Source organism: Duganella sp. CY15W (assembly GCF_009857555.1).
Taxonomy (GTDB): Bacteria; Pseudomonadota; Gammaproteobacteria; order Burkholderiales; family Burkholderiaceae_D; genus Rugamonas; species Rugamonas sacchari.
Genome location: NZ_WWCQ01000004.1, coordinates 402,496 through 513,584, shown reverse-complemented (window position 1 = coordinate 513,584; position 111,089 = coordinate 402,496). Strand labels below are relative to the sequence as shown.

Genomic DNA, 111,089 nt, shown 5'->3' with positions numbered 1-111,089 from the left:
GGCCGTGGAGCAACGCTGAATCGCTTACAGCGCGCCGTATTCGATGGTCAGCGGCGCGTGGTCGGAGAATTTCTCTTCCTTGTAGACGGCAACGGTGGTGGCCTTGGCGGCGATGCCGGGGGTGGCCACGTGGTAGTCGATGCGCCAGCCGACGTTCTTGGCGTAGGCCTGGCCGCGGTTGCTCCACCAGGTGTATTGCTCTTCGCGCGGATCGAGGCCGCGGTGGACGTCGACAAAGCCCACTTCGTCAAAGATGCGGGTCATCCATTCGCGTTCCTCGGGCAGGAAGCCGGAATTCTTTTTATTGCCTTTCCAGTTCTTGAGGTCGATTTCCTTGTGGGCGATGTTCCAGTCGCCGCAGATGACCACTTCGCGGCCTTCGGCATGCAGCTGCTGCAGATGGGGCAGGAACAGGTCCATGAAGCGGAATTTGGCTTCCTGGCGCTCCGGGCCGGACGAGCCGGACGGGCAGTAGACGGAAATCACGGTCAGATTGCCGAAATCGCAACGCACGTAGCGGCCTTCCGCATCGAACTCCGGCGCGCCAAAGCCGATGACCACGCGGTCCGGTTCAATCTTGCTATACACGCCGGTGCCGGAATAGCCTTTTTTCTCGGCGTAGTGGAAGTGGCCGTGGTAGCCGCCCGGGTTGAGGAATTCCGGCGTCATGTCCGGCGCTTGCGCCTTGAGTTCCTGCACGCAGACGAAGTCGGCATCCTGCTTGGCCATCCAGTTGAAGAAGCCTTTGGACGAGGCGGAACGGATGCCGTTCAGATTGGCGGAGATGATTTTTGGCATAGATGAATCGCTGCGGAAATGTCGGAATGCGCTAGTGTAGCGGTAAAATACGGGCACTTTAAAGAAATGAGGCATCATGAACAATCTTCGTCAGGAATTTATCGCGTTTTCGGTCCAGAGCGGCGTGCTGCGCTTCGGCGAGTTCACCACCAAGGCCGGACGCCAGTCCCCTTACTTCTTCAACGCCGGCCTGTTCCATGACGGCGCCACGCTGGCCCAGGTTGCGCAGTTCTACGCGCAGACGCTGCTCGATTCCGGCGTGCAGTTCGACATGCTGTTTGGCCCGGCCTACAAAGGCATCACGCTGGCCTCGGCCACTGCTGTGGCGCTGGCCGGCAAAGGCCGCAACACCTCGTTTGCCTTCAACCGCAAGGAAGCCAAGGACCACGGCGAAGGTGGCACCATCGTGGGCGCCAAGCTGCAAGGCAAAGTGGTAATTATCGATGACGTGATTTCGGCCGGTACCTCGGTGCGCGAATCGGTGGAAATGATACGCGCTGCCGGCGCCGAGCCATGCGCCGTGCTGATCGCGCTGGACCGCATGGAACGCGGCGGCAAGGATGGCCAGATCTCCGACCTGTCGGCGGTGCAGGAAGTCACCCAGAAGTACGGCATCCCGGTCATCTCGATCGGCAACCTGGACGACCTGTTCGCTTACCTGAACGGCGCTGGCGCGGATCCGCAGCTGAGCCAGTACAAGGACGCAGTGGCCGCCTACCGCAGCCAATACGGCATTGTTTAATTGGCTATATTGCTAGACATTGATATTTCTATGGTGTAACCTTATTTTGGTAGGAGACCAAAATAAGGCACATCCATGAACATCGCAACACTCAAAGTACACGGCGACCCGGAGGGCCTGGCAGACGTCCGCGACGGCCTGCCAACTGAACCGCATGGCGACTGGCAAAAAGGCGACGTCAAGCCGGACGGCCGCGTGCGTATCGATTCCGGTTTTTACGTGGCGATCGGCACGGAGCAGAATCCGGTGGAGCTGCTCAAGCAGATCCGTTTCTACCTTGGTGAATGCAAGGCGCGCGGCATCCACTTTGAGCGTTCCGATGTCGCCGCCGAGCTGCGCATCTCCTTCCCGAGCGACGAAGGCGCGGCAACGCCGACGCTGGATCTGTCGCTGGCCGACATGACTACCCTGGTCGAGATGGGCATTAACCTGAGCATCACCGCCTGATGCGCTTCGCCGAAGACCGCCTCACCACCTTCACCGCAGGGCAGGGTGTGCAGCGCCGTGTCCACGTATGGGAACCTGACGCGCCGCGCGCGGTGATCCTGGCCATCCACGGCGGCATGGCCCATGGCGGCGACTATGTCACGCCGGCCCTGTATTTCCGTCAGCATGGCATCGCCACCGTGGCCTATGACTTGTGCGGCCATCAGGATGCACGGCGCGTGGATATCCCCGGCTTCCACATCTTCCTCGATGACAGTGCGCTGTTCCTGCAATGGGTGAAGCAGCAGTACCCTGGCTTGCCGGTGTTTGTGATGGGCCACTCGATGGGGGCGCTGATCGCTACCCACCTGGGCCTCGGCCATTTCGCCGGAGACGCCGCCGTTAAAGGCTTTATCCTGTCTTCGCCGTATTACGTGAACGCGATCAAGGTATCGCCGGTGCTGCTGGCGCTGTCCGGTGTGCTCGGTGCGCTGGCGCCGCGCATGAAGGTGCCGCTGGCATCGCTGACGCACCAGCTCACGCACGACACCAGCATCACCGCACGCCACTACGACGATGAACGCGACAACATCCGCGCCAGCGAAATCACGGTCCGCTTTGGCAATGCGCTGACGGCGGCCCAGCAGGGGCTGGCGGCGCGCATGCCAGGCTGGACACAGCCGCTGTTCGCGGTGGTGGCCGGCGACGACAAGCTGGCCGATGCCGACGCCGGGGAGGCGATCCTGAAGGCCGTGCCGGCGCATCTGCTGAGCTATCACCGTTATCCGCAGAACTTCCACGAGAACTTCAACGAACTCAATCGCGAGCAGATCTTTGCTGACATCCTCAAATGGATGCAGTAAAACGGGCGCCGCCCAGCGGTGACTCGTCGATGGTGATAGCGCCGCCATGCAGTTGGATGGCGCGCGCGGCGATTGCCAGTCCTAAGCCATAACCTCCCGCCGCGTGGTCGGCGTCACGCGACAGCCGGTAGAACGGTTCAAAAACCTGGGCGCGCGCTTGTGGCGGAATGCCTGGGCCATCATCTTCAATTACGATGCGCAGCTGTTCGCCGCGCGTTGCCGTCAGCGTGATGCGCGACTGCGCGTACTTGGCCGCATTCCCCAGCAGGTTGTTGATGGCGCGTGCCAGCAGGCGCGCATCGCCGTGCAGTTCGCCCAGATCGTCCGCGATGCTGGCGCTGAAATGCTGGGTGCCCGGCGGCGGCATGCAGGCGCGCAGCAGCGGCGCGACGGCAAACGATTGCTGCTGCATGGCTTGCGCGTGATCCAGCTGATTCAGGCTCAGTAACTCGTTGACCAGCGCTTTCAGTTCGCCGACATCGGTTTCCATGGCCTCCAGGCGGCGCAGCAGCGCCTCATCGTCGCCGGCATGACGCTCGCGCAGCAGCTCCATGCCGAATTCCAGCCGCGCGATCGGCGTGCGCAGCTCGTGCGATACCGAGTGCAGCAGATGGCGGCGCGCCTCCAGCAGTGCGGCGATGCGTTCCGCCATGTCGTTGATGTGGCCTGCCAGCGGCGCAATGCTGGCGCTGCGTTCGACGGTGGCGCGTGCAGTCAGATTGCCACGGCCGAAGGCATCCGCCATCTGCGACAGCGACTGTAAACCGCGCCAGTGACGGCGCGACCACCAGCCGATGGGCACCAGCAGGAACAGCGCAATCAGGCCGAAACGTATCGCCTCCATGTTCAATGCCTCGCCGATGTCGATGGGCAGGTGCTGGGCGTGGATCACGTCGTCGTCGCTGCCGATGTAGCGCACGCCCCTGGTGTCGACGCGGCGGTAGTAGGCCTTGTCTGTCACGTCCATCACCACCTCGCCACGCAGCAGCGCGGCGTGCTGGCGTGCGGGCAGGGCGGCCAGTGCGGTTGCCAGCGGTTGCAGTTCCAGTGTGACTTCGGAGACTTCGCGCACCCTGTTCAGGCGCGGCAGCCATTCATCGGCAGGCGCCTGGTCGATGTACTGCTCCAGCAGGAAGATCTGGCCGGCCGCCTGGCGGCGCGCGATCTGTTCCAGCGGGTCGCCAAACAACAGGCGGAAGGTGAGGTAGATCACGGCGCTGGCCAGCGTCATCGCCAGCAGCACCAGGAGTACGAAGCGCCGGAAGAGGCGATTCATTCCCAGGCCGAAGGGCTGAACAGGTATCCCTCGCCCCAGACGGTCTTGATGCGGTCCGTGCCGCTGTCGCCGAATTTGCGGCGCAGGCGCGAAACGCAGTTGTCGATGCTGCGGTCCAGGCCATCAAACTCGATGCCGCGCATCTTGACCAGAATGTCGTTGCGCGACATGACCTTGCCCGACGCATCGGCCAGTATCAGGAACAGCTTGAACTCGGCGCTGTTCATCGGCACTTCCTGCGCGCGCCAGTGTACGGTGCGGTTCTCGCGCGAGATGCGCAGCTGGCCAAACACGATGTCGCTGCCGGCGATGCTGGCGCCACGCCGTTGCAGTGCGCGCAGGCGCGCCAGCAGCACGCGCGGCTGGACCGGTTTGTTGACGTAGTCGTCGGCGCCCTGTTCGAGGCCGGAGACTTCGTCGAAGCTGTCTTCGCGTGCGGTGAGGATCAGGATGGGAACGGCGCTGAGCTGGCGCAGCTGGCGGCACACCACCAGGCCATCAATGCCAGGCAGCGTCAGGTCGAGGATGACGAGGTCGGGCTGCGTATCGCGGAAGCGGTCGAGTGCAAGGTCGCCACGGCCGACCACATCGACCTGGTAGTCGTAGCCGTCGAGGTATTCCTTTACCAGCGCGGCCAGCCGCGCATCGTCTTCCACCAGCATTACACGCTGCATCGCATCTCCTGTTTGGAGCACCATTGTAGTAGAGCGCGCGGCCAAATTGGCATTTTCGACAATCAGGTACAACTGTGTACACTTTTTATACAAATGCACCCTACAAATTGAGGACAATTCTGCGACAGATCGCGGCGGATTCCGTCTGGATGTCTCCCTACCATGGAGACTCTTACTTCACACGGAATCTGACATGAACAAATTTTTGTGCACCACCCTGATCGTTCTCGCGGCAAGTTCGGCGGCGCATGCCGAGGATCTGTACCTCGGCGCCAACGTCAGTCCAGGCAAGGGCAAGCTCAAGTTAACCGATGGCACTGGCCAGGCTGATCGCGACGCCAACAAGAACTCGGTGTATGCGGGCGTGTTTGCCGGCTACGTGCTGTCGCCGTCGTGGGCGCTGGAGGCCGGATACCGTGGCCTGGGTAATGAGTACACGTTTGATTTTCCGGACAGTTATCGCCTCAAGCTCAAGCCCAGCGTGGCCTATCTGGCCGCGCGGAACACGTGGCAGCTGAGCGATGACTGGTCGCTGTACGGTAAGGTGGGCGTTGCGCAAGGACGCATGAAGGTGGATCTGTCGGACAAGAGCGGATCAGGCAGTAGCTCGGTGCATAAGACAGGCCTGTATCTGGGGCTCGGCGTGGCCTATATGGTCACCAGGGATGTGGCGCTGCAGCTGGAACTGGAACATACGGATAAACTCAAACAGCCAGGCCTGAGCGTGTCGATGGATAAGTTTTCATTGGGCGTGAAGGTCGGTTTTTAAGGAAGACATGAACAAGCTATTCCCATTGATGCTCTTGCCGCTGTGCGGCCTGGTGTGCGCAGAAGACAGTATGTCGATGATGCCGGACGGTAGCCGGGACATGTATGTGGGGATAGCAGTCGTGACAGGCAACGCAGCAGCAGCCGGGGAGAAACGCCCGGTGCTACTGCGCCCGCTGCTGCAGGCGGAATGGAGTAATGGCATCTTCGTATCGTCTGGCGGCATCGCCGGATGGCATCTGTCGCAAACGGCTGGCGTGGAATATGGCCCGCTGCTGGCATCCACCAACTCACGCGAACCGCGCGACGACCGGCGTCTGCGCGGTTCGCATGCCATTCGCGGTTCGCTGGATGCGGGCGGCTTCTTCAACTACTACCTGGGCGAGGATGCGCGGCTGCGCGCCAGCATCCTGTACGACACCAGTGCGCACGGCTTCCGTGGCGATGTAGGTGTGCAGCGGAGCTGGACCGGATTGGCGCCGCATCACACACTGTCGCTGTCTGCGGGTGTGTCGCTGGCCAGCGACCCGGTCATGCGCGAGCGCTATGAAGTGCGCCGCGATGCTGGCGGTGTGCGGGATTACACGCCGTCCGGCGGCATGGCTTCGGTCAATGCAGGCGCCAACTGGAATTGGTCTTTGAACAGCCGGTGGCTGCTGAGCAGTGCCGTGACGGTGACGCGCCTGGGCAGCGAGCCTGCCGCCAGCCCGATTGTCGAACGCCGCACGTTCACCGTGTTGTCCACTGGCCTGGCGTACCGGTTTTGACCATGCGTGCGTTGATCCTGCTCCTCCTCTGCCTGTTGCCGGCGTTCGCCTGCGCGCAGGAGGACAGCGACTGGATCGCCTACCGCGATGCCTACCGCCAGATGATCTGGTTTGAAAAATACGGTAAGCCCAAGCAGTTCCTGCAGAATCACTACCGCCTGCGGCCGCGTGACAAAAACGTCTCGATGGATGGCGTGCGGCTGACGTTGAACAGCAAAGCCACGCAGGTATCGCTGGCGCTGGATGCGCTGGGCCGTGCGGTGTTCCCGTTTTCCAAAGCGGCGTATGACGACAACGCGGAACTGGTGGTCAACCGCAAGGCGAGCCAGTTCAAGGCCGGGCCGTGGGTGTCTATCGTCACGCGGCCGGATGGCGTCTACACGGCGGCGGACTTGCGTACCGCGTGCGAGCAGCAGCTGGCGTATTTGCGCTACTCGGGCGTCAATGCCGGCAAAGGCTGCGTGGGTGTGCAATTCACTTATGGGCGCAGTGACACGGCGCAGGTGCAGTTCCATGCGTCTGGCGCTGCGCCGGTCACGCTGGCCGTCAAGGACGGGCCGGCGTTTGCGGACGATGTGGTGCAGAACCTGCGCGTGGTGGTCTACCGCTTTGCCTCCTTGCCGGAGGCCGGGCAGCTTGTTACGGGCAGCACACCGCTGGCCATTGCCGGGCTGTTTGAATAGCCGTTGATACAATACGAAACAAAACGGACGCCAGTTATTAATTTGTTGTCATGCGTACGTAACAAAAGAATCACATCATTCCGGCTCCCATCATCTCAGGTAGCCATCAATGAAAAAAATTATTAGCGCAGCCCTCCTGTTGGCGGCGTTTGCATCCGCACACGCTGAAACGTTTAACTTCTCCTACACCTTCGCCGACGGTCCGGCCGTTACCGGCTCCCTGACCGGCCATCTGGTTGGTGACCTGGTGGAAGGCGTCTCCAATGTCCACATCAATTTCAACGGCACGGATTTCGCAGGCGCCCTGAGTGGCGCTTCGTGGAGCGCGGTCACGCATGACTGGAGTAGCGCCGCAGGCGCGGTGGTGTCGACCAACGCCGCCAAAAACAACTTCATCTTCGCCGATGCCGACCCGCAGCACAATGCGGCGGATGTCAGCGCCCAATTCTTCTTCGTCAATAGCAGCGACGCCCTGATTGGCAATCAAGCCTATGCGGTGAACTGGAACAACGGCGACATCGCTTTCGATCAGCCGACCCACAATGCGACCTGGTCGCTGGTTGCCGCGCCGGTGCCTGAACCAGCCAGCGCCGCCATGCTGCTCGCCGGCCTGGGCCTGGTGGGCACGTTTGCGCGTCGCCGTCGCCAGGCTTGATCTGGTCCCATCACTGACGAAACGGAATCTCCATGTTGAAAATCTCCCTGATCTCGGGCGCCGTTGCGGGCGCCGTATTGTCGCTGGCTGTGCCGGCATTTGCTGCCGCCACGCCGGTCGCCATTCGTGGCGTAGTATCCGGTACTGAATTTACGCCGCCGGTCATCGCCAACTCGCCAGGCGCCAGTGCTGCTTCGCGCGTCGCAGCGTCGCTGTACCAGTCGGCCAAGGTATGCCTTGACGCCAACGACAACGGTGTGTGCGATGCTGGTGAAACCAGTGTGCTGACCAAAGCCGATGGCAGCTTCCTGCTGGCCGCGCGCTCCACCGGTCCGCTGCTCGCCGAAATTTCCACCACGTCGCTGAACAACGGCAAGGCTGTCACGCAGCGCATGGTGTTGCGCGCGCCAGCCGACCAGGTATCGGCTGCGCTGATTAATCCACTGGTGCCGGCCCGTGTCGCCATCTCGCCACTGACCACGGAAGTCGCCCGCATCATGGACGATGACCGCATCAGCTTCGAGTCGGCAAAAAACCATCTGGCCACGCGCCTGAATGTCAGCGCCGATACGATCTTGAGCGACACCACCGGTGCCAGCGCCGAGGTACTGAAAGAGTCTGTGCTGCTGAGCAGCCGCTTCTCGTTCGCTGCCAAAATGGTGGACCGCCATGATGTATCGCCGGCTGCACTGGCGGTTGATCCCAACGCCACCGGCCCGGCGATCACGATGAAGGAAGCGCAGTTGACGGCAATGAACCTGGAAGGTATTCCACGTTACGACCACGTGTTCCTGATCGTGTTGGAGAACAAGGCCACGTCGTCGATCAAAGGTTCGAAGTACGCACCGCGCATCAATGCCTACCTGAACGCGGGCAACCAGTTCACCAGCTACTACTCGACCGGCAATCCATCCGAGCCTAACCGCCTGGCGATCGCTTCCGCCGACGACTTTGGCATTACCGACGACAGCGCGTTCAACTGCTACCCAAGCGGCACCACCGCCGCCAATGCGATTGAGGATTTGCCGCTGCCGCCAGGCGTGAACGCATGCAGCAACACCACCAACCACAATATCAAGGGCAAGCAGAATCTGTTCACCGCACTGACCAGCAAGGGCATGAGCTGGCGCGTGTACAGCGAGTCCAAGAACCCTGGCGCCGACTGGCGCAAGGACGGCACGGCGGACAACACCATCGTCGCGCCGGACTATCTGTACACGGCCGACGAGCCAGTGGGCGCGATCGGCACGCCAGGCCTGCAAGTGCGTCTGGCCAGCGCGCTGTACGCCGCCAAGCACAATGGCAGCGTGTTCTTCCAGAATGTTCGTAGCTCGCCGGAGTTTTTGGCGAATAACCGCACCATGGGCGGCGGCCAGTGGGACGAGGCCTTGAAAGCCATTGCGCCGGCCGGCTGGAACGCAGACCAGTTCGGCGACGACCTGGCCAGCGGCGATGTGGGCCAGCTGAATATCCTGGAACCTGACCAGTGCGACGACATGCATGGCGTGACGCTGGTGGGTACTATGCCGGGCAGCAGCGCGACCAAGGCCGCCAGCGATTGCTCGGGCAATGCGCTGATCTACCGTGGCGACAAGTACACGGATTATCTGATCAAGAAAATCCAGGCATCGCCGCTGTGGAACAATCCACACAAGCGTGTCGCCATCGTGATGATGTTTGACGAAGGCACGGCGACCAGCGGCTTCAATTCCTGCTGCGGCTGGAACACCAACGGCAGTCCGCTGGCGCTGGGGCCACTGGTGAAGAATGCCGATGGCACGGTGTCCAATGAAGTCATCACCAACTACAAGCAGGGCAACAAGGGCCATGGCACCTCGACCTTCGGGGTGTTGAACAACCAGTCTGCTGCACCTAAAGGCGTGGTGGACAGCGATGCCTACAGCCATATCTCGCTGGTACGCACGCTGCAGGACATGTTCCAGCTGGCCGATCCCTCCGATGACTGGTCGTATATGAACCGCTCGAAGTATTCGCAGAAATTCATCGCTGCGAACATCCTGAATCTGCCGGAATACGCCGGCAGCGCCGATGCACACTTCGACGCGGTGCGTCCGATGAATCACACTTACGTGATCCCGGCGGGCTATGTGCAAAAGAACGGCTACCCAACCATCAAGCAGGTCGGTCCGGATGCCGACCAGCGTAACGGATGGGCGCTCAAGTAAGATGAAATCAGCACTGATGATGGTGCTGATTGCGGCGACGGCGCAAGCCGTTGCCGTCCCGGTGGCGGCGCCATTGAGCGCCGCCGCTGAAATCGGCAAGCAGATGTTTTTCGATAAAAGCCTGTCCGGGTCCGGCAAGCTGGCGTGCGCCACCTGTCACGACCCTGCGTTTGCGCATGCGCCACCGAATAATCTGGCGGTGCAGCTGGGTGGTCCGAAGATGCGTACCGCAGGCGTGCGCGCCGTGCCATCGCTGCGCTATCAGGAATACACGCCGCCTTATGCGGACATGCTGGACAACCCGGACGGCATCAGCACGCCGGGGCCAGGCGGCGGCCACACGCAGGATGGCCGCGCCGCCACGCTGGCGGACCAGGCGCGTATCCCGCTGCTGGCAAAACACGAAATGGCCAACAAGAGCGTGGCCGATGTGGTCCGCAAGATCAAGGCGTCGGCTTACGCTGACCAGTTCCGCAATACCTTTGGTGTGGAAGTCTTCGCCAACAACAAGCAAGCGTTCCAGCATGCGCTGGACACGCTGCAGGCATATCAGCTGGAAGACAATAGCTTCCACCCATACAGCAGCAAATACGATCTCTACTCTAGCAACAAGATAGGCGGCGATCTGACTGCCGCCGAAATGCGCGGCTTTGCCGTCTACAGCGATCCAGACAAGGGCAACTGCTTCGCATGCCACTACAACGGTGCGGGGATGAACGGCAGCGTCAAGCTGTTCACCGACTTTACCTATGCGGCGATTGGCGTCCCGCGCAACAAGGATATTCCGGCCAACCGCAATGCCGGTTACAACGATCTGGGTATCTGCGACCGTCCTGACCATCCGCGTCCGGCCAGCGCACAGTACTGTGGCATGTTCAAGACGCCGACCCTGCGCAACGTCGCCACGCGTTCGGCCTTCTTCCACAACGGATCGATCAAATCGCTGAGCGAGGTTATCCGCTTCTACAACACGCGCGATACGGAGCCGGAACGCTGGTACCCGAAGGTCAAGGGCGTGGTCCAGAAATTCAACGACCTGCCGGTGCGCTATCGCGATAATCTCGACAAGCAGATGCCGCTCGACGGCCGTCCGCGCGGCAGTACGCCGCCGATGACGGAGCAGGAGATGGCGGACCTGGAAGCCTTCCTCAAGACGCTGACGGACGCGGACCTGGCGCAGCAGCCTAGCGCCGCAATGGCGGCAGGACTGGATCATTATCTGTCGCAGCATGGTGATGTCTGTGTCGGCAAATTCGACTGGCCGATCGACGTTGCAGCGGGCGATGCGGAAGCGGGCAGCCGTGATGCGATACAGCTGCCGGTGCTGGCGAAACTGGGACTGGTGCACGTGGAAAGCGGCATGACCAGGCGCGGTGACGCGCAAGTGCCGGTCGAACGCTATGCGCTGACGGCGGCGGGCAGAAAGTTCTATCTCAAGCGCGCGACGACGACCATCTCGCCTAGTGGTGAAAAGATCGCGCGTAGCGGTGATTTTTGCGTCGGTAAGCTCAGTGTGGCCAAGTTGGCGTCGTGGGATGAAGCCAGCGGCACCGCAAGCTATACCTACAAGTTTGCCGCCGCGCCGTGGATGAAAGAAGCTTCGGCGCAGCAGGTCTTCCCGATGATCGCCTACATCATGAAAGGCGAAGGACAGCTGCAAATGAAACAGCGCCTGCGCCTTGATAATGGCCGCTGGGTAGGCGTGAAGGATTAAGCCCTATTGCCGGATCGCGAAGCGGAACTGCGCATCCGGCAGCATCAGCTTGGGCAGCGGCTTGCCCGGCGTGATTTGCACAATGTCAGCCGGGACGGCATCTTTCGGCTGGTTTTTGGGATAAGCGTAGACGAAGTATGGCTTGGCCGGCCGGCGCATTTTCTGCGGTATCTCCGCCGGCTGAAAGCCTGCCACCGTACGTAGCCATGTCGGACGGCCCGTATCCGCGTCCGTTCCATAACGCGGGTGTATTACCTGCATGTCCATGGAAAGGCGGTAGCGGCCGAAAACTTCATAGCGGCCATCGGGCGCACGCAGCACGATCGGCGTGGTTTGTCCGGCTCCACCGACGGCGGCCGCATACAAAGGGTATTCAGCTGCCTGATCGACGTGTTCCATCATGATGGTCTGGTCGATCGTGAGCGGCTCCAGGCCGGTCATGTGGCTCAGCTGCGCGGCCATCCAGGCGCCGCCGCCACTGTCGCCGACGCGCGGTACTTTCTGCGCGTGGCTATAGCCAACATAAATGAACGCCTTGGCGTTGGGGTCTTGGTCAAAGATGCGTTTTACCAGATTGCGCGCTTCGCCACTGTCACGCTGATCGATCTGCTGGGCGTCGGTTTCACCGGTTATTTCATCAAACGGCTCATACTGCACCAGCTTCCAGCCATCCGCTGCGGCGTCGCGCAGGAAGTTGCCGAAGGCGGGTTCACGCGAGTAGTAGCCGTCCGACAGCGCCAGGTAGCCTTTTCTCAGTGGCGTGTTCTCGAAGGTTTCGCAGGCGAGCCAGGTGTAGCCCAGCTTGCGCAGTTCGCGCGCCAGCCGCATGGCGAATGCCCGGTGCAAGGGAACATGGTGTGCTTCATTGAGAATGACGATGCGGTGGTTGGCGGCCTCGCGGACGATGGCGCTGATCGCGTCTTCCGCTTTGGCGGCTTCCAGCCGCGCCGATTCGCCGGCATCGGCTGCGGCATTGCGGCGCTCATGAAGCGTCTCCGTCTCGTCAAACGCAGCCATGGCGCCGTCGCTGTCTCCCACGAACGAGCGTTGATTGCCGAGTTGTTGCAGCTTGCTGTTGAGCGTAATTTTTACCTTGTCCGAGGCCAGCGCCGGATTGCGCAGTTGGGTACGCAGGCGCTGTGCCTCCTGCTCCACCTTGGCCAGGTTAACTTCGGGATCGAAACTGGCGGCATTGGCGATGCTGGACAATAAAGCGGTGAGGAGGAATGCGCTTTTTATCATTCGAGTATCCACACATATTGCAGGTGCGTCCAGGACTCGACAGGCTTACCTGCTTTGGTCGCCGGTTTGAACGTGCATTTCTCAATCCCGGCACGCGATGCTTCATCCAGATCGGCGTGACCGCTGCTATGTTCGACCTTGGAGTCGCCTACCTTGCCATTGCGGTCGATCAGGAATGCCAGCTTCACGGTGCCGGTGCGCTGTTCCTGGATGGCTGCTTGCGGCCAGACAGGCTTGGCGCAGGTATTGAAATCGACCACAGGCTTTACCCGGTCGGAGACTTGCTTGTCCGCTGCCGTGGCTTCCGCATAGATCGACAGGCAAGCCATCGCCATGCCCAGCATGGCAACGGCGGTTTTCCAGTTCAGGGCTTGTGGCGCAGGGCGAAGCAGGTGTTGAATACGCATCATCAGATTTCCTCCATTGGCCGCCTGGGCCAGTTGGTGAGTGGAGAACTGGAGTTTTTCCAGTTCGGACAGGGCAAGGGCCAAGCGCCGCGGTTCGCCGAGCTGTCTTGCTGCGGTATCGTCTGCAATCAGTTCACGTTCGATACGGATGCGGTTCGAAATCCACCAGACGGCAGGGTGGTAGAACAGCAGTGTTTCAATAACGCTCTGTAGCAGATTAATCAGGTAATCATGGCGTTTGATGTGCGCCATTTCGTGCGCCAGCAGCGCCTCCAGCAGGTCAGGCGGCATGCGGCCAATCAGTGCCGCCGGCACCAGTACCACCGGCCGCCACCAGCCTGCGGTGACAGGGCTGGACAGCGTATCGATCACGCGCAAGCGCACGGTGCGGCTGACACCGAAGCGCTGCGCCAGGCGTGACAGGCTGGCTTCCCACCGGAGCTGCTCCTGATGGTTGCAGGTGGCTGGCTGGCGCGAGGTGCGGTCTATCCACAGCAGGCCGGCAATCATGCGCAGGGCTAGCACGGCTGCACAAAGCGCCCATGCGCTGACGATGCCGCGCATGGAGTCGAGCAGGTTGAACCAGTTGCTGTCTTCGGCGATGGCTTGCGTCGACCAGGGCAGGGCCGGAATGCTGGCGCTTGCCGACATGGCATCCCCGTTCAGGCGCTGAAACAGATCCAGCACTGGCCAGCACAGGCTGACGAACAGGGCGGAGCAGGCGATCAGGTAGCGGTATTCGGCGCGGCTGTTGCGCAGTAGGGTGAGGGCGGCGGCGGTGACGCAACCAAGCAGCAGGCCTTGCCACAGGAAGTGCATCAGCGTCATGCCAAGTGCGAAGACGAAGGCGCTCATTTCTTTTCTTCCTTCAGCAGTTTTTCGATTTCGTCACGCTCTTTTTTCGAAATGCCGGAGCGCAGCGCGGCCAGTACCAGCGCCTTGGCCGAGCCGGCGAAGGCTTTGTGCATCAGGTCTTTGAGCAGGCTCGATTGCAGCGTGTCCTGCGCCTGTGCCGGCGCGTAGATGTGAGAGCGCTGGCTTTCGTCGCGGATGAGGATGCCCTTGGTGTGCATAATCTGCATCAGGCGCAGTACAGTGCCATAGGCGAGGTCAGGTTTTTCGGCCAGCATGGCTTCGTGCACCTGCTTTGCAGTTGCCGAGCCAAGTGGCCAAAGGGTTTGCAGCAGCTCCAGTTCTGCCGCGGTTGGTTTGGGAATGCTCATGGCAGCTCCTCTGTTGCGGTAGAACTAGATTAGTATGTCTAGACAAGAATGTATACTTCAATTTTTGCCTATTTTCCCTGCGTTGTCCGATGTAGACAATTATGTATAGTCAAAAACTTCCCTGGCGGCGGCCAAGCCGTTGAGGGCCGCCGGGAAACCGGCGTAGACGGCCATCTGCATGATGGTTTCAACGATCTCGGTACGGGTGACGCCGACGTTCAGCGCCGCGTGGATATGGACCTTGAGCTGAGGTGCGGCGTTACCCAGTGCCGTAAGCGCAGCGACGGTCGCGATCTCGCGGCTTTTCAAGTCCAGGCCGGGGCGCGAGTAGATGTCGCCGAACGGGAATTCGATCAGGTAGCGCGCGAAGTCCGGCGCGATGTCTTCAAGGCTGGCGACGACACGCTCCCCGGCTTCACCGTCGATTTCCTGGAGTTTTGCCAGTCCGCGCTGGTAGCGATTTTCGTTTTCCATGAGTGAGTCCTTCCTTTTCAAGTTCACGATAGTGTTTGATTTTGTCCTGCAACGCGTGGACGGACTGCTGCATCGTCTCGATGTGTGCCAGGACATCCGCCAGATGCAGTTCCAGCATCTGGCGACGGTCCGTCACGGTTGCATTCCCGGCGCTGCGCAGTTGAGCAAATGCCTGCACCTTCGCGATGGGCATATTGGTCGTTCGCAGGCGCAGCAGGAATTCGATCCAGGCCATGTCGGCCGCCGCATAACGGCGCTGCCCGCCCGGTGCGCGGGGAACCGGCGCTATCAGGCCGACACGCTCGTAATAGCGTAGCGTGTGCGCCGTCAGGCCGGTACGTTGTGCGGCTTCTTCAATGCTGAGATGCGATTCCATAAGCAGATCCTAAAAGTTAGAGTGCACTCCAAGTCAAGCACTTTATGTTTGCTTTGCGTGAGATGCAAGCCGGGGCTTGACTTGTTCGATACTGTTTGCCGTAGACTGTGTCCACGCACCAGATAGAAAGGACTACCGTGATTCAAACAGTTATTGGCGAACCTTCCGCGCTGGTTAGTGCATTTAAGGCGTTTAATCCGGACTATGTAGATGACTACTGGCTGATTCACGGTCTGACAGCGGATTACCTTGAAGGCGACGCGTCTGTGCATGCTGACAGGCTTGCGCAGGAATTGATTCGCGTAATGATCAATTGGGGGGCGACTCTGCGGCGCGCGCCCGCACCACGGCCGGTGGGGGAAATCAGTGACTTTTTGCAGAGGAAGGAGGTTTTTCAGGCCATCGCCACGCTGTCGGCCTTGAGATTGACCCCACCCCGTATTGAGAGCAAGTTGCGTGCAGCAGACCGGTTGACTGAACTGGATCGCCGCGTACTCGAATTGCTGACGATGCTTTCCGATGGACTCTTCATCAACTGTACCAACGCCACGTATCCAATGAAGGCGATGCTGCTGCTGACTTGCTATACCTGTGCGTTTGATGGCCAGGTTCGTGATGGCGCCCAGAATGGCGGTTTTTCCGGCATGCGGGGAAGCCGTTTTCTGATGGCTGACCTGTCAAATGAACATACTGTCACCGTGCAGAAGATTATCCATATGCCGTACATTCTGGGCTGCGCCTGGAACGATCATCAAGACAAGATCGTGGCTGCTCTGACAGCTACTGGCCAACCGCGATTGATGCAGTTGGCGACGCATCCTGCCCGTGTATTTGATATTTTGCTCTTCATGCAGAATAGCCGCACATCCGCGAAGAATGGCGCGCTATTGCGGTTGGCGCAGCCGGATAGGAATTGGTACCGCCTGGTTTTACAAACTTGATTCAGGAGTCGGAATGATGGAAGCGTTGACTGTTGCGTGTCGCTGTGGAAGTGTGCGATATGCGTTGAATGGTGCACCGGCGGCACGGGCTCACTGCCATTGTGAGACCTGCCGAGATTTCTATGGCGTGACGATGTTGTCCGCTACGGCGTGGCCGCCGGAGGCATTGACCTTGCTGTCGGGAGAAGTGACGCGCTATGCACATCCGCACAAGCAGCTGTCGAAGGCGTTTTGTGCTCAGTGTGGCGAGACCTTGTTTGGCACTAACCGGCTTGGGATGCGCGTGGTCCCGAACAGCATCGTGGCGCGGGCGGCGGGCGGCATGCTGCCGGCCGATTGGCAGCCGGCCATGCACCTGTTCTATCGCTATCGCTTGATTGATGTGGTGGATACGCTGACCAAGTACCTGGAGGGTTGGGACGGTCCGGAGCACCAATAAAAAAAGGACGCCGAGGCGTCCTTTGTCGTGTTAGCCGGCCAGCTTGGCCTTGAGCAGCTCGGTCAGCTGCGCCGGGTTGGCTTTGCCGCGCGAGGCTTTCATCGCCTGGCCGATCAGCGCGTTGATCGCTGCTTCCTTGCCGGCGCGGTACTGTTCTACCGACTTCTCGTTGTTGGCGATGACTTCGTTGACGATGGCTTCCAGCGCGCCGGTGTCGGAGATCTGTTTCAGGCCTTTCGACTCGATCAGCGCATCCACCAGATTGTCGTCGTCCGACTTGGCTGCCCACATGTCGCCGAACAGTTCCTTGGCGGTCTTGTTGTTGATGGTGCCATCAGCGATACGCTTCAGCATCAGCGCCAGTTGCGCAGGCTTGACTGGTGCATCGGCGATGTCCACGCCTTCACGGTTCAGGGTCGAGGAGACGTCGCCCATCAGCCAGTTGGCGGCGACCTTGGCGTTTTCCTTGCCGGCGGCATCCACCACGGCGACGAAGTAGTTGGCCATGGCTTTGGACTGGGTCAGCACCAGCGAGTCATAGTCCGGCAGCGCGTATTCGCTGATGAAGCGCGCGCGCATGGCGGCTGGCAGTTCAGGCATGGTGCCTTTTACCTGCTCGATCCAGGCGTTGGAGATGACCAGCGGCGGCAGGTCCGGGTCCGGGAAGTAGCGGTAGTCCTGCGCGTCTTCCTTGCTGCGCATTTCGCGGGTTTCCTTGCGGTCCGGATCGTACAGGCGGGTCGCCTGCACCACTTTGCCGCCGTCTTCAATCAGTTCGATCTGGCGGCGCACTTCCACGTGCACGGCTTCTTCGATGAAGCGGAACGAGTTCAGGTTCTTGATCTCGCAGCGGGTGCCGTATTCTTGCTGGCCTTTCGGACGCACCGAGACGTTGATGTCGCAGCGGAACGAGCCTTCCTGCATGTTGCCGTCGCAGACGCCCAGCCACATCACCAGCGAGTGCAGGGCCTTGCAGTAGGCGACTGCTTCCGCAGCGCTGCGCAGTTCCGGCTCGGAGACGATTTCCAGCAGCGGCGTGCCGGCGCGATTGAGGTCGATGCCCGACATGCCGGCATAGTCTTCGTGCAGCGATTTGCCGGCGTCTTCTTCCAGGTGGGCGCGGGTCAGGTTGATGGTCCTGGTGACGAATTCGCCATCCTTCTCGTAGCCGAAGGTGATGGTGCCGCCCTGTACCACCGGATCTTCGAACTGGCTGATCTGGTAGCCTTTCGGCAGGTCAGGGTAGAAGTAGTTTTTACGGGCGAAGATCGACGCCGGCGCGATGTTGGCGCCGACCGCCAGGCCAAAGCGGATCGCGCGCTCGACGGCCTGCTTGTTCATGACTGGCAGTACGCCAGGCAGCGCCAGGTCAACCGGGCTGGCCTGGGTGTTGGCTTCGGCGCCGAAGGTGGTCGGCGAGCCGCTGAAGATTTTAGATGCGGTAGTGAGCTGTACGTGGTTCTCAATACCGATGACGACTTCCCATTCCATATTGTTCTCGCTTATGTTTCCGTTTGTCGTCCCCGCGCATGCGGGAATGACGGTTGTTCTTAGATGCCGGCCGGAGCGCGGGTGTGCCAGTCGGTGGCTTGCTGATAGGCGTGCGCCACGTTCAGCAGCTTGGCTTCGCCGAAGTGCTTGCCGATGATCTGCAGGCCCACAGGGCGGTTCTTGGCGCCGAAGCCGACCGGGATCGACATGCCAGGCAGGCCGGCCAGACTGGTCGACAGCGTGTAGATGTCGGCCAGGTAGGCGGCCACCGGATCATCCGACTTGTCGCCCAGGTCCCAGGCCACGGTCGGCGCGACCGGTCCCATGATGACATCGCACACGGCGTCCGGACCATTCAGCACTTTCTCGAAGTCCTGCGCGATCAGGCGGCGGATCTTTTGCGCCTTCAGGTAGTAGGCGTCGTAGTAGCCGTGGCACAGCACATAGGTGCCGACCATGATGCGGCGCTTCACTTCATTGCCGAAGCCCTGGTCGCGGGTCTTGCGGTACATGTCCTGCAGGTCCTTGTAGCCTTCTGCGCGGAAGCCGTAACGCACGCCGTCAAAGCGCGACAGGTTGGACGATGCTTCCGCCGGCGCGATCATGTAATAGGCAGGGATCGACAGCTTGGTGTTTGGCAGCGAGATGTCGACCAGGGTCGCGCCCAGTTCAACATACTTGGCCAGCGCGGCGCGCACGGCATCTTCCACGTCTTTCGACAAGCCTTCGCCGAAGTACTCTTTTGGCACGCCGATGCGCAGGCCGGTCAGCGGCTGGCCCAGTTCGCGCGTGAAGTCTTCTTCCACGCCGCCCAGTTCCGGCGTCAGCGAGGTCGAATCACGTTCATCGAAGCCGGCCATGGCGTTCAGCAGCAGCGCGCAGTCTTCTGCGGTCTGCGCCATCGGGCCGCCCTGGTCCAGCGACGAGGCAAACGCGATCATGCCGAAGCGCGATACGCGGCCATAGGTTGGCTTGATGCCGGTAATGCCGCAGAACGATGCTGGCTGACGGATCGAACCGCCGGTGTCGGTGCCAGTAACGGCCGGCGCCAGGCGCGCAGCAACTGCCGCAGCGGAACCGCCCGAGGAGCCGCCTGGTACGGCGGTTTTATCCCACGGATTTTTCACCGCGCCGAAGGCCGAGTTTTCATTGGCCGAACCCATGGCGAATTCGTCGCAATTCAGTTTGCCCAGCGTGACCATGCCGGCCTTGTTGAACTTCTCAACGACAGTCGCGTCAAACGGACTGACGTAGTTGCCCAGCATTTTCGAGCCGGCGGTGGAACGCCAGCCTTTGGTGACGAAGATGTCTTTGTGCGCGATCGGTACGCCGGTCAGCGGCGTGGCGGTGCCGGCGGCGATGCGGGCGTCCGCTTCGGCGGCTTGCGCCAGGGTCAGCTCACGGTCCACGTGCAGGAAGGCATTCAGGTCACTTTGCTCGATACGGTCGAGGAAGTGCTTGGCCAGGTCGGTGGCGGAAATCGCTTTGCTTTGCAGGAGTGCGGACAGCTCTTTAATGGTTTTGGTATGCATGGCGTTTCAATTCAGATTCGTGATCGGTGCGAAGGGCAGGGCGCAGTGAGCGCGGTTGCATCTATTGCATCTATTGCGTCAATTAATCGATCACTTTCGGCACCAGGTACAGGCCGTCCTGGGTCTTGGGTGCAACGGTTTGATAGTCTTCGCGGCGATTCGGCTCGCTGGCCACGTCTTCGCGCAGGCGCAGGGCGATGTTATTCATGTGCGCCGCCAGCGGGTGGCTCAGCGGGGCGACGCCTTCGGTGTCGACCGCCTGCATCTGTTCGGCCAGCGCAAAGATGCCATTCAGCTGTTCCAGCGCCGTGGCGCTCTGCTGCTCGCTCATCTCAAGTTGGGCCAGTTTGGCAATGCGGGTTACGTCGGATAAGGTCAGGGACATGGCGTATGGCGCGGACGGGCCGCGCAGGTTTAATTGTGATATTGATAAAAAACTTGAATTTCTGCCTATTCGTCTACAAATCCCGACGAATGCCGCTTAAATCGCGGCCTCAGGCTATACACTTTTGGGTGGATTTTCGATAAATCGCAGCCAAATTATAAGGTAGAATGGCGGGTTGATGCGTTGTCGGCGCTGAATCATTGCTGCCGCCGCATTCGGACAGACGCATTCGGACAGAATTTTTCACTCAACGGTTTACGCGCACACCTAGTAGCGCCACGGGACACTTTAATGTTTGGTTTTTTACGTCGTTACATTTCCTCTGATCTGGCCATCGACCTGGGCACGGCCAACACCCTGATCTACGTTCGCGGCCAAGGCATCGTCCTTGATGAACCGTCGGTCGTCGCCATCCGCCAGGAAGGCGGCCCAAATGGCAAGAAGACGATTCAGGCAGTTGGTAAGGAAGCAAAGCAGATGCTGGGTAAAGTACCTGGCAATATCGAAGCGATTCGCCCGATGAAAGACGGCGTGATCGCCGACTTCACCGTCACCGAGCAGATGCTGAAGCAGTTCATCCGCATGGTGCACGACTCCAAATTCTTCCGTCCTTCGCCACGCATCATCATTTGCGTCCCTTGCGGCTCGACCCAGGTAGAGCGCCGTGCGATCCGTGAATCGGCGCTGGGCGCTGGTGCGTCGCAGGTGTACCTGATCGAAGAACCGATGGCAGCAGCCATCGGCGCTGGCCTGCCAGTGTCGGATGCAACCGGCTCGATGGTGGTGGACATCGGCGGCGGTACCACCGAAGTGGGCATCATCTCGCTGGGCGGCATGGTCTACAAAGGTTCGGTACGCGTGGGTGGCGACAAGTTCGATGAAGCGATCGTCAACTACATCCGCCGTAACTACGGCATGCTGATCGGCGAACAGACCGCTGAAGCCATCAAGAAAGCCATCGGCTCCGCCTTCCCTGGCTCTGAAGTCAAGGAAATGGAAGTCAAGGGCCGCAACCTGTCGGAAGGTATTCCGCGTTCGTTCACTATCTCCTCGAACGAAATCCTGGAAGCGCTGACCGACCCGCTCAACAACATCGTCTCGGCCGTGAAGAACGCACTGGAACAGACCCCGCCAGAGCTGGGCGCCGACATCGCCGAAAAAGGCATGATGCTGACCGGCGGCGGCGCATTGCTGCGCGACCTGGATCGTCTGCTGATGGAAGAAACCGGCCTGCCGGTGCTGGTAGCGGAAGATCCGCTGACCTGCGTGGTACGTGGCTCCGGCATGGCGCTGGAGCGGATGGACCAACTGGGTTCGATCTTCTCCTACGAGTGATCTGACAAAAACGGGGCCGCCAAATAGCGGCCCCGGTGCTTTAGGGTGAGTTGACAGTCTCGATGGCGCGCGAGCGCCGGATTATTGGAAGTCATGGAATACAGTCCTCCGCCACTTTTCAAGCAAGGCGCTTCGGCCCGGGTCAAGATGATGGTGTTCGCGTGCATATCGATCGTGCTGCTGCTGGTCGACTCGCACATGCGTATCCTGCCATTGGTGCGTACGGCGGCTGCCACCGTACTGTACCCGCTGCAAATGGCGGCCTTGCTGCCGCGCGACGCCATTTATGGCGCCGGTGATTATTTCTCCACGTTGTCGTCGCTGGAAAAGCAGGTGCGGGAGTTGAAGCGTCAGCAGATACTCAACTCGCAGGCTTTGCAGCAGGCGCAGCTCCAGTCCGCGGAAAACGCGCAGCTGCGCCGCCTGTTCGACGCGCGCCAGCAATTGCCGGTCAAGTCCATGCTGGCCGAAGTGCTGTATGACGCGCGCGATTTCAACAGCCGTAAAATCATTCTCGACCGCGGTACCCGCAATGACGTGGCGCTGGGTTTGCCCGTGATAGACAACCAGGGCGTGGTCGGTCAGGTCACGCGCGTGTTCCCGTTCACTTCCGAGGTGACGCTGCTGTCCGACAAGGAGCAGGCGATTCCGGTGCAGCTGCTGCGCAATGGCTTGCGCAGCGTGGCTTATGGCCGCGGCAAGTCCGGTAATCTGGAACTGCGCTTTACAGCGCCGAATGCGGATATCCAGGTGGGCGATATTGTGGTCACCTCTGGCCTGGACGGTGTGTATCCGGCCGGCCTGGCGGTGGCGCGCGTCAGTCAGGTGGAAAACAGTGCCGGTGGTTCGTTCGGCGGTGTGATCTGCCAGCCGCTGGCCGGCATCACCAACAACACCCAGCTGCTGATTCTGATGTCGACGCCGGAGATGCCGGCACGTCCGCCGGAGGAAGAACCGCGCGCACTGCGCAAGCACAATAACAAGATGGCGCCGATCAAGGACGTGCCGAAAGAGGGCGCAGAAGGCCAGCCTGCCGCTGCGCCAACCGGTGCACCGGGACTGATACCAGTGATGCCCAAGCCGGCGCCGGCCGCCGCCGCACCGGTCGCAACGGCCGCCACGCCGGGCACGACGCCGTCCGCCACGCCGAATGCAGCCGCCACACCAGCGGCACCCGCCGCCCAGGCGCCGGCTGCCAACAAACCCAAGGAGCCGGCCCGATGAACCGTCCTCACTATATTCTGCTGCCGGTCAGCCCGCTGTTCATCGCATTCAGCCTGCTGTGCGCCTTCCTGTTTAATCTTCTGCCCTGGGGCCACTTCATCGGCGTGCCGGATTTCGTCGCGCTGCTGCTGGTATTCTGGGGGGTGCACCAGCCGCGCAAGGTCGGCATCGGCACTGCCTTTGTTCTGGGCCTGCTCATGGATGTTCACGATTCCACGCTGCTGGGCGAGAATGCGCTGGCGTACACCCTGCTGTCGTACTTCGCCATCATGCTGCATCGCCGGATGCTGTGGTTCCCGATCTGGACCCAGGCCATGCACGTTTTTCCGCTGCTGTTGATGGCGCAGTCGGCGCAGTTTGTCGTGCGCTTTTTCGTGTCCGGCAAATTCCCCGGCTGGTTCTACTTTATTGAGAGCGTGGCCGCCGCGTTACTGTGGCCGCTGATCACCTGGCTGTTGCTGGCGCCCCAGCGCCGCGCGGTGGATCGCGACCACACCCGACCGATCTGACGCCACCCCGCCAGCATGACTGAGATTAAGGACAACCAGCGCGAACTGCAGCAGTTCCGCCTGCGCCTGACGGTGCTGGGTGGGATGGTGTTTTTCTGTTTCGCCTTGCTGCTGCTGCGTTTCATCTGGCTGCAGGTGATGAAGTACAGTGACTTCGCGGTGAAGGCGGAAGAGAACCGCATCGCCGTGGTTCCCATCGTGCCGAACCGCGGCCTGATTTTGGACCGCAACGGTGTGGTCCTGGCGCGTAACTACTCTGCCTTTACGCTGGAGATCACGCCATCCAAGCTGAATACCACGCTGGATGAGGCGATCGATGAGCTGTCCAAACTGATCAGCGTCGATATCAAAGACCGCAAGCGCTTCAAGAAGCTGCTGGAAGAGTCCAAAGGATTTGAAAGCGTGCCGCTGCGTACGCGCCTGACCGATGAAGAGGTGGCGCGTTTCAGCGCGCAGCGTTTCCGCTTCCCTGGCGTGGAAGTGCAGGCGCGTTTGTTCCGCCAGTATCCGCTGGGCGAAACGGCGTCGCACGTGATCGGCTACATCGGCCGCATCAACCAGTCCGAAGTCAAGGCGATCGAGGCGAGCGATGACGGCCCGAATTACAAAGGCACCGACCATGTCGGCAAGGAAGGTCTGGAAAAAAGCTACGAGAAGCAGCTGCATGGCCAGACCGGCTACGAGGAAGTGGAAGTGTCGGCCGGTGGCCGCGCCATCCGCACGCTGTCGCGTACCCCTGCCACGCCAGGCAATAACCTGATCCTGTCAATCGACATCGAGCTGCAAAAGGTGGTGGAAGAGGCCTTTGGCGAATGGCGCGGCGCGTTTGTCGCGATCGAGCCGGAAACGGGTGACATCCTTGCCTATGTGTCGCGCCCAGGCTATGACCCCAACCTGTTCGTGGACGGCATCGATGCGCAAAGCTGGAGCGAACTGAATACCTCGCTGGACCGGCCGATGATTAACCGTCCGCTGTCCGGCACCTATGCGCCGGGTTCCACCTTCAAGCCCTTCATGGCGCTGGCGGCGCTGGAACTGGGCAAGCGCAATCCGGCGACGGCCTATCCTGATCCCGGCTTCTTCTATCTGGGCGGCCACAAGTTCCGCGACGATAAAGTCGGTGGCCACGGCAACGTCGATCTGCGCCGCTCCATCATCGTGTCCTGCAATACCTACTACTACCAGCTTGGCAACGACATGGGGATCGACTCGATCACGGACTTCATGCGGCCTTTCGGCTTCGGTGAAAAAACCGGCATCGACCTGGATAATGAAAAGACCGGCGTGCTGCCGTCGAAAGAGTGGAAGCGCAAGCGCTTCAAAGGCAATGCCGGCAGGTGGGTCGGCGGCGATACCATCTCGGTGTCCAACGGCTCCGGCTACAACTCCTACACACCGCTGCAGATCGCCCACGCCATGGCCAATTTGGCCAACAACGGCGTGGTGATGAAGCCGCACCTGGTCAAGATCCTTGAAGACGGCGGCACGCGCGCGCGCAAGCTGACGGTGCCGAGCGAAAGCTACCGCATCGCCCTCAAGCAGGAAAACATCGACATCATCAAGAGCGCCATGGTGGGCGTGAACAGCGAGCCAGGCGGCACCGCTTACCGCGCCTTCGCCAATGCCGCCTACACCTCCGGCGGCAAGACCGGTACGGCGCAGGTGGTGGGCATCAAGGCCAACGAGAAGTACAACGCGTCGGCGCTGGCCGAGCGCCTGCGCGACAACGCGCTGTACACCGCGTTTGCGCCAGCCGACAAGCCGAAGATCGTGGTCGCCATGGTGGTGGAAAACGCCGGCTGGGGCGCGGAAATTGCCGCCCCTATCGCCCGCAAGGCGCTGGACTTCTACCTGCTGGGCAAACGCCCGGCCGACAAGGAAACCACCAAGGTGCCGAAGGAAGATGCGGTGCAGCTGGTGCCGATTGAAGATCCGGACGCCGCCGAAGCGGCAGCGGAAGCGCGCCAGGGCGCACCTGCGCCGGCACCGGCACCGGCACCGGCGCCCGTGGCGCCAAACGTCCCCGCCGCGACGCCCGTGCCGCAGCAGGGCGCGCCGGCACGGAAGAAACAATAAGGATCACCCATCATGCGCATACATGAAAGACGTTCGCTGTGGCGTCGCATGCGACCCTATTTCACCGTCTTTGACGGCCCGCTGACCGCCATCATCATCATGCTGCTGACGGTGAGCTTGATTACGCTGTATTCGGCCAGCATCGGCATTCCAGGCAAGATGGAAGACCAGGTGCGCAATATCTTCCTGTCCTTCTTCATCATGTGGGTGGTGGCGAATATCTCGCCGCAGATGATGATGCGGATTGCCGTTCCGGCTTATGCAATCGGGGTGTTCCTGCTGGTGTGCGTGGCGCTGTTCGGCACCATCAAGCTGGGCGCGCGGCGCTGGCTGCACGTGGGGATCGACATACAGCCGTCGGAGTTCATGAAAATCGTCATGCCGCTGATGCTGGCCTGGTACTTCCAGAGCCGCTCCGGCCATCTGACCTGGCAGTCATACGCGATTGCGGTGCTGTTGCTGGTGGTGCCGGTCGGCCTGATCGTGCGCCAGCCCGACCTGGGAACGGCGCTGCTGGTGGTGGCTGCGGGCTTTTGCGTGATCTTCCTGGCGGGGCTGTCATGGAAGGCGCTGGTGGGATTGTTTGTCGCCGGCGCGGCGGCGCTGCCCATCATCTGGTCGGTGCTGCACGACTACCAGCGCGAACGCGTGATGACGCTGATCGATCCAACCACTGACCCGCTGGGCAAGGGCTTCCACATCATCCAGTCCACCATCGCGGTCGGTTCCGGCGGCGTGACGGGCAAGGGCTGGACGCATGGCACCCAGGCCCACCTGGAATTTATCCCTGAACGCACCACCGACTTTATCTTCGCCGTCTACTCGGAGGAATTTGGCCTGGTCGGCAATCTGATCCTGATGGTGCTGTACCTGATGCTGATTGGCCGCGGCCTGATGATCGCCGGGAATGCCCCCAACTTCTTCACCCGCCTGCTGGCTGGCGCCGTGACCATGATCTACTTCACCTACGCCTTCGTCAACATGGGCATGGTGAGCGGCATCCTGCCGGTGGTGGGCGTGCCGTTGCCGTTCATGAGCTATGGCGGCACGGCGCTGCTGACGCTGGGCCTGGGCGCCGGCATCCTGATGAGCATACAACGCCATCGCAAGCTGGTGCAGACCTGATGGGCCTTGCGCAAGGACGCACGTGGTGGCAGCGGCTGCGCCCCCATGTGATGGTGTTTGACGCGCCGCTGGCGCTCATCATTGCAGCCCTGTTATCGGTCGGCCTGGTCACGCTGTACTCGGCCGGCATCGCCATTCCCGGCAAGGTGTGGGACCAGTTGCGTAACATTGCGGCGGCCGTGCTGGTGATGTGGCTTGTCGCGAATATCTCTCCCCAGACGATGATGCGGCTGGCGGTGCCGGTGTATATGGCGGGCGTGGCATTGCTGGTGGCGGTGGCGCTGTTCGGCATCATCAAGGGCGGCTCGCGCCGCTGGCTATATATCGGCACGCAGATCCAGCCTTCCGAATTAATGAAGATCGCCATGCCGCTCATGCTGGCGTGGTTCTTCCAGCGCGAGCAGGGACATATCCGCTGGCAGTCGTATGCGATAGCGGCGGTGCTGCTGGCGATACCGGCCGGCCTGATCGCGCGCCAGCCGGACCTGGGCACGGCCATGCTGGTGACTGCGGCCGGCGCCTGTGTGATCTTCCTTGGCGGCCTGTCCTGGAAAGCGCTGGGCGCACTGGTGGCGACCGGCGCCGCTGGCCTGCCGGTGCTGTGGAGCTTCATGCACGACTACCAGCGCGACCGCGTGCTGACGCTGATCGATCCTTACCACGACCCGCTGGGCAAGGGTTTCCACATTATCCAGTCGATGATCGCGATTGGCTCTGGCGGCGTGACGGGCAAAGGCTGGACGCACGGCACACAGGCCCACCTGGAGTTCATCCCGGAGCGCACCACCGACTTTATCTTTGCCGTGTTCTCCGAGGAGTTTGGCCTGGCCGGCAACCTGGTGCTGATGATGCTGTATTTGCTGCTGATCTGGCGTGGCCTGAGCATCACGCTGAATGCGCCGACACTGTTCACGCGCCTGCTGGCCGGCGCCATCACCATGATTTATTTCACCTATGCTTTCGTCAACATGGGCATGGTCAGCGGCATTGTGCCGGTGGTTGGCGTACCGCTGCCCTTCATGAGCTACGGCGGCACGGCGCTGATGACGCTGGGCCTGGGCGGCGGCATCCTGATGAGCATTCAGCGGCATAGCCGGGAACTACGCACCGGAGTGCGCGCATGACCGAGATTAAAGATACCGAAGTTGAAATGCGCGAGTTCCGCCTGCGCGTCACGGTGCTGGGCGGCCTGGTATTCCTTTGCTTCTTCCTGCTGCTGGTGCGGTTTGTCTGGCTGCAGATCATCAAGTACAGCGACTTCGCGGTGAAGGCAGAAGAGAACCGCATTTCCCTGGTGCCCATCGTGCCGAACCGCGGCCTGATTTTGGACCGCAACGGCGTGGTCCTGGCCCGCAACTACTCGGCATACACGCTGGAGATTACGCCGTCCAAGCTGACCGCCACGCTGGACGAAACCATCGACGAACTGGCCAAGCTGGTGACGGTCGATGTCAAGGACCGCAAGCGCTTCAGGAAGATGCAGGAGGAATCCAAAGGTTTCGAAAGCGTGCCGCTGCGCACCCGCCTCACCGACGAAGAAGTCGCGCGCTTCAGTGCCCAGCATTTCCGCTTTCCTGGCGTGGAAGTGCAGGCGCGCCTGTTTCGCCAGTATCCGCTGGGCGAAACGGCCTCGCACGTGATCGGCTACATCGGCCGCGTCAACCGCGCCGAAGCCGATGCGCTGGAGGACGGCGACGACGCGTCCAACTACCGCGGCAGCAGCTATATCGGCAAGGAAGGGCTGGAGAAGAGCTACGAGAAGCAGCTGCACGGCCAGACCGGTTACGAAGAAGTGGAAGTCTCCGCCGGTGGCCGCGCGGTACGCACGCTGTCGCGCAAGCCGCCGGCGGCAGGCAGCAACCTGGTACTGTCGATCGATATTGAACTGCAAAAAATTGTCGAAGAAGCTTTCGGCGACCGGCGCGGCGCGATGGTGGCGATCAATCCTGAAACGGGCGACATTCTCGCCTACGTCTCGCGTCCCGGTTACGATCCCAACCTGTTCGTTGATGGCATCGACGCGCAAAGCTGGGATGAGCTGAATAACTCGGCAGCGCGGCCCATGTTCAACCGCCCGCTGTCCGGCACTTATGCGCCCGGTTCCACCTTCAAGCCCTTCATGGCGCTGGCCGCGCTGGAACTGGGCAAGCGCACGCCAACGCAGGTGACGTATGACCCGGGCTACTACGTGCTGGGCAACCACCGCTTCAACGACGACCTGGCCGGCGGCCATGGATCGGTGGATATGCGCAAGTCCATCATCGTCTCGTGTAACACCTATTACTACGCGCTGGGGCATGACCTGGGCATCGATGCGATTCACGATTTCATGCAGCCATTCGGCTTCGGACAGAAGACTGGCATCGACCTGGAAAACGAAAAGACCGGCGCCTTGCCTTCGCCGGAATGGAAGCGCAACCGTTTCAAAGGTGCGGCAGGACGCTGGGTCGGTGGTGATACTATCTCGGTCAGCAATGGTTCCGGACTTAACGCCTACACGATTTTGCAGATCGCGCACGCTGTTGCCAATCTGGCCAATAACGGTGTGGTGATGAAGCCGCACCTGGTGAAAATTGTGGAGGATGGCGCCTCGCATGCGCGTAAGCTGACGGTGGCGCAGGAGAGTTACCGCATCCCGCTCAAGCAGGAGAACATCGACTTCATCAAGAACGCCATGGTGGGCGTGACCAGCGAGCCAGGCGGAACGGGCTACCGCGCCTTTGCCGGTGCAGGCTACACGGTGGGCGGCAAGACCGGCACCGCGCAGATCATCACGATCAAGAAGGGGGAGAAATACAACGCCGCCAGACTGGCCGAGCGCTTGCGCGACAATGCGCTGTTCACCGCATTTGCGCCGGTGGACAAGCCGCAAATCGTGCTGGCCATGGTGGTGGAAAACGCCGGCAAGGGCGGCGAGCAGGCCGCGCCAATTGCACGCAAGGCGCTCGACTATTACCTGCTTGGCAAACGCCCGGTGGAGAAGGACAAGAACAAAGTGGAAAAACAAGAAGCGGAGACCAGCGATGCGCCTGCAACGTAATCATCTCCTGAAGCTGTCGGCCATGGCGGCGGCGCTGGCGCTGGCCGGCTGCGGCACGGCGCCGGTGGCCAACCAGCCATCGCCACGTCCCGTGACGGCCACGGGACCGGTCATCAAAGCGCCTTCCACCGGCAAGGCCGATCCTTCGCTGCCGGTGCTGCCGCCCGCGAATTCGGGGCGTGGCGGCTATTACCAGGACGACGGCCCTGGCGAATCGCCGCCACCGAATCTGATGGAAACGCCGGACGCCGATGTGCGCAATGATCCGCTGCTGCCACGTTCCAACCGTCCTTACGTCGTCTTCGGCAAAACCTATACGCCGATCACCGACGACCAGCCGTTCACGCAGATCGGCGTGGGCAGCTGGTACGGCAAAAAATTCCATGGCCAGCGCACCTCGTCCGGTGAGCTGTACGATATGTACAAGATGACGGCTGCGCATCCGGTGCTGCCAATTCCATCGTATGCACGCCTGACCAATATGCTGAGCGGCGCCGTCGTCATTGTGCGTATCAATGACCGCGGCCCATTCCACGCCAACCGCGCCATCGATGTGTCGTACACGGCGGCGCTGAAACTGGGCTTGCTGGGCAAGGGCAGTCATGAGCTCAAGATTGAACGTATCCTGCCGGAAGAGATAGACCGTATTCTCGCCACGCGTGAAGGCGTCTCCGGCACCACCAAGGCGCGTCTGACGCCGCAGCCCAAGGACCGTCTGACGCAGGCGTCCGGTGCACCGACACCTACCGTCACAGCGACCATGATCAATCAGCCGCTGGTGCTGACACCATCCGCGCCAACTAGCGCCGCGGGGACACCGAAAGATATCGAAACGCTCATGCTCGCTGATCGCGCGCCGTCGGATTATGCGGCGCCAGCACCGGCTGCGGCGGGCGGCTTCTATCTGCAACTGGGCGCCTACTCGCGCGCGGAAAATGCGGAAGCGGTACGTGCCAAGCTGACCAGCAAGCTGAATGGCCTGGAAGTGGTGCAGGGCGGTTCGGTGTTCCGCCTGTTCGGCGGTCCGTATGCGAGCCGCCAGGAAGCGCAGCAGGCGGCACAAGGGCTGCCTTCGTCACTGGGCCTCAAACCCATCGTGGTTCAGCGCTGAATTTAAACCGATCTATTTGCAGCTGCGGATGTCCGCGTTCGGGAAGCCGGCGCGGATTTTTTCCAGTTTCGCTTTCAGTTCCGGATCGACGTCGCGGAACTGGAAGGCCAGCAGCTTGCTGCCGCTCATGCGAGGGGCAACGCGCGCGGTCCGCACGCCTTGCTTCATGAGTGCCGCCAGCTGGTTCTGTGCTGCGCCTTCGGTCTTGAACACGCCCAGCGAGATCCCCCAGCGCAGCGGCGTATTGTCGGACATGATGAAGTAGTTGGTGACCCCCAGCGCGCGCAGTTCGCCGGCCTTTTTATCCGCGCCTTCCTTGCTGCCTTGCGGTGGAATATAAACGATATAGCTCGATACCTCGCTGCCCGGCAGGTTGTGGCGCGACTGCCGGTCGCCCAGTTTCAGCGCCTCCAGCTGATTTTCAAAACGGCGCGCATCGGCCAGCACGAAGCTGGAGACTTCCACGCAAGCTTCCGGCTTGATTTCGGGCGCGGCCGGCGCGGTGGCGGCGACGCTGGCCGCATTGGCTTTGTCGGCCGGGATGATGGCCAGCTTGTCGGCGTTGAGCTGGTTGAGCAGGCGCTCCGGTTCGTGCTCGTTGCCGCTGAAGTGGCCCAGGTAGCCGCGTCCATACGCGAACAGCGCGGCGTTCACAGCGAGCAGGGACCAGAAAATAAACTTCAGCACAGGGCTTTCCTCTTATTCGGCGCTGCTGACGGCAGCGTGTAATCCGATCAGTACAATGTTTTCAACGATACGGTACGGCACTTTCAGCATGGGCGCAATGTAGGGCGCCGCACCGCCGGAAATGATGCACTCGGTCGCGTGGTGCCGGACGCAGGCATGTTCGATGGCGCCGCCTTGCGCGGCCAGAATGCCGCTCAGGATGGCGTCGTCGGTATTGTCGGCAAATCCATCTGGCAGCTTACCGTCTTGTGCGATCTGCGGCAACTGGGCGGTATTACGGGCCAGCGAGCTGGCCATCAGGCCCAGGCCGGGCAAGATCATCCCACCGAGGAAAACGCCGTCCGCCGTTACCGCATCGATGGTGGTGGCGGTGCCGCAGTTGACCACGATGACGGGCAGGCCCGGCGCCAGCATATGGCCGGCAATGGCGGCGGCAAAACGGTCGCAGCCCAACTGGCCGGGGTTGCGGTAGCCGTTGGTCAGGCCGGCCAGCGCGGGCAGCGAGGCAAACCACTCCAGCGGCAGATCGGGCAGGCAGCGTTGCAGCACATATTCCAGCTGCACGCGCAGTGCGTTGCCGGCCACGTTGGCGATCAGTACGCGCTCGACGCCGTGGGTGGCGGCGGCTTCGCACCAGGCCAGTTCCAGTTGCGGCATGTCGGCGTGGGTGACGGCGCCGCTGTCGATCCATGCGCCCAGTGGCGTGTCCGCCGTGGCCAGCGCCCATTTGACGCGAGTGTTGCCAGCATCGATTAGCAAGATCATGGTTGTGTTCCCGATAAGCGCAGCGAGACGTCGCCGGAGAGGATTTCAACGCGGCCCTGGTCCGTATCCAGCAGCAGGCGGCCGATGGCGTCCACGCCGGCGGCGCGGCCTTGCTGCATTACGGCGCCGTTGTCCAGCAGGACCACGTCCTTGCCATGCCACGCATGCAGCGCATTCCAGCGCTCCGTGAATGGGGCGAAGCCGGTATCGTCGAATTCGGCCAGCACGGCGGCCAGGCGGCTGAGCAGGGCCGCCATCAGCTGATTGCGGTCCATCTGCGCCAGCCATGGCGCGCTTGCCACTTCGCGGCCGATCTGCGCTTCCAGTTCGTCCGGCATCAACAGGTTGAGTCCACAGCCGATCACGGCCCAGATGGCGTCATCGGTCTTCTGCGTTTCGACCAAAATGCCGGCCAGCTTGGCGCCGTCGCGCAGCAGGTCGTTGGGCCATTTGATCTGTACCGGCACGCCCAGCGAAACAATGGTTTCAGCCAGCGCCACGCCCACCGCCATCGGCAGGCCGGACATATTGTGCAGCGGGCCTTTGAAGCGCCAGGCCAGCGAGAACATCAGCGCGGCGCCAGGTCTGGACAGCCAGCTGCGGCCGGCGCGGCCACGGCCTGCAGTCTGGTTTTCCGCGATGCGCAGCACCGGGCCTGGCAGCGTGCCGATGCGCGCCAGCAGGTCGGCATTGGTGGAGCCGGTTTCGGCGACGGTTTCAATCGCGATATGGCTGGCGGAGGTGGCGCAATGGGCGCTGATCGCGGCGGCGGATAAATTACTCATGATGCTGTTTTACGGGGTTTGTGCGGCGCTTTGCTGAAGGCCAGGTCGTAGATCACGTTCGGCAGCATGCGCAGCAGCTTGGCGACAATGCCCATTTGCCACGGAATGACGGCGTAGCTGCGGCCAGCGCTGATAACACCGGCTGCGGCCGCGGCAAATTTTTCAGGCGCCATCAGGAACGGCATGGGGTAGGGATTCCCCTGCGTCATCGGCGTATCGATGTAGCCGGGGCAGATGGTCACGACGCGGATGCCATATGGCTTCATCTCCAGCCGCAGCGATTCGCAGTAGCTGATGACGGCAGCCTTGGAGGCGCTGTACGCCTCCGCGCCTGGCAGGCCACGGATGCCGGCCACGCTGCCGATGCCCACCAGCCGGCCCGGCGTGCGCTGCGCGCGCATGGCAGCGATGAAGGGCGAGAAGGTGGCTGCGGTGGCGATCACATTGGTGTTGATAATGTCGGCAAACACGGCGATGTCTTCCGCGTGTTCCGTGAGCGTGCCGGCGGACACTCCGGCATTGGCGATCACCACATCGATACCACCCGCGTGCGCGAGGAAGGCCTGCGCGGCGGCGTTGATGGCGGCATGGTCGCGCACATCCACCGCATAGGCGCGGTGCTGCTGTGCGTTGGGCAGTGTGGCGATGAAATCGGCGAGGACTTCGCCACGCCGGGCCAGCAGGCCGAGGGTGGCGCCTTGCGCCGCATACTGGCGGGCCAGCGCGGCGCCCAGGCCGCTGGAAGCGCCGGTGATGAAGACGCGCAAAGGCGTCATGTCTACTTCTTCTCTGCCTTGGCTTTGGTGACCAGCGCGTCCAGCACCTGCGTCACTTCACCATGCAGCTGCGCTTCGGTGGTGGCAGACTGCTTTTCAGCGTCGGCCATGGTCGGGGAGGTCTGGTATTTGCCGTCCACGGTCAACGTCGGCCAGGAGTCGATTTCGTAGGCATCCATCATCGATACCGACTTGCGCACGCGGCCCGCGACGCCGAAGCCACGGTAGGTGTCGATGAACTTCTGCTTGTCCACGCCTTGCTTGGCGATGAACTCGAATACCTGTTCGTCGCGGCGCAGCGGATTGTGGTTGACGTGGATTTCGTTGAAGGCTTTGGCATGCAGTTCAGGCGTCAGCACGCCCATGGCTTCCAGCGTGAAGAACATTTTTTCCTGCGGCAGGTCGGTGCCCGGACGCGAGATGTGCATGCGCTTGAAGACGATGTTGTCGCCCTGTTTTTTCACCCATGCGCCCAGCGCGCTGTCGAAGGCGGCGCAGTGCGGGCAGGCGTAGTCGAAGAACTCGATGATCTCGACTTTTTTGCCGGTGTCCACAGCTTGCGGCGCTTTCAGCGTTTTGTACTCCACGCCGTTCTTTGGATCGGCGGGAGAGGCCGAGGCAGTCAGTGCGACTGCGCTCAGCGCGAAAGCGGTCAGGGCGAATTTCAGGAAGCGCATCGTTACTCCTTGGGTTATTTCTGGTTGCGGACGACGGCAACGTCAATGCCGTTTTCAGACAGTTTGCCACGGACCTTGTTCATGGTTTCCACCTGGTTGTAAGGACCCAGGCGTACACGATGCAGCACGCCGGTGTCGGTGGAACGGTCCGAAATATTGGCTTCAAAGCCCAGCAAGGCCAGCTTGGCACGGGCGTTTTCCGCATCGGCCACTTCACGGAAGGCGCCTGCTTGCAGGTAGTAGATGAATTTGTCGTCGCCGGCGGCTGTGTCGGCGGCCGGTGCGGCTTTGGCGGCCGGCTGCGGCGCGACGTTGGCCGCGTTAGGCGCGGCCGCAGGCGCCGGCTTTGCCGCCGGTGCTGGCGTGCCCTGGATCTTGTCGACCATCGCTTGCAGCTGGTCGGCTGCCGGCTTGGACGGCGCCGCCGGTACCGCCGGTGCGGTTGGCGCCGGCGTAGCCGCCGTTGCTGGCTGCTGGTCCTTGCTGAAGTCCTTGGCCGCTTCGCGCGCTGCATCCTTGTTGCCGTACATTGGCTTGTTAGGATCGGCGACCTGTCCCGCAGTCGGTTCCGCTGCCTTGCTCGGATGGCCCTTGTCCGTGAACGGCGTCGAGCCTTTGGTAATCATCAGTGCGACGACGACAGCGATACTCAGGCCGATGACCAGACCGATAACGATGCCGACGAAAGTATTGCCCTGCTGTTGCGAACGTGGAGTAAAGCTGGAGCGGAAATTCATTGTGCGGGATGTCCTTCGCAATTACATTTTGTTGGGAGCCGAAACGCCGATCAGCGCCAGGCCGTTACGCAGCACCTGGCGGGTCGCGACCATCAGGGCGATACGCGCGCCTTTCAGGGCTTCGTCGTCGACCAGCACGCGTTCGGCGAAGTAGAAGCTGTGCAGGTTGGCGGCCAGGTCGCGCAGGTAGAACGCGATCTGGTGCGGACCCAGTTCCGCCTGCGCGCGCGCCAGCGTTTCCGGGTAGGCAGCCAGGGTGGCCAGCAGCGCCGCTTCGGTTGGCGCGGTCAGTGGCGACAGGTCGACGTTGGCCAGCGCGGCTTCATCGCCGGTCCACTGTTCCAGCATGCGGCAGATGCGCGCGTGGGCGTACTGCACGTAATAGACCGGGTTTTCGTCGGAGGTCTTCAGTGCGACGTCAACGTCGAACACGAATTCGGTGTCGGCTTTACGCGAGATCAGGAAGAAGCGCACGGCGTCGCGGCCTTTCTCGATCTCACCGCCGCCCGACCATTCGATCAGGTCGCGCACGGTGACGTAGGAGCCGGCACGCTTGGAGATCTTGACCTCTTCGCCGCCCTTCATCACGGTGACCATTTTGTGCAGCACGTAGTCAGGGTAGCCTTGCGGGATGCCGACGTTGACTGCCTGCAGGCCGGCGCGCACGCGGGCGATGGTGCCGTGGTGGTCGGAGCCCTGGACGTTGATCGCTTGCGTGAAGCCGCGCTGGAATTTGACGATGTGGTAGGCCACGTCCGGCACGAAGTAGGTGTAGGTGCCGTCCTTCTTGCGCATCACACGGTTCTTGTCGTCGCCGTAGTCTTCGGTGCGCAGCCACAGCGCGCCTTCTTCTTCGTAGGTCTTGCCGGATTTGTTCAGCATGTCGACGGCGGCGTCCACCTTGCCGTCTGCGTACAGCGAGGACTCGAGGTAGTAGTTGTCGAACTTGACGCCGAAAGCTTGCAGGTCGATGTCCTGCTCGTTGCGCAGATAGGTCACGGCAAAGGCGCGGATCGATTCGATGTCTTCCACGTCGCCCGAGGCGGTGGCTGGCGAACCGTCGGAGGCCGATACGGTTTTCTTCTGCTTGAAGTCTTCGGCGATGTCGGCGATGTAGTCGCCGTTGTAGGCCGACTCCGGCCATTGCGCGTCGCCCGGCTTGAAGCCGCGCAGGCGCGCCTGCACCGAGTTGGCCAGGGTCTGGATCTGTACGCCGGCGTCGTTGTAGTAGAACTCGCGGGTCACATCGTAGCCCTGCGAAACGAACAGCGACGACAACGCGTCGCCCAGCGCCGCCTGGCGGCCGTGGCCCACGTGCAGCGGACCGGTCGGGTTGGCCGAGACGAATTCGATGATGACTTTCTTGCCTGCACCGGCGCTGGCCTGGCCGTAGGCTGCGCCTTGCGCCAGCACGCTCTTGACCACTGACTGCTTGGCGGCCGCGCTCACGCGCAGGTTGATGAAGCCTGGGCCGGCGATTTCTGCAGCGTCGATCAGGCCGTTGCGGGCCGGGTCGGCCAGCAGCGCATCCACCAGCCTGGTGGCCAGTTCGCGCGGATTCATTTTGAGCTGTTTGGCCAACTGCATCGCGATGTTGCACGCCACGTCGCCGTGGGACGGATCGCGTGGTCGCTCCAGTACGACGTTGGCAACCACTTCGGTGCCGGACAGAATCGGGGCGAGGGCGGCCTGGAACAGGGCGGTGATATCTTGTTTTTGTTGGGCTAACATGCGCTTAAAAATTCATCAGATAGTGGAAACGGCGGGTGCGCTGGCACCGGCCAAACAGCGGTAATTATACTGTGTTGGCTGGGCAGGGGGGCGACTTGCGGGGAATGAGGCGGGCAGCTGGAGTTGCTTAATGAATAAATCTGGCAGCGAGAAACGCCAGGCTGCCTGACAAGCCAGCCAGGGTAATCGCGGTAGTGATAAACCATTTGAGCAGGGTGTTCTCTGATTTGGCGATATCTTCCCGTCTCGCGTAGTTCGACTTGATTACCGCAACGTCCATTTCTACTATGGCCAGCCGTTTGTTCGTATCGGCCAGCTGCAGGTTTGTCTCAGTCAGCCGCTGGTTCGTCTCAGTCAGCCGCTGGTTCGTATCGGCCAGCTGCAGGATCGTCTCAGCCAGCCGCTGGTTAGTATCAGCCAGCTGCGCCAGGATTTGGCCGGTAGCGGATTCGGGTGTGATTTGCGTCGCCATGGGCCGATAATACGCCTCAAAGTGTCTGCACTTTTGACATAAATTGATACAACCGTTTACTAACGCCGTAATCGCCATGTCATAGGCTCTCCTGTATACTGCGCGATCACGGCCGTTACCCACTGGAATTATCATATGAACAAGCGTTCAACGCTCACTTTGAAGTCGCCCGCCAAGCCGGCAGCGCCGAAACTGCGCTCTAGCCATGCGCGCGACCTGAAACCGGCGTTGCAGACCAGTTTCCAGACCGGCCTCAAAGCCGATTCGCTGGCCTATAGCCTGATCGGCGCCGCCAATGCCATCGCCCAGGTGAAAACCGGCACCAACCTGCCACAGGCGCTGGCCCAGGTGTGGGCCAAACATGAAACCACGCCGCAGACGCGCGGCGCCATGCAGGACATCGCCTACCGCGCCATGCGCCAGCTGGGCCAGAGCGAGGTGCTGACTGCGCAAATGGCGCCCAAGGCACCCGAAGCGCTGGTGTCAGCCTTGCTGTCGTGCGCGCTGGCGCTGCTGACTGCGCCGGACGAGGTCAAACCTTACGAAGATTTCACCGTGGTCGACCAGACCGTGACGGCGGCCGAATCACACCCGGACACGGCCCGCGCCAAGGGTATGATCAACGCCGTGCTGCGCCGTTTCCTGCGTGAGCGCAAGGTCTTGCTGGATGCGGCCCTGCTGCAACCTGTTGCCAAATGGAATTATCCGCAGTGGTGGATCGATGCGGTCAAGACGGCCTGGCCGCAACAATGGCAGGAAATTCTAGCTTCAGGCAACAACACGCCACCGCTGACCCTGCGCATCAATGCGCGCAAGACCAGCATGGCAGACTACCTGGCCAGGCTGGAACAGGCCGGCATGGCCGCCACCCAGATCGGGCCGTACGCCGTACGCCTGGCCAAGCCGGTCGGCGTGCAGCTGATTCCCGGCTTTGCCGAAGGCCTGGTCTCGGTGCAGGATGCCGGCGCCCAGCTGGCCGCGCCGCTGCTGGACGTCCAGGACGGCATGCGCGTGCTGGATGCTTGCGCAGCGCCGGGCGGTAAAACCTGCCATATCCTTGAGCTGGCCGAGGCCCAGGTTACGGCGCTGGACGCCGATCCCAAGCGCCTGGCGCGCGTCGGCGAAAACCTTGAACGCTTGCACTTGCAGGCCACGCTGAAGCCGGCCGATGCCCAGTCCAATGGCTGGTGGGATGGCCAGCCGTTCGACCGCATCCTGGCCGATGTGCCGTGCACCGCCTCCGGCATCGTGCGCCGCCATCCGGATATCCGCTGGCTGCGCCGCAAGGGTGACACGCTCCAACTTGCAACACTTTCCGGCAAAATCCTGGACAACCTTTGGCAGATGCTGGCCCCGGGTGGTAAATTGCTATTCGTGACATGTTCCTTGTGGCCGCAGGAATCCGAGGCGCAGGCGGCCGCTTTTGCACTACGCAACCAGGCCGTCCGTCTGGATGCGCCCGGTCAATTGCTCCCCGTCGGTGGCTCCGGGCAGGATCACGATGGTTTGTTCTACGCGCTGTTCCAGAAAAATGCGTAAGCTCTTGAGTACCGGCCCACACGTGACGCTCCGATTTTTTCGACTTCTAACCGCCTCTCTGCTGCTGATGCTGGCATTGCTGCCACAGCCGTCCTATGCGGCCGAGGGTGTCGAAATCCGCCGCGCGCTGGTCGAAGCGACCGACGACGGCTACCGCCTGTCGGCCACGTATGGGTTTGAACTCAGCCATGAAATGGAAGAGGCGTTGCAGTACGGAAAAACGCTGTACTTCTACACCGAAATCGAATTCACGCGTCCGCGCTGGTACTGGTTCGATGAAAAAGCCATCACCAACCGCCAGACCATCAGCCTGTCCTACAACGTGCTGACGCGCCAGTACAATGTGGCCGTCAGCGGCAGCGTCCACCAGAGCTTTTCCTCGCTGGAAGACGCGCTGTTCCTGATCCGCCGCCCCAACCGCTGGCTGGTGGCGCAGCGCGGCGCGCTCAAGGTGGGCGAAACCTATAACGTCAAGCTGAGCATGGGGCTGGACCCCAATTTCGTGCCCAAGCCGCTCAAGGTCAATGCCCTGAACAACAATGAGTGGCGCCTGGCGTCCGACAAGAAATCCTTCCAGTACAGGGCCGAGTAAGTGAATACGGCCCTGCGGTATTTTTCAGTCGTTGGCGGCGCCATCGTCAGCATCCTGCTGTTCCTGCTGGCGTCGGCATCCGACAATTCCGGCTTCTTTGACCGCTATTACGCCTGGCTGCTGGGCCTGAACGCGGCCGTGGCGGTGTCGCTGTCGCTGCTGGTGATCGTTTCGCTGTTCCGTCTGTACTCGCGCTATAAGGCTGGCAAATTCGGCTCCAAGCTGATGACGCGGCTGGTGCTGCTGTTTGCCGCCATCGGCGTGCTGCCGGGCCTGGTGATCTTCCTGGTCTCGGTGCAGTTCGTTTCCCATTCGATTGAATCCTGGTTCAACGTGCCGGTCGAGGAGGCGCTCGAGTCCGGCATCAACCTGAGCCGCGCCGGCCTCGACCGCGCGGTCGGCGAACTCACCGTCACTGCCACCCGCACCGTGCAGGAACTGGCCGACCGGCCGTTCGGTACCGAGCGCGCGACGCTGGCGGCCGTGGTCAAGAACGAGCCGGGCCTGCAGAACGCCATCATTGTCGATGCCGAAGGCGGCCTGGTGGTGAGTGCGCGCGCCAGCCGCGCCGGCAACCTGAGCGCCGACTTGCCGACGCGCGACATGATGGCCAAGGTGAAGAAGGACGAGGTGTACGGCGGGCCGGAGGGCGGCAATGAGCTGCACAGCGACCTGGTCAACGCGCCGGTGGCGCCCATGACGCCGGCCGAAGCCAGCAACCAGCTGCGTCTGCGCGTGCTGATGGCGATACCCGATCACATCCAGCCCAACGGTACGCATCTGGCGCCGCGCTATCTGCAGCTGATCCAGCTGGCGCCATCGCAGCTGGCGGCCGACGGCGAAACCATCCGCCGCGCCTATGCCGACTACAAGGAGCGTTTCGACGCCCGCGTCGGCCTGCGCAAAATGTACATCGTGACGCTGACGCTGACCTTGCTGCTGGCGGTGTTTGGCGCAATTGCCAGCGCTTTCCTGATCGCCAGCGACCTGGCGCAGCCGCTGCTGCTGCTGGCCGAGGGCACGCGCGCGGTGGCTGAGGGTGACCTGTCGCCGCGGCCGATTGTCGCCACCTCGGATGAACTGGGCACGCTGACGCAGTCGTTCAACACCATGACACGCCAGCTGTCCGACGCCCGCAGCGCCGTGGAGCGCAACCGCACCGCGCTGCAAAACGCCAAGGCCCACCTGGAATCGGTGCTGGCGAATATGTCGGCCGGCGTGATGGTGCTGGACCATGAATTTCACCTGATCAGCTGCAATGACTCGGTTGAACGCATCCTGCAGCAGGCCGGCGTCACCATGATCGGCCAGAAGCTCGACGAGATTGAAGGCCTGCAGGAATTCGGCGGCGCCATCGTGGCGGCGTTTGCAGCGCAGAGCGCGCAGTCGGCGGCCGGCCGCAATATCGCGCGCCTGCACTGGCAGCGCCAGATCGAGGTGCCGCGGCCGTCGAATGGCGTCGAGGACAACGATCTGACGCTGCTGACGCGCGGCTCGCGCTTGCCGATTGAAAGCGGCAGCGGCTTCCTGGTGGTGTTTGACGATATCTCCGACGTGATCTCGGCCCAGCGTTCGATCGCCTGGGGCGAGGTGGCGCGCCGCCTGGCGCACGAAATCAAGAACCCGCTGACGCCGATCCAGCTGTCCGCCGAACGCATGCAGATGAAGCTCGAAGACAAGCTGATGCCGGCCGACGTCGAGCTGCTCAACAAGGGCACCGCCACCATCGTCAACCAGGTGGCGGCCATGAAGCGCATGGTCGACGACTTCCGCGACTATGCCAAAACCCCGCCGGCCGTGCTGCAGCCGCTGGACCTGAACGCGCTCATCGACGAGATCCTGCACCTGTACATCAGCGGCGAAGGCAACGACATTATTCACCCGCAACTGGCGGCCGGACTGCCTTTCATCATGGGCGACGAGACCCAGCTGCGCCAGGTCATCCACAACCTGCTGCAGAATGCGCAGGACGCCATGGCCGAGTTGCCGGACGGCGCACCGCAGGCACGCATTGACGTGACCACGGAAGCCATTCATTATCAGGGCGCGGACGGTAGCACGCGTACCGCGGTCCGCCTGGCGATCGCCGATAATGGGCCTGGTTTCGCGCCCAAAATCCTGGCGCGGGCGTTTGAACCCTATGTCACATCGAAGGCCCGGGGCACTGGCCTGGGCCTGCCGATGGTGAAGAAAATTATCGAAGAACATGGCGGACGAATCGATATTCAGAACCATGTCGATAGAAGTGGCGCGTCAGTGTTGATTTTGCTGTTAAAGTTAGCACCGGCGTCGCAAAATACCTAAGGTTCAAGGACTACAAAAATCATTGCTGTCCATGAGACGGCGAAATGAGGAAGGCAAGGGAAGATGGCAAACATTCTGGTAGTGGACGATGAAATGGGTATCCGTGAGTTGCTCTCGGAAATCTTGAGCGACGAGGGACATGCAATACAACTGGCGGAGAACGCCCAGCAGGCACGCGAAGCGCGTGCCCAAGGCGCGCCGGACCTGGTGCTGCTCGATATCTGGATGCCGGATACTGACGGCGTAACGCTGCTCAAGGAATGGCAGCGCGACGGTCTGCTGACCATGCCGGTCATCATGATGTCGGGCCACGCAACCATCGATACGGCAGTGGAGGCTACCCGTATCGGTGCGCTCAATTTCCTGGAAAAACCGATCGCGCTGCAAAAACTGTTGAAGGCGGTGCAGGCCGGCCTGACGCGCGCGCAAGAGACGGTGCGCGCGCCGGCGCTGGCGCCACGTCCGGTGGTGGCAGCGCAGCCGGAAGAAACGGTGCAGCCGGGCTTTGTGCAGCAAAACCCGGCCTCGGCCATTTCGGTGCGTGGCGGCGCCACGGTGGCGGGTAGCGACAATCACATGTTCAACCTGTCGTTCGACCTGCCGCTGCGCGAAGCCCGCGATGCGTTTGAACGCATGTACTTCGAGCATCACCTGGGCCGCGAAGGCGGCAGCATGACGCGCGTGGCCGAGAAGACCGGCCTGGAACGTACCCACTTGTACCGCAAGCTCAAGCAGCTGGGCGTGGAGCCAGGCAAACTGGCCAAGAAAAACGCCTGAGTGTGAGCGCGTGACAGGCAAGATGGCCACCGGCGCCGACCATTCGCGGCCGCCGGTGCCAACCTGGCTGGTCACGGGCCCCCGCGCCGGCGCGCGCGAGGCGGCCATCGCAGCCCATCTGCCCAAGGATGGGCTCAGCGTCATCATTCTGGAGGGCTTGTCGGACGGTGGTGCGGCGCTGGCCTTTGACCCCGAAGACGGTCCTTTCCCCTTTGATTCCTTGCCGCAAGTGTTGCGTATTGCCCCAGGCTGCCTGCATTGCAGCGGTAATCTGATTTTGCGAGTAACATTAAACCGTGTGCTGCGCCGTCCCCCCGCGCGGCTCTACATCAGCCTGGCCTCCGCCGAGCACCTGGAACAGCTGCGTTCCTGGTTGTCCGAGGCGCCCTACGGGGCTTTGCTGAATTTGCAAGACAACATCGCGGCCTAGCCCCAGCCCGCTGATTGGCCTTGAAATCGGCCGTTTTCACCCCCAATTCTGGGTTGAAGGCGGAAACGCAGGTGTTTCGCCCCTTGTGAAAGGAAGCAAAATGAACCTCATCTACAACAGCGAGCAATACAGTGTTGTCGAGTTCGGTGCCGACCGTAATCTCGATGCCTTGCGTTTTGGCGGCTATGAAATCGTCGACAAGGGCGGCAAGCGGGAGATCTTCATTGCTGGCGTGCTGGCACAGAATTTCCGCCGCGACGTCAATGAGCTCATCGCGGGCGAACCAACGATGGCCGAGATTGATGAATTCTTGGGCAGCTACGATGCCATCATGAGCCAGCCCGTGCTGCTGCACTAAATTAGGCTGCGCTGCACATGGCGTGGGTATAATCACGCCATGTGCCAACTTCTAGGAATGAACTGCAATGTCCCGACCGACATTGTGTTCAGCTTTACCGGCTTTGCCATGCGTGGCGGCCAGACCGATACCCACCACGACGGCTGGGGCATCGCCTTCTTCGAGGGCGCCGGCGTACGCCATTTTGTCGACCATCAGGCCGCGATTGCCTCGCCTATCGCCGAGCTCATCAAACGTTATCCAATCAAGTCCACCAATGTGATTGCTCACATCCGCAAGGCGACGCAGGGTGTGGTGGCGCTGGAAAACTGCCATCCGTTTGTGCGCGAGCTGTGGGGCCAGTACTGGGTGTTTGCCCATAACGGCGACCTCAAGGAATTCGCGCCCGTGCTCAACGGCGCTTTCCGGCCGGTCGGCACGACCGACAGCGAGCGCGCTTTCTGCTACATCCTGCAGCAGTTGCGCGCGCGCTTTGGCGAACAGCGGCCGCCGCTGGACCAGCTGCGCTCCGTGCTGAGTTCGCTGGTGCACGAGATTGCCACCCATGGCACCTTCAATATGATGCTGTCCTCGGGCAGCGAGCTGTTTGCCCATTGCTCGACCAATCTGTTCTACCTGGTGCGCCAGCATCCGTTCGATACCGCCAAGCTGTCCGACGAGGACGTCAGCGTCGACTTTGCCCAGGTCACCACGCCCAACGACCGCGTGGCCATCATCGTCACCCAGCCTCTGACCACCAACGAACAATGGACTGCGTTCCAGCCCGGCGAGCTCAAGCTGTTCATTGACGGTTGCCCGCAATAATCCTCCCGTACGCCGCCACTCATGCAAATCAGATAAGCTTTCTCCGCTTATCTGGGGTGGGAATAGATTACGAGGACATCATGGCAGGAGAAATTATTCGTCAGGGCGACCCCACCAGCCACCATGGCAAGGTGCTGGAAGGTTCGCCATCCGATATATGCCACGGCAAACCCGTGGCCTACATCGGCCATAAAGTGTCGTGCCCCAAGTGCCGCGGCACCCACACCATTGTGGAAGGCGTGGTGAGCACTTCGCTGTATGGCAAGGGCGTGGCCGTGGCGGGCATGAAGACTTCGTGCGGCGCGGTGCTGATTGCCACCCAGTTCACCGACGTGGTGGAAAACGCCGGCTAGCTTTTTGCGACCCAGATTTTCCAAGACATTGCCGTCCAATGCTGGCAGAATTGCTAATGGGGCATTCCGCTCCTATTTGGACGAGCAATGATCGATCTCACCCTACATGACACCGGCCCCCGTAGTCTGCGCGTGCGCGAGTTCTACCTGGGACGCCAGCCCATCCTGGACCGCAACCAGGCCCTGTTCGGCTACGAGTTGCTATTCCGCAACGCTCCGGTGGGACCGGCCCATGTCACCAATGATCTGACGGCGACGGCGGCGGTGATCGCCCATGCGTCGCAGCTGGGCATGGAAAAAACCATCGGCGACGCGCTGGGCTTCGTCAACGTGGATGCGGATGTCATCATGAGCGACATCTTCCCCTTCCTGCCGCGCGAGAAGGTGGTGCTCGAGATCATCAATACCATGCAGGCCACGCCGCAGGTGCTGGCGCGCATCCGCGAACTGGTGGGCCACGGCTTCAGCTTTGCGCTGGATGATGTGACCGGAGACAGTCCGGACGTGCTGGCGCTGCTGCCCCTGGTGGATTACGTCAAGATGGACATGCGCAACATCCCGCTGTCGTCGCTCATGAAGCTGGCGCCGCGCTTCCGCCAGGACAAGAAAAAACTGGTCGCGGAAAAAGTCGAGACACGCGAAGAATTCAAGAACTGCCTGGACCTGGGCTTTGACTATTTCCAGGGCTATTACTTCTCCCGGCCCGTCATCATGAGCGGCAAAAAGCTGTCGCCGTCGCAGCTGGCGGTGATGGAACTCATGACGCTGGTGACTTCCGATGCCGACAACCAGGAAATCGAACGCGCCATCAAGCGCGACGTGTCGCTGGCGCTGAACCTGCTGCGCCTGGTGAACACGCCGGCGGTGGGGGCGCGCCAGCGCATCGATTCGCTGAGCCAGGCCGTGACCGTCCTCGGCCGCCGCCAGTTGCAGCGCTGGCTGCAAATCATGCTGTACGCCGAGCCAAGCAAGCGCGGCCACAGCATGACGCCGCTGCTGATGCTGGCCACCACGCGCGGCCGCCTGCTGGAACTGCTGGCCGGCAAACTGCGTCCGAGCCAGCGTGAAGTGGCCGACATCGCGTTCACGGTCGGCATTATGTCGCTCATGGATACGCTGTTTGGTATTTCGATGACCGAGATCCTGGAACAGATCCCGGTCGGCAGCGACGTGCGTGAAGCGCTGCTGACCCGCAGCGGCTTCTATGGCGACCTGCTCAAGCTGGTCGAATGCATCGAGCGCATCGAAGAAATGGACAATCACATCGTGCCGACGCTGCGCGACCTGGCCATGTCCACCGACGATCTGGTGGAGCTGGAAATGGCCGCGTTTGAATGGAGCGACAATGTGGTGCGCTATGCGCTGTAGTAGCTTGCAAATTTGATATTACCCCGCTATTCTGCTTCCCGTAGTCAACATTACGGAGGCAGCAGTGTTATTGAGTGTGGAGCAAATCTCCAAATCCTACGGGGCACGCAAGGCAGTGGATGGCGTGTCGTTCCAGGTGCAGCGCGGCCAGACGGTCGGGCTGATCGGTCCCAACGGCGCGGGCAAGTCCACCACGGTGGGCATGATCTCCGGTTTATTACGTGCGGACAGTGGCCGCATCCTCATGGACGGCGAGCCCATGGGGCAGGGCGTCAGTGCGGCCAAAAGCAAGATCGGTTTCGTGCCGCAGGACCTGGCGCTGTATGAAGACCTGTCGGCGCTGGAAAACCTCAAATTGTTCGGCGCGCTGTATGGCCTCAAGGGCGCGCATCTCAAGCAGCGCTGCGAACAGGCGCTGGCGCTGGTCAACCTGAGCGACCGCGCGCAGGATAATCCTTCCACTTTTTCCGGCGGCATGAAGCGGCGTTTGAATATCGCCGCCGCACTGCTGCATGATCCGCTGCTGCTGATCCTCGACGAGCCCACCGTGGGCGTCGATCCGCAAAGCCGCAACGCCATCTTCGACACGCTGGAAGTGCTGCAGTCGCAAGGCCGCTCGCTGATCTACACCAGCCACTACATGGAAGAAGTGGAACGCCTGGCCGATCACATCGTCATCATCGATCACGGCAAGGTGCTGGCGGATGAAACCCCGGCCGCGCTCTACCAGCGCCTGCCGGCACAGGCCGCCTTGCATGCCGAACTGGCGAGCGCGCCGTCCGCGCTGCTGCTCGATGGCGTCAAGGCGCAGACTGGCGTCACCGGCGTGCAGCACGTCGGCAATGCGCTGGACATCGGCCTGGCCGATGCCGCCCACGCGCCGGCCGTGCTGTCCTGGCTGGCGGCACAGGGCACGCCGCTGCTGCACTTCGCCACGGCCAAGACTTCGCTGGAAAACATCTTCCTCAACCTGACTGGCCGCAGCCTGCGCGACTGAGAGCACATCACATGACTGCATTGATAGCCCTGATCCGCAAGGATCTGATTCTGTATTTGAAAGACAAACGCGCGCTCATGTTGCACCTGCTGATGCCGGTGGTGCTGGCGGCGTTCTTTGGTTCGCTGTTTGGCGGCACGCCGTCCGAACGCACCAGCAAGATCGATATAGGCGTGGTGGCGCTGGACCAGTCCGGCATCGGCAAGAAAATTGTCGATGGCCTCAAAGCCGACAGCACGCTGCGCGTGACCGAGCTGAGCGAAGCGGACGCGCAGGCCAAAGTCCGGACCGGCAAACTGCCGGTGGCGGTGGTGATTCCGGCCGGCTTTGGCGACCGTGCCGGCGATGCGCTGTTCAGCGGCAAGGACAAGCCGGAGCTGCCGCTGTTCTACGACCCATCGCAATCGACCGTGCTGGCGATGGTCAAAGGTTTGCTGACGCAGCAAGTCATGCAGGCCACCAGCAGCGCCGTGATGGGCCGTCAAGGCAGCGCGTCCACCGACCGCTATTTGGCCGACCTGCCTGCCGCTGACAAGCGCAGTACCGACGAAGCGCAGCTCGGCGATTTTCTCAGCAGCCTGAAGAAGTTCCAGGATCAGCGCGCCGCCACCGCAGCAGCAGCGCAGCCTGCCGCATCTGGCGCGGACGATACGCCTGCCGGCGGCATGAGCGTGCCGTACACCACCAAAGATGCGGCACTGAGCAGTGGTCCGAAGTACAACGGCTACGCCCACTCGTTCGCCGGCATGGGCGTGCAGTTCATCCTGTTCATGGGCATCGACATGGGCATCGGCATTCTGCTGGCGCAGCGCATGGGCATCTGGAACCGCCTGCTGGCGGCGCCGGTGTCGATGACCACGGTGCTGGCCGGGCGTGCCATTTCCGGCGCGCTGATCGCGATGGGGCTGATGTGCGCGATGTTCCTGTGCGCCATGCTGATTTTCAAAGTCGAGATCAGCAGCCCGGCCGGCTTCCTGGTGGTTGCTGCCAGCTTCTCCATGATGACGGCGGCCTTCGGCCTGCTGATTGCGGCTTTCGGCAAGACACCGGAAGCAGCGCGCGGCATTGCCACGTTTGCCACGCTGATCATGGTGATGCTGGGCGGCGCCTGGGTGCCGTCGTTCATCTTCCCGGAGTGGGTGCAGCAGGTGACGCTGCTGGTGCCGACGCGCTGGGCGGTGGACGGTTTTGATGCCGTCACCTGGCGCGGCCTGGGCCTGGCGGGCGTGTGGCCGGCCGCTGCAGTCCAACTGGGTTTTGCTGCCATATTTGGCGCGCTGGCGGTGTGGCGCTTCCGCCGTTAAAGTTTCCACGAAACAATCCGATACAATAGGATACAAACAGTTTCGTGAGCTTTTTACATGCCGTTATCCGTCCGGTCCCTGATTGCCGACTGCGTCAATCAGGTGATCCGCCAGCATTACCCGGAGCAGTATCAATCCTTGTGCCATGTGTACGCGATTGTCGGTTCCAACCTGATCAGCATTGTGCTGGACCGGGTCTACCGGCCGGTAGCGGGCCTGGCCGCGGTCGACTGCGGCAAGGGCCGGCTGATGTGCATGATGGACAACGCCGCTTTCACCAACCCGGCCGGCGGCGCGTATCACTGCTGGATCGAGTCCGCTGACGATCTGATCGCCGAGCGTGAGGTGGTGGATCTGACATTCCGCCACAATCACGAATACGCTGAAAAAAACGGCTTCGGCTGGCACCGCGAGCTGCCGCCCGATTACCTGTGGGGACCGCAAAGCAGTATCGTGGTGAAGGCGTCGCCCCAGGCCATCCCCAAGAGTTTCCCTGACGGCATGGTGTGGCTGTGCGAAACCGATGAAGGCTGGGCATGGATGATGCGCCAGCTGGCAACGCACCAGAATGCGTTTGTGGCACTCACCGCAGAAGCCTATAAATTGTTCCAGCAAAGCCTGACGCCAACATCCACGCTGCTGGCGCCAGCGGCACCACACATCGCAACGCCAGCCACCGTGGTGATGGCGGCGCTCTGACTTGCTGAGTTACGACAGGTTAGGCGCCAGCCAGCGTTCCAGTTCGTTCTTGTCGACGTTGCGGCGCTGGACCATATCGTTGACCTGATCGTCGCCGATCTTGCCGACCACGAAATACTTCGACTCCGGGTGGGCAAAGTAGAAACCTGATACCGCCGCACCCGGATACATGGCGTAGGAATCGGTCAGCTCCATGCCGATGTCCTCGGCCTGCATGGTGTTGAACATCTCGCGCTTGACGGTGTGCTCGGGGCAGGCCGGGTAGCCTGGCGCCGGACGGATGCCGATGTACTTCTCGGCGATCAAGTCTTCATTGCTCAGCGATTCGTTCGCCTGATAGCCCCACAGGTCGGTACGCACGCGCTCGTGCAGGTATTCGGCAAACGCTTCGGCCAGACGGTCGGCCAGCGATTTGAGCATGATGGACGAGTAGTCGTCATGCGCGTCTTCAAAGCGCTTCTCGTGCTTCTCGATACCCAGGCCCGATGTCACGGCAAACATGCCGATATAGTCCTTGATGCCAGATGCCTTCGGTGCGATGAAGTCGGCCAGGCACTGGTTAGGACGCTGCACGCCATCGACCACCGGCTTCACGCCTTGCTGGCGCAGGCCGTAGTAGGTGAAGTCCACGGTGCTGCGGTTGTCGTCGGTGTAGATTTCGATGTCGTCATCGTTGACCGTGTTGGCCGGCAGCAGCGAGATCACGCCATTGGCGGTCAGCCAGCGGCCGTCGATGAGTTTCTTCAGCATGGCCTGGCCTTCTTCAAACACCTTGGTGGCCGCTTCGCCCACCACTTCATCGGTCAGGATGGCCGGGAAGGGACCAGCCAGGTCCCAGGTCTGGAAGAATGGACCCCAGTCGATGTATTTGGCGATGGTGGCCAGATCGACGTTCTTGAATTCGCGGCGGCCGATGAACTTCGGCTTTACCGGTGCAAATTCGAGCTTCATCTTGTTGGCGCGCGCGTCAGCCAGCGACAGCATCGGCAGCGCCTTCTTGTTGGCGTGCTGTTCGCGGATACGTTCGTAATCCTGCTCGATCTCGGCGATGTACTGCTCGCGCGACTCCGGCGTCAGCAGCGACTGCGCCACCGAGACGGAGCGCGACGCATCCGGCACATACACCACCGGGCCTTCGTAGTTGTGGGCGATCTTGACGGCCGTGTGGGCGCGGCTGGTGGTGGCGCCGCCGATCAGCAGCGGAATCTTCAGCATGCGGAAGTGTTCATCGCGCTGCATTTCCTTGGCCACGTGGGCCATTTCTTCCAGCGACGGCGTAATCAGGCCGGACAGGCCGATGATGTCCGCATTCTCCACCTTGGCGCGCGCCAGGATCTCGGAGGCCGGCACCATCACGCCCATGTTCACCACTTCAAAGTTATTACATTGCAGGACCACCGAGACGATGTTCTTGCCGATGTCGTGCACGTCGCCCTTGACCGTGGCGATGACGATTTTGCCTTTCGGCTTGGCGACGATGCCGGTGCGTTTTTCTTCCGCCAGCTTTTCTTCTTCGATGTACGGAATCAGGTGGGCCACGGCCTGCTTCATCACGCGTGCCGATTTCACCACCTGCGGCAGGAACATCTTGCCCTGGCCGAACAGGTCGCCGACGATGTTCATGCCATCCATGAGCGGGCCTTCGATCACATGGATCGGACGGCCGTTGCTGGCGGCGACTTGCGCACGCATTTCTTCGGTGTCTTCCGTGATCCACTGGGTGATGCCGTGCACCAGCGCGTGCGCCAGGCGTTTTTCCACCGGTGCGTTACGCCATTCCAGATTGGCGGCATCCTGCTTGCCGGCGCCGGCTTTCAGCGTGCCGGCGAATTCGATCATGCGTTCAGTGGCGTCTTCGCGGCGGTTCAGTACCACGTCTTCCACTCGCTCGCGCAAGTCCGCTGGCAGATCGTCGTAGACGCCCACCATGCCGGCGTTGACGATGCCCATGGTCATACCGGCCTTGATGGCGTGGTACAGGAACACGGTGTGGATCGCTTCACGCGCCGGGTCGTTGCCGCGGAACGAGAACGAGACGTTGGAGACGCCGCCCGAAATCTTCGCGTGTGGCAGGTTCTCTTTGATCCAGCGCGTGGCGTTAATGAAGTCCACCGCGTAGTTGTTGTGTTCTTCGATACCGGTGGCGACGGCAAAGATGTTCGGGTCGAAGATGATGTCTTCCGGCGGGAAGCCGACCTTTTCGGTCAGCACCTTGTAGGCGCGGCTGCAGATTTCGACTTTGCGTTCGTAGGTATCGGCCTGGCCCGTTTCGTCGAAGGCCATGACGATGACGGCAGCGCCGTAGCTCAGGCACAGCTTGGCCTGACGGATGAATTCTTCTTCGCCTTCCTTCATCGAGATGGAGTTGACGATGGATTTACCCTGCACGCATTTGAGGCCCGCTTCGATCACCGACCATTTGGACGAGTCGATCATGATGGGCACGCGCGAGATATCCGGTTCGGAAGCGATCAGGTTCAGGAAGCGCGTCATGGCCGCCTGCGAGTCCAGCATCGCTTCGTCCATATTGATGTCGATGACCTGCGCGCCGTTCTCCACCTGCTGGCGGGCGACGCTGAGCGCCTCGTCATACTGCTCATTGAGGATCATGCGCGCGAAGGCTTTGGAACCCGTGACGTTGGTCCGTTCGCCGACGTTGACGAACAGCGAGCTGTCATCGATGGTGAATGGCTCCAGGCCGGACAGGCGCTGCGCCACCGGGACTTCCGGCACGGTGCGCGGCTGCACTGTCGACAGGATTTCGCCGATCGCCTGGATGTGGTCCGGCGTGGTGCCGCAGCAGCCACCGGCGACGTTGATGAAGCCCGCTTCAGCAAATTCCTTGAGCAGCGCCGAGGTGTCGGCTGGGAGTTCGTCAAAGCCGGTGTCGCTCATCGGGTTGGGCAGGCCGGCGTTCGGGTAGATACAGACGAAGGTATCGGCGATCTGCGACAGCTCTTCGGCGTAAGGGCGCATCAGCGCCGCGCCCAGTGCGCAGTTCAGGCCAATCGTCAGCGGCTTGGCGTGGCGTACCGAGTTCCAGAACGCGGGCACGGTCTGGCCGGACAGGATACGGCCCGAGGCATCGGTCACGGTGCCCGAGATCATCAGCGGCAGGCGTGGCTGCGCTGGATGCTCTTCGTAGTATTTGTCGATGGCGAACAGCGCGGCCTTGCAGTTCAGCGTATCGAAGATGGTTTCCACCAGCAGCAGATCGACGCCGCCTTCAATCAGGCCCTTGGTCTGCTGATAGTAGGCATCGACCAGCTGGTCGAAGGTGATGTTACGCGCAGCCGGGTCGTTCACGTCCGGCGAGATCGAGGCGGTCTTGGGCGTCGGTCCCAGTGCGCCGGCGACGAAGCGCGGCTTGTCCGGTGTGCTGTACTTAGCGGTGGCGGCGCGCGCCAGCCTGGCTGCTTCCACGTTCATCTCATAGGCCAGCTCGCCCATGTAGTAATCGTCCTGCGCGATCCAGGTCGCGCCGAAGGTGTTGGTTTCGATGAGGTCGGCGCCGCCGGCCAGATAGCGCTCATGGATTTCCTGGATCACGTGCGGCTGCGTCAGCGTCAGCAGCTCGTTATTCCCTTTGACGAACAGCTCGCGCGCACCGGAACCGGCTGGCGCAGCGAAGTCGATGAACCTGCCGTTTGGGCCGCCGCGGTAGGCGATTTCATCCAGTTTGTATTGCTGGATGATGGTGCCCATCGCGCCGTCGAGGATCATGATGCGGCGCGCGAGAATCTCGCGCAACTGGGCATCGGTCGTGGACATGACGGGGCGGGATACGGAGTTGTTCATTTGCTATCTCTAGGGTCGTGGAAGGCGCGCCAACAGCAGAGGGCGGTCTGAGATTATACGGCATAGCTGAATAAGCTTCAGCCAGGCGCGGCATTGCAGCAACAATCTGCTTCTTTGCCAGGATTTACACGACGCAGCATGGGAAACAAAGCCGATACGCACCGCAACACGCCGCAATGTCGCAGCAATGTTCGGCTTTGACAATGTGCTCACTGCCACTCATTGCGCGCCACCATGAAAATAACTGTCATTATCTCGGCGCATCGGAAGGGACGCGAACTGGAATGCGTGCTGACCGGGTACGCACAGCAAACCCGCCGGCCGGACCAGATCATCATTGCACAGGACGGCGTTGATCCATCGATCGGCGCCGCAATTAATGCGCTGCGCTTGCGCGGCGTGCCGTTGCCGCCGCTGCTGCACCAGATGCAGGAGCAGCACGGCTTTGGCAAATTCCGCGCGCTGAACCGGGCGATCCTGGCGGCCAGTGGCGAACTGCTGCTGTTCACCGATGGCGACTGCATTCCGCGCGATGATTTTGTCGAGCGCTATGTGCGGCTCATGCAGCCGGGGATGTTCCTGGCGGGCGGCAGTCATGTCAGCATTCCGGAGGCTTATCACGAGCGCCACGATCTGCTGGCGGCGATCGGCGACCAGCGCGTGTTCGACTATGCGTTTCTGAGTGCGATACCGGGCTTTCGCAAGAACGCCAACCGTCTTACGCGCAATCGCCGCCTGGCTCGGCTGATGGACTGGCTGACGCCGCGTAACGCCTTCAGTGGTTCCAACAGCTGCGCGTGGCGTGAGGATGTGCTGGCGGTGGGGGGCTTTGATGAAGCGATGGCGTATGGCGGCGGCGATCTGAATATCGGTCTGCGGCTGAATCACATCGGCATTCGCGGCGTGCGCGCACGCCACACGCTGGTCAGCCTGCACCTCGACCATGAGCGCAGTTACTACTGCGCTGAAAAAGAAAAAGCCAACCATGACTGGAACCGCCACGTGCGCCGCCACCGGCTGGTGCTGCCGCGCGTCTCGCAAATCCGCCAGATGGAAACCCCGCGCCTGTCCCTCGCGCAGCTGGTGCAGGTGCTGTAACTAGCGCGTCGCTTGAGCGAGAGCATCATCCAGGCGGTCGTTGCCCCAGTACATATCGGCGCCGGCGAAGAAGGTGGGGGCGCCGAAGATGTGGAGGGCGCAGGCTTCTTCAGTGCGGGCGCGAAGGCGGGCCTTGTTGTCGTCGGACTGGGCGGCATTCAGTAGCGCGTCGGCATCCAGCCCGATGCTGGTGAGGATGCCGGCGATGACAGTCTCATTGCCGATATCTTCATCGTGTTCAAAATTGGCCAGCATGGTGCGTGCGCAGAATTCGGCGATCCACGGTTGATGGTCACCGAGTAGCGCGACACGTGCCGCCAATATCGAGCGGCGCGGGAATTCGGATGGCTGGCGCCACGGCAGATCATACTTTGCACACTGGCGCGGCATGTCCATCCAGACGTAGTCGCCTTTGTCCTTCTGGAGCACGAACGGCGAGTTGTTCCAGCCCAGTTCCTTGAAAATCGGCCCGAGCAAAAATGGCTTCCAGTGCACGATGACTTCTTTTTGCCGCGCCAACCGCAACACGCTCAGGTAGCTGTAGTTGCTTGCAAAGTCGAACCAGCAGGTGATTTCGTTCATGGTCTACTCCTTACGCATAAACCAGCAGACAGCGGATCTCGATGCTAACACGCGGCGGCGCATCGGGCGGCGCCAGCGGATGTTCAAACGCTGCGTGTGGCGTGTAGCAGGCCGCTGCTGCGGAATCGAACTGCTTGAAGATCAATACCTCGTCACGCGTCATGGCCGGGAAGTAGGACCATGCGTGAGCGGGGTTGTGGAGTAGCTGATAAATTTCCCCGGTACGCTCGGGGTAAATGATGTCGCTTGCGACCAGGTCCTCTGGCGCGACGCTGCGGGCGTCGCACATCGCCAGCGGCGCATCCAGTACCGGGTGTAGAACGGAACGCCATAGATTGAAGATGGCGTAGCGCTGCACGTCCGCTGCGCGTGGGCCGAGTTCCAGCATCAGGCGGCGCTGTGCCGAGGCAGCGGTGAAGTCGCAATGCACGCGTCCCGCCGCACCGGGGCGCTGGCCCTGGACGCGGCCGAACGCTTGTGGCGTGCCGGGCTGGCGCTGGCGGACCAGGTGGTCAAATACAAACGCCTCGCTGGCGCCTGTGGCGGAGAGAGCGAGTTCCGCCACCTCCGGGTAGTAGCGGCGCGCGACTTCTTCCTTGTCAAAGAAATCGGCCACCGCGCTTGGCGCATGGCGCAGCGTGTAGCCTTCCTGGTCCAGCAGCGTGGCGGCGGTGCGCGCGTTGTGGATGGTGACGGGCTTGCGTGCGTAGTCAGCGTTGTCCGCAGGCTGGCCATCTGGGGCCGGATACATCCAGGTGTGTGGACGATGTGGCGTCGGGCAGAGGTATTCCAGCGAAGTGGCGAGGGCAGGTGTCATGGTGAGCTCCTTGGTTGATGTGCTTCATTGAATCGCATCGTCGCAGGCCGCTCAAACGGTATTCTGGATGCTTTCGCATTCGCTCCAGGCATGTGATACATTGGACCATGACCAAACGACTCCTTGACCTGCCGCCGCTGGATTTGTTGCGCAGCTTTGTCGCAGTCGGCCGCCGCATGAGTATCACGCTGGCGGCGCAGGACTTGTGCCTGACGCAATCTGCGCTGAGCCGTCAGGTGCAGGCGCTCGAGGCGACGCTTGGCTATCCGCTGCTGCTGCGCGGCTACCGTTCGATCGAGTTCACGGCGGAAGGCCGGCGCCTGTTCCGCAGTGCAGATTCCATGCTGGAGCAGATTGGTGAAGTGCTGGATACACTGCGGCCCGGCGAGACGCGCCAGCCAGTCACCGTCAGCGCCAGTATCGGTGTGACCGCCTTGTGGCTGCTGCCTCGCCTGAACGCGTTCCAGCAGGCCGCGCCGGATATCGATGTGCGTGTGGCGGCCAGCAACCGCTTTGCCGATCTTGAACGCGAACAGATCGACCTGGCCATCCGCTACTGCCGCGCGGAAGATGCGCCGGCAGGCGCGCTGCATTTGTTTGATGAAGCGCTGGTCGCTGTGGCGCATCCATCCCTGCAGGTCAGCGCGATCGAAACGCAGCTGCGCCAGCACACGCTGCTGGAGTTTGACGATGTTTCGCGTCCCTGGCTGCAATGGCCAGCGTGGCTGCATGCCGCTGGCGCCGGGCGTGCCAAGCCGCGCAGCGTGCTGCGGTTTAATCAGTATGACCAGGTAGTGCAGGCGGCACTGGCGGGGCAGGGTGTGGCGCTTGGCCGCGTGCCGCTGGTGCGGGATCTGCTGGCGCAACGCAGGCTGGTGCTGGCGAGCGCACAGCCGCCGTCTGAATGTGGTTATGCCTATTGGCTGCATGTGAATGCCGGCGCCAGTGCGGATGCCGTTGTTGTCCGCGATTGGATCATCGAACAAGCTGCCGCAATTTAAGGTTGAAGCGATATACTGCCCTCTTTAGACAGGAAGGACGTGCAGATGAATGTCACTTTAACCATGCGCCTGATCTGCGCCGCTGGCGCGCTGGCCTTTTCCATGAACAGCTATGCGGAGAGCGTTGCCTCTTCGGCATCCAGCGCTGGTTCCGCGTCCAGCGGCAGCGTGTCCGACTCGTTTGCCGGCTCCAGCAATAGTTCGAACAATCACAAGCGCGTGGCAGATGCGGACTATCGCATCATCCAGATCGCGGCAACCCCGGGCCGCGCTGACCGCACGCGCGTGACCATGCAGGCGGACGATCCCGAACAGCGCATCGTGCTCGATCTGCCGCAAGTCACGTTCGACAAGCAGCAGCTGGCGGTTGGCGATGCGATGTATGCACATAACCGTGTCTACGGCATCGAGTTTGGCCGCACGGATAACCGTCAGCCGTTCTACCTGGTGCTGGTGGATGAATGGTATGGCGAACTTGCTTCGCGTCCGCTGAGCCTTTGAAACTGTTACGGTCACTGGCGCTGGGCCTGTGTTTGGCCACCGGCGTCGCCCATGCTTCGTCCGCGCGTTTCTGCGACCGTACGCATGAACTGACCGCTGCCGAACAGGATCGCCTGCTGCGCTTTGCCGCCGTGCTGCGCGAGGAACTGGCGGGCAGCGAGGAAAGCGTGGCGCTGGTCAGCCGCTCCGGCCTTGATCTGTCGCGCTTCAACATCCGCTATTCACATGCCGCGCTGGCTTGGCGTTCGGAAGAGGGAATCTGGTCTGCGCGCCAGCTGTACTACGCTTGCGACGAGGGCCGGCCGCGCATTTATGATCAGGGCCTGGCCGGCTTTGCGATGGGCACGGACGACCCCGCACTGGGCTACCTGAGCATCGTACGCCTGCCGCCGCAAGCCGTGCTGGCGCTCAAGCCCGCGCTGCTGGATACGCCGCGCGCCTTGCATCTGCTGGCCGCGCAGTACAGCGCGAATGCCTACGCCTACGGCCTGCGCTACCAGAACTGCAATCAATGGCTGATCGAAATGATGGCTGCCGGTTGGGGCGATCTGCAAGATGGTGAGGATGTGCGCGAACGCGCGCAGCGCTGGCTGCGCAATGAACACTACACGCCGGAGCCGGTGGAGGTAGGATCGCGCTGGTGGATGCTGGCCTCGTACTTTGTGCCGCTGGTGCATCTGGACGATCACCCGGACGAGGACCGTGAAGCGCTACGGCTGCATATCAGCCTGCCCACCACGATTGAACACTTCGTGCGCGTCCGCTTTCCGCAAAGTGAACGCGTTGAGCTATGCCACGATGATAAACAGGTCGTCATCCATCGTGGCTGGACGCCGGTCGCCGAAGGCTGCAAGCCTGCGGACGGCGACCGCGTCGTCTCGTTGACCGATTAAACCAGTTCGGTCACAAACTTGTCGCGTGGACGGCGTACCTTTTTCAGGTTCACCAGCCAGTCGCCATCTGCCTGGCGATGGCCCAGTGGCAGGATCACCACGCTGCGCAGGTTGCGTTCCCTGAGCGACAGGATCTGATCCACTGCTGCTGGATCGAAGCCTTCCATCGGCGTTGCATCCACGCCTTCAAAGGCGGCGGCCACCAGTGCCGTGCCCAGTGCGATATAAGCCTGGCGTGCAGCGGCGTCGAAGTTGGCCTGGTCGCCGCGTGCAGCGACGATGCCCAGCAGCTGTTTGCGGTAAGCTTCCCAGCCTTCGTTGATGAAACCGCGCACTTCGTTGGTCAGGTCGAACATCATGTTCACGCGCTCTGGCGTGATGTTGTCCCAGGCCGCGAAGACCAGCAGGTGCGACGCTTCGGTGATCTGCGACTGGTTCCAGCCCACTTCACGGATCTTCGCGCGCAGGTCCGGGTTCTTCACCACGAACACTTCAAACGGCTGCAGGCCGCTGGAGGTAGGCGCCAGACGCGCCGCTTCGATGATGCGCTCGACCACCGCTTCATCCAGCTTCTTGGCCGGGTCGAATTTTTTGGTGGCATAGCGCCAGTTCAGTTTATCGATCACTTGAGTCATATGCTTACTCCATTTTGTAATAAGACCCTGTGCCAGGCAGGCCAGGGAGGACGGACCTATAATAAAGTTTCAAGTCAACTTGAGAGTCAAGAGATTACATGAAAATAGGCGAACTTTCGCGGAAGGCTGGCATTGCCACCTCCGCTATCCGTTATTACGAGGAGCAGGGCCTGCTGGCGCCGACATCGCGCACGCCATCCGGCTATCGCGAGTACGCCGACAATGCGCCGGAGCGCCTGCAACTGATACAGACGGCCAAGAAGCTGGGCTTTTCGCTGGAGGTGATACGCGACCTGCTGGATTTGAACGGCAAGTGCTCGATCGAGAAGACCATGCGGCAGACCAGCATCTTGCTACAGGAGGTGGAGCAGCAGCAGGCCGCGCTGGCCAGGCAGCATGCGTCGCTGCTGGCACTGCGCACGGTGCTGATTGATCACGGCGCAGTCCACCCGGTGGAAGGCGTCTGCGCCGAACACTTCACCTTGAATTAAGCGAAGCTCAGGCCTTCCAGCGGAAAGCCTTTAATGAACTCGGCGGCAGGCAGACGCTTGCCACCTGGTTTTTGCAGTTCGGTCAGGCGCAGCGAACCGGTGCCGCAAGCGACCACGATGCCATGCTGCGCATCGGCTGCAAGCACGGTACCCGCCGGCGATTTGCTGCCGCCATCCAGGACCTCTGCACCCCACAGTTTGATGACGGTGCCATTCACCGAGCCATGCGCGCCAGGGAAGGGATTGAAGGCGCGGATCTTGCGGCTGATGTCCACGGCCGATTGCGTGAAGTCCAGCGTGGCTTCTTCCTTGCTGATCTTGGCGGCGTAGTTGACGCCTTCTTCGGGCTGCACCACGGCTTCCAGCTGCTGGTGCTGCATCTTGTTGAGCGCTTCGACGATCATCTTGCCGCCCAATGCGGCCAGCTTGTCGTGCAGGCTGCCGGTGGTATCGCTGTCGTCGATGGCGATGCGTTCGATGAGCAGCATCGGGCCGGTGTCCAGGCCTTCTTCCATTTCCATGATGGTGATGCCGGTCTCGCTGTCGCCCGCCTCGATCGCGCGATGAATCGGCGCGGCGCCGCGCCAGCGCGGCAGCAGCGAACCGTGGATGTTGATGCACGGTTTGATGTCCAGCGTGCTGCGCGGCAGGATCAGGCCATAGGCTGCCACCACCATCACATCGTAGGGCGTGGACAGCAGGCGCTGATGCGCGGCCTTGGCTTCTTCCGCGCGCTGCGGATCCTTGCTGTCGGTGCGCAGCGACAGCGGCTGCAGCACTTCAATACCATGCTTGACCGCGTACTGCTTGACGGCAGACGGCTGCAACTGCATACCGCGGCCGGCCGGGCGATCAGGCTGGGTCAGGACCAGCGGGATCTCAAAGCCTGCCTCGTGCAGCGACTGCAAGGCGACGGCGGCAAATTCGGGCGTACCGGCGAAAATGACTTTCATGGCCTGGGTCATCGATTAAAAACGGCGGCCTTGGGCGCGCAACTGGGCTTCACGCTGCATGCCGCGTTCTTCCTTTTGCAGCTTGGCCTTGATGCGGTTGCGCTTGAGCGGCGACAGGTACTCGACAAAGACTTTGCCTAGCAGGTGATCCATCTCGTGCTGGATGCAGACCGCCAGCAGGCCGTCGGCGTCCACTTCAAACGGCTGGCCCTTGACGTCGTAGGCGCGCACCTTGACTTTGGATGGGCGCTCAACGCCATCGTAGATGCCCGGCACTGACAGGCAGCCTTCGTCGTAGACCTGCTTGTCGTCGCTGCTCCACAGGATCTCCGGATTGATGTAGGCGACCAGCGCGCTCTTGTCTTCGGTGATGTCGATGACCACCACTTGCTCGTGTACGTCCACCTGGGAAGCGGCCAGGCCGATGCCGGGCGCGTCGTACATGGTTTCGGCCATGTCGGCCACCAGTTTTTCCAGACGCTCGTCAAAGACAGTGACCGGTACGGCCACTTTGTGCAGACGTGGATCGGGGTAACGCAGAATATTTAGAATAGCCATGATAACGAAGTGAAAACTATGTGAATGCCTTGCTAATGCCTGGGTTAATGCCGGATAACCACGCCGTTTTGTGGTGCGCGGTTTCGCTTGCTAGTTCAGGGTTTTATGGGCAGAATTTGATTCAAATTGGCAAGCTTTACTGCTCAGCTGCCGTGTGCTTGCGGCGCACTTACTGGACCTATTAATGAAAAATTTTAGCACAGTCGGTACCCGCTTAGCACTGGCCGCCCTTTTTGCCGTCGCCTCGGCCGCCTCGGCGGCGCCCCTCAGCTGCGAGTTTCGTGCCGATGCGCCGGACAGCCACACGGTCGTCAAAGGCGATACCCTGTGGGATATTTCCGCGACTTTCCTGCTAAAACCATGGTGCTGGCCCACTGTGTGGGGCATGAATCGTGAAGAAATTGCCAATCCCCATTGGATCTATCCGGGCCAGATCATCTGGTTTGACCGTGCGGCAGGCCGCCTGCGGTTGGGCAATCGGCTTGATGCTGATGGCGGCGTCGGCTCGCTCAGCAATGACCGCCTGCAGCCACGCACCCGTACTCAGGGCTTGGGCAAGGATGCCGTGCCCTCCATTCCAGCCGGTGTGATCGAACCGTTCCTGACCCAGCCGCTGATTATTGAAGATGACGAGTTGAAAGGAGCGCCGCGCATCGTGGCCACGCAGGAAGGGCGCGTCTTCCTCGGTAAGGGCGACAAGGCCTATGTGCGCGGCGAGCTCAAGGACAACAGTTCGTTCCAGGTGTTCCGCCCCGGTGCGCCGTTGAAAGATCCGGTTACCAAACAAATCATTGGCTACGAGGCGTTTTATCTGGGCACGCTGAAATTGCAGGCGGAAGCCAGGCCGGGCGCCAGCGATGTGCACACTTTTACGGTGGCGACCGCCAATCAGGAAATGGGCAAGGGCGACCAGTTGCGCGCCGTGCCGCCGACGCCGATGCAAAACTACGTGCCGCATCCGCCGGAGCAGCAGGTGGCGGCGCACGTGGTGGCGGTCTACGGCGGCGTGACCCACGCGGGCCAGAATCAGATTGTCAGCATTAATCGCGGAAAGCTTGATGGGCTCGATATTGGCGCGGTTTTGCAGCTGTACCATGCGGGAAGAACTGTAAGCGATTCCACGGCCAAGAAAGGCTGGTTCGGGCGTGAGCAGCAGGTCAGGCTGCCGGATGAAGAAGTGGGCAGCCTGTTTATCTTCCGCACGTTCAAGCATATTTCCTACGGCTTGATCATGCAGGTGACAGCGCCGGTGGAAGTGGGCGACGTTGCCAAGTCGCCGGAGTAAGCCCTACCGTGCAAGCCACGGACACCCCAAACGAAGTGAGCAGGCCGGTGCTGGCGGACTGGCTGCGTCTGCAACAGACCGGCAGCATCGGCCTGTTGACAGCGCATCGCCTGCTGGAATGCTTCAAGACGCCAAGCGCCATCTTTGCGGCTAGCCGCGCGCAGTTGCTGGCCCTCGTCAAACCGGGTCAGGCCGACGCCATCCTGGGACCGCGCGCCGCCGTGCCCGAGGCATGGCTGGATACCATGCAGGCCTGGCAGCAGCAGCCCGGCAACCGCCTGCTGCTATGGGGCGACCCCGGCTACCCTGAATACCTGAGCAACATCGTTGCCGCGCCGCTGCTGCTGTACGTGAAGGGCCGTGCAGAGTTGTTGCTGGCGCGCTCGGTGGCAGTGGTCGGTTCGCGCAACGCCAGCCGCCAGGGCGTGGCAAACGCCGAACAGCTGGCGCAAAGCCTGTCCGAGGCGGGGGTGACGGTGGTGTCCGGGCTGGCGCTGGGCATTGACGCGGCCGCCCACACGGGCGGCCTGAACGGCCCTGGCAGCACCATTGCCGTGCTGGGCACGGGCGCTGACCGTATCTATCCCGCGCGCAATAGCGGATTGGCGCGCCGGATCGCCGAAGAGGGCTGTTTAATTAGTGAGTGTCCTTTGGGCACCGCGCCCAGCAAGGATACTTTCCCGCGCCGCAACCGCATCATCAGCGGCCTGTCGCGCGGCGTGCTGGTGGTGGAAGCGGCGCAGAAGTCCGGCTCGCTCATCACCGCGCGGCTGGCCGCCGGGCAAGGCCGCGATGTGTACGCCGTGCCGGGATCAATTCATGCGACACTGTCCAAAGGCTGTCACCAGCTGATACGCGAGGGCGCCAAACTGGTGGAAACTGCTGCGGATGTATTGCAAGCTTTGCAAATGGAAACGGACGGCGCGGCGGGCGGCAGGGCGGGATTCGATGACAGTTTTGTCGACCGCGTGCTGGAGGCCGTCGGCTCAGACCCGGTACAGGCCGAAGTGCTGGCGCTGCATCTGGGACAATCCGCTGCCGAGCTGCAAGGACAGTTGCTGGCGCTGGAGCTGGCAGGTCTGCTGGAACGCTTGCCAGGCGGCATGTTCCAGCGCCTACGGACCTGAACAGCACTTGTATCCAATCTGTTTTAACTGATAGAGTAGAGCCATGTTCGACGTCCTTGTTTATCTCTACGAGACTTATTACCGTCCCGATGCCTGTCCGGAACCGGCTGCATTGGCCAAGAAGCTTTCGGCCGTCGGTTTTGACGACGTCGAGATCTCCGAGGCCCTGGTGTGGCTGACTGACCTGACGGCCATGGCCGGTGTGGAACATTCGCTCACGGCAACCTCGACCGGTACCCGCTTCTATGTTGAAGAGGAAGTGGATGCGCTGGGGCCGGCCGCCATCGGCTTCATCCAGTTCCTGGAATCCGCCAAGGTATTGTCTCCATTGCAACGCGAAATCGTGGTGGAGCGCGCGCTGGCGCTGGACGAAATGCCGGTGTCGCTGGGCAAGCTCAAGGTCATCGTGCTGATGTTGCTCTGGAGCCAGGGCAAAGAGCCGGATGCCCTGATGTTCGACGATCTGTTTGGCTCGGACGAAGACCAGGCGCCGCGCCTGTTGCATTAAGTCCAAAAACTTCCCTGTGCGCAATAAAAGCACGCCATAATCGGCGTCGCGTCTCAGTGCGCTTGCAGTGCTGCCGGCAATCCGCTTATTATTGGCGCTTTGACAAGACTGTGACAGAAACGTGCAGATTGCTGCGCTATGCATGTATCATGCGCATGCTGTCCCTCCAAAGTGTTACAAACGAGATATTAAAAATATGAGCAAAACCCTCATCATCGCCGAGAAGCCTTCTGTCGCGAACGATATCGCGAAGACGCTTGGCGGCTTTACCAAGCACGATGAGTACTTCGAATCCGACGAGTACGTGTTGTCCTCCGCCGTCGGTCACCTGCTGGAAATCGCCGTCCCGGAAGAACATGACGTCAAGCGCGGCAAATGGAGCTTTGCGCACCTGCCGATGATTCCGCCGTACTTTGCGCTGAATCCGATAGCCAAGACCGAAGCCCGCCTCAAGGTGCTCAACAAGCTGATCAAGCGTAAAGACGTGACCACCCTGATTAACGCATGTGACGCGGGCCGCGAAGGAGAACTGATCTTCCGCCTGATCGCGCAGAACGCCAAGGCCAAGCAGCCGGTCAAGCGTCTGTGGCTGCAGTCGATGACGCCGACCGCGATCCGCGACGGCTTCTCGCATCTGCGCACCGACGACGAGATGATGCCGCTGGCCGACGCCGCGCGCTGCCGCTCGGAAGCGGACTGGCTGATCGGCATTAACGGTACCCGCGCCATGACCGCCTTCAACTCGAAAGAGGGCGGCTTCTACCTGACCACCGTGGGCCGCGTGCAGACGCCAACGCTGTCGATCGTGGTCGAGCGTGAAGAGAAAATCAAGAAATTCGTCTCGCGTGACTTCTGGGAAGTGCGCGCGGAATTCGTCTGCGCCGCCGGCGTCTACGAAGGCCGCTGGCTGGACACCAAGTTCAAGAAGGACGAGAACGATCCCGAGAAACGCGCCGAACGCCTGTGGAGCAAGGCTGCGGCCGACTCCATCGCGGTGGCAGTGCGCGGCAAGCAGGGTAACGTTACCGAAGAATCCAAGCCGACCACCTCGATGGCGCCTGGCCTGTTCGACCTGACCAGCCTGCAGCGTGAGGCCAACTCGCGCTTCGGCTTCTCGGCAAAAAATACCCTGGGCCTGGCGCAGGCGCTGTACGAAAAGCACAAGGTGCTGACCTACCCGCGTACCGATTCGCGCCACCTGCCGGAAGACTATCTGGACACCGTCAAGCAGACGCTGGACTCGGTGAAAGAGAACAATAACTATCACCAGTTCGCCAAGCAGATTCTGGACAAAGGCTGGGTCAAGCCGAACAAGCGCATCTTCGACAACACCAAGATCTCGGATCACTTTGCGATCATTCCAACGCCGATCGCACCGAAGAATTTGTCCGAGCCTGAGCAAAAACTGTACGACCTGGTGACGCGCCGCTTCATGGCCGTGTTCTTCCCGGTGGCGGAATTCCAGGTCACCACGCGCTACACCGAAGTGTCGGGCCACACCTTCAAGACTGAAGGCAAGGTCATGACCAATCCGGGCTGGCTGGCGATCTACGGCAAGGAAGCGGACGGCGACGACAAAGAGAAAGAAGGCAGCAACAAGAGCCTGGTGCCGGTGGCCAAAGGCGAGAAAGTCCTGACCGACAAGGTCGACGCCAATGGCCTGGTCACCAAGCCGCCTGCACGCTACACCGAGGCAACGCTGCTGTCCGCCATGGAAGGCGCCGGCAAGCTGGTGGAAGACGACGAACTGCGCGACGCCATGGCCGGCAAGGGCCTGGGTACGCCAGCCACGCGCGCCGCCACGATTGAAGGTCTGATCTCCGAGAAGTATCTGCTGCGCGAAGGCCGCGAGCTGATGCCGACCGCCAAAGCATTCCAGCTCATGACGCTGCTGCGTGGCCTGGGCGTCAACGAGCTGACCGCGCCAGAGCTGACCGGCGAGTGGGAATACAAGCTGTCGCAAATGGAGAAGGGCAAAATTTCGCGTGATGAATTCATGCGTGAGATTGCGCAGATGACCCAGGTGATCGTCAAGCGCGCCAAGGAATACGACAACGACACGATTCCGGGCGAGTACCACACGCTGGTGGCGCCATGCCCGAACTGCGGTAGCGTGGTGAAGGAAAACTATCGCCGCTTTGCCTGCACCAAGTGCGAATTCTCGATGAGCAAAACGCCGGGTGGCCGCCAGTTTGAAATCGACGAAGTGGAACAGCTGCTGCGCGACCGTACCATCGGCCCGCTGCAAGGCTTCCGCTCCAAGATGGGCCGTCCGTTCGCGGCCATCCTGCGCATCGTGAAAGATGAAGAGATCAAGAACTTCAAGCTGGAGTTCGACTTCGGCCAGAACGATGACTCGGAAGATTCGGAACCCGTGGACTTCACCGGCCAGACCCCGCTGGGTCTGTGCCCGAAGTGCAATGGTGGCGTCTACGAAATGGGCCTGGCCTATGTGTGCGAACATAGCGTCGCCAAACCGAAGACCTGCGACTTCCGCAGCGGCCGCATCATCCTGCAGCAGGAGATTCTGCCGGAGCAGATGGCCAAGCTGCTCAACGACGGCAAGACCGATCTGCTGCCAGGCTTTGTTTCGCAGCGCACGCGCCGTCCGTTCAAGGCCTTCCTGGTGAAGGGCAAGGACGGCAAGATCAGCTTCGAGTTTGAAGAGCGCAAAGCCAAGGCGCCGGCCAAAGGCAAAGCTGCCGCAGCGACCGAAGAGGGTGCAGCGGAAGAGAAAAAAGCTGTGGTGAAAAAAGCCCCGGTCAAAAAAGCTGCAGCCGTCAAAAAGCCGGCAGCGAAAAAACCGGCAGCCAAGAAAGCCGTTGCTAAAAAAGCGGCTTAAAGAAACGGGACACGCAAGTGTCCCGTTTTTTTTATGACGAGGACGATTCAATCTGAGATCACCACAATGGTGGCCGATGTCATCGTCAATCCCGCCAACTTCCAATAAAACCATTTGACTTACGCGCAGAAGAGGATTTAAATATTAACTTATTCGTTAATACTTAAATTCATGGAACTAGATCGCGTATTCGAGGCGCTGGCATCCAGGCCCAGGCGACAGATATTGGCGTATTTGTCGGAAGTGGCGTTATCGACCTCCGAGCTTGCCGAGCGTTTTGACATGAGCGCTCCAGCCATTTCGCGCCATTTGTCGATATTGGAAAATGCCGGCCTGGTGACCAGCGAGCGCAAAGGGCAGTTCGTGCTTTATCAACTGAACGCCGATAGCCTGGTCAATACACTGACCGGCTACGCGCTGGAAGTCTGCCCCACTGGGCGGCCGTTGAAACGCGAATCCAAAGCGCTGAGCAAGAAAAAGAAGGCCGTCTAACCCGTCTATCCTCAAGGAGGTGCAGCATGTCGTTCTCACACTATGACCAGCATCGGGTCAAAGCGGCTACCGCTGCAGATGTTCTTGTGGGCGAGGTGCGATACGCACCACTGAAGTCCCTGTGGTTTCTTGGCATGGCATTCAGCGCGCTGGCAGGTGGCGTGATGACGTTTAGCTGGTCCGCATTCGCACTCTTCCTGAGCGCCACTGCGGTGGTGCTGTTGTTCGGCCATTCGCTTGGCAGCCACCGCAAGCTGATACATAACAGTTTTCAGTGTCCACGATGGCTGGAGTATGTGCTGGTATATCTGGGCGTCCAGGTTGGCCTGGCGGGGCCGCTAGGTTTGCTGCGCCAGCATGAGCTGCGCGATTATGCCCAGCGCCTATCGACATGTCACGACTATCTGCGTCATGGCCGCGCATTCTGGATTGACGCATGGTGGCAGCTCAACTGCGAACTGCATTTGCAGAACCAACCCGACATCCATATCGAACCCCGCATCGCGAATGACCGCTTCTACCGGTTTCTGGAGCGGACCTGGATGCTCCAGCAATTACCGCTTGCCTTGTTGTTCTACTGGTGGGGCGGCTGGGGTTTTGTGTTTTTCGGCACCTGCGCGAGGGTGACCGCAGGCGTTTTCGGTCATTGGCTGATCGGCTATTTCGCCCACAATCATGGCGTGATGCAGTATGAGGTAAATGGCGCGGCAGTACAGGGCCGCAACATCCGGCTCGTGTCGCTGCTGACGATGGGCGAATGCTGGCATAACAACCACCATGCGTTCCCGGGTTCCGCGCGTCTGGGAATGGCGATGGATGAATGGGACCCGGGATGGTGGGCCTTATGCCTGCTGCGCTCCGCAGGACTGGTTTGGGGGCTGCGGCTGCCTGCCGACCTGCCGGAGCGTCCGGAGCTCAAAACGCTGCATGCAGTCCGGGGCAATTTCTGCATACGATGCCATATCCGCTTATTTCAGATCATCGGTGTAAAAATAGATCGTGCCGCCAATGGCGTCACCGCGGGTGTGGAGGGCGACGGCTAGTTCAGCAGGACTTGGCTGGCGCAGCGCCTGTTTGATCAACGTGACCGGCTCTGCCGAGGTGCCGGGCGTCGCGCGGTAAGCGACGATGTGGTCGTAGTCAGGCCGGCTGTCGATTTGTTTGACCAGATAGCGCTGCACGCCGCTGCCGATCTGCATGTAATTCGCGGTGCTGCTGGCGCTGGCCTCCGGCGAGAGCTTGCGGAACATGAGGATCTTGTCGACCACGATAGTGGAGGCGGCATACTGGGTCTTGCCGCCTTGCTCAAAATGGCCGAGCACCAGGTCCGCGTTGAACCGTTTCAGCGGCCTGGCCGCTTGTGGCGCCAGGCGCGAGAGCTCGAATTTTTCTGGCGCGATGGTCCATAAGGCCGTCTTGCCATCGAGGCGCTGGCGTAGCGCGGCATCGGTGGCCGGATCGGCGACATGCACTTGCAGCACCACCTGATAATCGTGCGGCGCATGGAACATCGGCAGATGCGAGGCGTACAGGCCATCCTTGCCTCCGAAGAGCGCCATGCCATGTTCGCCGTAGGTGACGTCTGCCGCTGCTGCGCTACCGGCCAGCAGCATCAAAGCGGCGAAGGTTTTCATGCGCGCACCAGCAGCTTGCCGCGGTGGTCGCCGGTGAACAGCGAATTCAGTGCGGTGGGCAGTTGTTCAAAGCCGTCGATCACGGTTTCTTCAAAGACGATGTCGCCCGCCTTCACCCACGGCCCGACGATGCGGATCATTTCATCCATGCGGTGCAGGTAGTCGCGCGCCAGCATGCCCTGTATCGTGGCGCGCTGGTACAGCATGTGGTGCAGCAGGCGCGGCCCCAGTTCTGGTGTCTCAAGACCGCCGCTGTATTGGCTGATCTGGCCGCAGATCACAATGCGCGCGCGGCGGTTGATCAGCGGGATGACCGCATCCGTCACCATGCCGCCAACGTTGTCGAAGTAGACGTCGACACCGCCCGTCAGACGTTTGATCTCTGCGCCCAGTGTATCGGCATCGCGGTAGGCTTTGTAGTCGATGGCCCAGTCAGCGCCCAGCGTATCGCGTACCCAGTCGCATTTGGCTGCGCCGCCAGCGATGCCCAGCACGCGCGCACCATGGCGCTTGGCGAACTGCACGACCAGCGAACCCACTGCACCGGCAGCGCCGGAGACCACCACCACTTCGCCCGCGTGCGGCTTGCCGGATTCCGTCAAGCCGAACCATGCGGTGCGGCCTGGCATGCCCAGCACACCAAGCGCGGTGGTCACTGGCGCGGCATCGGGATCGATGCGCTTCACGGCGCTGGCGTGAATCCGCGCGTGCGTTTGCCAACCCGTGTAGCTCTGCACCCAATCGCCTTCCTTCAAGCCGGCGGCATTGGACGCCAATACCTGCGCGACTACGGCACCCTGCTGCACGGTGTTCAGCGGATGCGCTTCGGCGTCGTAGGTCGGCTTGCTCGACTGGCCAATCCGCATATAGGGATCGACGCTGAAGTAGCGTGCCGCGATGAGCACCTCGCCATCGGACAGTTTGCTGTCGAGCGTCTGCTCGACGAGTTCATAGTGTTCGGTCGTGATCTGGCCCGTCGGCTGGCGGCGGTAGATCCATTGTGTGGTCGTAATCATAGTGCTGGAATGGTAAGATGATGTCTGCGTCCAGTAAAGCAACTTAAATTCACTCTTTGTGTCCCATCAGGAAACCATGAACCTCAGCGATTTACGCGTTTTCGTCAGTGCCGCGCGCCGCCCGTCGCTGGGGGCGGCGGCGCAGGAGCTGCATCTGACGCCGTCCGCAGTGTCGAAGGCGCTCAAGCGGCTGGAAGAGGCACTGGGCAAGCCGCTGTTCGACCGCAGCAGCAAACAGCTGGTGCTCAACGACAGTGGCCAGCTCATGCTGATCCGCGCGCAGACCTTGCTGGCGCTGGCCGACCAGGCCAAGGCCGACCTTATGGGCGAGCAGGCCGCGATCGACAGCCGCATCGCCGGCCCGGCGATTCTGCTGTGGCGTCATGGCGAAATGCTGTCGCAGGCATTGAGCGCCTACCCGCAAGCGAGCCTGCGTCTGCAAGCCATGTTCGAAGACGAAGCGCTGGCCGCACTGGCGCGTGGCGACATCAACGCCGCCATCGTCACCAGCGATGTGATCGAGGGACGTGGCGAGCACTGGTCGGACGAGTGGGAAGTGACGCCACTGGGCAGCATCACACTGCATCTGATGGCGGGTACACACCATCCGCTGGTCAAGGCGCGCAAGCTCAAGGCGAAAACTGCCGAAGTGTTGAAACACGATTTTGCCTGCCCATCGCGGTCGCTGTTCTGTGGCATGCAGCGCGGCGCGCGCTCCGATGGCTGGCGTGACGACCAGCTGCCGCGCAAGATCCGCTACTGGACTGACGACCTGCAACTACTGCTCAGCCTGGTGAAAGCAGGGCAGGCACTGGCCTACCTGCCGGACTTTGCGCTGGCCGATACGGCGCTACGCCGCATCCACGTCACCGACTGCGCGTTCGAGTGCGTCGAACAGGTGGCGCTGGTGTGGAACCGCGCGCAAGCCAGTGCCTGGCAACGCGACTTGGCGGCAGCGTTGGCCAGATACAACTCGTAACTTTTCTTACGGAAATGTGGTCGTCTCTGCTAGAGGCCGCCGCGTTGAATGCACAAGACGCTGATGAACAGCGGTCTGCAAACCTCAAGAAAAGGAACACAGTCATGAAAACCAAAACCCTGATGATGACCGGCCTGCTTTCGATGATCAGCGCTGCAGCGTTTGCGCAAAATCCAGTGGCCCAGGTCCACCAAGACAACACGCAGATACGCCAGGACAGCAAACAGATCCATCAGGACAACCGCGAGATCAAGCACGACAATGCCGTGATCGCCGTGAAGAAAAATGAAGTCGCCGCCGGCCAACAGCAACTGCAAGCCGAACGTCAGCAGCGCACCACGCTGGCCCGCGCCGAGCAAGCCGACGTGAAAAAAGGCGACCTCGCCGGCGCCCAGCAGCTGGACCAGGCACGCCGCGGCGAGCAGCAGGTAATCAGACAGCAGAAGCAGGAAATCAAGCATGACGAAAAAGTCATTGCCCATCGCCAGGCTGATAAACAGGAAACCAAAATAGCGCGCCACGAAGAAAAAGTGCAGCGCCACGAAGACAAGGTCAAGCGCGACCACGACGCCGCCAAGATCTAAGCCCAATCCGGGGTCAGGTCCGTCATTTCTACACTGGCTCATGTAGAAATGACGGACCTGACCCCGGATTTTTTGCGCTTGCGCATGCTGCTGCCAGCTACTATATTGAAGGCATCATGACTGTCTCGCTCAACACTGTGACTTCCAATGCGGCTTATCAGCCGTATGTGCCTACTGCCGCGCCTGCGGCAGCGACGGCGGCTGCGGAGTTGTCGTCGCAGGCGGTGACGCTGTCGGCGCAATCGGCCGTGGTGGCGTCGCTGGGCGGCTCGACCGGGGCGACGGTGTATTCGCCTGCCGGTCTGTTGAATACTTTGCAGCAGGCGGGCCAGACCGAGGAAACGATTGCTACGCCGAAAGAGGGCAGCAATGTGGATACGTCCAATACGGCGCAACTGGCACAGGATCAGAACATTCTCTCTTCGCTGGCGGAAAGTGCGACATCCTCGGGGGTGTATACGGGCACCGGCGCGATTAGCACGACACTGTCCGAACAGGCCGCGAGCAACTGGGCCGAGCTGCTGAAAACCAATCCCAGCCTGGCCGGCACGGTCATCTCCAGTTCCTACGATATGGGCATCGTCAACTTGTTGTCCGTCACAGCCTAGTCACACGCCAGCATTAAATTAGTTGCTGTGCTAAACTAGTGATTCTGTAGGGCAACTCACTTCTTCTGCCCGAGTCGTAGTTTCAATAGTAGTAACGCTTCTTTATTTCCAATATTGCCTTCGCGGGCGCATTCATCATGAAAAATTTGAAAATTGGCACGCGCCTTGCGGCGGGCTTTGGTTTGGTATTGGCGTTGATGATTTTGATGACGGTGATCGGTATCAGTCACATGCAGTCGGTCGCCACTGCCACGCGCGACATGATGCAGCAGCCGCTGGCCAAGGAACGCATGATTGCGGACTGGTATCGTTTGATTCATACGAGCGTGCGCCGTACGTCAGCCATCTCGAAGAGTTCCGATCCGTCGCTGGGGCCGTTCTTTGCGGAGGAGACGGCATCGTCCACCGCTGAGGTGAATGGCCTGCAGAAGAATGTGGAGCCGTTGCTGGAAAGCGAGGCGGAAAAAGCCCTGTTCACCGACATGATGGCCAACCGCAAACGTTACCTGGCTTCGCGCGACGCGATTGTCGCGCTGAAGAAGGACGGCAAGTTCGAGGAAGCGGCGGAGGTGCTGGACAAGCGTTTCACGCCGGACGGCAAGGCCTACCTGGGCTCGCTGAGCGGCTTGCTGGATTTGCAGCGCAAGAGCATCGATGCCAACGCGGCGCGCATTGAAGACCTGTATGAACGCAGCCGTACCTTCATGATCGTGCTGGGCCTGGTGGTGCTGGCGCTGGGCGTGGTGTGTGCATGGCGTCTCACGCGTGGCATTACGATACCGCTGGGCGTGGCGGTGGAAGTCGCCGAGGCCGTGGCGCGCAAGGACCTCACCAGCCATATCGAAGTCAACAGCACGGATGAAACGGGCCGCCTGCTGGACGCTTTGCAAAAAATGAATGCTGGCCTGATTGGCATTGTGACCGAAGTGCGCAACGGTACGGAAAGCATCTCGACTGCATCCAGCGAGATCGCGGCCGGTAATCTGGACCTGTCCGGCCGTACCGAAGAGCAGGCGTCCAGCCTGGAAGAGACGGCCTCCTCGATGGAGGAACTGACCTCGACCGTGAAGCAGAATGCCGACAACGCGCGCCAGGCCAATCAGCTGGCGGTGAAAGCGTCGGAAGTCGCGCAGCGTGGCGGTGGCGTGGTGTCGGAAGTGGTGAATACCATGGAAGCCATCAATGGTTCGTCGCGCAAGATTGCCGACATCATCAGCGTGATTGACGGCATCGCTTTCCAGACCAATATCCTGGCGCTCAACGCTGCGGTGGAAGCGGCACGTGCGGGCGAGCAGGGCCGTGGCTTTGCGGTGGTGGCGTCCGAGGTGCGCAATCTGGCGCAGCGTAGCGCTGCCGCTGCCAAAGAGATCAAGGGCCTCATCGACGACTCGCTGGACAAGGTCAATGCGGGCAGCATGCTGGTCACGCAAGCGGGTACCACGATGACGGAGGTGGTGGACAGCATCCAGCGCGTGACCGACATCATGGGTGAAATCACTTCGGCTTCGCTGGAGCAGAGCAGCGGCATCGAGCAGGTCAACCAGGCCATCGGCCAGATGGACCAGGTGACGCAGCAGAACGCCGCGCTGGTGGAAGAAGCTGCCGCAGCAGCAGCCTCGCTGCACGATCAGGCCGATGCACTGACCGCCATTGTCGCCGTCTTCAAACTGCACCCGGCACCCGCCCAAGGCAAACAGCGCCTGCAGCTCGCCGCCTGAACACGGCGGGTTTACTGGGTTTGTAGTTCGACGTTAATCATATTGTCGTCGGGCTTGCGGTCGATGAGCTTGTTGTCGGGGTCGATGCCCGCTTTCGCTGGCCGGCCGCTGACGATCACGGTGTAGTTGCTGTCTTTCTTGTCGATGAGCTTGCGTTCACGCAGCAGGCTGTTGCCGTCTTTGTCGTCGACGCCAATGTCGATCCAGTCCCGCATCGGCACGTCTTTTTCTTCGCCCTGTTCGCCGGCACGCACCTTGGCGGCGCTGACGGTGAAGCTGACTTCGTATTTGCCGTCGTTGAGCTTGCGCGCGGTCGCCAGTGTGGCGTGATTCTCGTACAGCACGATGTGGTTGAACAGGTCGTCGATGAGGTAGGCCTGGTCGGCCGGCGTGACCTTGCGCAGCGCGTCCACCAGCACGTTCACGCTCGGATAAGGACCGGACTGGTGACCATACTGGACCAGCATGGCTTTGAGCGCGCCGTTGACTTTGTCTTCGCCGATGATGTCTTGTAACTGGTACATCGCCAGGCTGCCCTTGCGGTACTGGATGTAGTTCTGGTTTTCGTTTTCCGCCAGCGGCAGTTCTTTCTTGCGCTCCAGCGCGCGGCCTACCAGGTACATGTCCAGATCGTAGTGCAGGAAGCGGCGCATTTTGCCGGCGCCAAAATTCTTTTTCATCACCATCAACGCGGAGTACTCGGCCAGCGTTTCGCTCAGCACGGTGCTGCCGCGCGTGTTGCCGCCCACCAGCTGATGACCCCACCACTGGTGCGCCACTTCATGCGCGGTGATGTAAAACGGGTAGTCGATGTCTTTGGGATTCTTGTCGTTGACCTTGGCGATAAAGCCGATCGCTTCCGAATACGGGATGGTGTTCGGATACGACTGGGCAAACTGCGCGTAGCGCGGGAACTCGACAATGCGTACCAGTTTGTGCTGGTACGGGCCGAAGTTTTTGCTGTAGTAGTCCAGCGATTCCTTGATGCCTTTGTCCATGCGGTCCAGGTTGTATTCATGGCCCGGATGGTAGTACAGCTCGATGCCGACGTCCTGCCACCAGTCGCGCTTGACCAGGTAGTGCGCCGACTGGAAGGCGTACATATTCAGCATTGGCTGGTCCATCTTGTAGTGGAAGTAGCGGCGGCCTTTGCTGGTCCAGTCCTTGACCAGCATGCCTGGCGCAATCGCGGTCTGGTTGGCGCTGGTGCCGACGGTGGCGTCGAAGGTGATCCAGTCGGCGTCGCTGCTGGCGAAGTTGTTGGCCAGGCCGGCCGGATCGTCACGCGGCAGCATGCGCTCGCGCGCCGGCAGTTGGTGTTTCTTGCGGTCGCGGGCGTCGTTGAGTTCCGCTTCCTGCAGGTAGCCGATGTGCGGCATGAAGCTGTTGTTGAAGAAGGTGCCATTGGCGATCACCGGCGTATCGCGGCCCATGCCCAGGATGCCTTGCGGTGTATAGCTGACTTCGAATTCCATGGCCAGCTGGGCGCCCGGCGCCAGCGGCGTGGTCAGCTTGTAGGTGTAGAAGCCCAGCGCGCTGTCCTGCAGGCCATTGCGGACCTGCTGGCCGAAGCGCACATGGTATTGGGCCACGGTGTTGTCTTGCGTGACGATGATGTCGGTAACGGCTTGCTTGCCCTTGTTCTGCAAGGTGTAGCTGCCTTTGACGATCAGCGTGCGCTGTTCCGGCCAGATGTCGACATTCAGTTTGACATCGGTAATGCGCGGCTGCGGCAGCACGGCGTATTGCTTGTACTTGCGTTCGTAGCTGGCTTTTTCTTCTTCCTTGTCGTAGGCCGATTTGTAGCAGTCGGCCACGTGCTGGTTGTAGAACAGTACGGCGCCGGCGCCGGCAAAAATCAGCACGCCGGCGGCAATCGTGGCCAGCACCGGCATGGTCAGCGCATGGCGTGCCAGTTGCAGGCGCTGGCGCCAGCCGTCGTTGGTGCCGCGTGCCCAGAACAGCAGCGACAGCACAGTCAGCAGCAGCGCCGCGCCGCCCCAGTAGGCTTCGTACCAGCGTTCGCGGATCAGGTAGTGGCCGTAGCCGTTCATGGCCGAGTAAATGATGGTGGGCGTATTGCCATACACCAGCATCGGATTGTCCAGTCCGGTGGTACCGGCGGTCAGGCTGACGATGTAGAAAATAATCATCGCAAAGTAGGCGATGTAGCGCTGGTTGATCATCACCTGCATGGCGATCGACAACACGGCGATCAGTACGTAGTAGGGCATGTGCACCAGGAACAGCTGGTGCAGGTACAGGCCGGGCTCGAGCAGGAAGTAACCTTTGAAAATCTGGATCGCCATGCCGGTCAGCATGATGACCAGCATGAGCAGCGCCTGCAGGCCGATCAGCGCAAACAGCTTGGACAGCAGCGGCAGCCAGCTGGGAATCGGCAGTGCGTCCAGCATCTGCCCCATGCGCGCCTCGCGTTCGCGCCACACCAGCTCGCCAGCGTAGAAGGTGGTAATCACCATCATGAACAGCGCGAAGGTTTCGGTGACGATGTCCAGCACCTGGTAGGTAACCGGATAGGTATTGGTGCCAAACATCGAGCCCATGTCGAGCGAGGCGGCAAACATCATGAGCACGCCGGCCAGCACGATTACGAGGAAGTAGATGTTCTTGGTGGTTTCACGCAGGTTGAGCCAGCTGGATTTGAGCAGCAGCCAGGCCAGGCTGCGCGACTGGAAGTCTGGCGCTTCCTGGGTGTTGGTCGAGACCTGCGACAGGTGTTGCGGAATTTCGCCTTCGCCGGTGCTGGTGCGCTTGCCGTGGCCGCTGTCGCTGGTGGCGATGAAGTGGAAGCGCCAGTAGCCGACCAGCAGGCCGACCAGTGCGGCCGAGCCCCAGATCACGCGGTTCAGCAGGTACACGCCTTCCGGCCACACCATGCGCGTATTGCGCTCGATGATGGGCCAGTATTCGGTCAGGCGGATCACGGCGGTGGTGCCGAACGGGTCGATCAGCGCGGCAAAGGTTTTGTAGTCGAGGTCGCGCGCCAGGCCCGGCGCCACCATGTAGCCGATCAGCATGACCACGCTGGAGATGTAGACCGGCAGCATGCGCCGCGTCAGCGCGGCAATGATGAAGAAGACGGCGCCAAAGATGAAGATATTGGGCAGAATGACAATCAGGTAGGGGATCACGTAGGCGATCGCATCGGCATGCGCCAGCCGTTCCGGATCGATGCCGGGCACAAAGCTGCCCAGCCACGCGCCGAGCAGGATGCTGGTGAAGATCACGGCCAGCGTGAAGTAGGCGCCGAGGAAGCGGCCGAACATGTACTGGTGCTTTTTGATCGGCGCGCTGAAGAAGAAGTGCTGCATGTCGTACTCGAAGTCCTGCTGGACTGAGCGCCCCATCATGGCGGCAATCACGATCACGCCAAGCGAGCCGAGGAAGCTGGTGGTGAACATCAGCGACCGCGGCGAGTCGATGAGCTGGCTGCCGAAGGTGACGGAAGCGCCTTTGAAGAAGCCGCCAGCGGCAGCCATCCACAGCATTGTGAGGGCCAGGAAACCCAGGAAGTAGACCCAGGTCGACATCAGCTTGAGGCGCTGGCGCGCTTCAAAGAAGGCGATGGCAAACATGATGCGCCCTTAATCGCAGGTGTTCGCGGCGCGGTGGCGGCCGGCGATGGTGGCGAAGTAGACATCCTCCAGATCGCCGATGGCTTCCTCGAAGCCATCGCCCGGATCGTTATCACTGTAGACGTGGATCAGCGTGCGGCCCGACAGCAGGCGCGACGAGATCACCGGATGGCGCAGCTGGAACGATTGCAGGTCGCGCTTGTCGATGAAGCGCGCCCAGATCTTGTCGCTGACTTCGTGGATCAGTTCCTGCGTTGGCCCGCACAGCAGCAAATGCCCCTTGTTGATGATGGCCATGTTGGCGCACAGGTCGGCCACGTCGGACACGATGTGCGTGGACAGGATGACGGTCTTGTCTTCGCCGATGTCGGACAGCAGGTTGTGGAAGCGCACGCGTTCCTGCGGATCGAGGCCGGCGGTCGGTTCGTCGACGATGATGAGTTTCGGGTCGCCCAGCAGCGCCTGGGCGATGCCAAAGCGCTGGCGCATGCCGCCCGAGAAACCGCCCAGGCGCTGGTGGCGCACTTCAAATAAATTGGTTTGCTGCAACAATCCATCGACCACTTCGCGGCGGCGGTGGCGGTTGCTCAGGCCTTTGAGCACGGCAAAATGGTCCAGCAGTTCGTAAGCGGTCACCTTCGGGTAGACGCCGAAATCCTGCGGCAGATAGCCCAGCAGGCGGCGGATCTCGTCTTTTTCATCGAGCACATCAAGGTCGCCAAAGAAGACCGAGCCGGAGTCGCATTCCTGCAGGGTGGCAATGGTACGCATCAGCGTCGATTTGCCGGCGCCGTTAGGGCCGAGCAAGCCGAACATCCCGGTGGGGATGGTGAGCGAAATATTGTCCAACGCCACAACACCGTTGGCGTACGTCTTGGACAAATTGCTGATACTTAATTCCATGCTAACTCCTGATTCTGCGCGACAAACCACTTTTCACATGATGGCATTGTATTGAATTTGTTCCAGACTCGGGGCGCCATTGCGATGGGCGGCAAAAATGTGCGCCAGAGTGCAGAATTGGCGGAACAGGCTGTAAGGGCCGGTTACGTAGTTGAATAGACAACTTAGTCAATTCCTGAACAAAACCTGCTCCCGGTTGAACCACCAGCGGCACAGGGCCAGCAGCAGGCCGGCCGTGATGGTTGTTGACATTAATATCACGGATAACATGCGGTAGTCCATGGTTCCCTTGACCAGTTCCTTCATGGCCAGCGAGACGTTGGTGAGCGGCACCATCGCCCATTTCCAGTTCAGTTCGACGCCAGGCAGCAGGGCCACAAAAATCGGCATGATGGCAAGCAGGATCAGCGGTGAAATCAGTCCCGCAGCTTCCTTGTAGCTTTTGGCGTAGACCGAAATCGATAGCAGGATGGCGGCAAAGATGGCGGCGGTGGGCACCAGCATCAGCGCCACCATGGCCAGGTCCAGCGGGCCGATGGCGCGCACCATGAGCACCAGGTCGCCGCCGATGTGCGGACCAAAGAAGTGCAGCAGCAGCCCCATGCTGAGGATCATCAGCAGCGCCGAACTCAGGCCGATGGTGAACAGCATCAGGAACTTGGCCAGCACGATGCCGGTGCGCGACACGGGCGCCAGCAGCAGGGTTTCCAGCGTGCCGCGCTCTTTTTCACCGGCGCCGGTATCGATGGCCGGATACATGGCTGCCATCAGGCACACCATCAACAGCACATACGGCAGCATGCCGCCCACCATGGCGCCGATTTGTTCGCGCTTGTCGGCGGTGGAGTGGTCTTCCAGCGTGATGGGATCGAGCGCGAAAGCCAGCTGCTGCTGGTTGAGCTTGAGGGCAGACAGCGCATGTTCGCGCAGTACGCGGTTCTCGCCGCCGATCACGGACAGCACGCGCTTGCGTGTCAGGTCAATGGCGGCGGCGCTGTTGTAGTGCAGCTGGATCACGCCTTGCTGCTGCGCGCTGAGCTGGCCGTCGAGGCCGGGCGGGATCACCAGCGCAAACTTGATGCGCTCGGCAGCAATCGCGCCCTTGATGTCATCCGGGCTGGTCAACGCAATTTCGTGAAAGCCCTTTTCCCTGGCGAAGCGTGCCGCCAGCTGTGGCGCATGCTCCTTGCCAAACATCGCGTACGCCATGTCGGCCGTGCTGGCCTGTTTGAACATGCTGCTCGACAGCAGGCCAAAGCCGGCAAACAGCAGCGGCATGGCAAACACGGGAATGAACACGGTGAAGAAGAAGGTGCGGCGGTCGCGCGCCAGTTCCAGCAGTTCTTTCAGGTAGATGGTCCACATGGTTCAGGCTTCCTGGTTGACGACGCTGACAAAGGCATCGTACAGATCGGCGCTGGCGCCCAGGTGGCGCAGCTCATCCATGGTGCCGTGGAAGGCGGTCTTGCCGTGGTTGATAATACAGACGCGGTCGCACAGCTTTTCCACTTCATGCAGGTGGTGGGTGGAAAAGATCAGCGGGATGCGCAGCGCTTTGTAGCTGGCGATAAAGTCGAGCAGGATTTTGGCGGACATCACGTCCAGGCCGGTGGTGGGCTCATCCAGAATGACGATCTGCGGCTCATGCACCACGGTGCGGGCGATCGCGCATTTCTGTTTCATGCCGGTGGACAGCTGGTCGGCGCGCTTGTTGCTGAACTCATGCATGTGCAGCAGGTCGAATAATTCGTCGCAGCGGCGTTTGAGGTAGGGCGGACTCATGCCGTGCAGGCGGCCGAAGTATTCGATGTTTTCGCGCGCGGTCAGGCGGCCATACAGGCCGGTGCTGCCGGATAAAAAGCCGATGTGCTTGCGCGCCGCCAGCGGATCGGCAAGCAGGTCGATGCCGTTGGCGTGGATGCTGCCGGCGTCGGGCCTGAGGGCGCTGGAGAGCAGGCGCAGCGTGGTGGTTTTGCCGGCGCCGTTGGGGCCGAGCAGGCCCAGCACCTCGCCCGCGCCGCAGCGGAAGCTCACATCGCGCACCGCATGGAACCAGCCGTCATGATCGCGCGGATCGCGGGCAGTGGCGTTACCAGCGCCGCGCGCGGACCAGCGAAAGCGTTTGGCCAGGTTGCTTACCTCGATCATCGTGCCGTCCCCGATTGAAAAGTTTCAAGAATAGCATGCAAAAATTCCGGCACGCAAGCTACTGGATGTAGATGGCTTTGCCGTTATTCTTGCTATAGTCGCATACGGGAGCGTCGCGAAAAAATGAATCCTGAGCTAAAAGAAAAAATACTGGCGGTAATGCAGTTTGGCATAGACCGTGAAGAATCCACCGGCTTTTTCCGCGTGGCGCTGGGACTGTATTACCTGTCCAGCCTGATGACCAAGGAAACCCTGGATTTCGACAAGCTCGATAGCGAATTCAACCGCTTCATCTATCACACCATCGGCAAGGGCCACAGCATTACCAGCATCCTGCAATACATGAGCGGGGAGAAGGTGGTGCAGGTGGTTGAGTCCAGGCGCTTTCTGAAAGCATTTGGCGAGTACTGCACGGAAGTACCGCTGGAGAACATTCCCTTCCTGCTGGGCCTGAACCTGGGCGTGGCCAAAGATATTTCCAGGATCGATGTGCGCGGGCCGGTGGCGGACTACATCGAACGCCAGCGTCAGCTGCGTGAGGCGGCAGACGCAAAATAAGAGGGTGGTCCCTTATAATGGGATTTTCCATCTGACGACACGAGTTTGCTCATGGCTGCATATCTTCACACCCCCCTGGACCGTTTCATTGCCGGCGCCGACAAGGCGCTGCGCGTGGTGACTGGCGTTGCATCGGCCTCGCGGCCGACGCCGGCGGCCCATGCGGCGGATGCGGAGATGAGCGAAGCGGAGCGCCGCCATGCCGCCGGCCTGATGCGCGTGAACCATGTGGGCGAAGTGTGCGCGCAGGCGCTGTACAACGCGCAGGCGCGCTTTGCGCGTACGGACGCCATCCGCGAGCAGTTCGAGCATTCCAGCCGGGAGGAAGAGGACCATCTGGCGTGGACCGCGCAGCGCCTGGGTGAGCTCAATTCCCACATCAGCGTGCTCAATCCGCTGTTTTATGCCGGCGCGTATGCGCTCGGTACGGTGGCTGCCGTGCTGGGCGATGCGCGCAGCCTGGGCTTTGTGGTGGAGACCGAGCGCCAGGTCGAGGCGCATCTGGAAAGCCATCTGGACCGGCTGCCGCCGCAGGACGCCAAGTCGCGCGCGATCGTCGATCAGATGCGCGTCGATGAAATCGAGCATGGCGCTGCCGCCCAGCGGCTCGGCGCCGTCAGTGTGCCGGCGCCGGTGCAGGCAGTCATGTCGGCCATGGGCAAGGTCATGACCGGCACGGCCTACTACATCTGACGCTGGCTGCGTGGCAGCCTCACGCGGCCTCGATGATTTCGAACGAGTGGGTGATCTCGGCGGTCTTGCCCAGCATGATGGACGCGGAGCAGTATTTGTCGTGCGACAGCGTGATGGCGCGTTCGACCTGTTCAGGCTTCAGGCCGCTGCCGGTCACCACAAAGTGGAAGTTGATCTTGGTGAAGACTTTGGGCTCGGTATCGGCGCGCTCGGCTTTCAAGACGCACTCGCAGCCGCGGATGTCGGCACGGCCTTTTTTCAGGATCAGCACGACGTCGTACGCGGTGCAGCCGCCGGTGCCCAGCAACACCATTTCCATCGGGCGCGGCGCTAGGTTGTGGCCGCCGCCTTCCGGTGCGCCATCCATGGTGACCAGATGGCCAGAACCGGTCTGGGCCAGGAAACTCATGCCCGACGGGCCATTCCAGCTAACTTTGCATTCCATTGCACTCTCCGTGTGAGAAAACTTTGTCCATATTGTAATGGAGCGCGCCAGCCCTGTGTTTCTGCGGCCTGCGCGCCAGATCGGGCTTGACGCCGAAGGCTGCAAGCGGTTATGATTGTCGGCTTTCCATTCGCTCAGGAAAGAAAATAAAAAGGCCGAGTCCGCTGTTTCAGTAGCGGAACCACCATTTGAGCGTGTAATTTCTTAATACAGAAAGTCATCACATGAAAACTTTTTCCGCTAAAGGACATGAAGTCCAGCGCGACTGGTTCGTGATTGACGCGACGGACAAAGTCCTCGGACGTGTTGCCAGCGAAGTGGCACTCCGACTGCGCGGCAAACACAAGCCTGAGTTCACCCCTCACGTCGATACCGGCGATTTCATCGTCATCATCAACGCAGGCAAACTGCGCGTGACCGGTACCAAAGCAACCGAGAAGACCTACTACCGTCACTCGGGCTACCCAGGTGGCATCTACGAGACCAACTTCCTGAAAATGCAACAGCGTTTCCCAGGTCGCGCTCTGGAAAAAGCCGTCAAGGGCATGCTGCCAAAAGGCCCACTGGGCTACGCAATGATCAAGAAGCTGAAAGTGTACGCTGAAGGTTCGCACCCGCACGCTGCTCAGCAACCTAAAGCACTCGAAATCTAAGGAACTGACATGATCGGTAACTACAATTACGGCACCGGCCGTCGCAAGAGTGCAGTAGCTCGTGTGTTCATCAAAGTTGGCACTGGCCAAATCATCGTTAACGGCAAGCCAGCGTCGGAATACTTCTCGCGCGAAACCGGCCTGATGGTGATTCGCCAGCCTCTGGAACTGACCGGCAACGTTGAACGTTTTGACATCAAAGTCAACGTTCACGGCGGCGGCGAGTCCGGCCAGGCAGGTGCAGTTCGTCACGGTATCACCCGCGCGCTGATCGACTACGATTCGGCCCTGAAAGGTGATCTGGCACGCGCTGGCTTCGTAACCCGCGATGCACGTGAAGTTGAACGTAAAAAAGTTGGTCTGCGCAAAGCACGTCGCGCAAAACAATTCTCGAAGCGTTAATTTTTACGCTGTGGTGCGCTGCTTGCGGCGCATCTCCCAAAAAGCCGCCGGCTACATGCCGGGCGGCTTTTTTGCTATTTGGTACTGTCATGCAGCGGTAGCGCATGGCTGATAAAATGGTCCACTCTCCCACGCACTTTTAAGGAAAAAACAATGATCAAAGTTGGCATCGTCGGCGGTACCGGTTATACCGGGGTAGAACTGCTGCGTTTGTTGGCAGTCCACCCGAACGTGGAACTGACGGCAATCACCTCGCGCAAAGAGGACGGCTTGCCAGTCGCTGACATGTTCCCTTCGCTGCGTGGCCGCGTGAACCTGAAATTCTCGTCGCCGGAAAATGCCGACCTGAGCAAGTGCGACGTGGTGTTCTTTGCCACCCCGCACGGCGTCGCCATGGCCCAGGCGCCTGAGCTGCTGAAAGCCGGCGTCAAGGTCATCGACTTGGCGGCCGACTTCCGCATCAAGGAAAAAGCCGTCTTCGAAAAATGGTACAAGATCGAGCACACCTGCCCGGACCTGCTGGAACAGGCAGCCTACGGCCTGGCCGAACTGAACCGTGAAGACATTCAAAAAGCCAATCTGGTCGCCAACCCTGGCTGCTATCCAACTACCATGCAGCTGGGCTATTACCCACTGCTCAAGGCTGGCCTGATCGATGCCGGCTCGCTCATCGCCGACTGCAAATCGGGTGTGTCGGGTGCCGGCCGCAAGGCGGAAATCGGTACCCTGTTCTCGGAAGCGTCGGACAACTTCAAGGCTTATGGTGTAGCAGGCCACCGCCACACGCCGGAAACCTCGGCCCAGCTGCAGAAGTTCACTGCCGACAAGGTCAGCCTGATCTTCACGCCGCATCTGGTGCCTATGATTCGCGGCATGCACTCGACGCTGTATGCGCGCCTGACCAAGGACATCAGCAACGAAGACTTGCAGAAGCTGTTTGAGGACCAATATAAGGACAGCGCCTTCGTTGACGTGATGCCGTTTGGCTCGCATCCGGAAACCCGCTCGACGCGTGGTTCGAACATGCTGCGCCTGGCGCTGCACCGTCCGGACAATGGCAATACCGTCATCGTGCTGGTGGTGCAGGACAATCTGGTCAAGGGCGCATCCGGCCAGGCGGTACAGTGCATGAACCTGATGTTTGGCCTGGAAGAAACCACCGGCCTGACCCAGATCGCGCTGCTGCCTTGATCTAGCGCCTTGATTTTGTGCGCTTTATCATCAAATTTAAAGCTGGGCGGAGCAGGAAAATCGCCCAAGGTCTATAATGGGCTCAATTGTTTTCTCGTAGGGAGTAAGAAATGAATGCTGTTGCTGAAATGCCAGCGCCTATCATCTTCACCGATAGCGCTGCTGAAAAAGTGGCCCAACTGATCGAGGAAGAAGGCAATCCAGACCTGAAACTGCGCGTGTTCGTGCAGGGCGGTGGCTGCTCCGGCTTCCAGTATGGTTTCACCTTCGATGAAATCGTCAACGAAGACGACACCACCATGGTCAAGAACGGCGTCCAGCTGCTGATCGATTCGATGAGCTACCAGTACCTGGTGGGCGCAGAAATCGACTACAAGGATGACCTGGAAGGCGCGCAATTCGTGATCAAGAATCCTAGCGCAACCTCCACCTGCGGCTGCGGTTCGTCGTTCTCCGTTTAAATTCCGGCGCCCGCAAAAACAGCCTGCGGGCGTAATGCTGTTCAGTGTAGGTCTCTTTTCAAGACCTTTGCGGAATAGCGCTGAGATAAGGCCTTGACGGCCCGGTCGTAACTTCGGCCGGGCCGTTTGTCATTTTAGCTCTTGCAGGCGCACCACAGGACGTCGAACGGCCTGCCATTGAAGTTGGCGTCGTTCAGCAAGGCGGACAGGCGGATGTTTGGCCGGCCGTTATCAACCATCAGTATCAGGCGCGTACTGGCGCCCAGTGTTGGGGCATCATGGCGCACGGTGGCGCCCAGCGCGGCAATGGCGGTGGTGCCGTAACCCGCCGGGATGGCAGGCAGAGCCAGGCCGGTGGGAGCGCCGATGAGGTAGTCCTTGAACTGCGCGCCGCCGATACGGCTGCTGTTGACGGTGGCATACGAGGCGCTAATCGTATTGTTTGCCAGGGCCTGGGTTGCGGCGGCCTGGATCTGGATGTCCCAGACGGGAATGCCTTCGCGCGTCCATGAATACAGATTGATTTTGCTGGCGTCTGGGCGCTGGAAGTTGAAGGTCTGGTCAAGTACGGCGCCGTGGCCGTACAGCACGAGCAGGTTGGCGGTACGTGTTGGTCCTGGCATGGTGATTCTCCTTGAGGTCGTTTCGATGTGAATAAGCGCACGAGCCGCGCTTGCGCTCGCTTAAGGGCGCAAGCGCGTCGTGTGAAACGATTGTGACCAGACTGTTTGTGCAGATCCTGACCAATCATGGCCGCCTTCGCCGCAGCTTTACTGGCGGAACATGCCGATCAGGCTGTGCGGGGAGTCGGGGCCGTACAGGATGTCGTGCAATTGCGCTGCCTCCGCCGCAGCCTGGGCGCTGCGGGGGAATAGTTCCTGTTCGTACGCCGCCAGCGCTGTCTCGATCTCGCCGGGATGGGCGGCAATGGCTTTGGCCAATTCGGCGCCGTCATACATGGCAAGGTTGGCGCCTTCGCCGGACGGCGCCATCAGGTGGGCGGCATCGCCGAGCAGCGTGACACCGGGCACGCGTTGCCAGCGGTGTTGCTGGGGCAGTGCATGGATCGCGCGCAGTACCGGCGCCGTATCGCTTGCAGTAATGAGCGCGGTCAGCGTCGGCGACCAGTCGGCAAACTCGGCCGCAATACGGGCCTTGGCCGCGCTGCCGTCACTGAAATCGATCTTCGCCAGCCATGCCTCCGGCTGGTTGAGTGCGATGTAGGCGTGCACCATGCCGTTGGGCTCGCGGTGGCTGAGGATACCTTTGCCCGGCGCGATGGCGAACATGGCGCCGCTTCCGGCCGCCGCCGCAGTGGCCGGATGGCGGGTGTCCGCGTCGCGCAGCCAGGTTTCGATGAGCGCCATGCCGACATATGCCGGCATGGCATCGGACAGCAGGGGGCGCACTTTGGACCAGGCCCCATCCGCACCGACCAGCAGGCCGCAAGTGGTGCTGGAACCGTGAGCGAAATGCAGCGTATGGCGGCCATCGCCCAATGGCATGACCTGCGTCAGCTTGTGACCCCATTGCACCGTGCCTTCGGGCAGTGACTCCAGCAGTATGCGGCGCAGCTCGCCGCGCTGGACTTCCGGCCTGCCGCCAGTGCCATCGTCATGCTGCGCGAACAGCAGCTTGCCGTGCCTGTCGAGCACGCGTGTGGCTTGGCCGCCATGGTGAATCAGCGCAGTGAATTCCCTGAATAAGCCTGCATCCCGGAGGGCGAGCTGGCCGTTGAAATCGTGGATATCCAGCAGGCCACCTTGTGCGCGCGCCGTGGCCGAGGCTTCGGCTTCATATACCGTGGCGGCGATGCCGTGGACGTGCAGCACGCGGGCCAGGACCAGCCCGCCCAGGCCTGCGCCGATGATTGCAATGGGCATGTTTTTCATTGTTTAATCTGAATGGAACGTTGTTCCATTCAGATTTTGCTGCAGCAGGCCAGGTATGTCAAGATAACGGCCATGCAGAAAAACACTCCGCGCAGGGAAGATGGGCTGTCCCGCGAGCGCATTATTGAAGAATCCATTGCCTTGCTGGATAGCCGTGGCGAAGCTGGCCTGACCTTTCGCGCTCTGGCAGAACGGCTGGCCACCGGGACCGGCGCCATCTACTGGCATATTTCCAATAAGAACGATTTGCTGACTTCGGCTTGCAATGAGATTGTTACACGCACGCTCAAGACAGCTGCGGCCGATGTGTCGCCGGAGCAAGCCATCCGCGCGCTCGCGCTGGCCCTGTTTGACGCCATCGACGCGCGGCCGTGGCTTGGTTCTGCGCTAACGCGCGCTCCTTTGCAATCACCTATGGTAAGCATTTTGGAGGGCTTGGGACAGCAGGTCTGCCGCATGCGCGTGCCCATGCCGCAGCAGTTTGCAGCAGCGTCAGCATTGCTGAATTACATCCTTGGCGTGAGTGTGCAAAATGCGGCAAATGCCCAGCTGGGGCGGGCTCTGGGCGGCGACAGGGCGGCAATTCTGGGCCAGGTGGCGGCAGCGTGGGCGCGGTTGGATGCGGACCAATTTCCGTTCACACGCAGTGTTGCTGAACAACTTCCGGTACATGATGACCGGGCTGATTTTCTCGTGGGGATAGACCTGATACTGCGGGGCATGTTTACCACGCAAAAGGCTCATGTTTAGTGTTGTTTTTATAAGTTATTTTAATATGTAAAGTTGTTTTTATTTACACAATAATTTAACAATCATGATATCTTGATTATGACGGCCTGGTGGCCGCCAAAAACATAAATATTTCTTCCACTTCTACGATGGAGGTTTCAAGATGTCTGTATCCTTTAAATCAGCTCTCGCCTTAGCCGTAACGTTAGCTTTCAGTGGTGTTGCTTCCGCTGATGCATTGACAGAAAATTTTGATAATGGCGTCCCCACCGGCTGGACCGTGAACAATCTGAGCCAGCCTGTGGGCGTGACTGATTGGTTCCAGGGTAATCCTGCTGTATTCAGTGCACATCAGGGCGCAGCCGACTCCTATCTGGGTGCCAATTTCAATAGTGGCTCAGGCACCGCTGACATCAGCACCTGGCTGATCTTGCCGACCTCAACCTATCACAACGGCGATACGCTGTCGTTCTATACCCGTACCTCAGATTTTTCGCTGTGGCCGGACAATCTGGAAGTTCGTTTCAGCAATGTTGGCGGCACGAATGTCGGCAACACCTCGAGCAGCGTGGGCACTTTCAGCAAATTGCTGCTGTCGGTGAATCCTGGCCAGGATCTGTTTGGTTATCCTGAGGAGTGGACGAAATACAGCGTCACGCTGAGCGGTCTGTCCGGCGCGACCAGCGGTGCGTTTGCCTTCCGCTACGTGGTGCAGGATGGCGGCCCGGCCGGCGACAATTCCAACTTCATTGGCATTGACACCCTGCAAATCACCGCCGTTCCTGAGCCAAGTACCTATCTGATGCTGGGTGCCGGTCTGGGCCTGATCGGCCTGATGCGCGGCCGTAAAAAACAGGCTGCTGCCTAAGCAGCGTTAACGGGGGTAGAGGGCACCCAGTACGCGGTCGCCCTTGGCTCCGGTTACCGATGGCAGATTGCCCGCCAGGCGCTCGCTGAAGCGATAGCCGAGCCAGGCAAATGCCAGTGCTTCTACGCGGTTGGGCGCAACGCCCAAGGCTTGCGTGGAAGCTACCATAACCTGCGTCCCCAATTCCCTTCCTAAGGCATCCATCAGCACGCTGTTATAAGCGCCGCCGCCGCAGATATAGGCCGCGTCTGCGCCATCGCCGTGGGCCTTGATGGCGTCTGCCAGCGTGACTGCCGTGTATTGCGTCAGCGTACGCTGTACGTCTGCCGGGGCCGCCTGCGTATGGGCGGCGAGGCGGGCGTCGAGCCAATCCATATGGAACAGGTCGCGGCCGGTGCTTTTGGGCGCGGGCAGCGCCAGGTAAGGTTCTGTCAGCAACGCGGACAGCAGTTCGGGAATGAGCTTGCCGCTGGCGGCCCAGGCGCCGTCAGCATCATATTCCTGCTGGCGGTGGCGGTGTATCCAGCCGTCCATGAGGACGTTGCCGGGGCCGGTATCGAACCCGATCGCGCTGCCGTCGCCGCGCAGCACGCTGATATTGGCGATGCCGCCTATATTGGCCACTACGCGCGTCTGTCCGGCCTTGCCGAACAGGGCCTGATGGAAGGCCGGCACCAGCGGTGCACCCTGGCCGCCGGCGGCAATGTCGCGGCTGCGGAAGTCGGCAATCACGTCGATGCCGCACAGTTCGGCCAGCAGGGCCGGGTTGTTGGTCTGGCGCGTGAAACCCAGTTCCGGGCGGTGGCGTATGGTCTGGCCGTGCACGGCGACCGCGCGGACGTCTTGCGGCTGTTTGCCCGATTCGCGCAGCAGCTGCGCTACGCACTGGGCGTAGTATTGCGCCAGCTGGTTGGCCGCCAGGGCTTCACGTTCGATTTCGTTGGCGCCGCTGGCCTGCAAGGTCATCAGTTCGGCGCGCAGCGCTGGCGGGAAGGCGAGGTAGGTGGCTGCGATGGTGGCCATGGCGTCGCCGTGGAATTGCGCCAGTGCGCCGTCAACGCCGTCCAGGCTGGTGCCGGACATTAAACCGATGTACAAAGTCATACGTGCCTCTGGATGTGTGTGCTTACGCACGGAAGGAACTGTCTCAGAAGCGCATGATAATAAAAAACAGGCCGACTAGGCGGCCTGTTTGGTGAGATTACTTCGCCGCAGCGACGCGGGTCGGTATGCCGCCGCCGCCCACCGGACGTAGCAGCGCGAAGCGATGCATCATGTCGTTCGCATAGACTTTGAAGCGGCCCATTTCCGCTGCGGTCAATGGTGCTTGTGCCTGTACATTCATCTTGCCTGGGTCCTTGGCTTCACCACCCACGCGGAATTCGTAGTGCAAGTGCGCGCCGGTCGACCAGCCGGTAGTGCCGACGTAGCCGATCACGTCACCCTGGCTGACCTTGGCGCCTTTTTTCATGCCATTGCCAAACCGGCTCATGTGGGCGTAAGCCGTAGTGTAGTTGCTCCAGTGTTTGATGACGATGAAGTTGCCGTAGCCATTCATGGTACCGGCAAAGTCGATCACGCCATCGCCCGCAGCGCGAATCGGCGTGCCGGTTGGCGCCGGGAAGTCGATGCCCTTGTGGGCTTTCCACTGGCCGGAAATCGGATGCACGCGCATCGCGAAACCGGACGAAATACGCGAAAACTCCACCGGCGATTTCAGGAAGGCTTTCTTGAGCGATTTGCCGTCGAAGCTGTAGTAGCCGCCGCCCTGTTTGCTTTGCGGATCTTCAAACCACACCGATTGATAGGTCGTGCCACGGTTGGTCAGTTCGCCTGCCAGCACACGGCCCGCGCGCACGAACTCGCCATCCTGCCAGAACGTTTCATACACCACGTTAAAGCTGTCGCCGCGCTTCAGGTCGCCACGGAAGTCGACGTTGGTCGAGAACATTTCAATGATCTGCTTGACGATATTGTCGGGCAGCTTGGCGCCGTCTTCGCTGGAGTCGGTGGCCGCATACAGCGTCGAAGTGATGTTCCGTGCGTGCATTTCCACGCGGCGTTCCAGCTTGGCTGGTTCGGCGGTAGCGACAAAGCCGTCGGCCTTGCGAGTGATCTTGATATTGGTGACGGGATCGTCCTTGCCATCCACCACGGTGGCGCGCAGCCACTGCAGGTTGCCTTCGTCGTCGGTCTGGGCTTGTACACGCTTGCCGGTCTTCAGCTGCATGACGCCTTTCGCAACCTTATCTTTTTTGATAAAGTTCTCGGCCGCATCGTCATCCACGCCCAGGCGGGTCAACAGCGTCGCCAGGGTATCGCCAGCGCGGATCTTTTCTTCGTGCACAAAATGCTCGTTAGAAGACTGCTGTTCCAGCGCATTGATCTGCGCGCTCAGGTCTGGCGTGACCACAGCTTCCTGTACAGTTTTCACCGGCAGATCGGACGCGTCAGGGGCGAGCGGAGCTACGCCGGCGGCACCAAAAGCACATACTGCGAGAAACAATGCAGACGCGCTGATGATGCGCGCCTTGCGCGTAGAACCTAGCAGACTGAACAAGCGTGAGCTTGTGAATTTATGTATTTGGTTCATGCAATCAGTTAAAATTTGCCGCTTGAACTATTCAGGAACGTTTTATTTCTTCTAATTATATGTTTTGTTAGTTTTCGTGCGGCAAGATTGATGGATCGAGGATTATAACAAACTCCTGAAGCTGCCTACCTTTTTCTGAAAAATACGCTTAAAAAATTATGACTACTACTTCTTCGACACCTGCGGCTCCCTCTAAAGCGTTGCCGTTATCCGACAACGTACAAGAGGCACTTGCCATCACCAAACGCGGTGTCGACGAGTTGCTGATTGAAAGCGAGTTCGCGCAAAAGCTGGCGCGTTCGGAACAAAGCGGCGTGCCACTGCGCATCAAGCTGGGCCTGGATCCAACCGCGCCCGACCTGCATCTGGGCCACACCGTGGTGCTCAATAAAATGCGCCAGTTGCAGGACCTGGGCCATCAGGTGATCTTCCTGATCGGCGACTTCACCTCCATGATTGGCGACCCATCGGGCCGTAACGCCACGCGTCCGCCGCTGACCAAAGAGCAGGTGGAACAAAATGCCATGACTTACTTCAAGCAGGCATCGCTGGTACTGGATCCGGCCAAAACGGAAATCCGCTACAACTCCGAATGGTGCGACCCGCTGGGCGCACGCGGCCTGATCCAGCTGGCCTCGCGCTACACCGTGGCGCGCATGATGGAGCGCGACGATTTCACCAAACGCTATAAAAACGGTACGCCAATTGCCGTGCACGAATTCCTGTACCCGCTGATGCAGGGTTACGACTCGGTGGCGCTGAAGTCGGACCTGGAGCTGGGCGGCACCGACCAGAAATTCAACCTGCTGGTGGGCCGCGAACTACAAAAGGACTACGGCCAGGAGCCTCAGTGTATTTTGACCATGCCGCTGCTGGAAGGTTTGGATGGCGTGGAAAAAATGTCGAAGTCGAAGAACAACTACATCGGCATCACCGAACCGGGCAACACCATGTTCGCCAAGATCATGAGCATCTCCGACGAAATGATGTGGAAATACTTCGATCTGCTGTCGTTCCGCTCGATCGCCGATGTCGCCGCGCTGAAAGCCGAAGTGGCTGGCGGCCGCAACCCGCGCGACGCCAAAGTGGCGATTGCGCAGGAAATCGTCACGCGCTTCCACTCGCAACAGGCAGCGGAAGATGCGCTGGCCGACTTCGTCAACCGCTCCAAGGGCGGCATCCCGGACGATATTCCGGAAGTGACGCTGGGCGGTGCGCCGCTGGGCGTGGCGCAATTGCTGAAGCAGGCCAACCTGTGCGCGTCCACTTCGGAAGCGATGCGGATGGTGGAGCAGGGCGGCGTGCGGGTTGACGGCACCGTCATCAGCGACAAGGGCTTGCAGCTGCAAGCCGGCACCTTCGTGCTGCAGGTGGGCAAGCGCAAGTTCGCACGCGTGACCCTGTCCGCATGATCGGCCTGCTGCAACGCGTCAGCAGCGCCAGTGTGGTGGTCGATGGCGCCACGATAGGCGCCATCGATGCCGGCCTCATGGTGCTGGTCTGCGCTGAACGCAACGACACGGAAAAGGACGCCGAGGCGCTGCTGACCAAGCTGCTTGGCTACCGCGTGTTCGCCGATGAGGCAGGCAAGATGAACCGCAGCGTGACCGACACCAATGGCGGCCTGCTGCTGGTGCCGCAGTTCACGCTGGCGGCCGACACCAAGTCCGGCACGCGGCCATCGTTCACGCCGGCCGCCGCGCCGGCCGACGGCCTGCGCCTGTTTAATTATTTTGTTGAGCAGGCGCGCCTCAGGCATCCGACGGTGCAGACCGGCCAGTTCGGCGCCGACATGAAAGTCTCGCTGACCAACGACGGCCCCGTCACCTTCTGGCTGCAAACCAACGCCAAATAAGATGCAGCTTGCCAGCGACAGTTTCCGCGACCGCAGCGCCATGCCGGCGACCCACAGTCCGCAACTGCGCTGGAGCGGCGTGCCGGCGGGCGTGAGTTCGCTGGCACTGCTGTGCATGGATGCCGATGCGCCGCCCGGCGGCGCTGACATCTTCCACTGGAGCGTGGTGGATATCCCGCCGTCCATGGCTGGCCTTGACGAGGCGGCAAGCTTGCCGCTGAGGCAGGGGCAAAACGATTTTGGCCAGGTCGGGTATCATGCTCCCTTGCCGCCGCCGCAGCAGACGCGCCATTACATTTTTCGCCTCTATGCGCTGGATGTCGCGCGCCTCGCGCTGCCGGCGCCGTTCACCGGCGCCGACGTTTTGAAGGCCATATATGGCCATATCGTCGACGAAGCGCAGCTGATCGGCACTTACACAAGAACTTGATATGAACGCCACCACTATTTTGCTGATCCGCCACGGCGAGACGGCCTGGAATGCCGTGCGCCGCCTGCAGGGCCACATCGATATCCCGCTCAACGAGGAGGGCGAACGCCAGGCCGCCGCACTGGCGCGCGCGCTGGCCGGGGAAAAGCTGGACGCCATCATTGCCAGCGACCTGCAACGTGCCATGCAGACCGCGCAAGCGGTGGCCGGCCATCATCCGCATCTGCAACTGCATACCGACGCCCAGCTGCGCGAGCGCGCTTATGGCGTGTTTGAAGGCATGCTGTACCAGGATATCCAGCACCAGTATCCGGACGATTTCGCCAAATGGCAGGCGCGCGATATCGAGGCGGTGATGCCGGCCGGCGAGCGCAAGGCGGAAAGTTTCCACCAGTTCTACGACCGCACCATCGCCGCCTTGCAGGCCGTGGCTGAACGCCACGCGGGCCAGACCGTGGCGGTGGTCGCCCACGGCGGTGTGCTCGAATGCGCCTACCGCGCCGCACGCGGCATCCAGCTCGACAGTCCGCGCGACTTCCAGGTCAAAAACGCCAGCATCAACCGTTTTACCGCAGGCGCCGGAAAACTGCTGCTGGACAGCTGGGGCGAGGTCGATCACCTCCATGTTTCCATGGATGACGTCATCTAACGACCGTGCTTAAAATTTATGCATGGAAACATCGTCTCATAACGGCAAACCTGCACATTTGCCGATTTCATAAAAAATAGTGCTTATTATTTGAGCAGGGCTTCGGTTAAAATAGAAGGTTCCTTCTCACCCCATTCAGGTATTGCCAGTGCAAATCGGCCCTCATTTACTGCGTAACAACGTTTTCGTCGCCCCGATGGCCGGGGTCACGGATCGGCCTTTCCGCCAGTTGTGCAAAGAGCTGGGCGCAGGGTATGCGGTCTCCGAAATGGCAGCCTCCAACCCGCGTTTGTGGGCTACGGAAAAGAGTTCGCGCCGTACCGATCACACGGGCGAGATGGAGCCGAAGGCCGTGCAGATCGCCGGCGCCGACCCGAAAGACCTGGCCGATTGCGCCCGTTTCAACGTCGAGCGCGGTGCCCAGATCATCGACATCAACATGGGCTGTCCCGTCAAAAAGGTGTGCAACGCCTGGTGCGGTTCGGCTCTGCTGCAGGACGAAGAACTGGTCAAGCGCATCGTCGATGCGGTGGTGGGCGCAGTGGATGTGCCCGTCACGCTGAAATTCCGCACCGGCTGGGATCGTGAGAACAAGAATGCGCTGAAGATCGCGCGGATCGCCGAAGAGGCCGGTATCGCCATGCTGACCTTGCATGGCCGCACGCGCGCTGACGGTTACAAAGGTGACGCCGAGTACGACACCATCGCTGCCGTGAAGCAATCGGTGTCGATCCCGGTGGTGGCCAATGGCGACATCACCACGCCCGAGAAAGCCCGCTTTGTGCTGGATTACACGGGCGCCGATGCGGTCATGGTGGGCCGTGCCGCGCAAGGCCGGCCATGGATTTTCCGCGAGATCGACCATTATCTGCGCACCGGCAAGCATTTGCCGGCGCCCTACGTGGACGAAGTGCGCGCGCTCATGGATGAGCACCTGCGCGCCCACTACGCGTTTTATGGCGATTACCTGGGCGTACGCACTGCCCGCAAGCATATCGGCTGGTATGTGCGCGAACTCGAAGGCGGTGAGGCGTTCCGGCAGAAAATGAACCTGCTGGAGTCCGTCGAAGAACAACTACTTGCTGTAGACCAATTCTTCGAATCGCAGTGGCGGTACGGCGAGCGGTTACAATACCGCCTCGCTGAAGATTTGCAGGCTGCATAAGCGGTCGAAATAATTACTAAAAAAGTCATATCATCAGAAGGGCAAACGTTTCCAATGGAATGATTTGCCAGCGTCAACAGATTAATTAGCCGAACGATAAGAAAATGAGCAAAGAAAGTATCCAGGAAGTAGTCCAGAAAAGTCTCGAAGAATACTTCGCCGACCTGGGCGAGCAACAGGCCTCAAACATCTATGACATGGTTGTGCTGACCGTTGAGAAACCGATACTGGAAGTGGTCATGACCCGCGCCGACGGCAACCAGTCGCACGCGGCGCAGATGCTGGGCATCAACCGCAATACCCTGCGCAAGAAATTACAAGAGCACGGCCTGCTGTAATAGCGCCCGATCTATCCGGCATGAAGTGGCTGGGGACGGCCGCAATGCCGGACCGCCCGAATTATTTAACCACCTCCATCTAGTCATTCATCGCCATGATTAAACAAGCTCTCATCTCCGTATCCGACAAAACCGGTGTGCTGGACTTCGCGCGCGCGCTGTCCGCCATGGGCGTCAACATCCTGTCGACTGGCGGCACCGCCAAACTGCTGGCCGACAACGGCGTGCCGGTCACCGAAGTTGCCGACTACACCGGCTTCCCGGAGATGCTGGATGGCCGCGTGAAAACGCTGCATCCGAAAGTCCACGGCGGCATACTTGCCCGCCGCGACTTCCCTGAGCATGTGGCCAAGCTGGAAGAGCACAGCATTCCGACCATCGACATGGTGGTGGTCAATCTGTACCCCTTCCAGGCCACGGTGGCCAAAGACACCTGCACGCTGGACGACGCCATCGAGAACATCGACATCGGCGGCCCGGCCATGCTGCGTTCCGCGGCCAAGAACCACAAGGACGTGGTGGTGATCTGCGACCCGGCCGACTACGGCGTGGTGCTGGCGGAAATGAAGACCACCGACAACGCCCCAGGCTATGTCAGCTACGACACCCGCTTCATGCTGGCCACCAAGGTCTACTCGCACACCGCGCAGTACGACGGCGCCATCGCCAACTACCTGACCAGCCTGGACGCGACGCGCGCCCACGGCAGCCGCAGCGCCTATCCAGCCAAGCTGAACGTGGCGTTTGAAAAAGTGCAGGACATGCGCTACGGCGAAAACCCGCACCAGTCGGCTGCGTTTTACCGCGACGTGGCGACCACGCCGGGCGCGCTGGCCAACTACAAGCAGCTGCAGGGCAAGGAACTGTCGTTCAACAACATCGCTGACGCCGATGCGGCGTGGGAATGCGTGAAGAGCATGGGCGGCTTCGACCAGTCGGCTGCCTGCGTGATCGTCAAGCACGCCAACCCATGCGGCGTGGCACTCGGCGCCAACGCTGCCGACGCGTACAAGCGCGCACTGCAAACCGATCCGACCTCGGCGTTCGGCGGCATCATCGCCTTCAACGTGGAAGTGGATGTGGCGGCGGCCACCGAGCTGGCCAAGCTGTTCGTGGAAGTGCTGATCGCGCCGTCGTTCACGGCCGAAGCCAAGCAGATCCTGTCGGCCAAGCAGAACGTGCGCCTGCTGGAAATCCCGCTCGGCGATGGCGTCAACGCGATGGACTTCAAGCGCGTGGGCGGCGGCCTGCTGGTGCAGTCGGCCGATGCCAAGAATGTCATGCTGGCCGACGTCCGCGTCGTGAGCAAAAAACAACCGACCCAGCAGGAACTGCAGGACATGATGTTCGCCTGGCGCGTGGCGAAATACGTCAAGTCGAACGCCATCGTCTTCTGCGGTAACAACATGACCCTGGGCGTGGGCGCTGGCCAGATGAGCCGTATCGACTCGGCCCGTATCGCGTCGATCAAGGCGCAAAATGCCGGTCTGTCGCTGGCGAACTCGGTGGTGGCGTCGGATGCGTTCTTCCCGTTCCGCGACGGTCTGGACGTGGTGGTGGATGCGGGCGCGACCTGCGTGATCCACCCGGGCGGTTCGATGCGCGACCAGGAAGTCATCGACGCAGCGGACGAGCGCGGCGTAGTCATGGTGTACACCGGTACCCGCCACTTCCGCCATTAATCCCCGCCGTTTAGCCCAATAGAAAGCCCGCAAGCTTGCGGGCTTTTTCTTTACTGCATACAATCGTTGAATGATTATTCTCGGCATCGACCCCGGCTTGCGCACCACCGGCTTTGGCGTCATACAAAAGCACGGTAGCAAGCTGCGCTACATCGCCTCCGGCACCATCAAGAGTGGCGAGGGCGACCTGCCGACACGGCTCAAGGTGATACTGGACGGCGTGGGCGAAGTCGCGCGCACTTACGGCCCCGACTGCGCGGCCATCGAACAAGTGTTCGTCAACGTCAATCCGCAATCGACGCTGCTGCTGGGCCAGGCCCGTGGCGCGGCGATCTGCGCGCTGGTGTCGGCCGACCTGAGCGTGGCCGAGTATTCGCCCACACAAATCAAAAAAGCCATCGTCGGCACGGGCCGCGCGGTGAAAGCGCAGATGCAGGAAATGGTGGTTCGCTTGCTGTCGATGCCGGGCATGCCGGGCACGGACGCGGCCGACGCACTTGGCATCGCCATCTGCCACGCCCACAGCCGCGAAACACTGACGCTGATTGCCGGCGGCACCAATGCCACGGCCAACGGCCCACTGGCCGGCTTGCGCCTGCGCCGTGGCCGGCTGGTTGGCTAACATTTAAAGGTAAAACATGATCGGACGTCTCTCCGGCATTCTGCTGGAAAAAAATCCTCCTCAACTGCTGGTCGATGTGGGCGGTGTCGGCTACGAAGTCGATGTTTCCATGAGCACCTTCTACAACCTGCCCGGTGTGGGCGAGAAGGTGGTGCTGTTCACGCACCAGGCCATCCGTGAAGACGCGCATCTGCTGTTCGGCTTTGGCAATGCCGAAGAACGCGCCGTGTTCCGTCAGCTGATCAAGATTACCGGGGTTGGCGCGCGCACCGCGCTGTCGATCTTGTCGGGCATGTCGATTGCCGACCTGGCGCAAGCCGTGACGCTGCAGGAAGCGGGGCGCCTGGTCAAGGTTCCCGGCATCGGCAAGAAGACGGCTGAACGCCTGCTGCTGGAACTCAAAGGCAAGCTGGGCGCGGACATCGGCGCGGGCGGCGTGCATGCGGCGCCGGATTCGCAATCGGACATTCTCAACGCGCTGCTGGCGCTGGGCTACTCCGACAAGGAAGCCTTGCTGGCACTGAAGACCGTTCCTGCTGGCGCCGGCGTTTCCGACGGCATCAAGCAAGCGCTCAAAGCCCTGTCCAAAGGCTGAACGGCCGGGCGCAGTGCGCAATGCAGGGTAAAATGGCGGCATGAGCATCCAGACCGATAACTTTACCGAGCAGCGCATTATTGACGCCGCCCCATCCTCGCCAAACGAAGAGGCGATCGAGCGCGCGCTGCGCCCCAAGCATCTCGATGAGTATGTCGGGCAGGCCAAGATCCGCGATCAGCTGGAGATCTTCATTTCTGCTGCACGCAAGCGCAAGGAAGCGCTGGATCATACGCTGCTGTTCGGTCCGCCTGGCCTCGGTAAAACCACGCTGGCCAACATCATTGCGCGCGAGATGGGCGTGAACATGCGCCAGACGTCCGGCCCGGTGCTGGAGCGTCCGGGCGACCTGGCGGCGATCCTGACGAATCTGGAAGCCAACGACGTCCTGTTCATTGACGAGATCCACCGTCTGTCGCCCGTGGTGGAAGAAATCCTGTATCCCGCGCTGGAAGACTACCAGATCGACATCATGATTGGCGAAGGCCCGGCGGCGCGTTCGGTCAAGCTGGACCTGCAGCCGTTCACGCTGGTCGGCGCCACCACGCGCGCCGGCATGCTGACCAATCCGCTGCGCGACCGTTTCGGCATCGTTGCGCGCCTGGAGTTCTACACCACCGAAGAGTTGACCAAGATCGTCATCCGCAGCGCCGCGCTGCTGAAGGCGCACATGGATGAAGACGGCGCGCGCGAGATCGCCCGCCGTGCGCGTGGCACGCCGCGTATCGCCAACCGCCTGCTGCGCCGCGTGCGCGACTACGCCGAGGTGAAGAGCAATGGCGAAATTACCAAAGCCGTTGCCGACGCTGCGCTGGTGATGCTGGATGTGGACACGGTGGGCTTCGACGTCATGGACCGCAAGCTGCTCGAAGCGGTGCTGTACAAATTCGGTGGCGGTCCGGTCGGCATCGGCAATCTGGCGGCAGCGATTGGCGAAGCAGCCGATACGATAGAGGACGTGCTGGAACCCTACCTTATCCAGCAAGGCTATCTGCAACGCACGCCGCGCGGCCGCGTGGCCACGCCAGCCGCGTACAAACACTTTGGCGTCCAGCCGCCGCGCACCAATCCCAACGGCGAACTGTGGGACCTGTGATGCAGATCTGGGTCGATGCAGACGCCTGTCCAGCCGTCATCAAGGAAATTCTCTACCGCGTCGCTGACCGTGTGCAGATGCAGGTCACGCTGGTCGCCAACCAGTTGCTGCGCGTGCCGCCATCGCGCTTTATCCGCGCAGTGCAAGTGCCGTCCGGCGCGGATGTGGCGGATCAGGAAATCGTGCGGCTGCTGGCGCCGGGCGACCTGGTCATCACTGGCGATATCCCGCTGGCGTCGGATGTGCTCAAGAAGGGCGGCTATGCGCTCAATCCGCGTGGCGAGTTCTACACCAACGATAACATCGCCCAGATGCTGACCATGCGCGCCTTCATGGACGAGCTGCGTGGCAGCGGCGTTGATACCGGCGGCCCGGCGGCTTTCAGCCAATCAGACCGCCAGAACTTTGCCAACAGCCTGGACCGTCATCTGGCAAAACAGAAGCTTACTTCTTCACGCGCATCGTAGGCACAAAGCGGGTCAGGTAGATCGTCACGCAGATGCCGATCAACACGATCAGCAGGCGCACCCACAAGTGATCCGTGCGCCAGATCGAATAGCTCATTGAACCCCACATAAAAATCAGGATCCAGACCTTGCCGCGCAAAGGAATGCCGTGGCCGTTTTCATAGTCGCGCAGATATTTGCCGAACACGCGGTTGGTTTGCAGCCAGTGGTGCAGGCGCGGCGAAGCGCGCGCGAAACACGCCGAGGCGAGCAGCAAAAATGGCGTGGTCGGCAGCAGCGGCAGGAAGATGCCGAGCACACCCAGGATCACCGCCAGAATCCCGATGGAATTGAGAATTATTTTCATTTGGCCGAATCGTAACACTGAGTGTCCGGCCATGACAATCGGTTCTGGCGGTAGTGACGATCAGGCGTTGATTGTCTTGCGGCGGCGCCAGCCGATCGCGGCCAAACCAACCAGCAGCATGGCGTAGGTTTCCGGTTCAGGTACGGCTTGAGTAAATTTCATGTCAGTGAAATCGGCGGTGACATATACCCCTTCCGCATTGCCGTTGTTGAGCAGTTGATAGCGCAGCCAGTTACTGTCGAATCCAGCCGCTTCTGCGCCAGGCAGGGCGTCACCAATCTTGGTGCCAGTGCTGTCGCCAAACTGGAATGACGCTGTTTCCTGCGTCATGCTGCCGCCGGGAATAAAATTATAGCGGTAACTGCCTGCGCTGAATGAGTTGGTCAGCGCGGGATTGGTATGGCCGTAGAAGGTGTAGCCCCATTTGTAGCTGTTTGGTTCGAAATGAATGCCTGCAGCCGCAAAGTTGACGCTCAACTCCAGGCTGTCCAGGTAGCCATAGGAAATAGATACTGCGGAGCCATTGACATGGCGCGTGGAGATGGGGGCGTTGGAATCATAACTGATGACACCGGTGATCTTATCGCCCACCGAGATGGTGCCGCCTGCAACGCTGCTGGAGTTTACCGAGGTACGCGTGGTGTTGAGGCGGGTTTCCTCTTCGACTTTACTGACGCGCGCAGTATATTCAAAGCTGTAGATCGCTGCCTGCGAGGCATTGCTAAACGCTAAGCCGACTAGCGCAACCGTCAAGATTTTCTTCATTTGAATTCACATTGATTAATTACGAATTAATTATCCAATGTGAATTTCAAATAGTCAATTATTGACGAAAAGATCTTATTCCTGGCGTACCCAGGTTTGCGAGCGGCCCAGCATCGGGACGCCGATATAGCCACGCACGCTGAGTTTTTTGCCGCCATCGGTCAGGTGCAGCTTGCTCTTGTAAGTCTTGCCGTTGTTCGGGTCGAGGATTTCGCCGCCGGCGTATTCATCGCCGTCTTTCTTCAGGTTGGACAGGATGGTCATGCCCACGATAGGCTGGTCCTTGCGGGCGCCGTCGCATTTCTCGCACTTGGGATTCTGTTCTTCGTTGGCTTCGCGGAACAGCTTTTCAATCTGGCCGGTCAGCACGCCATTGCTTTCGGTAATGCGGATCAGCGCTTTTGGCTTGCCGGTCTCGTCGTCGATGTTCTTCCATAGCCCCGCTGGCGAATTGCTCTGGGCGAAGGCCGGGGACATGGCCAGGGTTACTGCAGCGATGAATGCCAGGAATTTCATATGTGTCTCCAAAGTTATCGTTGTCTGGCGATTATACGAATGCCTTGGCCTGCGAAATTAGAGGCTCGCGTCAAATTACACGAAAAGTCTAAAATGAGATAATATGTTTAGATGAAAAAAACATCTGAACATCAGAATCTGCTTGACCAGTTGCAGCAGGTGGCGGAAGGACTGGGCAAGACGCTGGCGCCGTTCTGCGAGGTCGTGCTGCATGACCTGACCCAGCCGGAGCAGGCCATCCTGGCCATCCATAACAACCTGTCAGGCCGCAGCGTCGGCGCGCCCGCCACGGAGCTGGGGCTGGCGCGTGCAGCCGATCCGGAGTTTGAGCAGGTCATCGCCAACTATCCCAATACTTTTCCTGATGGCCGTCTGGCGAAGAGTACCTCCATCGGCATCAAGGACAGCAAGGGCCAGTATGTGGCCGCGCTGTGCATGAACGTGGACCTGACCGTGTTCCGCAGCCTGAACACCATGCTGACGCAGTTTGGCAGCGTGGACACGGCGGCGGCCGTCAGCGAAACCATGGCGCCCGCCGGTGCGGATGCGATCCGCCTGCGCATCGATCAATTTGCCGCGCGACTTGGTACCACGCCGCGCGCGCTGAAAGCCGACGAACGCAAAGCCCTGATGCGCGAACTCAAGGACGCTGGCCTCAGCGATGTGCGCCGGGCCATGGACATCGTCGCCGCCTATCTCAACGTCTCCCGCGCCACCGTCTACAACGACGCGCGCTAAATCCACTACAGGAATCCATCATGAGCGAACTGAAACTCCCAACCTATGAAGATATCGTTGCCGCCTCCGAGCGTATCGCTGGCGTGGCGCACCGCACCCCGGTGCTGACCTCGTCAACCGCCAATGCCGAACTGGGCGCGGAAGTGTTCTTCAAGTGTGAGAACTTCCAGCGCATGGGCGCGTTCAAATTCCGTGGCGGCTATAACTCGCTGGCCAAATTCACGCCGGAGCAGCGCAAGGCGGGCGTAGTGGCTTTTTCGTCGGGTAATCACGCGCAGGCGATTGCGCTGTCGGCTAAATTGCTGGGCATCCCTGCCACCATTGTGATGCCGCATGATGCGCCAGCGGCCAAGGTCGCCGCAACGCGCGGTTATGGGGCGCAGGTGGTGATCTATGACCGTTACAAGGAAGACCGCGAGCAGATCGGCCGTGACTTGGCAGCCAGGCATGGCCTGACCTTGATTCCGCCTTACGACCATGCGGACGTGATTGCAGGGCAGGGCACGGCGGCCAAGGAGCTGTTTGAAGAAGTGGGGCGCCTGGATTATGTATTCGCGCCACTGGGGGGCGGCGGCCTGCTGAGCGGCACCGCGCTGTCCACGCGCGCATTGTCGCCGACGGCCACGGTGTATGGCGTGGAGCCGGCAGCGGGCAACGATGGCCAGCAGTCCTTCCGCAGCGGCAGCATCGTGCACATCGATACGCCAAAGACGATTGCGGACGGTGCGCAGACGCAGCACCTGGGCAACCTGACTTTCCCGATTATTCAGCGTGAGGTGAACGACATCCTGACCGCAACCGACGAGCAGCTGCGCGCCGAAATGCGCTTCTTTGCCGAGCGCATGAAGATGGTGGTGGAGCCGACGGGGTGCCTGGGCCTGGCGGCAGCACGTTCGATCAAGGCGCAGCTGCAAGGCAAGCGCGTAGGTATCATTATCAGCGGGGGCAATGTTGATATTGCCCGTTATGCAGAACTGCTGGCCTGAACCCGCAATTTAAGCGATACGCTTGCTGTACCACTTAGGGGTCTGACCCGAAGGGTCAGACCCCACCTGGCTGTGCGGGTTAAGCCGCTGGCAGCTTGGCGATCTGCTCGCGCATCTTGTCCAGCGTGGCCGAGAAGTTGGCGACGCGTTCTTTCTCCTGCGCGACCACTTCCGCCGGCGCACGCGCCACGAAGCTTTCGTTCGACAGCTTGCCGTTGGCCTTGTTGATCTCGCCTTCCAGACGGGCGATTTCCTTGCTCAGGCGCTCACGCTCGGCCTTGACGTCGATTTCCACTTTCAGCATCAGCTTGGTGGTGCCGACGATGGCGACAGCGGCTGGCGAATCCGGCAGCACGTCCAGGATCTGCACTTCCGACAGCTTGGACAGCGACTGCACGTACGGTGCAAAGCCTTCCATCGCGGCCTTCTCGGCGGCATTGCCCGGTTCGACGATCAGCGGCACGCGCAGCGATGGCGCCAGCTGCATTTCGCCGCGCAGGTTACGCGTTGCATCGGTCAGTGCCTTGAGCTGCTGCATCCACGCTTCGGCCGATTCATCGATGTTGGCAGTGTTGGCGATCGGGTACGGTTGCAGCATGATCGAGTCGCCGGTCTTGCCAGCCAGCGGTGCGATGGCTTGCCACAGCGCTTCGGTCACGAACGGAATCACCGGATGCGCCAGGCGCAGCACCACTTCCAGCACGCGCAGCAGGGTGTGGCGGGTGGCGCGCTGCTGGCCTTCGGTGCCGCTTTGTACCTGCACCTTGGCGACTTCCAGATACCAGTCGCAGTACTCGTCCCACACGAATTTGTAGATGGCCGAAGCGATGTTGTCGAAGCGGTAGTCTTCGAAGCCTTTGGCAATTTCCAGCTCGGCTTTCTGCAGCAGCGAGATGATCCACTTGTCGGCGTTCGACAGGTCGGCTTCATTGGCCGAGCAGTCCTTGCCTTCGGTATTCATCATCACGAAGCGGGTGGCGTTCCACATCTTGTTGCAGAAGTTGCGGTAGCCTTCGCAGCGGCCCAGGTCGAAGTTGATGTTGCGGCCCAGCGAGGCGTACGACGCCATGGTGAAGCGCACGGCATCGGTGCCATAGGCGGCGATCCCTTCCGGGAATTCCTTGCGGGTGGCCTTGGCGATCTTCTCGGCGGCTTTCGGGTTCATCAGGCCGGTGGTGCGTTTTTCCACCAGCGCGTCGATGCCGATGCCGTCGATCAGGTCAATCGGATCCAGCGTGTTGCCCTTGGACTTGGACATCTTCTGGCCTTGCGAGTCGCGTACCAGACCGTGCACGTACACGGTGTTGAACGGCACCTTGCCGGTGAAGTGCGCGGTCATCATGACCATGCGCGCGACCCAGAAGAAGATGATGTCAAAGCCGGTCACCAGCACCGACGATGGCAGGAAGGCTTTGATATCAGGCGTTTCTTCCGGCCAGCCCAGCGTGGAGAACGGCACCAGCGCGGACGAGAACCAGGTATCCAGCACGTCGTTGTCACGGCGCAGCGGCGCGGTAATGCCCTTGGCCGCAGCTTGTGCCTGGGCTTCCTCTTCAGTGCGGGCGACGAAGATATTGCCAGCGTCGTCGTACCATGCCGGGATCTGATGGCCCCACCACAGCTGGCGCGAGATGCACCAGTCCTGGATGTTGTTCAGCCACTGGTTGTAGGTGGTGGTCCAGTTCTCCGGGACGAATTTGATTTCGCCCGACGCGACTTTTTCCAGCGCCGTTTCCGCGATCGATTTGCCAGGGAAGAAAGTGCCTTCCGGTGCTGGCTTGCTCATCGCGACAAACCACTGGTCAGTCAGCATCGGCTCGATGACGACGCCGGTACGGTCGCCGCGCGGCACCATCAGCTTGTGCGGTTTGACCTGTTCCAGCAGGCCTTGTGCTTCCAGGTCGGCGACGATTTTCTTGCGCGCTTCAAAGCGGTCCAGGCCACGGTAGGCTTCCGGTGCATCGTCAACGATCTTGGCTTGCAGCGTCAGGATCGACGGCATGTCCAGGTTGTGGCGCTGGCCGACGGCGTAGTCGTTGAAGTCGTGCGCAGGCGTGATCTTCACGCAGCCGGTGCCGAAGGCTTTGTCGACATATTCGTCGGCGATGATCGGAATTTCGCGGCCGACCAGCGGCAGCTTGAGCATCTTGCCGACCAGCGGCTGATAGCGTTCGTCCGTCGGGTCCACCGCCACGGCGACGTCGCCCAGCATGGTTTCCGGACGGGTGGTAGCGACGGTCAGGTGGCCGCTGCCATCGGCCAGCGGGTACTGGATGTACCACATCGAGCCATCTTCTTCTTCCGACACCACTTCCAGGTCGGAGACGGCGGTGCCCAGCACCGGGTCCCAGTTGACCAGGCGCTTGCCGCGGTAGATCAGGCCTTGCTCGTGCAGGCGCACGAACACTTCGGTCACCGATTTGGAGCGCTCGGCATCCATGGTGAAGTATTCGCGCTGCCAGTCTGGCGAGGCGCCCAGGCGGCGCATCTGGCCGGTGATGGTGGAACCGGACTTCTCTTTCCACTCCCAGACTTTTTCAATGAATTTTTCGCGGCCCAGGTCATGGCGCGAGATTTTCTGCGCGTCCAGCTGGCGCTCCACCACGATCTGGGTGGCGATGCCGGCGTGGTCGGTACCAGGAATCCAGGCGGTGTTATGGCCCAGCATGCGGTGGTAGCGGGTCAGGCCATCCATGATGGTCTGGTTGAAGGCATGGCCCATGTGCAGGGTGCCGGTGACGTTCGGCGGCGGCAGCTGGATGCTGAAAGAAGGTTTGCCGGCGTCGAGGGTGGCGGTGTAGTAACCGCGCTGTTCCCACTCCGTACGCCAGAACTGTTCAATGTCGGCAGGCTCGAAAGACTTGGCTAATTCCATGATTTGATGGGTATATTTGATAAACGCGTGTGCGAAAACAGCCATTATAGATGACGCGGCAGGCCATGCCCACTTGGGCACTTGTTAAACACTGGACATTTCTGGCCGGATTGTCGAATTTTGCAAGATTTTTGACTCATTTCCCTCAAAAGCATACCGTTTCCAGTCCCGATAAATTTTTAACAACACGGAGACGGACATGACCTCACGTATCATTGCTGTGCTGATCGCTGGCTTGCTGGCCGGCGCTTCGGCTTCCGCGCAAACCCAGTCCAACAAGGTCTGGATCAGCGTTGGCGACGCCGCATACGCCGAATTGCAAAAGGTGGCGCCACAGGCGCTGTCGCGCGAGAGCCGCGCCACCCTGGCCACACCGCAGGCGCTGGTGGCGGGCCAGGAGCGGCTGCACCTGGTCGAGGTTGACGAGCAGCAGATGCTGGCGCTGTCGGCCGCCGTGCACCGCAACCTGCGCCGCTGCGGCGGTTTCATGTTCCATACCAGCGAAGCGGAAGGCATCGCTGCCGTGAGTGCGCCGAAACAGCGTAGCGCGCTGCTGGCGCCGGCGCGGCCGTCGTATGTGATCGACCAGCAGAGCGTGGTCAATCCCATGCTGGCGCAAATGCAGGCCAGTAATATCGGCCAGACCATCATCGATATGTCTTCGTATGCCAACCGCTACTACACCACCAACAATGGCGTGAACGCCTCCAACTGGCTCAAGCAGCGCTGGACTACCATGGCGGCGGGCCGCAGCGACATCGCCGTCACCCAGTACACCCACAGCGGCTGGCCGCAGAAGTCGGTGATCCTGACCATCACCGGTACCGACAATCCTAACGAAGTGGTGGTCCTGGGCGGTCACCTGGATTCGATCAACCTGTCCGGCACCAGCGAAACCACGCGCGCACCGGGCGCTGACGATGACGCATCCGGCATCGCCAGCATGACCGAGGTGCTGCGCGTGATGGTGGCCAGCGGCTACAAGCCACGCCGCACCATCAAGATGATCGGCTATTCGGCCGAGGAGGTGGGGCTGCGCGGCTCGCAGGACATCGCCCAGAACCATAAGACCAACAACGTCAACGTGGTCGGCGTCATGCAGCTGGACATGACCAACTACAAAGGCTCGGTCAACGACATCTACCTGTACACCGACTACACCGACAACGCGCAGAACACCTTTGTCGCCAACCTGATCACGACCTATCTGCCCACGCTGAAAATCGGCTACGACAAGTGCGGCTATGCCTGTTCCGACCATGCCTCGTGGACCTCGGCCGGCTACTGGTCGTCGATGCCGTTTGAAGCGGCAATGGGCGAGGACGATCCCTACATCCACACCGCCAACGACACCTACGCCAACTCCGGCAACCAGGCCGACCACGCGCTGAAATTCGCGCGCATGGCGCTGGCCTATGCGGTGGAGCTGGGCAGCGACGGCCCGGGCGTCACGCCGCCAACTGAGCGCACCGAAACCGTCACCGGTAGCCTGACCAAAGGCCAGACCCGTGCCTATGGTCCCTACAAGGTGGCGGCCAATGGCAGCTTCAAGGCAGCGCTGAGCGGCAGCGGCGACACCGATCTGTACGTACGCAAGGCCGGTACCCCAACCACCACCAGCTACGATTGCAAGTCCGATGGTCCGACCACTACCGAGAACTGCACCGTGTCGTACACCGCCAACGGCAACGCCTACGTGCTGCTGAATGGCTACGCAGCGTCGAGCTACACGCTGACCGTGACCTACCTGCCGCAGTAAGCGTCAAGGCGGCCGGTCACGCTGTGCCGGCCGCTGCTTCTGGGTTATCCTTGGGCGATAACTTAAAGGAGACCTTGATGCCCAGCTTTGAAAGCTTGACCCTCAATGTAGAAGACCATATCGCCACCGTGCGCCTGAACCGCCCGGAAAAACTGAACGCGATGAACCTGGCGATGTGGCACGATATCCGCAGCGCCTTCCAGTACATCGACGAAACGCCGGATATCCGCGTGGCGATTCTGGAAGGCGAGGGCAAGGGCTTCACCGCCGGTATCGACCTGCAAATGATGATGGGCGTGGGCGCGCAGGTACGCGATGACTGCGATGGCCGCACGCGTGAAAACCTGCGCCGCGTGATTCTGGATTTGCAGGATACGCTGACCAGCCTTGAACGCTGCCGCAAGCCGGTGCTGGCCGCCGTGCACGGCGCCTGCGTGGGCGGCGGCATTGACCTGATCTGCTGCGCCGACATGCGCTACTGCTCGTCGGATGCCTGGTTCACGATCAAGGAAATTGATATCGGCATGGTGGCCGACGTCGGCACCCTGCAGCGCTTGCCGCGCCTGATCGGCGAAGGCATCACGCGCGAACTGGCCTACACCGCACGCAAGGTCGATGCTGCGGAAGCCAAGGACATCCGCCTGGTCAACCGCGTGTTCGAATCGCCGGAAGCCTTGCGCGCGGGCGTGCGCGAGATCGCTGCCACCATCGCCGCCAAATCGCCCCTGTCGATACGCGGCGCGAAAGAGATGATCACCTACGCGCGCGACCATTCGATTGCCGATGGCCTCAACTACGTCGCCACCTGGAACGCCGCCATGCTGATGTCGGCCGACCTGCAAGCCGCGATGATGGCCGCCATGAGCAAGTCCGCACCGCAGTTCAAAGACTGAGGTATGGAGAACGGTTATCTCGATACGCAGTTTGATGCTGGCTTCCGTGACCTGCGGTGGCTGCCGTGGGTAGGCAGCGAATACCGGACTTCGGCCCAGCGCACCATTGTGCTGGGTGAGAGCATCTACGATTACAGCAAAGGCGTTGCGGCAAAGCGCGCGCAGATCGAGGCAAGAAGCAGCTTGCGCGAGCGGCAGCTGGTGCACGGCATTCATGAGACCTGCGTCAGCAAATATCTGCGCAACTTTGCCAAGGCGTTTTATTTGAAGCACGGGGTGAACAAGGCGGAACGGGAGGCGCTTTGGCGCCAGATGGTCTATCACAACCTCGTGCTGCGCATGATGAAGTCCGCAAAGCACCGGCCCGGCAAGCGGGACTATCTCGAAGGATGGCAGACGTTTCTGTCGCTGGCCCGGCAGCTGGAAGCGCGGCGTTGCGTGGTCTATGGACTGGACCCGCTGAAGCTGGCGGCACTCAAAGAAGCGCTGACGCTGGATGCCGGGGTTACCGTTGTCGAGCGCAAGCGCCTGTCTGAGATAGGCCGGAGCCGGCCGCTCAGGATCGTGCTGGATCTCGGTGGCAGACCGCTGGACATGCTGTTTATCCGCCACCCCAGCGCATATTTCAGCTGGGATGAATGGGGCGTGGTGCTGCGTCAGTTCTTGGGTGTACAATAATATACGCTGTATATTAAATGGACTTCAACATGACCACCGCTCACGTTTTCATTGCCACCAGCCTGGATGGCTTCATCGCGCGCGCTGATGGCGATATCGACTGGCTGCTGCAACGCGATGACCCCACCGAAGATCACGGCTACCACGCCTTCATCGCCGACAAGGACATGATAGTGATGGGGCGCGGCTGCTATGAAAAAGTGCTGACTTTCGACAGCTGGGGCTATGCGCTGCCGGTGCTGGTGCTGTCCAGGCAACTGGCCGGTACGCCGGTGCCGGCAGCCCTGCAGGGCAAGGTGCGCTTTGCCGACCGCACGCCGAAGGCAGCGATGGACGAGCTGGCGCTGCAGGTCGTGCAGCGGGTGTATCTGGACGGCGGCCAGCTGGTGCAGTCCTTCCTGCGCGCAGGGCTGGTCAGCGACATGGTAGTGTCCACGATGCCGGTGCTGATCGGCGCAGGGCGTCCGCTGTTTGGCGCGCTGGCAGACGACGTCAGTTTGCAGCTGGTCTCCAACCGTGCGTTTGCTTCCGGCCTGGTACAGTCCACGTATCGGATTGCGCCGTGACGCGCCCGCGTGGACGGCCCGCGCAAGGCAGCGGCGTATCGCGCGATGACATTCTGGATGCGGCGCTGGCGCTGCTCGATGACGGCGGCGGCCAGGGCTTGACCATGCGCGCACTGGCCCAACGGCTGGGCGTTACCGCGATGAGCCTCTATCGCCATGTCGGCGATCATGACAGCCTGCTGCGCGCGCTGTCGGACCGCGTGTATGCGAAGGTCCTGTCGACGCCGGTCCGCGCCGCCGGTTTGCCGGTACGGGATGATGTCCGCGCGCTGATGATCCGCTACTACCATGCCGTGGGCAGCCATCCGCAGCTGACCCTCGCCATCTTCGCCACGCCGGCCGCCTTTGCTGGCGTCACGCGCCATATCACCGGCCATCTGACCGCGCTGCTGGCACAGATGACGGACCAGGCGGAACTATGGCGCGACATCGTCATCGATCATGCCCATGGCAGCGGCCTGGCGCTGGTGTCGGCGCGCAGCGAACTGCGGCAGATTCAAGTGATGAACGCACAGTACCAGCAAGCGCTGGACTGCCTGCTCGACCGCATGGGCCGCTGATACGGTCAGAAAGCGTCACGTTCGGAAGTCTCCCCGCCAGTAATCTGGATCGGTGCCGGTTGCAGTTTTTGCGCCGGCGTCCGATGACCACTTTCTTCCGGGAGACCCCAACATGCGCCGTTCAATTCAGGGCTTTCTTGCCCTCGCCCTTGTATCTTTGCTGACCCACACCGCAAGCGCCGTACCGGTGGAGATTGACCGCACCAGGCGCACCGTCGATATTCCGGCCGAATGTCTGAATGTGCCGCTACCCCTCAATTTCAATGGTGGCGGAGTGGTGTTGAATAATGTGGACACGCGGTTTACGTTTGTGCTGTCCACCACCCCGCGCCTTCAGCAGCGTGTCAACCAGGGCCTGGTTGCTGGTGAGCTGTCCTGGTTCCACTTTGTGCCGGGTGACCCCAACAACAATGCCGGCTTGAACGATGAGCAGCGACTGCGGCGAGCTGCGGTGCTGTTACGTTGCGGCCTTCCCACGGCCCAGGGTGATAGCAACCTGTATCAGTACCCGGCAGATCCGAACGTCCGGGCTAACTTTCTTCGTTTTGCCATGGGCCAGGGCGGCAATGAGCCGCGCGTGGCGACCGGCTATACATTGATCGGTAACGGTGAGCGGGAAGCGATCCTCATGTATGCGGCCCAGCAAATCAAAATGGATCTGACACCAACGCTCGTCGGGCAAAACCTGGTCTGCGTCAAATACGCGCATCTTGAAAACGCATCAAACTGCCTGCAATCGCGTGCGCCGGCAGCCCCGCTGGATCCCGTCATCGGCTACCTGTATGAGGGTATGCAACGCATCAGCTATACCGGCCATGAGTTCTGGCTGATGTATTCCAATCCCATCTTCCGCGCCAAAGTGTATTTCACATCGGGTACCGTACTGGCCAATGGTGTGAATGTCGATAATTTCGTGGCCTGGAATCTCGGGCCAGCGTTCTGGAATGACGCTGGCGGTAACCGCACAACGCTGGCGCCCGCACCATATCGCTTCCAGAACCTGGTCGATGTGAACAACAACCGTGCTTTCTACCAGAACCTCATGCCGGCCTTTCAGACGCAGTACGACCAGCATGTGCTGATATACCGGCAGTGGTGAGCGGCTTACTGGAGCAGTGAAGTCGCCACCGCAGTCATCGCCTTCACACCGGCACGCAGGCCAGGCTCTGGAACGGGCTTGAAGCGGCTGGTGTGGGCGCCAGGGACAGGCTTGCCACCGGCCCTGGCCGCCGCCAGCTCCGCCGGATCGGCAATCCCGAGGCCGAACATCACGGTGGGGATCTGGCGCCCGGCAAGGCCAAACAGGCCGAAGTCTTCACTGTTCATGACCGCATCGTCTTCAAACACGTTGCTGGCGCCCAGTGCACTGGTCAGCGCTGTTTTGACCCTGGCGTTCAAGGCCGGATTGTTGTGCATGGACGGCAGCGTCTCTTTTTCCACCACGGTGACGATGGGCATGCGGTCTTCCGGGATGCCCGCCGAAATCGCCACGCCGCGCGCGATGCGCTTGACGCCATCGACAATGATCTGGTTGGCCTTGTCGCTGAAAGAGCGGGTGGTGAGTTCAAGTTTTACTTCGTAGGGGATCACGTTGCGTTTGGTGCCGCCATGGATGGAGC

114 protein-coding genes (1 of these 114 running past the window's edge) are annotated in these 111,089 nt (G+C 61.0%); 73 read left to right on the top strand and 41 right to left on the bottom strand.

Features of this window, described 5'->3' with window-relative positions:
• Nucleotides 1-24 precede the first annotated feature (24 nt).
• Nucleotides 25-798 carry an exodeoxyribonuclease III gene (locus tag GTP58_RS22380; RefSeq protein WP_161079310.1) on the bottom strand — a complete coding sequence of 258 codons (774 nt, stop codon included), beginning with the start codon at nt 796-798 and terminating at the stop codon, nt 25-27.
• A 76-nt stretch (nt 799-874) separates the two neighbouring features.
• On the opposite strand from GTP58_RS22380, the gene pyrE reads away from it, so the two are divergent.
• The 3 genes from pyrE to GTP58_RS22365 all read left to right on the top strand — a co-directional run bounded on the left by pyrE (nt 875) and on the right by GTP58_RS22365 (nt 2,829).
• Complete coding sequence (pyrE, locus tag GTP58_RS22375) at nt 875-1,540, top strand: orotate phosphoribosyltransferase (protein WP_072789144.1); 666 nt, start codon at nt 875-877, stop codon at nt 1,538-1,540.
• Between the two features lie 75 nt (nt 1,541-1,615).
• On the top strand, nt 1,616-1,987 hold the full coding sequence (locus tag GTP58_RS22370) for a hypothetical protein (RefSeq protein WP_072789141.1): 372 nt from the start codon (nt 1,616-1,618) through the stop codon (nt 1,985-1,987).
• Entirely contained in the window at nt 1,987-2,829 is an 843-nt protein-coding gene (locus tag GTP58_RS22365; protein WP_161079309.1) for an alpha/beta fold hydrolase, read from the top strand. Before GTP58_RS22370 ends, GTP58_RS22365 begins: the two co-directional genes overlap by 1 nt.
• On the opposite strand, the gene GTP58_RS22360 is transcribed toward GTP58_RS22365, so the two are convergent.
• The gene (locus tag GTP58_RS22360) at nt 2,813-4,105 is read right to left on the bottom strand and encodes an ATP-binding protein (protein WP_161079308.1); all 1,293 of its coding nucleotides are present in this window, start codon (nt 4,103-4,105) and stop codon (nt 2,813-2,815) included. The two genes, GTP58_RS22365 and GTP58_RS22360, sit on opposite strands and share 17 nt — an antisense overlap.
• The gene (locus GTP58_RS22355) at nt 4,102-4,779 is read right to left on the bottom strand and encodes a response regulator transcription factor (RefSeq protein WP_072789135.1); all 678 of its coding nucleotides are present in this window, start codon (nt 4,777-4,779) and stop codon (nt 4,102-4,104) included. Before GTP58_RS22355 ends, GTP58_RS22360 begins: the two co-directional genes overlap by 4 nt.
• Before the next feature lie 193 nt (nt 4,780-4,972).
• Between GTP58_RS22355 and GTP58_RS22350 the strand changes: the two genes are divergently transcribed.
• The 6 genes from GTP58_RS22350 (at nt 4,973) to GTP58_RS22325 (ending at nt 11,552) form a co-directional block, all read left to right on the top strand.
• Nucleotides 4,973-5,548 (top strand): porin family protein, encoded by a 576-nt coding sequence (locus tag GTP58_RS22350; protein WP_161079307.1) that lies wholly within the window; start codon nt 4,973-4,975, stop codon nt 5,546-5,548.
• Between the two features lie 7 nt (nt 5,549-5,555).
• The gene (locus GTP58_RS22345) at nt 5,556-6,314 is read left to right on the top strand and encodes a MipA/OmpV family protein (protein WP_161079306.1); all 759 of its coding nucleotides are present in this window, start codon (nt 5,556-5,558) and stop codon (nt 6,312-6,314) included.
• 2 nt (nt 6,315-6,316) lie between these two features.
• Nucleotides 6,317-6,997 carry a hypothetical protein gene (locus GTP58_RS22340; protein WP_161079305.1) on the top strand — a complete coding sequence of 227 codons (681 nt, stop codon included), beginning with the start codon at nt 6,317-6,319 and terminating at the stop codon, nt 6,995-6,997.
• A gap of 109 nt (nt 6,998-7,106) precedes the next feature.
• On the top strand, nt 7,107-7,652 hold the full coding sequence (locus tag GTP58_RS22335; protein ID WP_161079304.1) for a PEP-CTERM sorting domain-containing protein: 546 nt from the start codon (nt 7,107-7,109) through the stop codon (nt 7,650-7,652).
• 32 nt (nt 7,653-7,684) lie between these two features.
• Nucleotides 7,685-9,838: an alkaline phosphatase family protein gene (locus GTP58_RS22330; protein ID WP_161079303.1), complete on the top strand. Its 2,154-nt coding sequence runs from the start codon at nt 7,685-7,687 to the stop codon at nt 9,836-9,838.
• A gap of 1 nt (nt 9,839) precedes the next feature.
• Complete coding sequence (locus GTP58_RS22325; protein WP_229215693.1) at nt 9,840-11,552, top strand: cytochrome-c peroxidase; 1,713 nt, start codon at nt 9,840-9,842, stop codon at nt 11,550-11,552.
• Between the two features lie 3 nt (nt 11,553-11,555).
• Here GTP58_RS22325 and GTP58_RS22320 read toward each other — a convergent pair whose 3' ends face one another.
• The 5 genes from GTP58_RS22320 to GTP58_RS22300 form a co-directional block, all read right to left on the bottom strand.
• Nucleotides 11,556-12,794, bottom strand: a complete 1,239-nt coding sequence (locus tag GTP58_RS22320) for a hypothetical protein (protein ID WP_161079302.1) — start codon at nt 12,792-12,794, stop codon at nt 11,556-11,558.
• Complete coding sequence (locus tag GTP58_RS22315; RefSeq protein WP_161079301.1) at nt 12,791-14,056, bottom strand: M56 family metallopeptidase; 1,266 nt, start codon at nt 14,054-14,056, stop codon at nt 12,791-12,793. Before GTP58_RS22315 ends, GTP58_RS22320 begins: the two co-directional genes overlap by 4 nt.
• Nucleotides 14,053-14,424 (bottom strand): BlaI/MecI/CopY family transcriptional regulator, encoded by a 372-nt coding sequence (locus tag GTP58_RS22310; RefSeq protein WP_161079300.1) that lies wholly within the window; start codon nt 14,422-14,424, stop codon nt 14,053-14,055. The genes GTP58_RS22315 and GTP58_RS22310 overlap by 4 nt, the downstream gene beginning before the upstream one ends.
• A 99-nt stretch (nt 14,425-14,523) precedes the next feature.
• Nucleotides 14,524-14,898, bottom strand: a complete 375-nt coding sequence (locus GTP58_RS22305) for a carboxymuconolactone decarboxylase family protein (protein WP_072789116.1) — start codon at nt 14,896-14,898, stop codon at nt 14,524-14,526.
• Nucleotides 14,840-15,274 (bottom strand): MerR family transcriptional regulator, encoded by a 435-nt coding sequence (locus tag GTP58_RS22300; protein WP_161079299.1) that lies wholly within the window; start codon nt 15,272-15,274, stop codon nt 14,840-14,842. Before GTP58_RS22300 ends, GTP58_RS22305 begins: the two co-directional genes overlap by 59 nt.
• Nucleotides 15,275-15,411: 137 nt before the next feature.
• Between GTP58_RS22300 and GTP58_RS22295 the strand changes: the two genes are divergently transcribed.
• On the top strand, nt 15,412-16,215 hold the full coding sequence (locus tag GTP58_RS22295) for a hypothetical protein (RefSeq protein ID WP_161079298.1): 804 nt from the start codon (nt 15,412-15,414) through the stop codon (nt 16,213-16,215).
• 13 nt (nt 16,216-16,228) lie between these two features.
• Entirely contained in the window at nt 16,229-16,654 is a 426-nt protein-coding gene (locus GTP58_RS22290) for a GFA family protein (RefSeq protein WP_161079297.1), read from the top strand.
• Between the two features lie 30 nt (nt 16,655-16,684).
• Here the strand turns inward: GTP58_RS22290 and gatB are convergent, their stop codons facing one another.
• The 3 genes from gatB to gatC all read right to left on the bottom strand — a co-directional run bounded on the left by gatB (nt 16,685) and on the right by gatC (nt 20,062).
• On the bottom strand, nt 16,685-18,160 hold the full coding sequence (gene gatB / locus GTP58_RS22285; protein WP_373924769.1) for an Asp-tRNA(Asn)/Glu-tRNA(Gln) amidotransferase subunit GatB: 1,476 nt from the start codon (nt 18,158-18,160) through the stop codon (nt 16,685-16,687).
• Nucleotides 18,161-18,204: 44 nt separating this feature from the next.
• Entirely contained in the window at nt 18,205-19,677 is a 1,473-nt protein-coding gene (gene gatA / locus GTP58_RS22280) for an Asp-tRNA(Asn)/Glu-tRNA(Gln) amidotransferase subunit GatA (RefSeq protein WP_161079295.1), read from the bottom strand.
• 82 nt (nt 19,678-19,759) lie between these two features.
• The gene (gene gatC, locus GTP58_RS22275; protein ID WP_072789107.1) at nt 19,760-20,062 is read right to left on the bottom strand and encodes an Asp-tRNA(Asn)/Glu-tRNA(Gln) amidotransferase subunit GatC; all 303 of its coding nucleotides are present in this window, start codon (nt 20,060-20,062) and stop codon (nt 19,760-19,762) included.
• A 291-nt stretch (nt 20,063-20,353) separates the two neighbouring features.
• Between gatC and GTP58_RS22270 the strand changes: the two genes are divergently transcribed.
• The 8 genes from GTP58_RS22270 to GTP58_RS22235 all read left to right on the top strand — a co-directional run bounded on the left by GTP58_RS22270 (nt 20,354) and on the right by GTP58_RS22235 (nt 30,482).
• The gene (locus GTP58_RS22270; protein ID WP_072789105.1) at nt 20,354-21,397 is read left to right on the top strand and encodes a rod shape-determining protein; all 1,044 of its coding nucleotides are present in this window, start codon (nt 20,354-20,356) and stop codon (nt 21,395-21,397) included.
• Between the two features lie 93 nt (nt 21,398-21,490).
• Nucleotides 21,491-22,621, top strand: coding sequence for a rod shape-determining protein MreC (gene mreC, locus GTP58_RS22265; protein WP_161079294.1), 1,131 nt, complete (start codon nt 21,491-21,493; stop codon nt 22,619-22,621).
• Nucleotides 22,618-23,130, top strand: coding sequence for a rod shape-determining protein MreD (mreD, locus tag GTP58_RS22260; protein ID WP_161079293.1), 513 nt, complete (start codon nt 22,618-22,620; stop codon nt 23,128-23,130). Before mreC ends, mreD begins: the two co-directional genes overlap by 4 nt.
• A 15-nt stretch (nt 23,131-23,145) precedes the next feature.
• Nucleotides 23,146-25,206 carry a penicillin-binding protein 2 gene (gene mrdA / locus GTP58_RS22255; protein ID WP_161079292.1) on the top strand — a complete coding sequence of 687 codons (2,061 nt, stop codon included), beginning with the start codon at nt 23,146-23,148 and terminating at the stop codon, nt 25,204-25,206.
• A gap of 12 nt (nt 25,207-25,218) precedes the next feature.
• On the top strand, nt 25,219-26,331 hold the full coding sequence (gene rodA, locus GTP58_RS22250; protein ID WP_072789097.1) for a rod shape-determining protein RodA: 1,113 nt from the start codon (nt 25,219-25,221) through the stop codon (nt 26,329-26,331).
• Entirely contained in the window at nt 26,331-27,455 is a 1,125-nt protein-coding gene (gene rodA, locus GTP58_RS22245; RefSeq protein WP_161079291.1) for a rod shape-determining protein RodA, read from the top strand. The genes rodA (GTP58_RS22250) and rodA (GTP58_RS22245) overlap by 1 nt, the downstream gene beginning before the upstream one ends.
• Nucleotides 27,452-29,371, top strand: a complete 1,920-nt coding sequence (gene mrdA, locus GTP58_RS22240; RefSeq protein WP_161079290.1) for a penicillin-binding protein 2 — start codon at nt 27,452-27,454, stop codon at nt 29,369-29,371. Before rodA (GTP58_RS22245) ends, mrdA (GTP58_RS22240) begins: the two co-directional genes overlap by 4 nt.
• Nucleotides 29,355-30,482, top strand: coding sequence for a septal ring lytic transglycosylase RlpA family protein (locus GTP58_RS22235; RefSeq protein WP_161079289.1), 1,128 nt, complete (start codon nt 29,355-29,357; stop codon nt 30,480-30,482). Before mrdA (GTP58_RS22240) ends, GTP58_RS22235 begins: the two co-directional genes overlap by 17 nt.
• 12 nt (nt 30,483-30,494) lie before the next feature.
• Here GTP58_RS22235 and GTP58_RS22230 read toward each other — a convergent pair whose 3' ends face one another.
• The 8 genes from GTP58_RS22230 to GTP58_RS31465 all read right to left on the bottom strand — a co-directional run bounded on the left by GTP58_RS22230 (nt 30,495) and on the right by GTP58_RS31465 (nt 37,112).
• The gene (locus GTP58_RS22230) at nt 30,495-31,169 is read right to left on the bottom strand and encodes an SPOR domain-containing protein (protein WP_161079288.1); all 675 of its coding nucleotides are present in this window, start codon (nt 31,167-31,169) and stop codon (nt 30,495-30,497) included.
• A 12-nt stretch (nt 31,170-31,181) separates the two neighbouring features.
• Complete coding sequence (locus tag GTP58_RS22225; protein ID WP_161079287.1) at nt 31,182-31,934, bottom strand: type III pantothenate kinase; 753 nt, start codon at nt 31,932-31,934, stop codon at nt 31,182-31,184.
• On the bottom strand, nt 31,931-32,719 hold the full coding sequence (locus tag GTP58_RS22220) for a biotin--[acetyl-CoA-carboxylase] ligase (RefSeq protein ID WP_161079286.1): 789 nt from the start codon (nt 32,717-32,719) through the stop codon (nt 31,931-31,933). The genes GTP58_RS22225 and GTP58_RS22220 overlap by 4 nt, the downstream gene beginning before the upstream one ends.
• Nucleotides 32,716-33,495, bottom strand: coding sequence for an SDR family oxidoreductase (locus GTP58_RS22215; RefSeq protein ID WP_161079285.1), 780 nt, complete (start codon nt 33,493-33,495; stop codon nt 32,716-32,718). The genes GTP58_RS22220 and GTP58_RS22215 overlap by 4 nt, the downstream gene beginning before the upstream one ends.
• A gap of 2 nt (nt 33,496-33,497) precedes the next feature.
• Nucleotides 33,498-34,172 carry a thiol:disulfide interchange protein DsbA/DsbL gene (locus GTP58_RS22210; protein WP_072789084.1) on the bottom strand — a complete coding sequence of 225 codons (675 nt, stop codon included), beginning with the start codon at nt 34,170-34,172 and terminating at the stop codon, nt 33,498-33,500.
• A 14-nt stretch (nt 34,173-34,186) separates the two neighbouring features.
• Nucleotides 34,187-34,909: an SPOR domain-containing protein gene (locus GTP58_RS22205; RefSeq protein ID WP_161079284.1), complete on the bottom strand. Its 723-nt coding sequence runs from the start codon at nt 34,907-34,909 to the stop codon at nt 34,187-34,189.
• Between the two features lie 21 nt (nt 34,910-34,930).
• Nucleotides 34,931-36,640, bottom strand: a complete 1,710-nt coding sequence (gene argS / locus GTP58_RS22200; protein ID WP_161079283.1) for an arginine--tRNA ligase — start codon at nt 36,638-36,640, stop codon at nt 34,931-34,933.
• Nucleotides 36,641-36,767: 127 nt separating this feature from the next.
• The gene (locus tag GTP58_RS31465; protein ID WP_229215692.1) at nt 36,768-37,112 is read right to left on the bottom strand and encodes a hypothetical protein; all 345 of its coding nucleotides are present in this window, start codon (nt 37,110-37,112) and stop codon (nt 36,768-36,770) included.
• Between the two features lie 135 nt (nt 37,113-37,247).
• Between GTP58_RS31465 and rsmB the strand changes: the two genes are divergently transcribed.
• The 12 genes from rsmB to GTP58_RS22135 all read left to right on the top strand — a co-directional run bounded on the left by rsmB (nt 37,248) and on the right by GTP58_RS22135 (nt 48,637).
• The gene (rsmB, locus tag GTP58_RS22190; protein ID WP_161079282.1) at nt 37,248-38,651 is read left to right on the top strand and encodes a 16S rRNA (cytosine(967)-C(5))-methyltransferase RsmB; all 1,404 of its coding nucleotides are present in this window, start codon (nt 37,248-37,250) and stop codon (nt 38,649-38,651) included.
• The gene (locus tag GTP58_RS22185) at nt 38,644-39,243 is read left to right on the top strand and encodes a DUF4390 domain-containing protein (protein WP_072789079.1); all 600 of its coding nucleotides are present in this window, start codon (nt 38,644-38,646) and stop codon (nt 39,241-39,243) included. Before rsmB ends, GTP58_RS22185 begins: the two co-directional genes overlap by 8 nt.
• A complete protein-coding gene (locus GTP58_RS22180; protein ID WP_161079281.1) occupies nt 39,244-41,547 on the top strand; it encodes an ATP-binding protein in 2,304 nt (767 codons plus the stop codon).
• A gap of 63 nt (nt 41,548-41,610) precedes the next feature.
• The gene (locus tag GTP58_RS22175) at nt 41,611-42,324 is read left to right on the top strand and encodes a response regulator (RefSeq protein WP_072789077.1); all 714 of its coding nucleotides are present in this window, start codon (nt 41,611-41,613) and stop codon (nt 42,322-42,324) included.
• A gap of 22 nt (nt 42,325-42,346) precedes the next feature.
• Nucleotides 42,347-42,754 (top strand): GTPase, encoded by a 408-nt coding sequence (locus GTP58_RS22170; RefSeq protein ID WP_161079355.1) that lies wholly within the window; start codon nt 42,347-42,349, stop codon nt 42,752-42,754.
• A gap of 100 nt (nt 42,755-42,854) precedes the next feature.
• Nucleotides 42,855-43,112 carry a DUF3567 domain-containing protein gene (locus tag GTP58_RS22165; protein ID WP_072789072.1) on the top strand — a complete coding sequence of 86 codons (258 nt, stop codon included), beginning with the start codon at nt 42,855-42,857 and terminating at the stop codon, nt 43,110-43,112.
• 39 nt (nt 43,113-43,151) lie between these two features.
• The gene (locus GTP58_RS22160; RefSeq protein ID WP_072789069.1) at nt 43,152-43,916 is read left to right on the top strand and encodes a class II glutamine amidotransferase; all 765 of its coding nucleotides are present in this window, start codon (nt 43,152-43,154) and stop codon (nt 43,914-43,916) included.
• 80 nt (nt 43,917-43,996) lie between these two features.
• Entirely contained in the window at nt 43,997-44,269 is a 273-nt protein-coding gene (locus GTP58_RS22155; protein ID WP_161079280.1) for a PAAR domain-containing protein, read from the top strand.
• An 87-nt stretch (nt 44,270-44,356) separates the two neighbouring features.
• Complete coding sequence (locus tag GTP58_RS22150; protein ID WP_161079279.1) at nt 44,357-45,637, top strand: EAL and HDOD domain-containing protein; 1,281 nt, start codon at nt 44,357-44,359, stop codon at nt 45,635-45,637.
• Nucleotides 45,638-45,701: 64 nt separating this feature from the next.
• A complete protein-coding gene (locus tag GTP58_RS22145) occupies nt 45,702-46,634 on the top strand; it encodes an ATP-binding cassette domain-containing protein (protein ID WP_373924767.1) in 933 nt (310 codons plus the stop codon).
• A gap of 11 nt (nt 46,635-46,645) precedes the next feature.
• Nucleotides 46,646-47,938: an ABC transporter permease gene (locus GTP58_RS22140; protein ID WP_161079278.1), complete on the top strand. Its 1,293-nt coding sequence runs from the start codon at nt 46,646-46,648 to the stop codon at nt 47,936-47,938.
• A gap of 57 nt (nt 47,939-47,995) precedes the next feature.
• On the top strand, nt 47,996-48,637 hold the full coding sequence (locus tag GTP58_RS22135; RefSeq protein WP_161079277.1) for a hypothetical protein: 642 nt from the start codon (nt 47,996-47,998) through the stop codon (nt 48,635-48,637).
• 9 nt (nt 48,638-48,646) lie between these two features.
• On the opposite strand, the gene metH is transcribed toward GTP58_RS22135, so the two are convergent.
• Nucleotides 48,647-52,408: a methionine synthase gene (gene metH / locus GTP58_RS22130; protein ID WP_161079353.1), complete on the bottom strand. Its 3,762-nt coding sequence runs from the start codon at nt 52,406-52,408 to the stop codon at nt 48,647-48,649.
• A gap of 261 nt (nt 52,409-52,669) precedes the next feature.
• Between metH and GTP58_RS22125 the strand changes: the two genes are divergently transcribed.
• The gene (locus GTP58_RS22125) at nt 52,670-53,533 is read left to right on the top strand and encodes a glycosyltransferase (protein WP_072789055.1); all 864 of its coding nucleotides are present in this window, start codon (nt 52,670-52,672) and stop codon (nt 53,531-53,533) included.
• Here GTP58_RS22125 and GTP58_RS22120 read toward each other — a convergent pair whose 3' ends face one another.
• A complete protein-coding gene (locus GTP58_RS22120) occupies nt 53,534-54,115 on the bottom strand; it encodes a 2-hydroxychromene-2-carboxylate isomerase (RefSeq protein ID WP_161079276.1) in 582 nt (193 codons plus the stop codon).
• Between the two features lie 10 nt (nt 54,116-54,125).
• Nucleotides 54,126-54,932 carry a CmcJ/NvfI family oxidoreductase gene (locus tag GTP58_RS22115; RefSeq protein WP_161079275.1) on the bottom strand — a complete coding sequence of 269 codons (807 nt, stop codon included), beginning with the start codon at nt 54,930-54,932 and terminating at the stop codon, nt 54,126-54,128.
• 107 nt (nt 54,933-55,039) lie between these two features.
• Here GTP58_RS22115 and GTP58_RS22110 point away from each other — a divergent pair, with 107 nt between their 5' ends.
• Genes GTP58_RS22110 through GTP58_RS22100 form a run of 3 tightly spaced genes read left to right on the top strand, consistent with a single transcriptional unit; the run spans nt 55,040 to nt 57,327 of the window.
• Nucleotides 55,040-55,933 carry a LysR substrate-binding domain-containing protein gene (locus GTP58_RS22110; RefSeq protein WP_161079274.1) on the top strand — a complete coding sequence of 298 codons (894 nt, stop codon included), beginning with the start codon at nt 55,040-55,042 and terminating at the stop codon, nt 55,931-55,933.
• A 45-nt stretch (nt 55,934-55,978) separates the two neighbouring features.
• Nucleotides 55,979-56,434: a hypothetical protein gene (locus GTP58_RS22105; protein WP_161079273.1), complete on the top strand. Its 456-nt coding sequence runs from the start codon at nt 55,979-55,981 to the stop codon at nt 56,432-56,434.
• Nucleotides 56,431-57,327 carry a DUF2145 domain-containing protein gene (locus GTP58_RS22100; protein WP_373924766.1) on the top strand — a complete coding sequence of 299 codons (897 nt, stop codon included), beginning with the start codon at nt 56,431-56,433 and terminating at the stop codon, nt 57,325-57,327. The genes GTP58_RS22105 and GTP58_RS22100 overlap by 4 nt, the downstream gene beginning before the upstream one ends.
• Here the strand turns inward: GTP58_RS22100 and GTP58_RS22095 are convergent.
• Nucleotides 57,324-57,962: an NAD(P)H-dependent oxidoreductase gene (locus GTP58_RS22095; RefSeq protein WP_161079271.1), complete on the bottom strand. Its 639-nt coding sequence runs from the start codon at nt 57,960-57,962 to the stop codon at nt 57,324-57,326. The two genes, GTP58_RS22100 and GTP58_RS22095, sit on opposite strands and share 4 nt — an antisense overlap.
• Nucleotides 57,963-58,060: 98 nt before the next feature.
• On the opposite strand from GTP58_RS22095, the gene GTP58_RS22090 reads away from it, so the two are divergent.
• Entirely contained in the window at nt 58,061-58,453 is a 393-nt protein-coding gene (locus GTP58_RS22090; RefSeq protein WP_161079270.1) for a MerR family transcriptional regulator, read from the top strand.
• Here GTP58_RS22090 and fmt read toward each other — a convergent pair.
• Together fmt and def are read right to left on the bottom strand one after the other, a co-directional pair.
• Entirely contained in the window at nt 58,450-59,406 is a 957-nt protein-coding gene (fmt, locus tag GTP58_RS22085; RefSeq protein ID WP_161079269.1) for a methionyl-tRNA formyltransferase, read from the bottom strand. The genes GTP58_RS22090 and fmt overlap by 4 nt on opposite strands.
• A 15-nt stretch (nt 59,407-59,421) precedes the next feature.
• Nucleotides 59,422-59,964, bottom strand: coding sequence for a peptide deformylase (def, locus tag GTP58_RS22080; RefSeq protein ID WP_161079268.1), 543 nt, complete (start codon nt 59,962-59,964; stop codon nt 59,422-59,424).
• Between the two features lie 184 nt (nt 59,965-60,148).
• Between def and GTP58_RS22075 the strand changes: the two genes are divergently transcribed.
• From GTP58_RS22075 to GTP58_RS22050, 6 genes are all read left to right on the top strand, one after another.
• Nucleotides 60,149-61,249, top strand: a complete 1,101-nt coding sequence (locus GTP58_RS22075) for a LysM peptidoglycan-binding domain-containing protein (RefSeq protein WP_161079267.1) — start codon at nt 60,149-60,151, stop codon at nt 61,247-61,249.
• An 8-nt stretch (nt 61,250-61,257) separates the two neighbouring features.
• Complete coding sequence (dprA, locus tag GTP58_RS22070) at nt 61,258-62,376, top strand: DNA-processing protein DprA (RefSeq protein WP_161079266.1); 1,119 nt, start codon at nt 61,258-61,260, stop codon at nt 62,374-62,376.
• Nucleotides 62,377-62,419: 43 nt separating this feature from the next.
• Nucleotides 62,420-62,884 (top strand): DUF494 family protein, encoded by a 465-nt coding sequence (locus GTP58_RS22065; RefSeq protein WP_072789042.1) that lies wholly within the window; start codon nt 62,420-62,422, stop codon nt 62,882-62,884.
• Nucleotides 62,885-63,080: 196 nt separating this feature from the next.
• The gene (locus GTP58_RS22060) at nt 63,081-65,726 is read left to right on the top strand and encodes a DNA topoisomerase III (protein ID WP_161079265.1); all 2,646 of its coding nucleotides are present in this window, start codon (nt 63,081-63,083) and stop codon (nt 65,724-65,726) included.
• 171 nt (nt 65,727-65,897) lie between these two features.
• Entirely contained in the window at nt 65,898-66,218 is a 321-nt protein-coding gene (locus GTP58_RS22055; RefSeq protein WP_161079264.1) for a metalloregulator ArsR/SmtB family transcription factor, read from the top strand.
• A gap of 26 nt (nt 66,219-66,244) precedes the next feature.
• Nucleotides 66,245-67,261 (top strand): acyl-CoA desaturase, encoded by a 1,017-nt coding sequence (locus GTP58_RS22050; RefSeq protein ID WP_229215689.1) that lies wholly within the window; start codon nt 66,245-66,247, stop codon nt 67,259-67,261.
• Here GTP58_RS22050 and GTP58_RS22045 read toward each other — a convergent pair.
• Nucleotides 67,187-67,852, bottom strand: coding sequence for a hypothetical protein (locus GTP58_RS22045; RefSeq protein ID WP_161079263.1), 666 nt, complete (start codon nt 67,850-67,852; stop codon nt 67,187-67,189). The two genes, GTP58_RS22050 and GTP58_RS22045, sit on opposite strands and share 75 nt — an antisense overlap.
• Nucleotides 67,849-68,868 (bottom strand): NADP-dependent oxidoreductase, encoded by a 1,020-nt coding sequence (locus tag GTP58_RS22040; protein ID WP_161079262.1) that lies wholly within the window; start codon nt 68,866-68,868, stop codon nt 67,849-67,851. Before GTP58_RS22040 ends, GTP58_RS22045 begins: the two co-directional genes overlap by 4 nt.
• 76 nt (nt 68,869-68,944) lie before the next feature.
• Between GTP58_RS22040 and GTP58_RS22035 the strand changes: the two genes are divergently transcribed.
• From GTP58_RS22035 to GTP58_RS22020, 4 genes are all read left to right on the top strand, one after another.
• Nucleotides 68,945-69,847, top strand: coding sequence for a LysR family transcriptional regulator (locus GTP58_RS22035; RefSeq protein WP_161079261.1), 903 nt, complete (start codon nt 68,945-68,947; stop codon nt 69,845-69,847).
• A gap of 104 nt (nt 69,848-69,951) precedes the next feature.
• The gene (locus GTP58_RS22030; protein ID WP_161079260.1) at nt 69,952-70,431 is read left to right on the top strand and encodes a hypothetical protein; all 480 of its coding nucleotides are present in this window, start codon (nt 69,952-69,954) and stop codon (nt 70,429-70,431) included.
• 116 nt (nt 70,432-70,547) lie between these two features.
• Nucleotides 70,548-71,039, top strand: coding sequence for a hypothetical protein (locus GTP58_RS22025; RefSeq protein ID WP_161079259.1), 492 nt, complete (start codon nt 70,548-70,550; stop codon nt 71,037-71,039).
• Nucleotides 71,040-71,176: 137 nt separating this feature from the next.
• The gene (locus GTP58_RS22020; protein ID WP_161079258.1) at nt 71,177-72,757 is read left to right on the top strand and encodes a methyl-accepting chemotaxis protein; all 1,581 of its coding nucleotides are present in this window, start codon (nt 71,177-71,179) and stop codon (nt 72,755-72,757) included.
• An 11-nt stretch (nt 72,758-72,768) separates the two neighbouring features.
• On the opposite strand, the gene GTP58_RS22015 is transcribed toward GTP58_RS22020, so the two are convergent.
• From GTP58_RS22015 to GTP58_RS22000, 4 genes are all read right to left on the bottom strand, one after another.
• Nucleotides 72,769-76,353: a M1 family aminopeptidase gene (locus tag GTP58_RS22015; RefSeq protein ID WP_161079257.1), complete on the bottom strand. Its 3,585-nt coding sequence runs from the start codon at nt 76,351-76,353 to the stop codon at nt 72,769-72,771.
• A gap of 9 nt (nt 76,354-76,362) precedes the next feature.
• Nucleotides 76,363-77,256 carry an ABC transporter ATP-binding protein gene (locus GTP58_RS22010; RefSeq protein ID WP_072789023.1) on the bottom strand — a complete coding sequence of 298 codons (894 nt, stop codon included), beginning with the start codon at nt 77,254-77,256 and terminating at the stop codon, nt 76,363-76,365.
• 168 nt (nt 77,257-77,424) lie between these two features.
• Nucleotides 77,425-78,621: an ABC transporter permease gene (locus GTP58_RS22005; RefSeq protein ID WP_161079256.1), complete on the bottom strand. Its 1,197-nt coding sequence runs from the start codon at nt 78,619-78,621 to the stop codon at nt 77,425-77,427.
• 3 nt (nt 78,622-78,624) lie between these two features.
• Nucleotides 78,625-79,404, bottom strand: coding sequence for an ATP-binding cassette domain-containing protein (locus GTP58_RS22000; protein ID WP_161079255.1), 780 nt, complete (start codon nt 79,402-79,404; stop codon nt 78,625-78,627).
• A gap of 159 nt (nt 79,405-79,563) precedes the next feature.
• Here GTP58_RS22000 and GTP58_RS21995 point away from each other — a divergent pair, with 159 nt between their 5' ends.
• Together GTP58_RS21995 and coq7 are read left to right on the top strand one after the other, a co-directional pair.
• Nucleotides 79,564-79,962, top strand: a complete 399-nt coding sequence (locus GTP58_RS21995) for a hypothetical protein (protein WP_308937369.1) — start codon at nt 79,564-79,566, stop codon at nt 79,960-79,962.
• 51 nt (nt 79,963-80,013) lie between these two features.
• Nucleotides 80,014-80,655 (top strand): 2-polyprenyl-3-methyl-6-methoxy-1,4-benzoquinone monooxygenase, encoded by a 642-nt coding sequence (gene coq7 / locus GTP58_RS21990; protein WP_161079254.1) that lies wholly within the window; start codon nt 80,014-80,016, stop codon nt 80,653-80,655.
• A gap of 19 nt (nt 80,656-80,674) precedes the next feature.
• Here the strand turns inward: coq7 and GTP58_RS21985 are convergent, their stop codons facing one another.
• Nucleotides 80,675-81,100 (bottom strand): OsmC family protein, encoded by a 426-nt coding sequence (locus tag GTP58_RS21985; protein WP_072789013.1) that lies wholly within the window; start codon nt 81,098-81,100, stop codon nt 80,675-80,677.
• 224 nt (nt 81,101-81,324) lie between these two features.
• Between GTP58_RS21985 and rplM the strand changes: the two genes are divergently transcribed.
• The 4 genes from rplM (at nt 81,325) to erpA (ending at nt 83,807) form a co-directional block, all read left to right on the top strand.
• Nucleotides 81,325-81,753, top strand: a complete 429-nt coding sequence (rplM, locus tag GTP58_RS21980) for a 50S ribosomal protein L13 (protein ID WP_056157909.1) — start codon at nt 81,325-81,327, stop codon at nt 81,751-81,753.
• Between the two features lie 9 nt (nt 81,754-81,762).
• Nucleotides 81,763-82,155 carry a 30S ribosomal protein S9 gene (gene rpsI, locus GTP58_RS21975; protein WP_161079253.1) on the top strand — a complete coding sequence of 131 codons (393 nt, stop codon included), beginning with the start codon at nt 81,763-81,765 and terminating at the stop codon, nt 82,153-82,155.
• A 153-nt stretch (nt 82,156-82,308) separates the two neighbouring features.
• Complete coding sequence (gene argC / locus GTP58_RS21970) at nt 82,309-83,346, top strand: N-acetyl-gamma-glutamyl-phosphate reductase (protein WP_072789008.1); 1,038 nt, start codon at nt 82,309-82,311, stop codon at nt 83,344-83,346.
• A 110-nt stretch (nt 83,347-83,456) separates the two neighbouring features.
• A complete protein-coding gene (erpA, locus tag GTP58_RS21965) occupies nt 83,457-83,807 on the top strand; it encodes an iron-sulfur cluster insertion protein ErpA (protein WP_072789006.1) in 351 nt (116 codons plus the stop codon).
• A 134-nt stretch (nt 83,808-83,941) separates the two neighbouring features.
• Here the strand turns inward: erpA and GTP58_RS21960 are convergent, their stop codons facing one another.
• Together GTP58_RS21960 and GTP58_RS21955 are read right to left on the bottom strand one after the other, a co-directional pair.
• On the bottom strand, nt 83,942-84,430 hold the full coding sequence (locus GTP58_RS21960; RefSeq protein WP_161079252.1) for a putative adhesin: 489 nt from the start codon (nt 84,428-84,430) through the stop codon (nt 83,942-83,944).
• A gap of 147 nt (nt 84,431-84,577) precedes the next feature.
• The gene (locus GTP58_RS21955; RefSeq protein WP_161079251.1) at nt 84,578-85,690 is read right to left on the bottom strand and encodes an NAD(P)/FAD-dependent oxidoreductase; all 1,113 of its coding nucleotides are present in this window, start codon (nt 85,688-85,690) and stop codon (nt 84,578-84,580) included.
• Nucleotides 85,691-85,771: 81 nt separating this feature from the next.
• On the opposite strand from GTP58_RS21955, the gene GTP58_RS21950 reads away from it, so the two are divergent.
• Together GTP58_RS21950 and GTP58_RS21945 are read left to right on the top strand one after the other, a co-directional pair.
• Nucleotides 85,772-86,449, top strand: coding sequence for a TetR/AcrR family transcriptional regulator (locus GTP58_RS21950; RefSeq protein WP_161079250.1), 678 nt, complete (start codon nt 85,772-85,774; stop codon nt 86,447-86,449).
• Nucleotides 86,450-86,591: 142 nt separating this feature from the next.
• Nucleotides 86,592-87,296 carry a choice-of-anchor J family PEP-CTERM protein gene (locus GTP58_RS21945; protein ID WP_161079249.1) on the top strand — a complete coding sequence of 235 codons (705 nt, stop codon included), beginning with the start codon at nt 86,592-86,594 and terminating at the stop codon, nt 87,294-87,296.
• Nucleotides 87,297-87,302: 6 nt separating this feature from the next.
• Here the strand turns inward: GTP58_RS21945 and GTP58_RS21940 are convergent, their stop codons facing one another.
• Nucleotides 87,303-88,400 carry an anhydro-N-acetylmuramic acid kinase gene (locus GTP58_RS21940; RefSeq protein ID WP_161079248.1) on the bottom strand — a complete coding sequence of 366 codons (1,098 nt, stop codon included), beginning with the start codon at nt 88,398-88,400 and terminating at the stop codon, nt 87,303-87,305.
• A gap of 97 nt (nt 88,401-88,497) precedes the next feature.
• On the bottom strand, nt 88,498-89,889 hold the full coding sequence (locus tag GTP58_RS21935; RefSeq protein ID WP_072788997.1) for a peptidoglycan DD-metalloendopeptidase family protein: 1,392 nt from the start codon (nt 89,887-89,889) through the stop codon (nt 88,498-88,500).
• A 158-nt stretch (nt 89,890-90,047) separates the two neighbouring features.
• Between GTP58_RS21935 and tyrS the strand changes: the two genes are divergently transcribed.
• From tyrS to GTP58_RS21880, 11 genes are all read left to right on the top strand, one after another.
• Nucleotides 90,048-91,301 carry a tyrosine--tRNA ligase gene (gene tyrS, locus GTP58_RS21930; protein ID WP_072788995.1) on the top strand — a complete coding sequence of 418 codons (1,254 nt, stop codon included), beginning with the start codon at nt 90,048-90,050 and terminating at the stop codon, nt 91,299-91,301.
• Nucleotides 91,298-91,744 (top strand): D-aminoacyl-tRNA deacylase, encoded by a 447-nt coding sequence (gene dtd / locus GTP58_RS21925; RefSeq protein ID WP_161079247.1) that lies wholly within the window; start codon nt 91,298-91,300, stop codon nt 91,742-91,744. The genes tyrS and dtd overlap by 4 nt, the downstream gene beginning before the upstream one ends.
• Before the next feature lies 1 nt (nt 91,745).
• Nucleotides 91,746-92,174, top strand: a complete 429-nt coding sequence (locus tag GTP58_RS21920; protein ID WP_161079246.1) for a YbhB/YbcL family Raf kinase inhibitor-like protein — start codon at nt 91,746-91,748, stop codon at nt 92,172-92,174.
• Nucleotide 92,175: 1 nt separating this feature from the next.
• Nucleotides 92,176-92,823, top strand: coding sequence for a histidine phosphatase family protein (locus tag GTP58_RS21915; protein WP_161079245.1), 648 nt, complete (start codon nt 92,176-92,178; stop codon nt 92,821-92,823).
• A gap of 148 nt (nt 92,824-92,971) precedes the next feature.
• Nucleotides 92,972-93,988, top strand: coding sequence for a tRNA dihydrouridine synthase DusB (dusB, locus tag GTP58_RS21910; RefSeq protein ID WP_161079244.1), 1,017 nt, complete (start codon nt 92,972-92,974; stop codon nt 93,986-93,988).
• A gap of 104 nt (nt 93,989-94,092) precedes the next feature.
• Nucleotides 94,093-94,326, top strand: a complete 234-nt coding sequence (locus GTP58_RS21905) for a helix-turn-helix domain-containing protein (protein WP_072788986.1) — start codon at nt 94,093-94,095, stop codon at nt 94,324-94,326.
• A 95-nt stretch (nt 94,327-94,421) separates the two neighbouring features.
• Nucleotides 94,422-96,008, top strand: a complete 1,587-nt coding sequence (gene purH / locus GTP58_RS21900; RefSeq protein WP_161079243.1) for a bifunctional phosphoribosylaminoimidazolecarboxamide formyltransferase/IMP cyclohydrolase — start codon at nt 94,422-94,424, stop codon at nt 96,006-96,008.
• A 70-nt stretch (nt 96,009-96,078) separates the two neighbouring features.
• The gene (gene ruvC, locus GTP58_RS21895; RefSeq protein ID WP_161079242.1) at nt 96,079-96,630 is read left to right on the top strand and encodes a crossover junction endodeoxyribonuclease RuvC; all 552 of its coding nucleotides are present in this window, start codon (nt 96,079-96,081) and stop codon (nt 96,628-96,630) included.
• A 16-nt stretch (nt 96,631-96,646) separates the two neighbouring features.
• Nucleotides 96,647-97,225 carry a Holliday junction branch migration protein RuvA gene (ruvA, locus tag GTP58_RS21890; RefSeq protein WP_161079241.1) on the top strand — a complete coding sequence of 193 codons (579 nt, stop codon included), beginning with the start codon at nt 96,647-96,649 and terminating at the stop codon, nt 97,223-97,225.
• 40 nt (nt 97,226-97,265) lie between these two features.
• Nucleotides 97,266-98,321, top strand: coding sequence for a Holliday junction branch migration DNA helicase RuvB (gene ruvB, locus GTP58_RS21885; protein ID WP_161079240.1), 1,056 nt, complete (start codon nt 97,266-97,268; stop codon nt 98,319-98,321).
• Nucleotides 98,321-98,788, top strand: a complete 468-nt coding sequence (locus tag GTP58_RS21880; protein WP_161079239.1) for a YaiI/YqxD family protein — start codon at nt 98,321-98,323, stop codon at nt 98,786-98,788. The genes ruvB and GTP58_RS21880 overlap by 1 nt, the downstream gene beginning before the upstream one ends.
• On the opposite strand, the gene GTP58_RS21875 is transcribed toward GTP58_RS21880, so the two are convergent.
• From GTP58_RS21875 to GTP58_RS21865, 3 genes are all read right to left on the bottom strand, one after another.
• The gene (locus tag GTP58_RS21875) at nt 98,766-99,134 is read right to left on the bottom strand and encodes a YbaN family protein (RefSeq protein WP_161079238.1); all 369 of its coding nucleotides are present in this window, start codon (nt 99,132-99,134) and stop codon (nt 98,766-98,768) included. The genes GTP58_RS21880 and GTP58_RS21875 overlap by 23 nt on opposite strands.
• A 60-nt stretch (nt 99,135-99,194) precedes the next feature.
• Nucleotides 99,195-99,899, bottom strand: coding sequence for a PEP-CTERM sorting domain-containing protein (locus GTP58_RS31460; protein ID WP_229215688.1), 705 nt, complete (start codon nt 99,897-99,899; stop codon nt 99,195-99,197).
• A 75-nt stretch (nt 99,900-99,974) separates the two neighbouring features.
• Nucleotides 99,975-100,415 (bottom strand): DUF2147 domain-containing protein, encoded by a 441-nt coding sequence (locus GTP58_RS21865; protein ID WP_161079237.1) that lies wholly within the window; start codon nt 100,413-100,415, stop codon nt 99,975-99,977.
• Nucleotides 100,416-100,526: 111 nt separating this feature from the next.
• On the opposite strand from GTP58_RS21865, the gene GTP58_RS21860 reads away from it, so the two are divergent.
• Both GTP58_RS21860 and GTP58_RS21855 read left to right on the top strand, forming a co-directional pair.
• Complete coding sequence (locus GTP58_RS21860) at nt 100,527-101,153, top strand: transcriptional regulator (RefSeq protein ID WP_161079236.1); 627 nt, start codon at nt 100,527-100,529, stop codon at nt 101,151-101,153.
• A 20-nt stretch (nt 101,154-101,173) separates the two neighbouring features.
• Nucleotides 101,174-102,139 (top strand): threo-3-hydroxy-L-aspartate ammonia-lyase, encoded by a 966-nt coding sequence (locus GTP58_RS21855; protein WP_161079235.1) that lies wholly within the window; start codon nt 101,174-101,176, stop codon nt 102,137-102,139.
• A gap of 79 nt (nt 102,140-102,218) precedes the next feature.
• On the opposite strand, the gene GTP58_RS21850 is transcribed toward GTP58_RS21855, so the two are convergent.
• A complete protein-coding gene (locus GTP58_RS21850) occupies nt 102,219-105,014 on the bottom strand; it encodes a valine--tRNA ligase (RefSeq protein ID WP_161079234.1) in 2,796 nt (931 codons plus the stop codon).
• 199 nt (nt 105,015-105,213) lie between these two features.
• Here GTP58_RS21850 and GTP58_RS21845 point away from each other — a divergent pair, with 199 nt between their 5' ends.
• The 6 genes from GTP58_RS21845 to GTP58_RS21820 all read left to right on the top strand — a co-directional run bounded on the left by GTP58_RS21845 (nt 105,214) and on the right by GTP58_RS21820 (nt 110,569).
• A complete protein-coding gene (locus GTP58_RS21845; RefSeq protein ID WP_161079233.1) occupies nt 105,214-106,773 on the top strand; it encodes a M28 family metallopeptidase in 1,560 nt (519 codons plus the stop codon).
• Nucleotides 106,774-106,850: 77 nt separating this feature from the next.
• A complete protein-coding gene (locus GTP58_RS21840) occupies nt 106,851-107,666 on the top strand; it encodes a crotonase/enoyl-CoA hydratase family protein (protein ID WP_161079232.1) in 816 nt (271 codons plus the stop codon).
• A gap of 3 nt (nt 107,667-107,669) precedes the next feature.
• Complete coding sequence (locus tag GTP58_RS21835) at nt 107,670-108,344, top strand: hypothetical protein (protein ID WP_161079231.1); 675 nt, start codon at nt 107,670-107,672, stop codon at nt 108,342-108,344.
• A 29-nt stretch (nt 108,345-108,373) separates the two neighbouring features.
• Complete coding sequence (locus tag GTP58_RS21830; RefSeq protein WP_161079230.1) at nt 108,374-108,910, top strand: dihydrofolate reductase family protein; 537 nt, start codon at nt 108,374-108,376, stop codon at nt 108,908-108,910.
• Complete coding sequence (locus tag GTP58_RS21825) at nt 108,907-109,470, top strand: TetR/AcrR family transcriptional regulator (RefSeq protein WP_161079229.1); 564 nt, start codon at nt 108,907-108,909, stop codon at nt 109,468-109,470. Before GTP58_RS21830 ends, GTP58_RS21825 begins: the two co-directional genes overlap by 4 nt.
• Before the next feature lie 112 nt (nt 109,471-109,582).
• The gene (locus tag GTP58_RS21820; protein ID WP_161079228.1) at nt 109,583-110,569 is read left to right on the top strand and encodes a hypothetical protein; all 987 of its coding nucleotides are present in this window, start codon (nt 109,583-109,585) and stop codon (nt 110,567-110,569) included.
• Nucleotides 110,570-110,574: 5 nt separating this feature from the next.
• Here the strand turns inward: GTP58_RS21820 and GTP58_RS21815 are convergent, their stop codons facing one another.
• Nucleotides 110,575-111,089, bottom strand: the 3' portion of a protein-coding gene (locus tag GTP58_RS21815) for a M20 family metallopeptidase (RefSeq protein WP_161079227.1). 820 nt of this gene lie beyond the right edge of the window; 515 of the gene's 1,335 nt are visible here — the last part of the coding sequence; its start codon lies off the right edge, out of view — the gene reads right to left on this strand; the stop codon is at nt 110,575-110,577.

Bases quoted from the DNA above. Each gene is read 5' to 3' on its own strand.
- GTP58_RS22380 (WP_161079310.1), bottom strand. From the start codon at position 798: ATGCCAAAAATCATCTCCGCCAATCTGAACGGCATCCGTTCCGCCTCG.
- pyrE (WP_072789144.1), top strand. From the start codon at position 875: ATGAACAATCTTCGTCAGGAATTTATCGCGTTTTCGGTCCAGAGCGGC.
- GTP58_RS22370 (WP_072789141.1), top strand. From the start codon at position 1,616: ATGAACATCGCAACACTCAAAGTACACGGCGACCCGGAGGGCCTGGCA.
- GTP58_RS22365 (WP_161079309.1), top strand. From the start codon at position 1,987: ATGCGCTTCGCCGAAGACCGCCTCACCACCTTCACCGCAGGGCAGGGT.
- GTP58_RS22360 (WP_161079308.1), bottom strand. From the start codon at position 4,105: ATGAATCGCCTCTTCCGGCGCTTCGTACTCCTGGTGCTGCTGGCGATG.
- GTP58_RS22355 (WP_072789135.1), bottom strand. From the start codon at position 4,779: ATGCAGCGTGTAATGCTGGTGGAAGACGATGCGCGGCTGGCCGCGCTG.
- GTP58_RS22350 (WP_161079307.1), top strand. From the start codon at position 4,973: ATGAACAAATTTTTGTGCACCACCCTGATCGTTCTCGCGGCAAGTTCG.
- GTP58_RS22345 (WP_161079306.1), top strand. From the start codon at position 5,556: ATGAACAAGCTATTCCCATTGATGCTCTTGCCGCTGTGCGGCCTGGTG.
- GTP58_RS22340 (WP_161079305.1), top strand. From the start codon at position 6,317: ATGCGTGCGTTGATCCTGCTCCTCCTCTGCCTGTTGCCGGCGTTCGCC.
- GTP58_RS22335 (WP_161079304.1), top strand. From the start codon at position 7,107: ATGAAAAAAATTATTAGCGCAGCCCTCCTGTTGGCGGCGTTTGCATCC.
- GTP58_RS22330 (WP_161079303.1), top strand. From the start codon at position 7,685: ATGTTGAAAATCTCCCTGATCTCGGGCGCCGTTGCGGGCGCCGTATTG.
- GTP58_RS22325 (WP_229215693.1), top strand. From the start codon at position 9,840: ATGAAATCAGCACTGATGATGGTGCTGATTGCGGCGACGGCGCAAGCC.
- GTP58_RS22320 (WP_161079302.1), bottom strand. From the start codon at position 12,794: ATGATAAAAAGCGCATTCCTCCTCACCGCTTTATTGTCCAGCATCGCC.
- GTP58_RS22315 (WP_161079301.1), bottom strand. From the start codon at position 14,056: ATGAGCGCCTTCGTCTTCGCACTTGGCATGACGCTGATGCACTTCCTG.
- GTP58_RS22310 (WP_161079300.1), bottom strand. From the start codon at position 14,424: ATGAGCATTCCCAAACCAACCGCGGCAGAACTGGAGCTGCTGCAAACC.
- GTP58_RS22305 (WP_072789116.1), bottom strand. From the start codon at position 14,898: ATGGAAAACGAAAATCGCTACCAGCGCGGACTGGCAAAACTCCAGGAA.
- GTP58_RS22300 (WP_161079299.1), bottom strand. From the start codon at position 15,274: ATGGAATCGCATCTCAGCATTGAAGAAGCCGCACAACGTACCGGCCTG.
- GTP58_RS22290 (WP_161079297.1), top strand. From the start codon at position 16,229: ATGATGGAAGCGTTGACTGTTGCGTGTCGCTGTGGAAGTGTGCGATAT.
- gatA (WP_161079295.1), bottom strand. From the start codon at position 19,677: ATGCATACCAAAACCATTAAAGAGCTGTCCGCACTCCTGCAAAGCAAA.
- gatC (WP_072789107.1), bottom strand. From the start codon at position 20,062: ATGTCCCTGACCTTATCCGACGTAACCCGCATTGCCAAACTGGCCCAA.
- GTP58_RS22270 (WP_072789105.1), top strand. From the start codon at position 20,354: ATGTTTGGTTTTTTACGTCGTTACATTTCCTCTGATCTGGCCATCGAC.
- mreC (WP_161079294.1), top strand. From the start codon at position 21,491: ATGGAATACAGTCCTCCGCCACTTTTCAAGCAAGGCGCTTCGGCCCGG.
- mreD (WP_161079293.1), top strand. From the start codon at position 22,618: ATGAACCGTCCTCACTATATTCTGCTGCCGGTCAGCCCGCTGTTCATC.
- mrdA (WP_161079292.1), top strand. From the start codon at position 23,146: ATGACTGAGATTAAGGACAACCAGCGCGAACTGCAGCAGTTCCGCCTG.
- rodA (WP_072789097.1), top strand. From the start codon at position 25,219: ATGCGCATACATGAAAGACGTTCGCTGTGGCGTCGCATGCGACCCTAT.
- rodA (WP_161079291.1), top strand. From the start codon at position 26,331: ATGGGCCTTGCGCAAGGACGCACGTGGTGGCAGCGGCTGCGCCCCCAT.
- mrdA (WP_161079290.1), top strand. From the start codon at position 27,452: ATGACCGAGATTAAAGATACCGAAGTTGAAATGCGCGAGTTCCGCCTG.
- GTP58_RS22235 (WP_161079289.1), top strand. From the start codon at position 29,355: ATGCGCCTGCAACGTAATCATCTCCTGAAGCTGTCGGCCATGGCGGCG.
- GTP58_RS22225 (WP_161079287.1), bottom strand. From the start codon at position 31,934: ATGATCTTGCTAATCGATGCTGGCAACACTCGCGTCAAATGGGCGCTG.
- GTP58_RS22220 (WP_161079286.1), bottom strand. From the start codon at position 32,719: ATGAGTAATTTATCCGCCGCCGCGATCAGCGCCCATTGCGCCACCTCC.
- GTP58_RS22215 (WP_161079285.1), bottom strand. From the start codon at position 33,495: ATGACGCCTTTGCGCGTCTTCATCACCGGCGCTTCCAGCGGCCTGGGC.
- GTP58_RS22210 (WP_072789084.1), bottom strand. From the start codon at position 34,172: ATGCGCTTCCTGAAATTCGCCCTGACCGCTTTCGCGCTGAGCGCAGTC.
- GTP58_RS22205 (WP_161079284.1), bottom strand. From the start codon at position 34,909: ATGAATTTCCGCTCCAGCTTTACTCCACGTTCGCAACAGCAGGGCAAT.
- argS (WP_161079283.1), bottom strand. From the start codon at position 36,640: ATGTTAGCCCAACAAAAACAAGATATCACCGCCCTGTTCCAGGCCGCC.
- GTP58_RS31465 (WP_229215692.1), bottom strand. From the start codon at position 37,112: ATGGCGACGCAAATCACACCCGAATCCGCTACCGGCCAAATCCTGGCG.
- rsmB (WP_161079282.1), top strand. From the start codon at position 37,248: ATGAACAAGCGTTCAACGCTCACTTTGAAGTCGCCCGCCAAGCCGGCA.
- GTP58_RS22185 (WP_072789079.1), top strand. From the start codon at position 38,644: ATGCGTAAGCTCTTGAGTACCGGCCCACACGTGACGCTCCGATTTTTT.
- GTP58_RS22175 (WP_072789077.1), top strand. From the start codon at position 41,611: ATGGCAAACATTCTGGTAGTGGACGATGAAATGGGTATCCGTGAGTTG.
- GTP58_RS22170 (WP_161079355.1), top strand. From the start codon at position 42,347: ATGGCCACCGGCGCCGACCATTCGCGGCCGCCGGTGCCAACCTGGCTG.
- GTP58_RS22165 (WP_072789072.1), top strand. From the start codon at position 42,855: ATGAACCTCATCTACAACAGCGAGCAATACAGTGTTGTCGAGTTCGGT.
- GTP58_RS22160 (WP_072789069.1), top strand. From the start codon at position 43,152: ATGTGCCAACTTCTAGGAATGAACTGCAATGTCCCGACCGACATTGTG.
- GTP58_RS22155 (WP_161079280.1), top strand. From the start codon at position 43,997: ATGGCAGGAGAAATTATTCGTCAGGGCGACCCCACCAGCCACCATGGC.
- GTP58_RS22150 (WP_161079279.1), top strand. From the start codon at position 44,357: ATGATCGATCTCACCCTACATGACACCGGCCCCCGTAGTCTGCGCGTG.
- GTP58_RS22140 (WP_161079278.1), top strand. From the start codon at position 46,646: ATGACTGCATTGATAGCCCTGATCCGCAAGGATCTGATTCTGTATTTG.
- GTP58_RS22135 (WP_161079277.1), top strand. From the start codon at position 47,996: ATGCCGTTATCCGTCCGGTCCCTGATTGCCGACTGCGTCAATCAGGTG.
- metH (WP_161079353.1), bottom strand. From the start codon at position 52,408: ATGTCCACGACCGATGCCCAGTTGCGCGAGATTCTCGCGCGCCGCATC.
- GTP58_RS22125 (WP_072789055.1), top strand. From the start codon at position 52,670: ATGAAAATAACTGTCATTATCTCGGCGCATCGGAAGGGACGCGAACTG.
- GTP58_RS22120 (WP_161079276.1), bottom strand. From the start codon at position 54,115: ATGAACGAAATCACCTGCTGGTTCGACTTTGCAAGCAACTACAGCTAC.
- GTP58_RS22115 (WP_161079275.1), bottom strand. From the start codon at position 54,932: ATGACACCTGCCCTCGCCACTTCGCTGGAATACCTCTGCCCGACGCCA.
- GTP58_RS22110 (WP_161079274.1), top strand. From the start codon at position 55,040: ATGACCAAACGACTCCTTGACCTGCCGCCGCTGGATTTGTTGCGCAGC.
- GTP58_RS22105 (WP_161079273.1), top strand. From the start codon at position 55,979: ATGAATGTCACTTTAACCATGCGCCTGATCTGCGCCGCTGGCGCGCTG.
- GTP58_RS22095 (WP_161079271.1), bottom strand. From the start codon at position 57,962: ATGACTCAAGTGATCGATAAACTGAACTGGCGCTATGCCACCAAAAAA.
- GTP58_RS22090 (WP_161079270.1), top strand. From the start codon at position 58,061: ATGAAAATAGGCGAACTTTCGCGGAAGGCTGGCATTGCCACCTCCGCT.
- fmt (WP_161079269.1), bottom strand. From the start codon at position 59,406: ATGAAAGTCATTTTCGCCGGTACGCCCGAATTTGCCGCCGTCGCCTTG.
- def (WP_161079268.1), bottom strand. From the start codon at position 59,964: ATGGCTATTCTAAATATTCTGCGTTACCCCGATCCACGTCTGCACAAA.
- GTP58_RS22075 (WP_161079267.1), top strand. From the start codon at position 60,149: ATGAAAAATTTTAGCACAGTCGGTACCCGCTTAGCACTGGCCGCCCTT.
- GTP58_RS22065 (WP_072789042.1), top strand. From the start codon at position 62,420: ATGTTCGACGTCCTTGTTTATCTCTACGAGACTTATTACCGTCCCGAT.
- GTP58_RS22060 (WP_161079265.1), top strand. From the start codon at position 63,081: ATGAGCAAAACCCTCATCATCGCCGAGAAGCCTTCTGTCGCGAACGAT.
- GTP58_RS22055 (WP_161079264.1), top strand. From the start codon at position 65,898: ATGGAACTAGATCGCGTATTCGAGGCGCTGGCATCCAGGCCCAGGCGA.
- GTP58_RS22050 (WP_229215689.1), top strand. From the start codon at position 66,245: ATGTCGTTCTCACACTATGACCAGCATCGGGTCAAAGCGGCTACCGCT.
- GTP58_RS22045 (WP_161079263.1), bottom strand. From the start codon at position 67,852: ATGAAAACCTTCGCCGCTTTGATGCTGCTGGCCGGTAGCGCAGCAGCG.
- GTP58_RS22040 (WP_161079262.1), bottom strand. From the start codon at position 68,868: ATGATTACGACCACACAATGGATCTACCGCCGCCAGCCGACGGGCCAG.
- GTP58_RS22035 (WP_161079261.1), top strand. From the start codon at position 68,945: ATGAACCTCAGCGATTTACGCGTTTTCGTCAGTGCCGCGCGCCGCCCG.
- GTP58_RS22030 (WP_161079260.1), top strand. From the start codon at position 69,952: ATGAAAACCAAAACCCTGATGATGACCGGCCTGCTTTCGATGATCAGC.
- GTP58_RS22025 (WP_161079259.1), top strand. From the start codon at position 70,548: ATGACTGTCTCGCTCAACACTGTGACTTCCAATGCGGCTTATCAGCCG.
- GTP58_RS22020 (WP_161079258.1), top strand. From the start codon at position 71,177: ATGAAAAATTTGAAAATTGGCACGCGCCTTGCGGCGGGCTTTGGTTTG.
- GTP58_RS22015 (WP_161079257.1), bottom strand. From the start codon at position 76,353: ATGTTTGCCATCGCCTTCTTTGAAGCGCGCCAGCGCCTCAAGCTGATG.
- GTP58_RS22010 (WP_072789023.1), bottom strand. From the start codon at position 77,256: ATGGAATTAAGTATCAGCAATTTGTCCAAGACGTACGCCAACGGTGTT.
- GTP58_RS22005 (WP_161079256.1), bottom strand. From the start codon at position 78,621: ATGTGGACCATCTACCTGAAAGAACTGCTGGAACTGGCGCGCGACCGC.
- GTP58_RS22000 (WP_161079255.1), bottom strand. From the start codon at position 79,404: ATGATCGAGGTAAGCAACCTGGCCAAACGCTTTCGCTGGTCCGCGCGC.
- GTP58_RS21995 (WP_308937369.1), top strand. From the start codon at position 79,564: ATGCAGTTTGGCATAGACCGTGAAGAATCCACCGGCTTTTTCCGCGTG.
- coq7 (WP_161079254.1), top strand. From the start codon at position 80,014: ATGGCTGCATATCTTCACACCCCCCTGGACCGTTTCATTGCCGGCGCC.
- GTP58_RS21985 (WP_072789013.1), bottom strand. From the start codon at position 81,100: ATGGAATGCAAAGTTAGCTGGAATGGCCCGTCGGGCATGAGTTTCCTG.
- rplM (WP_056157909.1), top strand. From the start codon at position 81,325: ATGAAAACTTTTTCCGCTAAAGGACATGAAGTCCAGCGCGACTGGTTC.
- rpsI (WP_161079253.1), top strand. From the start codon at position 81,763: ATGATCGGTAACTACAATTACGGCACCGGCCGTCGCAAGAGTGCAGTA.
- argC (WP_072789008.1), top strand. From the start codon at position 82,309: ATGATCAAAGTTGGCATCGTCGGCGGTACCGGTTATACCGGGGTAGAA.
- erpA (WP_072789006.1), top strand. From the start codon at position 83,457: ATGAATGCTGTTGCTGAAATGCCAGCGCCTATCATCTTCACCGATAGC.
- GTP58_RS21960 (WP_161079252.1), bottom strand. From the start codon at position 84,430: ATGCCAGGACCAACACGTACCGCCAACCTGCTCGTGCTGTACGGCCAC.
- GTP58_RS21955 (WP_161079251.1), bottom strand. From the start codon at position 85,690: ATGCCCATTGCAATCATCGGCGCAGGCCTGGGCGGGCTGGTCCTGGCC.
- GTP58_RS21950 (WP_161079250.1), top strand. From the start codon at position 85,772: ATGCAGAAAAACACTCCGCGCAGGGAAGATGGGCTGTCCCGCGAGCGC.
- GTP58_RS21945 (WP_161079249.1), top strand. From the start codon at position 86,592: ATGTCTGTATCCTTTAAATCAGCTCTCGCCTTAGCCGTAACGTTAGCT.
- GTP58_RS21940 (WP_161079248.1), bottom strand. From the start codon at position 88,400: ATGACTTTGTACATCGGTTTAATGTCCGGCACCAGCCTGGACGGCGTT.
- GTP58_RS21935 (WP_072788997.1), bottom strand. From the start codon at position 89,889: ATGAACCAAATACATAAATTCACAAGCTCACGCTTGTTCAGTCTGCTA.
- tyrS (WP_072788995.1), top strand. From the start codon at position 90,048: ATGACTACTACTTCTTCGACACCTGCGGCTCCCTCTAAAGCGTTGCCG.
- dtd (WP_161079247.1), top strand. From the start codon at position 91,298: ATGATCGGCCTGCTGCAACGCGTCAGCAGCGCCAGTGTGGTGGTCGAT.
- GTP58_RS21920 (WP_161079246.1), top strand. From the start codon at position 91,746: ATGCAGCTTGCCAGCGACAGTTTCCGCGACCGCAGCGCCATGCCGGCG.
- GTP58_RS21915 (WP_161079245.1), top strand. From the start codon at position 92,176: ATGAACGCCACCACTATTTTGCTGATCCGCCACGGCGAGACGGCCTGG.
- GTP58_RS21905 (WP_072788986.1), top strand. From the start codon at position 94,093: ATGAGCAAAGAAAGTATCCAGGAAGTAGTCCAGAAAAGTCTCGAAGAA.
- purH (WP_161079243.1), top strand. From the start codon at position 94,422: ATGATTAAACAAGCTCTCATCTCCGTATCCGACAAAACCGGTGTGCTG.
- ruvC (WP_161079242.1), top strand. From the start codon at position 96,079: ATGATTATTCTCGGCATCGACCCCGGCTTGCGCACCACCGGCTTTGGC.
- ruvA (WP_161079241.1), top strand. From the start codon at position 96,647: ATGATCGGACGTCTCTCCGGCATTCTGCTGGAAAAAAATCCTCCTCAA.
- ruvB (WP_161079240.1), top strand. From the start codon at position 97,266: ATGAGCATCCAGACCGATAACTTTACCGAGCAGCGCATTATTGACGCC.
- GTP58_RS21880 (WP_161079239.1), top strand. From the start codon at position 98,321: ATGCAGATCTGGGTCGATGCAGACGCCTGTCCAGCCGTCATCAAGGAA.
- GTP58_RS21875 (WP_161079238.1), bottom strand. From the start codon at position 99,134: ATGAAAATAATTCTCAATTCCATCGGGATTCTGGCGGTGATCCTGGGT.
- GTP58_RS31460 (WP_229215688.1), bottom strand. From the start codon at position 99,899: ATGAAGAAAATCTTGACGGTTGCGCTAGTCGGCTTAGCGTTTAGCAAT.
- GTP58_RS21865 (WP_161079237.1), bottom strand. From the start codon at position 100,415: ATGAAATTCCTGGCATTCATCGCTGCAGTAACCCTGGCCATGTCCCCG.
- GTP58_RS21860 (WP_161079236.1), top strand. From the start codon at position 100,527: ATGAAAAAAACATCTGAACATCAGAATCTGCTTGACCAGTTGCAGCAG.
- GTP58_RS21855 (WP_161079235.1), top strand. From the start codon at position 101,174: ATGAGCGAACTGAAACTCCCAACCTATGAAGATATCGTTGCCGCCTCC.
- GTP58_RS21850 (WP_161079234.1), bottom strand. From the start codon at position 105,014: ATGGAATTAGCCAAGTCTTTCGAGCCTGCCGACATTGAACAGTTCTGG.
- GTP58_RS21845 (WP_161079233.1), top strand. From the start codon at position 105,214: ATGACCTCACGTATCATTGCTGTGCTGATCGCTGGCTTGCTGGCCGGC.
- GTP58_RS21840 (WP_161079232.1), top strand. From the start codon at position 106,851: ATGCCCAGCTTTGAAAGCTTGACCCTCAATGTAGAAGACCATATCGCC.
- GTP58_RS21835 (WP_161079231.1), top strand. From the start codon at position 107,670: ATGGAGAACGGTTATCTCGATACGCAGTTTGATGCTGGCTTCCGTGAC.
- GTP58_RS21830 (WP_161079230.1), top strand. From the start codon at position 108,374: ATGACCACCGCTCACGTTTTCATTGCCACCAGCCTGGATGGCTTCATC.
- GTP58_RS21820 (WP_161079228.1), top strand. From the start codon at position 109,583: ATGCGCCGTTCAATTCAGGGCTTTCTTGCCCTCGCCCTTGTATCTTTG.